The sequence below is a fragment of the Bacteroides caecicola genome, assembly GCF_023337095.1.
In the GTDB taxonomy this organism is placed as follows: domain Bacteria; phylum Bacteroidota; class Bacteroidia; order Bacteroidales; family Bacteroidaceae; genus Phocaeicola; species Phocaeicola gallinarum.
Genome location: NZ_JAMBLM010000004.1, coordinates 1 through 115,343, shown reverse-complemented (window position 1 = coordinate 115,343; position 115,343 = coordinate 1). Strand labels below are relative to the sequence as shown.

The window sequence follows — 115,343 nt, the reverse complement described above, 5'->3', positions numbered from 1 at the left end:
CCGATTACCGCAAGCCCGACGGACTCTGCACCATCCACCCCGACCAAGCACAGGCCTTCATCGACCACCTGCCCATCGAATCGTTTTGGGGCGTAGGTCCGGTCACGGCAAAGAAACTGCATCTGTTAGGGGTTTATAACGGGAAGACGTTGCGTGAATGTTCGCGCGAGATGCTGGTACGCCAGTTCGGAAAAGCCGGAAATATCTATTATGAGTTTGCCCGCGGCATAGACAACCGCCCGGTAGAATCTGTGCGCGTACGTAAGTCTATCGGCTGCGAACATACGCTGGAGAAAGACATCAGCCTGAAAAGTTCGGTTATCATTGAGCTGTACCACGTGGCGTGCGAACTGACAGAACGTCTGAAGGCGAAAGACTTCAACGGCACGACACTTACCCTGAAAATAAAGTTCAACGATTTCGTGCAGATAACGCGCAGCCTCAGCACACGGAAAAGCCTCCGCACGTTAGATGAGATTTTACCGCTTGCCAAAACGCTGCTAAAAGAAGTGGATTACGAACATCACCCCGTGCGTCTGATAGGGCTTTCGGTATCGAATCCCAAAGAAGACACTGACGGACAGCATGTTAACACACCCCAATGGGTACAACTGGAACTTCCGTTCAGCGATTAAAAACGCTATGGGATGAACCGGGGCACGCAAGCGGTAGAACTTGTCAACGCTATGGGATGGACCGAGGTACGCAAGCGGTAGCGTTTTCCGGCGCCGTCTAACGCTGTCAAAAGACTATTCCGACGCTATATATTTCGCCAATACCCGCTCCGCACAAGCATAGCCTTCTTCGTACAGCGCCGTCAGTTTTTTGGTGTCCCGCTCAATGCGGTTTACCGTTACCTTCTGCTCCGGACGAATAGCCAGAATACGCCCTTCGTCTTCCATGCGTTCCACCATCTCCAACTGTTTGTTATACGCTTCACACCGACGGCTTAACGCCAACCGCAAACGCGGGTAACGGCGGTAAACAAACCGTGGGACACGAATGTCTTTCTCTGTCTTGCGGTAACCCCGGTTGCGGGTGAGCACCACTACGTTAAACGCATACCCCTGCTCTATGGCACGTTCTACGGGAATCGAGTCGACGATGCCTCCGTCCAGCATCGGCCTGCCGTCGACATACGTAATAGGACAAACGTAGGGCAGACTGCTCGATGCTTTGGCGATGGCAAGCAGACGCACTTTATCGTGTTTTTCTTCCAGATAACACGCCCGCCCTGTAACACAGTTGGTGGTAACCATCTCAAACCGTGTGGGGTTGTTGAAATAAGTTTCGTAATCGTAAGGAAGAATTTCTTCGGGAAAAATCTCGTAAAGCAAACGCTGGTCAAGAATACTATGCTGATACCACAAATGCTTCAGCCCGATGTAATGGTACTTGTCGAGCAGGTCGATGTTGCTGTATTTCGCCCTTCCGCGCTGGCGCGACAGGTAAGACAAGCCGTTACACGCCCCCGCCGACACACCCACAGCATAAGGAAACTCAATGTTATAATCCAACATATAATCAAGTACCCCGCAGGTGAACACCCCGCGCATACCTCCGCCTTCAAGTACCAAGCCCATTTTCTGAAAATCGACTTCCATATCCCATGTCCTCCGTTTTAATCTGTTGAAAACACATACGTGTTTTCGCAAATATATATTTTTCCTTGCAAACTCGCCACATCTTTGATTTATTTGTTACATTTGCATTTCAAAAAAAGAAAGAAATATCATACGATTGTAACATAAAAGAAAAGGAACCATGTTTGACGCATTAACTTATCAAAAACGCCGCAAGGCTTTACGCGAAAAAGTGGGCAGCGGCATTATCCTTATATTGGGAAACAACGAAGCTCCGGCAAATTATCCGGACAATACTTATAAATTCCGTCAAGACAGTTCGTTTGTTTATTTCTTCGGCCATTCTCATCCCGGTTATGCAGGCATTATCGATGCAGACAGCGGCGAAGAATATTTCTTCGGTAACGATGTAGACATGGACGACATCATCTGGATGGGTCCGCAACCCAGTGTGAAAGAACTTGCCGCACAGGTGGGAGTTGCGAAAAGTTTTCCGTTCGACAAACTGAAAGAAACGGTAAGCAAGGCTCTCTCGCTGCGACGGAAGATTCACTTCTTGCCTCCATACAGATATGATAACATGTTGCTGTTGGAAGAACTGACCGGTATCCGTGCTTCGCTGACCAAAAAACACGCTTCGCTGCCGTTGATAAAAGCGGTGGTGGAACTGCGGTCGGTAAAAGAGCCGTGTGAGATAGCAGAAATCGACAAGGCTTGTAACGTGGGCTACGAAATGCACACCGCTGCCATGCGCCTGTGTAAGCCGGGCGTGTCAGAACAATACATAGCCGGCGTGTTAGACGGTATCGCTTCGTCGTACGGACGGATGGTTTCTTTTGCTACCATTCTTACACAAAACGGGCAAACACTTCATAACCATGACCACAGCCATACGCTGGAGGCAGGCAGACTGATGCTGACCGACGCCGGAGCGGAACTGATGAACTATTATTGTTCTGACCACACACGTACCGTGCCCGTGGGCGGAAAATTCACTCCCCGGCAGAAAGACATTTACAGCATCGTGCTGGCTTGTCATGACAAGGCGTTGGAGCTGGCTCGTCCGGGCGTGACTTACAAATCGGTTCACTTGGAAGTCTGCAAAGTTTTGGCACAAGGACTGAAAGATTTGGGACTGATGAAAGGCGATGTAGACGAGGCGGTGGCAGCCGGAGCACATGCCTTGTTCCTCCCCCACGGACTGGGACACATGATGGGGCTTGACGTTCACGACATGGAAGACCTCGGACAATGCTACGTGGGCTACGACGATGAAGTACAACCCTCTACGCAATTCGGACTCGCCTCACTGCGGATGGGACGCCGCCTGCAAGAAGGTTTCGTAATCACCGACGAACCGGGCTGTTATTTCATCCCCGCACTCATTGATAAGTGGAAGGCAGAAAAGCTGCACACTGAATTCCTGAACTTCGACCGCATTGAAACCTTTAAAGATTTCGGTGGAATCCGGTTGGAAGACGATATACTTATCACCGCCGATGGTTCACGCTTTACGGGCGAAAAGCATATCCCCATTACCATCGACGAAGTAGAAACCATTATGAATGAATAACTAATAAATAATACCTTAATAAACATTTATATCCAATGAATAAACTGATTGCACTCGCTGCGTTAGGTCTTTGTTTCAGCAATGTATATGCCGAAGCTCCTAAGAAAGACAAAACAACAGAAGAAGGTTTCGTATTTACCACAGTAAAAGAAAACCCTATCACTTCTATTAAGAACCAAAACCAGTCAAGCACCTGCTGGTCGTTTTCTACATTAGGCTTCCTTGAATCAGAACTCTTGCGTTTAGGAAAAGGAGAGTTTGATTTGTCGGAAATGTTTGTAGTACATAAAACAATGGAAGAACGCGGAGCAAACTACGTGCGTTATCACGGTGATGCTTCTTTCTCGCCGGGAGGAAGTTTTGAAGACATCTTGGTTTGCTACGAAAAGTATGGTATGGTTCCGCAAGAAGCAATGCCGGGCATTATGTACGGCGACTCACTGCCTAACCACAATGAACTGGATGCCGTAGCCGGCGCTTATGTAGAAGCCATCGGAAAAGGCCGTCACAGCAAGTTGTCTCCGGTATGGAAGAACGGACTTTGCGCCATCTATGACACGTATTTGGGCGAATGTCCGAAAGAGTTTACCTATAAAGGCAAAACTTATACGCCGAGAACGTTTGCCGATAACGTTTTGGGATTGAACCCCGATGATTACGTATCTCTGACCTCATACTCACATCATCCGTTCTATACGCAGTTCTTCATCGAAGTGCAAGACAACTGGCGCAACGCCTTGTCATATAATCTTCCTATCGACGAACTGATGGAGGTTATGGATAACGCCGTAAACAATGGCTATACATTTGCTTGGGGAGCTGACGTAAGCGAAGACGGATTTACCCGCGACGGTATCGCCGTATGCCCGAACGTGGCAAAAGGTGCAGAGCTTACGGGTTCTGACATGGCGCATTGGTTGGGACTGAGCAAAGCTGACAAACGCAAAGAGCTGACCAGCAAACCGCTTCCCGAAATCGAAGTAACACAGGAAATGCGTCAGGAAGCATTCGACAACTGGGAAACAACCGACGACCACGGTATGCTTATCTACGGCTTGGCTAAAGACCAGAACGGCAAAGAATACTACATGGTAAAGAACTCATGGGGTAAGGCAGGCAAATACAAAGGCATCTGGTATGCTTCGAAAACATTTGCCAAATACAAAACCATGAATATCTTGATTCACAAAGATGCTATTCCGGCTCACATCGCTAAGAAATTGGGCTTATAATTACCTTAAATAGACCCATTACAAATAATAAAACGGTTGATTCTGCAAAATAAATAGCAGAATCAACCGTTTTTTCTTTCTTTTTTTCTAACTTTACGGATTGAATGCACAAACGAATTACAAGGCTCTTTCTACGAGAGTTTGCTGATAACAACGAAAGATTTCTCGTAATCTAAACAGAAAGCCTCTGCAAGACAGCATTCACCTGATAAGAAAAAGAAAGAAAAAAACATATAAAATGAACTACAAATGGAACTATCAACCTCCTACACAAGAGCAAAGGGAAGCAGCTAAGGCTTTGGCTAAAGAGATAGGAATCAGTCCTATCCTGTGCAAGCTATTATTGGAAAGAGGAATAACTTCCGCTGCCGAAGCTAAACGTTTTTTCCGTCCCCAGCTCAACGAACTTCACGACCCGTTTCTCATGAAAGACATGAGCAAGGCCGTAGAACGTCTTAACAAAGCTATGGGGAAGAAGGAACGTATCCTTGTATACGGAGATTACGACGTAGACGGAACAACTGCGGTCGCATTGGTTTACAAATTCCTTCAACAATTCTATTCGAATATCGACTACTACATTCCCGACCGCTACAATGAAGGGTATGGCGTATCAAAGAAAGGAGTAGACTATGCCTACGAAACAGGAGTAAAATTAGTTATCGTATTAGACTGTGGAATCAAGGCGGTAGAGGAAATCATGTATGCCAAAGAAAAAGGCATCGACTTTATCATTTGCGACCATCATGTGCCCGATGAAGTGCTTCCTCCTGCCGTGGCTATCTTAAATGCCAAAAGAAAAGACTCAACGTATCCTTACGACCATTTGTCGGGGTGCGGCGTGGGGTTTAAGTTCATGCAGGCTTTTGCACTGAACAACGGTATCGAGTTTCACCAACTAACTCCGCTTCTAGACTTGGTAGCTGTCAGCATTGCTTCAGATATCGTTCCCATCATGGGAGAAAACCGCGTGTTGGCCTACCACGGCTTGCGCCAACTGAACTCCAATCCAAGTGTAGGGTTGAAGGCTATCATCGATGTCTGTGGGCTTTCGGAAAAAGAAATCACAATGAGTGACATCGTTTTCAAAATAGGTCCTCGCATCAATGCTTCGGGACGAATCCAAAACGGCAAAGAGGCAGTCGACCTTTTGATTGAAAGAGATTTTCAGGTGGCTCTTGAAAAAAGTAACCAAATCAACCGGTATAACGAAACGCGGAAAGACTTGGACAAGAGTATGACCGAAGAAGCTAACAAAATCGTAGACAATCTTTCTGACCTGTCAGAACGCCGTTCTATTGTTATTTATAACGAAGATTGGCATAAAGGTGTTATCGGTATCGTTGCTTCCCGCCTAACGGAAATCTATTACCGCCCGGCAGTGGTACTGACACGAACCGATAACCTTGCTACCGGATCGGCACGTTCTGTTTCGGGATTCGATGTGTATAAGGCTATCGAGCACTGCCGTGACTTGTTGGAAAACTTCGGAGGACATACGTATGCGGCAGGACTTTCGATGAAAATCGAAAATGTTCCGGAATTTACCCAACGCTTCGAAGAGTATGTCACGAATCACATCCTTCCGGAGCAAACCAGCGCAACCATCGATATTGATGCGCAGTTGGATTTCCGAGACATAACGCCTAAGTTCTTTTTCGATTTGAAGAAGTTCAATCCTTTTGGACCGGATAATCATAAACCGATATTTGCTACGCTGAATGTGTATGATTACGGAACAAGTAAGGTAGTAGGACGAGACCAAGAACATATCAAACTGGAATTAGTGGATAACAAATCGAACAACGTAATGAACGGTATCGCTTTCGGACAAAGTTCGCAAGCGCGGTACATCAAAACAAAACAATCGTTCAATATCTGTTATACCATCGAAGAAAATACACATAAGCGTGGAGAAATACAGTTGCAAATAGAAGATATCAAACCTACTTTTAAATAAGAATCTTTTATCAACATGAAACAGTTAAAAGACCACGAATAAAGAGTTACGTCATGCGTTTTTCTTTCTTCGTGGTCTTTTGTTTTTCTATTCAGAATCATGGACTACAAAAGCATCTTAAAGCAATATTGGGGGTACGATAATTTCCGGGGGATACAGGAAGACATCATCCGGAGCATCGGAAGCGGAAAAGATACACTGGGACTTATGCCTACGGGAGGGGGCAAATCCATAACTTTCCAAGTACCGGCACTTGCACGTCCGGGCTTGTGTCTGGTCATTACTCCGCTCATTGCTTTGATGAAAGACCAAGTGCGCAACCTGCGGGCAAGGGGCATTAAGGCTACGGCGGTGTATTCGGGCATGACGCGCGAGGAAATTATCATTGCGCTCGAAAACTGTATCTTCGGAGATTACAAATTCTTATACATCTCACCCGAACGGCTGGGGACGGAAATCTTTCAAATCAAGTTACGCAGCATGAAGGTAAACATGATTACCGTCGACGAATCTCACTGTATTTCGCAATGGGGATATGATTTCCGTCCGGCATATCTGAAGATTTCCGATGTCCGTAAGCTCCTGCCCGACGTTCCCATCCTTGCTCTCACCGCCACGGCTACTCCGGAAGTTGTCAAGGATATCCAACTGAAACTGGCTTTCCGCGAAGAAAACGTATTCCGCATGAGTTTCGAGCGGAAGAATCTGGCGTATATCGTGCGCCGTACAGAAAATAAAGCCGAAGAGTTACTTCATATCCTGAATAGCGTACAAGGTTCAGCTATCGTTTATACGAGGAACAGGAAGAAAACCAAAGAAGTTTCTCTGTTCTTGAATGACCACGACATTACATCAACTTTCTATCATGCCGGATTAAGCAACGAGACTAAAGACCAGCGGCAGAAAAGTTGGCTTACAGGAGAGCACCGTGTCATGGTGGCTACCAATGCGTTTGGTATGGGTATTGACAAGCCGGACGTGCGCATTGTGATTCATGTGGATTTTCCCGATTCGCCGGAGGCTTATTTTCAGGAGGCAGGACGTGCAGGGCGCGACGGACAGAAAGCCTACGCCGTACTTCTTTATGCGCGAAACGACAAGACTGTTCTTCGGAAACGGATTTCGGATACCTTTCCCGAAAAAGACTATATCCGCAAAGTTTACGAGGACATTAATTTTTACTACCAGATGGCGATGGGCGACGGATTGGGGTGTACGTATGCGTTTAACATCGACGAGTTTTGTCATAACTTCAAGCATTTTCCCATTCAGGTAGACAGTGCGCTGAAGATTCTCACACGCGCCGGATATCTGGAGTATACTGACGAACAAGATAATGCATCGCGCATCATGTTTACCTTACGGCGCGACGAGTTATACCGCATCCATGAAAACAGTCCGGAGACAGAAAATCTTATCCGCAACATTTTGCGGCTTTATACCGGAGTGTTCAGTGATTATGCCTATATCAACGAAGAAACGCTGGCTCTGCGCACAGGGATTACCCGCCAGCAGGTATACGAAACGTTGGTGCTGCTTACCAAGCGCAGGATTTTGCATTATATTCCGGGGAAAAAGACACCGTATATCATTTATACGCGCGAGCGGCAGGAAACCGAACGCATCCATCTGAGCCGAGAGGTATACGAAGACCGGAAAGAGAGTTACATCCGCCGCATCGAGGCGATGTTGGAGTATGCCGATACAGACAACAAATGCCGTAGCCGGATGTTGCTACATTATTTCGGAGAGAAAAATGAGCACAACTGCGGACAGTGTGACGTGTGCCTCAGCAAGCATCGGTCGGGGTTGCGGCAAAACACATTTTCTGAACTTGCAGACCGCATTTGCCAACTGTTATCCAATGCTCCCCTTTCTGCCGGGGAATTAGTTGCCGCATTGGGAGATGCCGAAGAAACAGACCTCAGGCAGACACTCTCCTATCTTCTTGCCGAAGAGCAAATACGGCAAGAAGACGGAAAGCTGTATCTTGTTACTTCGCCGGCTCGGAAGGAGCAGGACAAAAGTCATGACAATGCATAAACTGTCCGGGACATGCATCCGGTCTTCCCGGACGGAATTTGTTATTCCGTGCAAACGGCATCGGGCGGCGATGTCCGGCTTTAAAAACTTCCGCCAGTTGGCGTGCCGTCAATATTTCAGAAAATTTATCCAGATACTTCTCTTTCGTTTCTACCACTGCACGCTGCGTTTCCAGTCGCTTTTTCAGATTCTCTTTTATCTGCGCGTCAGTCAGTTCACCTTTTTGTCCGTCCTTCTGAGGAGTTTGACGGCACGACTGCAAGGCTTGCAGGTATTCTTTATAAAGCGGAATGAACTTGGCAGACGTGTTTTCGTCTAACATCAGGCGCTGTTCTATATGTTTTGCCTGCAACTCAATCCGCTGTTCGGGTGTCAGCTTTTTCTTTTCCGGTTGGTTATTTTGCGCAAAAACATTGCTTCCACTCATCACAATCGCTACGGCTATTGCCAAAAATAAATGTTTTTTCATCTTCGTAATACTTTTAATTGTTTTACTTTTCTTTTTCAATACAGCTTGTACAAGTATTGTCTTTGTTGGGTTAGAGCTGAGAAAAAGGAAATAGTTTATCCGCTTTTCTTTGATTTAACATTTTCACAACGGCTTGCGAAGAAATCTTAAACACCGGCATACGTTCCGTAAACGAATGTAAAACCGTGAGCTTTTGAGAAAGATTCCACTTTCTTTCACTATCTTTGTCTGCCGTAAAACCATTAGTAATCAAGCCGACATGAAACAAACGCAAACCAATGAGCCAACCGACCCGATGAAGGTTATATTTAACTATAACAACGTGTTTTTCAGTTTCTTTTACGATGACAACAGCCTGTGTGTACACCGTTCGCGCGAGTTTGCCATGAATTATGTGTATTCCGGCGAAATGATTCTCGACAATGGGGGCGAGCCTATCCACGTGGGCAAGGGGGAATGTGTGTTTATCCCGCGCGACCATCATATCACGATGCGCAAACAGTCGTGTAACGGGGAGCGTTACTGCGGTATTTTCCTGAGTTTTACCCGCAACTTCCTGCGCGAGATGTACGGACGGTTTGAGCAATACCGTGTTCCGGCAGACACCCCCAAGCTCGATGCAGGAGTTATCAAACTGCCGAAAACCGCCGAAATAGCCAGCCTCTTTGCTTCGATGACTCCTTATTTCGACCCCGAAGTGAAGCCGCAAGATGATTTCATGCAGCTCAAGTTACAGGAAGGGTTGCTTGCCTTGCTTCATATCGACCGGCGTTTCGCTCCCACGCTCTTCGATTTCAACGAACCGTGGAAAATAGACATCATGGAGTTTATGAATCAGAACTATATGTATGAGTTCACGCTCGAAGACCTCGCCCACTACACAGGGCGCAGCCTTGCCACATTTAAGCGCGACTTTAAGAAGCTGAGCGACCTCACGCCCGAAAAGTGGCTGATACGCAAGCGGCTCGAAGTGGCATACGCGCTGATGAAGGAAGGCGGCAAGAAGATAGTCGACGTGTACGCCGAAGTGGGCTTCAAGAATCCGTCCCACTTTTCCACGGCATTCAAGCGGCAGTATGGCATCCCTCCCACCGCTGTCTCTGCCTAATATTCATCTGATTATACATTTTCCTCACGGAAAAAAACAGAAAAGAGCCCACGTTTTTAAGAAGAAATTTTCCGCCAACATACCCCCGAGTAACGCTACCGTTAGCGTTACTCAGTCCATGCGGATGCGTTGACCATTTCTTCCCATAGTGTTGACGGGTTCTACCGTTAGCGTTTTCTAAGTCCCAAGCCAAACCGGAAAAGGCTTTAAATAAGCTCTTTACAATTTTAGAGGCTGTTTTAAATTTCCCAATAAAATAAGAGTTAAATTTAACAGGCTCTAAGGTATCTCCTTAATAAATGCGCCGTGAACTTTTCAGAAACATGCTTTTGAGCTTTTCAGTAACGTCTTTATCCGCATTTCGCCCTATCTTTGCTATCGTAATCGAAATAACATATTATCTTATGAAACCATATATTATTTGCCACATGATGGCATCTGTAGACGGTCGTATCGACTGCGACATGACCGAACGCATCGGCGGTAACGAGTATTACGATGCATTGGAACAGCTTCATTGCGATTCTGATATATCCGGACGGGTTACGATGCAGAAACATTTTGCCCTGCCCGAACTTTTCGAGGCTAAAGACTTTACTCCGATAGGCAAACCGTCGTTTTACAAGGCGTGCGACGCTGAGGGATATACCATCGCTGTCGACTCGAAGGGACGGTTGCGCTGGCCTGCCAACAGTTCGGAAGGACGACCGCTGTTGGTCATCACGGGCGAAAATGCTCCGAAAGAGTATGCGGAGGCGTTGCGCCAACAGGGTATTTCGTGGATAGCCGCCGGAAAAGATGAAACCGACCTTACGCAAGCCGTAGAGATATTAAGCAAGGAGTTCGGCGTAGAAAGGCTTGCCGTGGTAGGAGGCGGAATAATCAACGGGGCGTTCCTCAAAGCCGGACTGCTGGACGAGGTGAGTGTTGTAGTGGGTGCGGGAATTGATGGACGCAAAGGGATGACGGCTGTGTTCGACGGTATCGACGACCCTTCTTTCCCTACTACCATCTTAAAGCTGAACAGCGTAGAACGCATCGGCGATAACTCTGTCTGGCTGCGTTACTCTTTTTAGAAACAAAATATTTTTGGCTGCGTTATATATACTTTAACCAACTAAAAGACATAACATCATGAAAGTATTATTAATCAATGGAAGTCCGCGCAAAGAGGGAAATACGTACCTCGCCTTGTCGGAAGTGGCATCGGCTTTGCAGGCTAACGGAGTCGATACGGAAATCGTTTCCATCGGAGCAAAAACGGTTCAGGGATGTATCGCTTGCGGACGGTGTGCAGAATTGGGACGGTGCGTATTCAAGGATGCACTTTACGAGAAAGTGAGGGCAGCGATAGAAACAGCGGACGCACTGGTGGTAGGCTCGCCGGTGTATTACGCCGGACCCAACGGCTCGCTGTGTGCCTTGCTCGACCGTTTGTTTTATTCTTCTTCGTCTTACCTGCAATACAAGCCTGCGGCAGCCGTGGCTGTCTGTCGGCGGGGCGGCGCAAGTGCCACGTTCGACCGCTTAAACAAGTATTTCACGATAACCAACATGCCCGTAGTGTCTTCTATCTACTGGAACAGCGTACACGGACGCACGCCCGGCGAAGCCTTGCAAGATGCCGAAGGGCTTCAGGTGATGCGGACGCTGGGGAACAACATGGCGTGGCTGCTGAAGAACCTGAAAAACGGAGGACAGCCCGTACCGGAAGCAGAACAGCGAATCATGACAAATTTTATCCGATAACATCAGTTTCAAGCCATGAAAAACATTATCTGTCAGTTACATATCATTCTACTGGCTGCCTGTATGTTTGGTTCAAGCAGCCTCAACGCTGAAAATAATCTTTCTAAAAATCATAGCACCATGAACGAGAATTTGAACTTAACACAAGAATGGGACAAAGTTTTCCCGCAGAGCGACAAAGTGAACCACTGCAAAGTTACCTTTCATAACCGCTATGGTATTACGCTGGCGGCAGACTTATACGTGCCCAAGAACGCAACGGGCAAACTGGCGGCTATCGCAGTCAGCGGCCCGTTCGGAGCTGTAAAAGAACAGGCTTCGGGACTGTATGCGCAAACACTGGCAGAACGCGGATTTCTGACTCTTGCATTCGACCCCTCGTACACCGGAGAAAGCAGCGGAGAGCCCCGTTATGTGGCTTCGCCCGACATCAATACCGAAGATTTTTGTGCAGCCGTCGATTACCTCTCTACCCGTGCTGACGTAGACCCCGAACGCATCGGAATCCTCGGTATTTGCGGATGGGGAGGCATGGCTATCAATGCGGCGGCAATTGACACGCGCATCAAAGCCACGGTAACAGCCACAATGTACGACATGAGCCGTGTAACGGCAAACGGCTATTTCGATGCTCTGGATGCCGACGGACGTTATGAACTGCGCAAACAACTGAACGCACAGCGCACGGAGGATTATAAAAACGGCACGTATGCTCTTGCCGGAGGTGTAGCAGACCCGCTGCCTGCCGATGCTCCACAGTTTGTAAAAGACTACCATGCGTATTACAAAACGTCTCGCGGTTATCACAAACGTTCGTTGAACTCGAATGGCGGGTGGAACAAAACGTCGTCACTGTCGTTCCTCAACATGCCTATTCTGACGTACAGCGACGAAATCCGCAGCGCGGTACTGGTTATCCACGGCGAAAAGGCTCATTCGCGCTACTTCAGCGAAGATGCTTTCAAGAAACTGAAAGGCGACAACAAGGAGTTGCTTATCGTTCCGGAAGCCAACCATACCGACCTTTACGACAACCTTGACAAGATTCCGTTCGACAAAATCGAACAGTTCTATCACACTTACCTGAAATAACGTAGTATGGAACGGACTATCACGTTTGCCGATGGAGTGAAGGTATGTACACTCGGACAAGGTACGTGGAAAATGGGACAATCAGCCTCACGGCGCAACGAAGAATTAAAAGCCTTGCATCGGGGGCTTGACTTAGGGTTAAGCGTTATCGACACTGCAGAAATGTACGGCAATGAAGAGTTTGTAGGCGAAGCGATACGGGGACAGCGCGATAAAGCATTCATCGTGAGCAAGGTGCTGCCAAGTAATGCAAGTTATAAAGGTACGAAGCTGGCTTGCGAAAGAAGCCTCCGGAAATTGGGGATAGAATGTATCGACCTCTATCTGCTGCATTGGATAGGGCATCACCCTTTCGCAGAAACCGTACGCGCGATGGAAGAACTCCGGCAAGCAGGTAAAATAGCACGCTGGGGCATGAGCAATCTGGATGTGACGGACATGGAACGGATTCTTTCGCTGCCGGGAGGAACGCATTGCGCTGCCAATCAAGTGCTTTATAACCTGAAAGAGCGGGGTGTAGAGTTCGACCTGCTTCCGTGGAGTATGCGTCATGCCATGCCCGTCATGGCATATACGCCCATCGGCGAAGGCAGTCTCCGGAATCACCCTCTTTTAAAACGGATAGCCCAAAAACACAACGCTACGCCTACGCAAATTGCCCTTGCATGGGTTATGCGCAATCCGGGGGTCATGGCTATCCCCAAAGCCTCCGGCATCGGACATGTGGAGGAAAATTTCCGCAGCCTTTCCATCTCGCTGTCGGAAGACGACTTGGATGAACTGGATTCAGCATTTCCTGCACCTCAACACAAAATTCCGCTGGCAGGATGGTGAAATAACAGATTAATGCCATTATACCTCAAATAAGGTATTCCAAAACCGGAAGAAAGGCTGTAACTTTGTGCGCAAAACTAAACGATTACAGACTTATGGAGATAGCTGCTTTAATTTCGGGAGGTGTAGACAGTGCCGTAAGTGTACACCTGCTTTGCGAACAAGGTTACAAGCCTCATCTTTTTTACATCAAAATAGGGATGGATACCGACGACGGACTAACCTGTACGGCGGAAGAAGACATCGAACTGGCAGAAGCTACTGCACGGAAATACGGGTTGGATTTTGACATCATCGACTTACAGAAAGAGTATTGGGAACGGGTGGTGGCTTATACCATCGACAAGGTGAAACAAGGACTTACTCCCAATCCCGATGTAATGTGTAACAAACTGATAAAATTCGGATGTTTTGAGGAAAAAGCGGGATATGCTTACGACAAGATTGTAACAGGGCATTACGCTTCGACCCGCATCATCGACGGACAGACGTGGCTGGCTACGGCAAAAGACCCGGTAAAAGACCAAACCGACTTCCTTGCCCAAATCGACTATTTACAGGTATCCAAACTTATGTTCCCGCTGGGAGAGTATATGAAAGAAGACGTGCGCCGGATAGCCAAAGAAGCCAAACTGCCCAGCGCACTGCGGAAAGACAGTCAGGGTATCTGCTTTTTAGGCAAGATAAACTACAACGACTTTATACGCCGGTTCTTGGGTGAGCAGACGGGAAAAATTATAGAAATAGAAAGCGGACGGATTATCGGCACGCACCGGGGCTTCTGGTTTCATACCATCGGACAGCGCAAAGGACTCGGACTGAGCGGAGGCCCGTGGTTTGTAATAGATAAAGATGTAGAGCAAAACATCGTTTATGTTTCACGGGGATATGACACCGAAAAGCAATATGGGAATACATTCCGGCTGGCAGGTTTTCATTTTATCACTGCCAATCCGTGGACAGAGGGAAAAGAAACCGAAATCCGTTTCAAGATACGCCATACCGACACGTTCGGCACGGGGTATATTGTGAAAGAGAACAATCATTACCTCGTAACAAGCAATGAAAAAATACAAGGCATAGCTCCGGGACAATTCGGGGTTATCTACGATAAAGACGCACAATTATGCATCGGCAGCGGAGAGATACGGCGATAAGCCTATCTCCCCGCTTTCCGTTTTGTTTATTTTACAGCTTGAAACTGCTCTATCAGTGAAGTAATGTTGGCTGTAAACAAGCGGGCAGCAATCGCCAACAAAATGATTCCGAAAAATTTGCGGATAATATAAATTCCTCCCTTACCTAAAAGCCGTTCCACACGGTCGGTCATCTTCAGAACAATAAATACCCACACCATATTCAGCGTTAAGCCTATCAGAATATTAAGAGTAGAATACTCGGCACGCAGCGAAAGCAATGTGGTAAACGAACCAGCACCCGCCAGCAAAGGAAACACCAACGGAACCAATGTCGCCTCTTTGATAGGACCCAAGTTCTTAAATATCTCTACATCGAGAATCATCTCAAGCGCCATCATAAATAAGATAAATGCACCCGCCACTGCGAAAGAAGCAATATCTACCTGAAACAAACGCAATATCATATCGCCCGCAAAAAAGAACGCCAACAATAAAGCGAAGGCTATCAACGTAGCTTTCATGGGATTTACCGAACGACCTTTCTGCTTTAAATCTAACACAATAGGAATTGCTCCTATAATATCAATGACAGCGAACAATACGATAAATGCACTCAGCATCTCTTGAAAGTCAAATCTTCCCATAAGCCTATAATTTTAGTTTCTAATGCAAAGTTATCGTTTTTTTATTCACCACACAATATTCCGGCAAACATTATCAGACTGTAAGAAACAATAAAAAAGTTAAAACAAAAAGAAGCATGATACAGGCTATCGAATTTAATCATTACTTTTGTTTGTTAATAAGGTAACTTAATAAAGTTAATAGAACATGGAAACGACAATGTACGATAAGCTTTTACAGCTCCCTCTCTTTCAAGGATTATGCAAGAGCGACTTTACCAACATTTTAGAGAAAGTTAAGTTGCATTTTCATAAATACAATAAAGGAAGCCGCGTAGTAAAACAAGGAGATACGTGTAATCAACTGATTTTTATCCTCGGCGGACAAATCATGTCTGAAGCAATCGATGAAGGACATTTGTATGTGCTAAACGAAATACTCGACAGTCCGAGTATCATAGAACCTTATTCGCTTTTCGGTATGCACACACATTATACGGCTTCTTATTGGGCTGCTACCGACATACACGTATTGAGCATCGATAAATCGTATATTCTTTCCCAACTGACAAAATATGAAATATTCAATCTGAATTATCTCAATATGCTCAGTAACCGTGCTCAAACGGTATATTACAAATTATGGAATACCCATATAGGCAATACACAAGAAAAAATAGCCAACTTCTTACAACTGAGATGCAGTGTTCCCATGGGCACCAAAACTCTGTCTATCAAAATGGAGGATTTGGCACAACTCATTGACGACACACGTATCAATGTATCGAAAATTTTAAATGACTGGCAAAATAAAAAACTGATAAAATTAAGCCGAAAAAAGATTATTATCAATGATCTCAAAGCATTGATAGAAAACATTGATTCAAATTCGCCAACCGAATTGTGATTGTTATCGAAAACGTTTTTTAGTTACAACTGTTATATTTCGAGATAAAGAGAAACAAATATGACACAGAATCCATTTTTACATACTTACCATACCCCACATCAAACCACTCCGTTCAACCTCATCCAACTATCCGACTATGAGTCTGCCATCCGAGAAGGCATGAGAATAGAAGATGAAGAAATCAAAGCCATCACCGATAACCCGGAACCTCCCACGTTCAGTAATACAGTGTTGGCACTCGAACGGGCCGGACAATTACTTGATCGCGTTACAACCGTTTTATTTAATCTGATGAGTGCCGAAACTTGCGATGAAATGGAGGCTATTGCCGAAAAAATGATGCCCGAACTTTCGGAACACAGCAACAATATCAGCCTCAACGAAAAGTTGTTCGAACGAATCAAATGTGTATATACACAGCGAGAATCACTCAACCTCACTCCGGAAGAACGCCGATTGTTGGAGAAAACATACGATGGCTTCATACGTAACGGTGCGAACCTCTCGGATGCCGACAAAGAAACATTCCGTAAGTTAAGCATGGAGCTGAGTACGCTGACGCTTCGCTTTTCACAAAATCATCTGAAGGAAACCAATAAGTATGAACTGGTTTTAACCTCTGAGGCAGAACTGGAAGGATTACCGGAAAGCATTATAGAAGCTGCAGCTCATACGGCTAAAGAAAAAGGTAAAGAAGGGTGGATTATCACATTACAGGCTCCAAGCTACGTGCCTTTCATGAAATACAGCAGCAACCGAAACCTGCGTAAAGAACTGTATATGGCATATAATACCCAATGTACGCATCGTGACGAACTGGATAACACGGACATCGTGAAGCAATTGGTTAACCTGCGCATGGAACTTGCACAACTGTTGGGATTTACCGATTATGCCGATTATGTTTTACGGAAACGCATGGCTGAAAACAGCGAGCATGTATACCAATTACTGAATCAGTTATTAGACGCTTACACACCCACAGCCCACAAGGAGGTAGCCGAAATCGAAGCATTGGCGCAAGAGATGGAAGGTAAAGATTTCCGACTCATGCCGTGGGACTTTTCTTACTATGCCGAAAAACTGAAGAACAAGAAATTCAATTTAGATGAAGAAGCCTTGCGCCCGTACTTCGAACTGAGTAAGGTGAAAGAGGGAGTATTCGGACTTGCCACGAGGCTGTATGGCATCACGTTCCGAGAGAACAAAGACATTCCGGTTTACCATCCCGACGTCCAAGCATACGAGGTATTCGATAAAGACGGAAGTTACCTTGCCGTACTTTACACCGATTTCCACCCGCGTGCAGGAAAACGTTCGGGAGCATGGATGACCGAATATAAAGAACAGTGGATAGACGAAAACGGAAATAACAGCCGGCCGCACGTATCGGTTACCATGAACTTCACCAAACCTACTGCCGAAAAACCGGCATTGCTGACGTTCTCTGAAGTTACCACTTTCCTGCATGAATTCGGACATGCTCTACACGGTATGTTTGCCAATACGCATTTCCAAAGCATGAGCGGAACAAACGTTTACTGGGATTTTGTTGAACTTCCCTCACAAATCATGGAAAACTTTGCGGTAGAAAAAGATTTTTTAAATACCTTTGCCCGTCATTATCAAACAAATGAGCCTATTCCGGAAGAGCTGGTTAAGCGAATTGTAGATGCTTCTAACTTTAATGTAGCTTATGCTTGCTTGCGCCAAGTCAGTTTCGGACTGTTGGATATGGCATGGTATACACGACGCACTGCTTTCGACGGGGATGTGAAAGAGTATGAAAAAGCATCATGGACACGTGCCCAAATTCTTCCGCAAATAGACGAAACGTGTATGAGTGTTCAGTTTGGTCACATTATGTCTGGAGGTTATTCTGCCGGATATTATAGCTATAAATGGGCTGAAGTGTTAGATGCTGACGCTTTCTCGGTATTTAAAGAAAAAGGGATATTCAATACGGAAGTGGCACAGTCGTTCCGCGACAATATTCTGTCGAAAGGGGGTACTGAACATCCCATGACGCTTTATAAGCGTTTCCGAGGACAAGAACCGACCATCGATGCACTGTTAATCAGAAACGGAATTAAATAACATACATTATATGAAACGACTTATATACTTGATACTTGTCGCCTTTCCTCTGATGTTCTGCGGCTGCCAAGACGACGATGTTTTTGAAATTTTTGCAAGCGGGCAATGGAGGGTGGTAAACTATTACGTAGAAGCGGATTGGAATGCAACTTACGACAATCATGCCAAAGCGCTTTATACTCCGACAAGTGATGAGTTGAGAAACCTCCAAGACTTTACGATTACTTTCAACGAAGACGGAAGTCTGACCGGCTATTTGGATAATCAGTCATTTACCGGGCGATGGTCTGCCAACCCCAAAGACCGCTCGGTTTCTATCACCCAACTAAGTGTTTCTTCGGCAAACCTTAGCGGTATGAGACGAGACTTTATACAAAAGTTAGAGAATGTGCGCTACTACCGGGGCGACAGCCGGACGCTGCAACTGGCTCCCGAATCAAGAAACAATTTCGTGCAATTTACACATTATTAATATATGGACACTTCTGAACATAAACAAGAAATACTTGACCGACGCTACATGCGCATGGCTTCCATCTGGGCGGAAAACTCTTACTGCACGCGCCGCAAGGTGGGAGCACTGATTGTGAAAGATAAAATGATTATCTCTGACGGTTATAACGGTACACCGTCGGGGTTTGAAAACGTATGCGAAGACGAGAACGGGCTTACAAAACCTTACGTGCTTCATGCCGAGGCAAACGCCATTACCAAAATAGCACGCTCAAGCAACAGCAGCGAAGGGGCTACCATGTATGTCACGGCATCGCCCTGTATCGAGTGTGCGAAACTGATTATCCAAGCGGGTATCAAGCGGGTGGTTTACGCAGAGAAATATCGGCTGGAAGACGGTTTGAATTTATTGAAACGTGCCAATATTGAAGTGGTTTACATTAATCCTAACGACGAAGAATAGCATTATGAAAAATAATACTCGATTTATCCCTTTCCTTTTAGCTATTTGCTTAGTGGCAGGTATCGGTATCGGTACATTTTACGCCAATCATTTTTCGGGAAACAAATTAGGCATCATCAACACATCGTCTAACAAACTGAATGCTTTGCTGCATATCATCGACGACCAGTATGTAGATACGGTAAAAGTCAATGATTTGGTGGAAGAAACCATGCCTTTGATACTTTCCGAGCTCGACCCGCACTCGTCTTACATCCCTGCCAAAGACCTTGAAGCTGTTAATTCGGAACTGAAGGGCAGCTTCAGCGGCATCGGAATCCAGTTTACCATTCAGGATGATACCATTCACATCAACAGTGTGATAAAGGGAGGTCCCTCGGAAAAAGTGGGACTGATGGCAGGCGACCGCATCGTGGAAGTGGACGACTCGGCTTTCGTGGGTAAAATAGTGACCAACTTCGAAGCAATGAAACGTCTGAAAGGCGAAAAAGGAAGCAAAGTGAAGTTAGGCATTTTCCGTCCCGGCGAAAAAGAAATACTTGATTTTACCGTCATACGAGGGGATATCCCTGTCAAGAGCATTGATGCCGCTTACATGATTAACGATAAATTCGGATATGTAAAGGTCAACAAGTTTGGAGAGACCACTTACCCCGAATTGCTGATAGCACTTGCCAAGCTGAACCAAGAAGACTGCAAAGGAATGATTATCGACCTGCGCGGAAATACCGGAGGTTATATGGCTGCTGCCATCCAGATGATTAACGAGTTCCTGCCCGGAAACCGACTGATAGTTTACACACAGGGACGCAAATCGCCACGCGAAAACTATACGTCGAACGGTTCGGGAAGCAGCCAGCAAATGCCGCTTATCGTGCTGATTGATGAGATTTCGGCATCGGCAAGCGAAATCTTTGCCGGAGCCATTCAAGACAATGACCGGGGTACGATTATCGGACGACGTTCGTTCGGGAAGGGACTGGTTCAACAGCCCATCGAGTTCAGCGACGGTTCTGCTATCCGACTGACCATCGCGCGTTACTACACCCCCTCCGGACGCTGCATCCAAAAGCCGTACGAAAAAGGCAAAGACGAAGAATATGAATTAGATTTGCTTACGCGCTACGAACACGGAGAGTTTTTCTCGGCAGACAGCATCAAGCAAAACGAAAACGAGGTTTACCATACCAGTTTAGGACGTCCGGTATACGGCGGAGGAGGCATCATGCCCGACATTTTTGTACCTCAAGACACTACGGACATGACTTCGTATTTCCGCATGGCGGCAAATCGCGGTTTGATTATCCGTTATAGTTTCGATTATACAGACCAAAACCGCAGCGATTTACTGCAATATGAAACGCCCGACCAATTAGTAGATTACCTGAAGACTCAAAAACTACTCAACAAATTTGCTGCATGGGCAGAGAAAAAAGGACTGAAACGCCGTAATAACCTGATGCAGAAATCTAAAAAATTATTTGAACTGAGTCTGTACGGAAACATTATCTATAACATGCTGGGAATGGAAGCCTATATACAATACCTGAACCAAACAGACAAAACGGTTTTAAAGGCATTGGAAGTGCTTGAAAAAGGAGAGTCGTTCCCGAAAGCTCCCGAAGAGACGGAAAGCCCCCAATAAGCCTTTCCGACATGCTTCTAAACTCTATGGGATGAAACGTCTGACACAAGCCGATGCGTTCAGTAACATATCGGCTTGTGTCAGTCAACACATGCGGATAAATTTTTCATTTACCAAATCCCTGTTTATCATGCTATTAACAAAACAACAAATTCGCACTCACATAGCCCGAAAGAAAAAACAGCAAAACGGGTTTCAACTCAGCCAATGGTCGGTCAATCTCCTGAAAAAACTGGAAGAACATCCGCGTTTTCGGCAGGCAAAAACCCTTTTACTGTATTATTCTTTACCTGATGAAGTACAAACACACGACTTTGTAGAACGTTGGAGTAAGAGCAAACAGATTATTCTGCCGGTTGTGAAAGGAGATGAATTGGAGTTACGCCAATATACCGGAAAACAGGATTTACAAAAAAGCAGTTACAACATTTACGAACCTACCGGAAAAGAGCTGACACAGGTAAACGAAATAGACCTTGCGCTTATCCCCGGTGTGTCATTCGACCTGCAAGGGAACCGGCTCGGCAGAGGGAAAGGTTACTATGACCGCCTGCTTCCACGCCTGCGTTCTTATAATATAGGTATTTGTTTCGGCTTCCAGATCAGCGAAGCAATCCCCACAGAAACATTCGACCGTCCGATGGACGAAATATGGACGGAGAACGGGTGTGTTTACGTCAACGAAAAATAATATTCACTATCACCTGCGAACCAACACGGGCATTCAGGTTACGTACAAGCATCTCGCGTCCCATCATCAGTTCCTGACGGATGACAGACGAAGCCAGATGAACGTATAATATTTGATTTTTAATATACAGATTCGTGGTATACCGGGCTATCACCTCTCCCACCACGTCTTTCCAAGCATCGACCAGCCGATACTCGTTCAGCGGCGTTTCTAATCCCTCCTGACGGAGAAACTGGCGGATAACGTCGCCTATCAGTTCCGTGTTATTCCGCTTCATCGTCCGCCTCCTTCCGTTCCGAAACCTCGCCGTTGTCTACCTCAAACAACTTATAATCGCCCTCTATCTTGCGCAGAATTTTATCTAAATGGTCGCGATTGGTATCGGTGATGAAAATCTGTCCGAAATTATCGCCCGCCACCAACTTTACAATCTGTTCTACCCGCGAAGCGTCCAACTTGTCGAATATATCGTCGAGTAAAACCAGTGGAGTAGTACGACTGCCCGTACGTTTCAAGAACTCGAACTGAGCCAGTTTCAAGGCAATCAGATAAGTCTTATTCTGCCCCTGCGAGCCTTCACGCTTGATGGGGAAATCGCCCAACAACATCACCAAGTCATCTTTATGCACTCCCTTCAGCGAATATCCCATAATGCGGTCTCGCTGACGGCTTTCGCGTAACAAAGCCAGCAAGTCCCCCTCTGCCACATGCGACTGGTAGGTCAGGCTAACCTGCTCTCTATCTTGCGAGATATAAGAATAATAGGACTGGAAAATAGGAATAAACTCTTCGATAAACGCAAGGCGTTTACGATAAACCGTTTCACCGGCAGAAGCCATCATTTCTTCCCACACCTCCATCAGTGCGTCTTCGGGTTCTGCCTCCGATTTAAGCAACGTGTTACGCTGCGCCAAAGCCTTGTTGTAACGAATCAGCGCATCCAAATATTCGCGGTCGAACTGCGAAATCACCACATCCATAAAACGCCTGCGCTCTTCGCTTCCGCCGGCAATCAGCAGCGAGTCTGCCGGCGAAACCATCACCAGCGGAATCAGCCCGATATGGTCGGAAAGACGGGTATATTCTTTCTTGTTCCGCTTAAACTGCTTCTTCTGCCTGCGCTTCAGTCCGCAATACACTTCTTCCGGCTCGCCGTCATCGGTTTCATAAAAACCCTGAATAACAAAAAAATCTTGCTCGTGACGGATATTCTGCGAATCGATGGGATTGGTAGAACTTTTACAAAACGAAAGATAATACACCGCATCCATCAGGTTGGTTTTCCCCATCCCGTTCTTGCCGATGATACAATTCATTTTGTGCGAAAAGGCAAGCTCTACTTGCTCTAAATTCTTATAATTTAATATGGAAATGCGTTTCAGCCACATAAATCAGTCTGTATTTCAAGCACAAAATTAGTAATAAAAGCACGATTGCTAAAAAAACCTGCCCGCAAATTTCATTTATAAACATAAATAAATTACTTTTGCTGTCCAAAATGCACATCCAACCGGAAATAATAAAAAAACGATATAAAAATGACTGAACAGAAACACACTCATGAGCCAATGAATGTAGACGAAGCACTGATTACTTCGGAAGCATTTTTAATTAAGTACAAAAACGTAATGTTAGGGGCGGTAGTCGCATTGATAGTAATCGTTGGCGGCTATTTGGGATACAAACATTTCATTTCTGATCCGAAAGAAGCAAAAGCGTCGGAAGCCATCTTCAAAGGCGAACAGTATTTTGGAGCTTCCAATTACGAAACAGCCTTAAACGGAGACAGCCTCGGTTATGCAGGATTTATCAAACTGGCAGATGAATTCAGCGGAACAGATGCCGGAAATCTGGCAAATGCATACGCCGGAATTTGCTATGCACAGTTAGGCAAATACGAAGACGCTACAAAATATTTGGATAAATTCAGCGCAGACGACCAGTTGGTGGCTCCTGCCATCTTGGGAACAATGGGAAACTGCTATGCACAGATGAATCAGCTTGACAAAGCTGCCGCTACACTGCTGAAAGCAGCCGACCGTGCCAACAGCAATGCGCTCAGCCCGGTTTACCTGATTCAAGCCGGTCAGATTTTAGAGAAACAAGGCAAAAATGCAGAAGCATTAGAAGCATACAAACAGGTAAAGGTTAAATATCCGAACTCTTTCCAAGCTATGGATATTGACAAGTACATCGACCGCGCTTCTATTAAATAATAATTTTTTATTCACCTTTAGGCACGCATTCCGCCACAGTCACGGACAACGCTTTATCTCCGTGAAAAGACAACGGAGTACGTGCCTAAACTATTTTTTAACGACTATGGCAACAGCTTTCCACAATTTATCCGATTATGATTTCAACTCCGTCCCCGACGCATCCGGTATGCGTTTCGGCATCGTAGTATCCGAATGGAACGAAAACATTACAGGCGCACTGCTGAAAGGAGCTGTCAATACGCTGAAAAAACACGGGGCGAAAGACGAAAACATTCTGGTGCAAACCGTACCGGGCAGTTTTGAACTGACTTTCGGCTCGGCTCAAATGATTAAGAGCGGAAAAGTAGATGCAGTCATCGCACTGGGATGCGTAGTACGCGGCGACACTCCTCACTTCGATTACGTATGCGCCGGAGCCACGCAAGGCATCGCCTATCTGAACGCAACGACCGATACGCCTGTTATTTACGGGCTGATAACAACCAATGACATGCAGCAGGCGGAAGACCGTGCAGGCGGAAAATTGGGGAACAAAGGCGATGAATGTGCAATAACAGCAATAAAAATGATAGACTTTGCTTGCAAATTAAAAAAATAATCGTACCTTTGCAGCGCATTTGAGAAAACAAGTCGCCAAAAGCGATATATTTAGATGCGAAAGGGCAAGTACCAGAGTGGCCAAATGGGGCAGACTGTAAATCTGCTGGCTTACGCCTTCGGTGGTTCGAATCCATCCTTGCCCACAAAAAACTTTAAACTAATGCGGAAGTAGCTCAGTTGATAGAGCATTAGCCTTCCAAGCTGAGGGTCGCGGGTTTGAGTCCCGTCTTCCGCTCTAAGTTGAGGATTGAAAGTAACGTTTCATCCTCAATACAGAAAGGGCAAGTACCAGAGTGGCCAAATGGGGCAGACTGTAAATCTGCTGGCTTACGCCTTCGGTGGTTCGAATCCATCCTTGCCCACAAAAAACTTTAAACTAATGCGGAAGTAGCTCAGTTGATAGAGCATTAGCCTTCCAAGCTGAGGGTCGCGGGTTTGAGTCCCGTCTTCCGCTCTAAGAAAATCCTGAAAGTCGAATCGGCTTTTAGGATTTTTCTTTTATGCCACTATTGGAATTGGATATTTGCAGCGGATTGGCTATTTTTTTGCTTTAAACTTATATCACGCGATTTATGGAATACATCAATGAATTTCACAAACAATGGATGGAGAAAACATGCCAATCAATAACCTCTTGGAGCAAACAGCCTGTTTCGTCAGAAGATGTAAAAAAACAGCAGGAGAAATTGAACAAACAGAGGGCTATAAGAGAAGGCAAATCAAAAAACTTATAAAAAAAGACTCAGCAGGTTTTCTACTTCCTGCTGAGTCCTAAAATTATTAATATCTCTTACTGTAATTCTCCGGATTCAATATCTATACTAATATCAAAACTAAACTGGCTACCATCTCGGTTAACGACTTTAAAATTGATCTTCCAAATAGATGCGTTTTTTTCTAAGATTGTTATTGTAATCCTTGCACCGTTATCCGCTTCTGCTAATTGTGGTATGTCTGTTGACCACGTAACCGTACCTTCTTCATAGTTTACAAGTTCAAAATTGTCATAATAACCGATTCGCAGACCTTCGGTTAACGAAATTATTATATCCTCATCACTTGGTTCTTTTTTTAATTCTGCGAGCGACTCTCCCTCCTGTGATATAACATATTTATTATCAGCAAGAATTGTACCATTCCACCAATTACGAAGCAGAGCATTCATACCCATTTGACAAGAATAAAAAATAAGTTTATCTTTATTGATTATAAAAACACCATCAGAATTATGAGAATAACTACTGATATCATATCGTGGTACAAAAGCAAGCCCAAAATCTGTAACAATAGAACTTCCTACATAAATAGTTCCTACATAAATATCTTCATACTTGTCATAGCCCAAATGTACGGTACGATTCCTCTCAAACGATTCTGCACCAACAACCTCTCGCCAACCTTTTTCTTTATCTTCGAAGCCAACCCATACTTTATCGTTTTGAAAACCAACACATATTCCATCACTATACCTTACATCGTTTACTAATATATTCCCCGCAAAATCATAAACTTCCTCATTTATTAAAAAACGATCCTTATCTAAAATAGCTCTAATACTCATATCATCATCTAATACAAAACCGTATTCAACGTTTTGATTATTACACAAATACACTGCTTGACGAATATCTTCCGGTCTAAAATCATAGACAAAAGCATACATTCCATTTTCCAATTTCTTAAAAAACTCAAATTCAGTAGGAAATACCACCGAAATTTGAGGACCTTGATAATATCTATCTTTCCCATACCACTCATCTTGTAATGTTCCAGTATTATCAAAAAGAGCAAACCAATCTTTTCCCTTCCGATTACCATAGTAAAGAGTTTCTCCTTCTTGTTCAATTCGTTGAAATACCATCACAACATCCGTAATGTTGTTCCGATTCAATAAATCATCATTGGTTTCATACACTATTGCTGTTTCATTGTCTTTACATCCTACCAATGTAAATAAGCATAGTAACATTACTAAAATCGTACTTCTATTCATCATTCTTTGGATTTGTTTTGCCGTTTTGCCTCCATAAACGACTTATTAAAAGAAAAAAGATGTGGAGACTTCATCTATTTATAGCTTATTTCATTTAAGAGTTGCAAATGTCATTATTTTTCTTGTAAAAAGCAAATAAAACCAAGCAGATAGAACAGAAGGGAAATATTATCAAAAAATATCCATTTATACAGACATACTTATTCAATGTTTTTGTCTAAGTTTGCAAGAAAATAAAGACCTATGTTTACTATCAGAAAAGCAACGACAGCCGATATTCCGGTTATCAACAAACTGGCATGGGAAATTTTTCCCGAAACTTACAAGAACATTCTCACAAAAGAGCAGACTGAATACATGATGGAATGGATGTACTCGCCGGAGAATCTGCACAAACAGATGGAGGAAGAGGGACACATTTATTATATAGCCTACGAGGAATGTGAACCTGCCGGATATGTTTCCATCCAGCAAGAGGGAGAGCATCTTTTTCATCTTCAGAAAATCTATGTCTTGCCGTATTTCCAAAAGTATGGGTTAGGAAAACTTTTGTTCCGCAAAGCCATGTCTGCCATCAAGGAATTGCATCCCGCTCCTTGTCGCATGGAGCTGAATGTAAACCGCAACAATCCGGCTTTGGGATTTTATAAGCACATGGGGATGGAAAAGGTGCGCGAGGGAGACTTCCCGATAGGCAACGGATTTTATATGAATGACTATATCATGGGGATAGAACTTTAAACAAAAGGAAATATTTATTACTTTTGGGTCATTATTACACTTTAATACTTTAATCATGAAAATACATAGCACTTTGTTTGTCATTGGGATGGCTTTTTCTCAAATCATAACTGCACAAACAAACTTATTTCACGACCCGGACTGCTGTACCAGTATCATGGTAGGACGGGAGGCTTCTGCCGATGGTTCGGTCATGACAAGCCACACTTGCGACAGTTGGTATCGGACTTGGGTTAATGTAGTTCCGGCACGGACTTACGAGCGAGACACGACCATGAACATCTATAACGGACGGATGCACACGGAGTTTCCGGAAGACCAGACAAACCTGACCGTAAAGGGTACAATCCCTCAGACTAAACATACCTACGCATTCCTTGATACGTCTTATCCGTGTCTGAATGAAAAACAGTTGGCTATGGGAGAAACAACCATCAGCGGACGCGACACGCTGCGCAACGAAAAGGGGATGTTTATGATTGAAGAGTTGGCACGGGTAGCATTGGAGCGTTGTTCTACTGCCCGACAGGCTATCCGGCTGATGGGCGAACTGGTCAAAGAATACGGCTATGGCGATTACGGAGAATGCCTGACCATCGCCGATCCGAAAGAGGTATGGCATTTCGAAGTATTCGGAGAAGGTCCGGACAAAGTGGGCGGCGTATGGGCTGCGGTACGTATCCCGGACGGAGAGGTAGGCATATCTGCTAATATTTCACGCATCAGTACGTTGAATTTGAAGGACAAAGACAATTACATGGCTTCGGACAACGTATTTGATGTGGCTCGGAAGCTGAAACTATGGGATGGCAAAGAACCGTTCAAGTTCTGGAGAGCTTACGGAGGTCCGAATTATGCCGGCAAGTGGCAATCGTTCAGCATCCGCGAATATTTCGTACTCAGCCGGCTGGCACCGTCATTAAAACTGAGCATGGATTCGGAGGAGCTTCCGCTCAGTGTTAAGCCGGAAAAGAAACTCAGCGCGGCGGATGTCATGGCTCTTTTACGTCAGACGTATGAAGGAACGGAATGGGACGTTACACGCAACTTGAAAGTGGTGAAAAAAGACTACAAGACAGGACAAACCGATACGATTATCAGTCCGAGGGCCAACCCGTGGATGCGTTCCGACGAAGTGCAAATGCTGAATGGCATTAAGAATGGGGCTGTTACGTCATATCGCAATATCTCTGTACCGCAATGTGCATATTCTACCGTCATTCAGCTCCGCAGTTGGTTACCCGATGCCGTGGGAGGTGTATGCTGGTTCTCTATGGACAATCCGGGACAAAGTCCGCGTGTACCTATCTTCTGCGGAACAACCGACCTGCCTGCCATTTATAAAATCTGCGGAAACCATCGTTACCGCGAAGATTCGGCTTTGTGGCATTACCGCCGCGCGAACAAACTGGCTACGGTACGCTGGGGAAACGCACGCAGTATCATGGAGGCAAACATCCGTCACTTCGAAGAAAAAGGATTCAACGAACTGCCGATGGTAGAAGCACGTTATCAAGATTTGCTGAAAGCCAAAGGAGAAGAAGCTGCAAAGGCTTATCTCACCGATTATACCAAAGACTTTATCGGAGCCACTATTTTGCGCTGGGATGAAATGGCGGCTAAATACTGGAACGATTACCGTTTCGGATTTTGACAGTGTTTGTCGGAGTCCGGATGAGACTTCGCTTGCTGCCCGTGTGTATGTAAGCGGAGGGTTTCGTTTATTCGTCTTAATATAAAATCACTATCATAAAACCATGAAAACAAGAGCTATAACTTTTGCCGTTTTATTGGCAGCATCAGCCTCACTTGGGGCACAACAGACCGACGGATATCAATTCACTACCGTTGTTAATCAGAAAGTAACTCCCGTAAAAAACCAAGCTGCATCCGGAACATGCTGGTGTTTCGCCACTACTTCGTTCATCGAAGCCGAATTGTTACGCATGGGCAAAGGTGAATACGACCTTTCGGAAATGTTTATTGTCCGTCAAAAATACATGAACCAGTTGGACGACAACTACCTGCGTCACGGACGGGGAAACATCGGTCAGGGAAGCATTTCCCCCAGTTGGTTTACAGCGTTTAATCAGGTAGGTATTGTCCCCGAAGAGGTTTACTCAGGAATCAATTACGACTCAAAGACGCATAATCACACAGAACTGGAAAGCTATATGGCTGCCATAGCCGGACAAGCTGTGAAGTTACGCAAACGCAGTCCTGAATATAAAGAACTCATCAACAGCTTATTCGATATTTACATGGGCAAATTACCTGAAACTTTCGTCTACAAAGGGAAGGAATATACGCCGAAATCGTTTGCCGAAAGTCTGGGTATCGATGAAAACAATTATGTGATGATTACCAGCTTTACGCACAAACCTTATTACCAGACATTCGAATTGGAAATTCCCGACAACTGGGAACATGCGCAGATGTATAATTTACCGCTCGACGAGATGATGGCTGCTGCCGACCATGCGCTGCAAAACGGTTATACCGTGGTATGGGACGGCGATGTAAGCGAAAAGGGATTTGCATACACTCACGGCGTTGCCATTAATCCGGAGGTGGAAAAAGCCGACGATTACAAAGATACCGACTTTGCCCGCTGGCAGAAAATGGATGAAAAAGATCGTCTTGCCGAGGTTTTTAAATTCGAACGCCCCTACCCCGAAGTCAACGTTACGCCGGAAGTCCGTCAGGAGGGTTATGAGTCGTTCACTACTACCGACGACCATTTGATGCACCTCACCGGAATTGCCAAAGATCAGAACGGTACGAAGTATTACATCACCAAAAATTCATGGGGAACGGAACGCAATGATTTCGGAGGCTATCTGAACATGTCGGAAAGTTTCGTGCGTGCCAAAACCATTTTTATCATGATGCATAAAGATGCATTGACCAAAGAGATGAAAAAGAAATTAGGTATCCAATAATAATTCTTATCGACCCATGAGAAAAAGCATATTCATAACGGCCGCAGCCCTGCTCTGTCTGTTAGGAACGGGCTACGTACAGGCGCAACACGTCCCTACGCTGGACGAAGTGGTTTACGGCGGACTGATTCACACCAAAGGCAGCACTTACGTCAACTGGTTAGAGGACGGCGAACATTACTCGAAGACTGAAAAAAATCCGGCAGGAGGTTACGACATCGTGTCTTACCGGGCAAAAGACAACAAGAAAGAGACACTTATCCCGGCTTCGATGCTTGTGAAACCGGGTACAAACGATACGCTCTCGGTACGCAGCTTTGCGTTTAATGCCGACCATACGCTGGCGTTGATTTATACAAACACGCGCCGGGTTTGGCGTTACGATACGCGCGGCGATTACTGGGTGTTAGACATGAAAGGCGGAACGCTGAAACAGTTGGGTAAGGGAATGCCTGAAAGCAGCCTGATGTTTGCCAAATTCTCACCCGACAGCCGTCGTGCCGCTTACGTAAGCCGGAACAACATTTACGTAGAAGACCTGAAGACAGGAGTCATTACGCCCGTCACTACTGACGGAACGGCGGAAATCGTGAACGGAACGTTCGACTGGGTGTATGAAGAAGAATTCTTCTGTCGCGACGGATTCCGTTGGAGTCCCGACAGCAAGTACATCGCTTACTGGCAGAGCGATACGAAAGGTACGGGGTGGTTCGACATCATCAACAACGTTGATTCGCTGTATCCTAAAATTTCCCGCTTCCCCTACCCGAAGGCAGGAACTACCAACTCAGCAGTAAAGGTTGGCTATGTGTCGGCCGACGGCGGAGCCACCACGTGGATAAACATTCCCGGAGACCCGCGTAACCATTACATCATGCGCATGGACTTTATCCCCGACAGCAACGAGTTGTTTATCCAGCAGATGAATCGCCCCCAGAATACCAACAAGGTCTGGATTGCCTCAATAGGAAACCCCGAACCGCGCAACATTTTTACCGATACCGATGCAGCGTGGTTAGAAACAAACGATAACGTAACGTGGCTGAAAGGCAATACGTGGTTTACGTGGGAAAGCGAACGAGACGGCTGGCGGCACTTGTACCGCGTGAGCCGCGACGGTAAACAGATAGTGCCCATCACGAAAGGAGATTTCGATTACATTGAGCAGGCGGGCATCGACCTGAAGCGAGGAGTGGTTTACTTTATCGCTTCGCCCGATAATTTTACGCAGCGTTACTTGTATTCTGCCAAGCTCTTTGGCGACGGAACGGTGAAACGCCTCAGCCCCACTGACAAGGCAGGGCAACACCAATACAACATTTCGCCCGACGGAAGCTGGGCGGTACACGCTTTCAGCAACGCGGTCACGCCGCCGGTTATCGACATGGTTTCGCTCCCTTCCCACAAAAGTGTGCGCACGATTGAAGACAATGCCCAAGCGAAAGCCGAATATGATGCGTTGAAATTACAGCCGAAAGAGTTCGTAAAGACCCGTTCGGGCGAGCTGGAGCTGGACGCATGGATGATAAAACCGATTGATTTCGACCCTGCGAAGAAGTATCCGGTGATTATCGACGTTTACGGCGAACCGGGCAGCGCAACGGTGCAAGACGTTTGGGGCGGAGGCGACTTGTGGCATCAGTATCTTGCCAATCAGGGATACATCGTGGTGAGTATAGAAAACCGGGGCGCACGCACGCCGAGAGGTCGCGAATGGCGCAAGTGTATCTACGGCGAGGTAGGCACATTCGCCAGCCAAGACCAAGCGCAAGGCATATTGGACTTGGCGCGTCAATACAGTTTCATCGACACTTCGCGCATCGGCATCACCGGATGGAGCGGCGGAGGCAGTCAGACGCTGAACTGCATGTTCCGCTATCCCGATGTTTTCCACACAGGCATTGCCATCGCTTTCGTGGCCGACCAACGTCTGTACGACACCATTTATCAAGAACGTTACATGAATACGCCGCAGAACAATCCCGACGGCTATCGTAAAGGTTCGCCCATCTCGTATGCGGAAGGACTGAAAGGAAACCTGTTGCTGATTCACGGTACGGGCGATGACAACGTGCATTACCAGAACTGCGAACGGTTGGTAAACGAGTTAGTCCGTCACGGAAAGATTTTCTCGCAAATCTCTTACCCGATGCGCACGCACAGCATCAGCGAGGGAGAGGGAACCACCATGCACCTGCGTAAAACGATGACCGATTACTTCTTGAAGCATCTTCCGGCAGGAGGCAGATAAGATTCTTATTTCAGACAAATCATTAGGGCGGGACAATGAAAAACATCGCATTGTCCCGCCCTATTTTTTACTTCTCCAAACGCTAACGGATAGACCAAGTATTTCTACCCATAGTGTAGACCAATTCTACCGCATGGGTTGGGGAGTCTATGCGGTAGAAAAAAGAGCCAAGCGTGCAAACAATTCACGCTTGGCTCTTTGTATTAAAAATCAGGATATATCAATTATAAAACCACCTTATTGATGCTGTTCGCGCAACAGGTCGTTTACTGTCTTAACCGGATTAAACGTGGTGAGCGGAACTTCTACGAATACGGTGTTCCAATCGCTCATCGAACCGTTCCACAAGCCCGGAAGTTCGAGCGCTTTCAGGTCTTTTCCGTTCTTCGATTTGTAGGAAATGAAGCCCGTTGCCTTATCCACATAGTTTAACAGGTTGAACTTGTTGCCTTTGTAATCGCGAACGGCGCAAACCAAATCTACCGGATTGAAGTGCGTGCCCTGTTCGAACATGGCTTTCTTTTCCGGATCTTTCATGTCTATCTGCGAGCTTTCCAGAATCTGCAATGATACTGTTCCGTCGGGGTTATATGCCAAGAACGGGCCTCCACCGGGTTCGCCTACGTTTTTCACCATACCGCAAACACGCATCGGGCGGTTCAGCTTCTTGCGCAGGTAGATTACGAGGTCGGCATCCTCCAGATTCTTGATGTCGCTCTTACGGCAACGCAAATCGTGTTGAACGAAACGGATGATTTCTTCCAGTTCATCGTGGCGATAGTGTCCGCTGTCAAGCAGTTCGAGGTATTTAAATGCCTGTTGCTGCAAAGTAACCAGCACGCCAGCCAAGAGTTTCTTATAAGTTACAGTATCGGCTTTCAAGCGGTCGGGAACTACGTTGTCGATGTTCTTGATGAACACGATGTCGGCATCCAAATCATTCAGATTTTCAATCAGTGCACCGTGACCTCCCGGACGGAACAACAACTTGCCGTCTTTGTCGCGGAAAGGTTTGTTATCCATGTCGGCAGCTATTGTATCGGTGCTGGGCTTTTGTTCTGAGAAACTGATATGATATTGGATTCCGTATTTAGCCGCATATTCGCCCACTTTCGCATCGACCAACTTTTGGAACAAATCGCGGTGTTCGGTAGATACCGTAAAATGAACATTCACTTCCCCGCTCTTTCCGGCTGCATAGAGTGCGCCCTCTACCAGATGTTCTTCCAGCGGCGTACGTACTCCGTCGGCATAGCGGTGGAATTTCAACAATCCTTTCGGCAGCGAACCGTAGTTCAAGCCTGCTGCTTCAAGCAGATTGGATACCACGGCTTTGTAGTTGTGTTCAGCCAACAAAGCATCGATATTCTTGCCCGTATTATCCATACAAGCTGCATTCAGGTCGTTGTAAAAAGCAAAATTGTGAATGTGATCGAAAAATTTCTTTTCAAAATCCGTAGTAGGAACATCGTAATCCGCTCCCAAGAACTCGAACATGTTTTTGAACATACGGCTTGCTGCTCCCGAAGCAGGTACAAATTTCACAATCTTCTTGTCGCCCTGCTTATAAGCGTCCCATACATCCAAATACTTCTGTTGCTCATCACCCGTCGCAGTCATGATACCGCCGTTTTCCACCGATGCGGCAGCAGCCAACTGTAAAAACGGAAAGCCTTTTTCAAAACAACTAAGCTGTTCAGCAATCTGGGCCTCAGAAATTCCTTTCTTTGCCAATAGTTCTTTGTCTTCGTGTGTTAACATAAATGTATATTTTAGGTAATGAAATTCACTTGTCGCGGTCAATGCTGCTCAAAAATATAAAAAATACCGAAAGATTGTGCCAAACAAGCAGAAAAAAAGTATCTTTACCATCGAAGAAAAACAAAAAGACCATGGAAGAGAATGTTTTTTTCACACCTGAAGAACGTGTTCAGCTTATACCATTGTATAAAAAGCTTCTGCGTTTATCTAAAGATACTTTACAGAAAGACGACTGCCATAAGCTGAAAAACCATTTTATCAAAGCCATGTCGGAAGGCAGTATTCCCCGAAATGTGTTCGGCATGAACCCCATCATCAAAGACATGCAAACGGCGATTATCGTTGCCGAGGAAATCGGAATGCGCCGGGCTTCTATCTTGGGTATCATGCTTCACGAGTCGGTAAAATATCATTTATGCAGCTTAGAGTCTATCAACGAAGAATATGGAGAAGACGTAGCCGGAATCATCCGGGGACTGGTAAAAATAAACGAACTTTATTCTAAAAGTCCTACTATTGAATCGGAGAATTTCCGCAACCTGCTGCTTTCGTTTGCCGAAGACATGCGGGTGATTCTGATTATGATAGCCGACCGCGTAAACCTGATGCGCCAGATAAAAGACAGCCCCAACGAGGAGGCGCGTCTGGAGGTATCCAATGAGGCTGCCTATCTGTATGCTCCGCTTGCCCACAAGTTGGGACTGTACAAGCTGAAATCGGAATTGGAAGACCTTTCGCTGAAATATACGCAACACGATGTATATTATCATATAAAAGACAAACTGAATGCTACGAAAGCAGCACGCGACCGCTATATTGAGGCGTTTATCGAACCGGTTCGCAAGAAGCTGGAGGAAGCGGGATTGAAATTCCACATCAAAGGGCGTACCAAGTCTATTCACTCCATCTACCAGAAGATGAAGAAACAGGGATGTCCGTTTGAAGGGGTGTACGACTTGTTTGCCATCCGTATCATTCTCGATGCTCCGCTCGAAAAAGAGAAGCAGGAATGTTGGCAGGCTTATTCCATCGTAACGGATATGTATCTGCCTAACCCGAAACGTCTGCGCGACTGGCTGTCGGTTCCTAAAAGCAACGGATACGAATCATTGCATATCACGGTTATGGGACCGGAAGGAAAATGGGTGGAGGTTCAGATACGTACCGAACGCATGGACGAGATAGCCGAAAAAGGTCTCGCCGCACATTGGCGATACAAAGGTATCAAGGGTGAAAGCGGCTTGGACGAATGGCTGAACACCATCCGCGAAACGCTGGAGAATGCAGACAATGACCTCGATGTAATGGATCAGTTCAAACTCGACCTTTACAAAGACGAGGTGTTTGTGTTTACGCCCAAAGGAGATTTGTACAAGCTGCCTCAAGGCGCAACGGTACTCGATTTTGCTTTTTCCATTCACTCAAACTTGGGATGCCGGTGCATCGGAGCGAGGGTAAACGGAAAGAACGTGCAGTTACGGCAGACGCTGAACAGCGGCGACCAAGTGGAAATCATGACCTCGAACACACAGACTCCGAAACGCGACTGGCTGAATTTTGTCACCACCTCGAAAGCACGTAACAAAATCCGCCAAGCGTTAAAGGAAATCGCTGCCAAGCAGACGCAGTTTGCCAAAGAAACACTGGAACGCAAGTTCAAGAACCGGAAGCTGGATTACGATGAAGCCATACTGATGCGCCTCATCCGCAAGATGGGATTTAAAACCGTAACCGACTTCTATCAGAACATAGCCGACGAGTCGACCGACATCAACGAGGTTATCGACAAGTATCTGGACATGCAGAAGCGGGAGACGGAGCAACGCGATGAGGTTACTTACCGCAGTGCAGAGGGATATAACCTGCAACAACCGTCGGACACGAAAGATTTCTATAAAGACGATGTACTGGTTATCGACCGAAACCTGAAGGGGTTGGACTTTACGCTGGCAAAATGTTGTAACCCGATTTACGGCGACGACGTGTTCGGATTCGTCAGCGTTTCGGGCGGAATCAAAATACACCGTTGCGACTGTCCGAATGCCAAAGAGCTCCGTTCGCGTTTCCCCTACCGCATCGTAAAGGCACGCTGGGCAGGCAAGAGTCAGGGTAAGCAATATCCTATCCGCCTGCGCATCGTAGGGCATGACGACATCGGCATCGTGACCAACATTACTTCTATCATCAACAAAGAGAATGACATATCGCTGCGCTCTATCAGCATCGACTCCAACGACGGGCTATTCTCAGGAATGCTGACCGTAATGGTAGACGATACATCGAAACTGGAGGCACTGATAAAGAAGATAAAGACGGTAAAAGGAGTAAAACAAATAAACCGGGGTTAAAAAACCGCGTAACAGTAACACGCCTAACGATTAATTACTTAACTTTGTAAATATAAACAGAAAACAACATAGCGCAATGAAAAAGATTTTTATCACCACTGCTTTAGTCGTAATGAATATCCTGTGGGTGTTGGCTCAAGGAACGGCAGACATTACATTCGAGAAAACCAGCCATAACTTCGGGGCATTCTCTGAATCCAACCCGAAAGTAACGTGTACCTTCAAGTTTAAGAACACGGGAGACGGACCGCTGGTTATTCACCAAGCCATCGCTTCGTGCGGATGTACTGTTCCGCAATATCCCAAAGAGCCCATCAAACCGGGTGAAAGCGGAGAAGTGACCGTAACTTACAACGGTGCCGGAAAATTTCCCGGACACTTCCGCAAAACCATTACATTACGCACAAACGGTAAAAATGAAATAACCCGTTTGGTCATTGAAGGTGACATGACACCTGCTTCGGCGGATGCAAAATAACTCTACTGCTTCAAAGAGTCTGTCGTGTATTTATACATTTGTAAATGTACGACAGACTCTTATCTTTTAGCATATTTTACTATTACTCTTTTTATTTAAAACAGCCTAACGCCAAACAATGTGCTATTAATTTCTTTTTAATGGATGTAAATAGGGATATTCAGTAAATAATAGAGTTTATACAGAATAAAGAACAGAGGTATTGGTTATCAGTGCCCTAATACCTTATTCGATATAATGTCTTATATAAAATCAGTTCTGAAGTTTATCTTCTATTTTATCATTATATTGAACCTGAAGCCGTTTTAATTCTTTTTTAAGTTCATTCGTTATATCTTCATATCCTTCCTTACCGAATAAATTATTCATTTCCTTTGGATCTTCCTGAAGGTCATAAAGTTCCCAAACATCAATATCATTATAAAAATGAATTAACTTATATCGTTCCGTACGCACCCCATAATGACGTTTTACCATGTGTTCAGCGGGATATTCATAAAAATGATAATACAAAGATTTACGCCAATCTAACGGCTTTTCACCTTTTAATAATGGAAGTAAAGACACACCCTGAATATCCGACGGTATTTCTGCACCAGCTAGATCAAGAAACGTTGGAGCATAGTCTATGTTCTGTACCATCTTAGAAATTTCACCTTTGGCTTTTTGCTTCATGTTATCGGGAAGACGCATTACAAGAGGAGTACGCATTGATTCTTCGTACATGAAGCGTTTGTCAAACCATCCATGCTCTCCCATATAAAAACCTTGATCGGAGGTATAAACAACCAAAGTATTCTTCAACAATCCCTGCTGTTCAAGATAATCAAGCAAAACTCCCACATTGTCATCAAGAGATTTGAGTACTTTAGCATAATCGCGCATATACCTCTGATATTTCCATTCTGCAAGTTCTTTTCCCTGAGGATTTTTCTTATAAAATTCATCAATGATAGGCTGATAGAAATCATTATAAACCTTTCTATCAGTTTCATCAAGACGACCTACAAACGCCTCATAAGTGCTCTTCAAAGGGGTAGCTCCTTGAGGATTATACATCTTAGTGTCGTACATTATATCCATGTCCTTAAAGATGCTCATCTCTTGAGCCGCTGCTGCCGGGCGTCCCTCATAATCATCGTAAAAATTGTCAGGTAGAGGAAAAGTCTTGTCTTCGTACAGAGACAGATATTTCAGTTCAGGTAACCAGTCACGGTGGCAAGCCTTATGATGCACAAAGAGACAGAAAGGCTTATCATTATCTTTTTGGTTTTCAAGCCAGTTAATACTCTTCTCCGTTATTAAGTTTGTAAGATAACCTTTCTCTTTAATAGTATCATTGTTCATTTTGATAAAACGGGGATTATAATAATCTCCTTGTCCCGGAACTATTTCCCAATAGTCAAAACCAGTAGGGAGACTTTCTAAATGCCATTTTCCTATTATAGCAGTCTGATACCCCGCTTTCTGAAGAAGTTTGGGCATAGTCTGCTGAGAACCATCAAACACACAGTTGGTATTATCATAGAATCCATTGGCATGGCTGTGTTTTCCTGTCAACATACAAGCACGACTTGGTCCCGATAAAGAGTTTGCAACAAAGCTATTCACAAACTTCACTCCATCATTGGCTATACGATCTAAGTTAGGAGTCTCTACATAACGATTATCATAGCAGCTCATCATCTGTGCTGTATGGTCATCGGTCATGATATAAACAATATTAAATCTTTCTTCTTTTTGTGCTTCACCACATGAGGTCAAAATTAATTGGGAAATACCCAAAGATGTCAAACAAATTAAATTTACAGTTGATTTTGATGTCATAATTTTTATTTTTTCGAATCTATAGATTTTGGATACTATACCAGAAAAATGCTTCATGTGTATCTGCTTATAATTATATCCATATACTTTGGTATATGTCCAAATGAAGCTGCAAGCGTTTCAGAAAACCTTGAATATCCTTTATCTCAGGTTCACTCTATTGGATTTCAGCCCAAGCTACAACACACGGCATTTCGTTTTCACACTGTTTTAAACACTATTAGTTAAAAAATATACAAAACAAGGTTTTCCATACCCAAAACAGATATGGAAAACCTTAATTAATTATTATCAAGAACTAATTACCATCCCGGATTCTGTTTCCATAATCCATCCATCAAGTTCAACATTCTTTCCTGTATAGGTTGCAGATAATCCCTATTGGGCTTAAACTGCCATCCTTGTGGCATTGAAGATGGAGGAACTGGCAAAATATAACGAAAAGCATCTCCATTACTTCCTGTCAGGAACAGATTGTTACCGCTTGGCAAATCATACTTCAATTCTTCACCATAATGTTGCGGCAAATTACTGCCAATAAATAATACTCCCATTGGAGATTTACCAATGATGAGCTCTTCCGCAGCAGCCCAACGAAGAATATCTTTAAACCGTTTTCCTTCCAATGCAGTCTCAACTCTTCTCTCTCGACGAACAACCTGAACATATTTGTTCAGATTACTAAATGGATAACTTGCATCAGTATTATATTCTCGGTCAAAATCCACAGCTGGCATACCAGCACGGTCGCGCAAAGGCTGTAAAACTCTGATAATTTCAGAAGCATTTGCTTCACCGTTTTGTTCAGCCAAGGCTTCAGCATGATTTAGCAATACATCCGCATACCTGAACTGAATGGCAGGAGTTGTGCCCTTATATTCGCTAGTATAATCTCCTTCACAATCTATCTGTACATGTTTCAACATTACATATCCGGTCAGATTAGTACCAAAAGCCGTTCCATCTCCAGCTAAAGCAGGCCATTCAAAAATATACGGATTAGCATCTCTTTCCGGCTTCATACGCTGACCCGGAAAAGCCACAGTTTGTGTTAATCTTGGATCACGCTTTTCAGGGTCTAATTCATCCGGATAATTTTTCTTCAAACTCAGCAATTCTTCACCAAACAAAGGTCTCCCATCTTTTGACAAATAATCATCTACAAGAGATGCGCATATACCAATATTTCCTCCTCCTGTATTCAAATAACGGGTCACACTATTTCCTATATTATCACCGTCATACATCTTAAACCAAAGAATCTCTGGATTTGTGGTAAGATCCTGAGTATCGAACAGCTTTCTATAATCATTATGAATATCTCCTGTTTGATATATTTTCCATACACTTCGATTCTCAACTTCCTGACAAGCCTTTATTGCTATATCAAGATAGCTTTCTATCTTCGCATTCAGTTCTGATTCGCTCAATGTATAATCATAAAACTTTTCAGCTTTATCCTTTTCTTTCGCATAATGATAACGTTCCCAAGTGGCTTCGAACAATGCAACTTCACTTATCAATGCACGCGCCACGTCTTTATGCAATCTCATTGATGCAGAATTATTCTGCTCATTCATTAAATCTCTTGCATTTCCTAAATCTTCAAGAATCTTGTCTGTAATGAACGTACGACTTTCACGTGGCAACATCATCACCTCCATGTCCGGATCCAAAGGTTTATCCACCCATGCCAATTCTCCATAATTAATCAACATTCTATAATAATACCATGCACGAAAGTATAACGCTTCTCCTTTGAGTTGATTAAATTCTCCACTCCCCTTTTCCGGACAATTTTCTATATTGCTAAGCAAATAATTAATATCCCTCACATAAGTGTAATTTCCAATAGAAACAGCATTGCTTAATGACGTTTGTCCCATCAATCGTGTGTTAGCAGCCGGACCGGTCATATTATCACTGTCATAATCCTGCCCTGCTATGCCTCCACCTCCACCGGCCATAAATCCTTGTCCTATCAAGCCACTTTCATAATAACGGTCTACATAGTTTCTTATTTCACCAACGCTCTGAAATGGGTTTGCTGTAGAAAGTACCCCTTCCGGCATCTTATCTAAATCATAACATCCTGCCAATCCAAAAGAAAAAGCCAATGCTAAAAGTATATTTATTTTTTTCATATATCAATGTATTATAAATTAACAATCAAACCTACAGACAAAACCTTATTCATCGGATAGTTCTTACCACCTTCTCCGGTATAAGTATTGGAAGTAAATATGGCTTCTGGGTCAAACATGCCTTTCAGTTTGGTAAAGGTCAACAAATTTTCACCAGAGAAGAACACCTGCACCTTCTGTAAAGCAAGTTTTTTTACCCATGCATCAGGCAATGTATAACTCAGCGTAAAATTCTTCAATCTACAATATGCCGCATTCTGCAAGTACCGGTCAGTGGGCTGTATGTTTTTATTTTGGAAAGGCGCAACTCCACCGGCTGAATTGATATATGGTTTCGGATAATACGCACCCGGATTATCCGGACGCCAATAATCCATGTGCTCCTTGAATACCGTAACCTGTGCAAATGAACTGAATCCCCAAAAATAAACCCCACTTGGCATCCAGTCACGTTTTCCTACTCCTTGGAACATCATACTTAAACTCAGTCCTCTCCAACTGATTGCTCCGTTTACAGTATATTGGTAACGAGGAGTGCTGTTTCCAATTATTGTCATATCACCCATATCTCCAAGCTTATTGTTCCCGCGGTCTATAACTTTTCTACCATCATCTCCTTCTTTACCATCTAAATCCACATACTTCACATCTCCAGGCTCCCATACTTTACCACTAAAATAAGTCAAGTCATATTCCTTATTATATGCATCAGCCTCTTCCTGTGTCTGAATTAATCCATCCGTAAGATATCCCCAATATTCACCGTACTTTCTACCTTTATACCAAGAACCAGCTGGGTCATTCAATGTTGGGTTTGAATATTCAGTAATTTCAGTCACTGCATCCGAAATAGAGGCACCGATACTGTAATCTATATCTTTTCCTATCTTTCCTCTATAATTCAATGATAACTCCCATCCTCTATCACGCAAATTTGCGTTGTTTTCCTGAGGAGCTGCCGCACCAAACAGATCCGGGAAGTCATGTCCAGGACCAAGCATATCCTTTGTATCACGTTGAAAAATATCCAAAGTACCAGTCAGCGCATTTCCAAAGAAGCCAAAATCAAGACCGATATTTTTGCTTTCCACCTTTTCCCATGTAGTACTCGGATTTACTACCGCTGGAGGATTTGTATACATATGACGACCATCGCTAAATATATATTGTCCCAAACTACCATTGATACTCATAGTTGAAGCAAATGTATATAACCCTGCATTAGCCTGATTACCCAGCAAACCATAAGAAACTCTCAACTTAAGGTTTGACAAAAATCCTTCAGTTTTCTGCATAAACTTTTCACGATGTATATTCCATCCAACTGACACCGAAGGGAAAAATCCCCATCTGTTACCTTTGGCAAAACGCGACGATCCGTCATATCTTCCATTCAATTCTATAAGATACTTGCCGTCATAATCATAATTGATACGTCCAAAAAATCCTCGCGTAGCCCATCCATTTCGAGTGTCTACCACAACTTTATCTCCTGTACCCATACTTACATTAGGGTTTGAGTTAGAATACAATCCAGTAACAGAGTTCTTCATCCAGCTAAAATCATTATTTTCTTCCTGATAACCAAGCATCACTGTAAAATTATGCTTATCTGCCAATGAGAACATATAATTGGTATAAAGATTTATACTTTGATATCTTTTATTGCCATAAGCACGGGTAAACTGACCATCTGCTGAAACACCCAATTCATCACGAGCAACTTTAGTCAATGTCTTTCCATCCTGTTCATAAATATATGGAGCCACATTTAAAGCTTCATACTCCATATTTTCTTGCTTATAAGTATAATCAAAGAAAATAAACCAATTTTTTACAGGCTGAAGTTCAAGTCCGGTCGTAAAATTAAAATGGTCGTTTTGGGTGTCTGTATATGTTCCGCTCTGCAAATAAGGCACCAATGACAATTCCGTAAAATGACCATTTGGGTCTATAGGAGATACTGTAGGACGGAAACGAGCTAAACTATGATAGAATCCTTCTGACAAACCTCCATCAAGATACACACCATTAACAGTCCCCTGATTAAATGGAGTTTCATTATCTGAATGCATAAACTTAGCATTAAATTTCACTTTCATCCATTTGGTCAGCTCAGATGATATATTGGCATTCACCGTATAACGGGTATAATCCATATCTGCATACCTCAATATTCCATCTTCATTATAATAACCGGCTGAAATGTAATATTGAGCTTTCTTATTACCTCCGCTAAAACTTAAATTGTGGCTTTGCTTGAAACTAAAATTCTTGTAATGTAAGTCAAAATAATCGGTATTACCCAATCCCAATTCAGAATTCTCAAAAGCTGCATTAAGAGATTGACCCGGTTTCAAATCTCCCCATGGATCAATGCTTGAAGGATCTCTCATATACTGCTCCAACTGAGCTATTTTTTCAGAAGAATAAGCTCTACCTCCTGCACCTGCATTATTTACACCATCATTCCAAAATTTCACAAAGTCAAGTGAATTTACCATATCAGGCAATACTGTAGGAGTACTCCAACCGACGGTTCCTTGATAATTTGCACGCATTTTCCCTTCTTGCCCTTTTTTCGTTGTGACAAGAATCACACCATAAGCAGCACGTGCTCCATATATGGAACAAGCTGCAGCGTCTTTCAATACAGAAATATTCTCTATATCGTTAGGGTTTACATCTGCAAGAGACATTTCCACACCATCTACCAAAACATAAGGAGAAGCATTTCCCGATAAGTTTCCTTGACCACGCAACGTTAATGTACCCGTAGCACCAGGGCGTCCTGAATTATTGTTGCTTACGCTCAATCCCGGCACCATACCTTGCAAACTTTGTGTAGCATCAACTACAGGACGGGTTTCTAAAGCCTCACCTTTCACAGAAGAAACGGCACCTGTAAGATTTACCTTCTTCTGTACGCCATAACCCACTACAACAATTTCATCAAGTTCTTCTGTATTACTTTTTAAAATTATTCTGAGATCTGTACCATTCCATACTGTTTCCACATTCTTGTAACCCACGAATGACACTACGATCATATCGCCTTTTTTTACATTTGGAATAGAAAAGCCACCATCCAAATCGGTAATAGTACCATTAGAAGTTCCTTTTACCAAAACTGAAGCTCCGATTATCGTTTCACCAGTTTCGTCCAAAACCACTCCTTTACACTGATTTTCTTGTTGAAACGAATACATTCCGACTGCGTCCGCATAGGTTTCAGCATGAATGTAGCCAACTGAAAACCCCGACAATAACATAGTAATTGTCAAGAGTTTAAACTCTGTTCTTTTCATAGTTCAAATTTAAGTTAATAATAAATTTCTTTGGTTTTTTCAAAAATAATGCAATTTTAAATATTAACAAACAAGCAAATATTAAATATTCATAAAATTAATATTCATCTAAAACATCTTTGCAAGCAAAAAAAACAGACAAACAGCCTCTTGCCATTCTTCTCTTAATTGACAAAACTCTGTATAAAACATACTAAGGTATAAATCAAGAAAATACCTTATTTACGGTCATAACTATAATAGAGTTTATACAGAATAAAGAACAGGGGTATTGGTTATCAGTGCCCTAATACCTTATTCGATATAATGTCTAATAGATGCAACCCAAAAACTGAAACGACATAGAAAACTTTAGCAATCAAAGAAAGGGTACTGTAATTAGGCATATATAGTAGAGACTAAAAATGTGGTATAAAACCTTTCATTCTTGAACCAAATCGCGCAAAATCTGTTCAAGAACGAAAAGTCTACCAACCTGCCTAAAGGAATGTAAAAAAGAAAGAAACTTAAAACGGATAAGACAGATTACCTCTTAAAGATTATCAAAAATTAGATAAGCCAATCATATACAGTTTGCTTTTTCGTTTCTGATAATCCCAATATCAGTTTCTCTATCACCTCCGGATAATACCGATATTCCAACTCATGCACGCGGGCTGCAAGCGTATCGGGAGTATCATCGGGAAGCACCGGACATTTGGCTTGGAGGATGAAGGCTCCTTCATCGTATTTCTCGCTGACGTATTGAATGGTTATGCCGCTTTCCGTCTCTCCGGCTGCCAATACTGCCTCGTGTACGTGCATTCCATACATTCCTTTTCCTCCGAATTTGGGGAGCAATGACGGATGGATATTCACAATCTTTTGGGGATAAGCGTGTACAATCTCGTCGGGAACGCGCGACAAGAATCCGGCGAGCACTATAAAATCTATTTCATTTTCTTTCAGAAAGCGGAATGCTTCGCCCGAAGCAAAGCTGTCGGGAGTTATCACCTTACACGGGACATGCAGCCGGGCTGCACGCTCTATCACTCCTGCCGAAGCACGAGAGGCTATAATCCACGCTACTTCTGCTGTTCCTTTTTCCTGAAAATAACGGACAATCCGTTCGGCATTCGTCCCTGTACCCGATGCTAATATGGCTATTCTTTTCATTGCTCTTGATTATTTTTATGCCTAAGATAAACATATTTTGCGGGATATCGGGTACGGAAATAAAAAAAATCATTCAGGGCTTTGGTTATCATGCCCCGAATGATTTCAAAGGATAATTCCTTAGCGAAACAACTATCCCATTTTCCCTGTCAAATAAGAGCGTGTACGCTCATCTTTCGGATTTTCAAACATCTTTGCCGTATCGTCGTACTCTATCAGTTCACCCAAAAACATAAACATGGAGCGGTCGGATATACGCATTGCCTGCGACATGTTATGTGTTACAATCAAAATCGTTACTTCTTTCTTCAGGTTTTCCATCAATCCTTCGATGTGCTTGGTAGCGATGGGGTCGAGCGCAGAGGTGGGTTCGTCCATCAGCAGGATATCAGGCTGGAGTGCCAGTGAGCGGGCGATGCACAAACGCTGCTGCTGACCTCCGGAAAGGAATGTTCCACGTTTGGTCAGTGAGTCTTTCACCTCGTCCCACAGTGCCACATTGCGCAAGTTGCGTTCTACGATTTCATCTTTCTGGCTTCTTGACAGGCGAATACCGTTTAAGATATATCCGGCAAGTACATTATCGTAGATGTTCATCGTGGGGAACGGGTTCGGACGCTGGAACACCATACCAATGCGGCGGCGTTCTTCCATCGGCGGCATCTGAAGCACGTTTTCTCCGTTCAGCAGGATTTCGCCCGTAACGCGGATGTTTTTATACAGTTCGTGCATACGGTTTACAGCACGCAGCAAGGTACTTTTACCGCATCCAGACGGTCCCATGATGGCTGTGATTGAATTTTTCTCAATATCGGCGGAAACATGCTTTACCGCCATCACATCGCTGGTATACGATATACAAACGTCTTTTATCTGAAGAATCGGGTCTTTTATATTTTCCATTTCTTTGCAATTCGTTTAGCTAATAAATTCAATAATAACACAAAAGTAAGCAGGAACAAAGATGCTCCCCAAATCAGACTTTGCAGGTTGGGGTCGTTAAAGAATTCCCATATAAGCAAAGGTACTGCCGACATGGGTTTGGTTACGTTCCAACTGATGGCTGCACCGCCCAAAGCAGTAAACATCAACGGGGCCGTTTCGCCTACCACACGTGAAATTGCCAGCAAAATACCGGTAAAAATACTTCCCAATGCCGAGGGGAGCATTACTTGCAGCATTACCCGCCAGTAGCTTCCTCCCAATGCCAATCCGGCTTCTTTCAGTGTTTCGGGCAGAACTTTCATGGTTTCTTCGGTAGAACGGATAATCAGCGGAAGCATCATGATAAACAAAGCAACGCTGCCGGCAAGTGCCGAATATCCTTTCATCGGAACCACAACCCATATATAAGTAATAATACCTATGATGATAGAAGGAGTACCCTGTAATAAGTCCGTCAGATAACTGACCACTGTAGCAAACCAGCTTTTACGATATTCAGATAAACAGATTCCGCAGAATATACCGATAGGGATGGCTACCAGTGCAGCGATAATCAACATCAAGAATGTTCCTACAATACCGTTGGCAATACCTCCGGGTATCGGCTCGCCGGCGGAAACCGCCATCATGGCTTTATAGGCATTCGGAGTAGCTTCTGTAAAGAATGCCCAACCCAACTGTCGCCAGCCTTTTATCAACACTTCACCTAAGATAGCCAATAACGGAATAGCAGTCAATCCGGAAAACACACATACCGTGATATAAAGCAAACGGCTCTTGGCTATTCGGATACGTACATTATTTAATTGTATCATACTAAAAACCTGTTTATAGAATCAGACGCGACGAGCACGACGAATCAAAATCTTACCAATTATATTAATAACAGCCGTTATCAGGAACAACAACAGTCCGATGGCAATCAATGAAGAAAGTTTCAAACCGTCTGCTTCACCAAACTGATTGGCAATGATACTCGCCATCGTATTTCCTGTGGTACGCAACGTGTCGGGCATCTGATTGGTATTACCGATAAGCATTGTTACCGCCATCGTTTCTCCCAAAGCACGTCCGATAGCCAGAATATAAGCCGAGAAGATACCGGAGCCTGCCATCGGGAAAACTACTCGCCGGATTACTTCGGCGCGTGTGGCTCCCATAGCGTAAGCTCCTTCTTTTAAATCAGAGGGAACCATCTTGATGAACTCGGAACTTAACGAAGCAGCATAGGGAACGATCATGATTGCCAATACGAATGCTGCCGTAAGAATTCCTGAACCCTGCGGCGAGAAGTTTAACTCCATAAACAAACCGCGCAACACGTAAAATCCCCACAAACCGTAGATGATAGAAGGAATACCTGCCAAAAGGTCGGTTACCGTACCTAAAAAGGTTGCAATCTTCTTTCCACGGAAATATTCTCCTGTAAACAATGCCACGGGCAAAGAAAAAGGAATACACATCAGCAATGCCAAAAAAGTGGTAAGAAGAGTTCCCGTTATAAAAGGAAGTGCGCCGTACTTTTCTTTTCCTGCCGTCGTTACCCAATCATCCGAGAATACGAAGTTCCAAAATCCGAACTCCTCAAAAGCTCCCGTTGAGTCAACAGTGAGGGAATAAATAATTCCCCCACCAATGAGCGGTATAACGATAGCTGAAAGAATAAGCAAAACTCGAAAGATTTTGTCTTGCATAAACTTTGCTATTTTAATATTACTTCAAAATCGGTTGTCCGTCGTAAGTCACAGTCTTCAGGTTCTGAAGGCTCTGTTCTACGGCTTTCTTAGGCAGCGGAGCATAGTGAACCGTGGCAGTGGTCTGCTGGATGCTGTCGCTCAGCATGTATTTCATCAGGTCAAGAGTAGCTTCAGCCTGTGCTTTGCTACGGCTTGCATAGTTTTGTTCTTTGTAAATCAGCAACCAAGTAAAACAGCTGATAGGATAAGCACCTTCGGCATCTGCATCGGTGATAGAGCAACGGGTGTCTTGCGGAATGTCGCCCGCAGCAGCCGAAATGGTTTCGGTAGACGGAGTGATTGATTCGCCGCGCTTGTTAACCACACTTGCATAAGGTATGTTTTGGGCGAAAGCGTATTCAGAACCGATGTAACCCAATGAGTAAGGTGTCTGGGCGATGATACCCGCTACACCCGGATTACCTTTAGCTGCCTGACCCACTTTGAAGTCGACCGTTTTACCGGCTCCGTAAGTTTTCTTCCAGTCTTCGCTAACTTTTGACAGGTAATCGGTAAACACGAATGTGGTACCACTACCGTCTGAACGATAGGCTACAATGATATCCTTTGCGGGGAGTTTTACGTCCGGGTTCAGCTTCTGCAAACGTTCATCGTTCCATTTAGTGATTTTTCCGGCATAAATATCTGCGATAACATCTCCCGCCAAGTTCAGTTTAACCACATCAGGCAAGTTATATGCCAATACCACCGCACCCATACAGGTCGGGATATGTACTACGGGTTGCATTTCCTTCATTTCTTCATCAGTCAAGAAAGCATCGCTTCCTGCAAAATCCACAATACCGTCTTTCAGGTTACGTACACCACCGCCGCTTCCGATGCCTCCGTAAGAAACCTTGTCATTATGAGTAGCGCTATAATTCTCGAAAGACATATTATAGAAAGGCAAGGGGAATGTAGCTCCCGCACCTGTCAATTCGACCGATTCATCTCCCTGTTTCGATTGTCCACCGCAAGCAGCAAATGCTATCGCCATCGCGCCTGCAACTAAAGGTAAATAAAACTTTTTCATTGCTTTTTAATTTATGATAATATTTTGATTACAAAGAAAATGATGCATTCAGATAACCGTAGAAGCGGTTAGGAAGGTCGGCTTGTTTTGGCGACCATACACGGAAGTTGGGAGCCAGCTTGATGTATTTTCCCAATTTAAATTCTGCACCTACTACCCCCGCCATTCCATCGTCAGACAGATTCCAATCGTTCTTCGAAGTCAGATAGTCCCAACGTCCGAAAACGCCTATATTTTTATTACATTTTATCGTAGCGTAGGCCGACACACCGCTTTGGTCTTGTCCGTCGGTGTACGACGCATTTGTCTGGTAGTTATATTCTGCCGCTACCGAAAAACGCTCATGCTTATATCCGGCAAAAGCAGCCAGATTGGTAATTCCTTTTTGTCCGTCTTCCGAGGCTTCGTTAAAAGAGCCGTAAGCCCGCAAGATAAGTCCCTTAACCGGCGTAACCGAAACACCGGCTCCGTACTGCAATCCGTCTTTTACTTGCACCTTCTTATACCCTTCGCCGTTGGCAAGTATAACGTCTGCCGACACATATTTATTAAACCGGTAAGCAGCCGATACAGCAAGGTCGGCACTGCTACCGAATTTATATTCGTCTTGGAAAGACTTCATGATGTAACGTTTACCCCAAAAATCTTCTTGAGTTTTAAACTGAGTGGTGGATATCAAACCTCCGTTCAATGTCCAATTACCATGCTTCCATGTGACCAGTGCATTTTTAACATATCCGATACGCTGATAGTCTCCCACTTCTTTCGACTGGCCGAAGTCCATCACAGCCTTTAGTTGTAATCCGTGAGGCAATGAATACTGATAACCAATATAAGCCCGGTCTAAATCGAAACCGCGATCGTCGTTCGCCGTTCCGAACCCTGTGTGAAAGTCTGAGAATATCGTTATTATGGCTTGGCCTTTTTTAGAATCCTCTTTTTCTTTTTCCCCTTTCTTGCTTGCAGATACCGGCAAAGCCATACAGCCTATCACTCCGGCAATAATCCATCGATTAATCATTAGAACTGTCTCATTTTTTAACGCTACAAAGGTCGGGCTTTGATATTACAAACCTGTTTCAAAAAATTAAAATTCATGTAACATTTATGCAGAAACCAAGAACAACCTCTTCAGATACAGAAAACGGGCATCTCCACGCTTGGAAACGCCCGCCGTAATTTATTTTTCCCACTTACAGGCAATGATAAATAACATGACGGCTTTTCAGGTAACATTTGTAAAGATACGGAGAAAAAGCATATATTATGCTCTAAATCTTCTATTTAACCATTTGGAAGAGCAAAAGGAATACATACGAAAAACACAAGCGGATAAGTCAGTCAACTCATGCGGTAGTGTTGATGAACGCATCCGCATGAGTTGGCTGACTTATCCGCATAAAAAATCAGGCATGGTTTATCGGGATTTACACAGCTGTTTTGGTTACTCAAACCGGCTGCGGATAATCACGTAAACCACGCCTGAACAAGAAAAATACCACAATTTATCTATGAAAACGATTGGAGTTTTTATTTCACTTCCAAAACCACGATTGACTTGGCGGGCAGGTTGATTTGCAAACCGTTTTTCGTAATCTTCGCACCCGTAAACGTTTTCGGAGTTACCACGTCGGGATTGTCGAACGAGTTGTAATCATCGATGCGGTCGGCGGTCAGGATGCGTCCCGTTACCGATTTGGCTTTCACGTCGTCAAGCGTCAGGGTGATGTCTTGCGATTCTTCCAAGTCGATGTTCGACAGAGAGATGTGGATAACACCTGCTTTGTCGCGCGAAGCAGTTGCACTTACCAACGGAACGATGCGGTCATCGCGCACAATTTTGCGTTCGCACTGCAAGTCGAGCGGCAGGTAAGTAGCGTCTTGGTGTACGTTATACATTTCGAACACGTGGTAAGTCGGCGTAAGCACCATCTTGTCGTCTTTAGTCAGAATCATAGCCTGAAGTACGTTTGCCACCTGAGCAATGTTTGTCATCTTGATACGGTCGGTATATTTATGGAAGATGTCCAACGTAAGCGATGCCACGAATGCGTCGCGCAAGGTATTCTGCTGGTACAAGTGTCCCGGAATCGTACCCGGTTCTTCGTCCCACCAAGTACCCCATTCGTCTACCATCAAACCTACACGCTTTTCGGGGTCGTACTTATCCATGATAGCAATATGGCGTTTCACCACGTCTTCTATCTCGCGGCATTTGCCCATCGTCCAGTAATAATCTTCGGTAGTAAACTTCGTAGCCGAACCTTTGCTTCCGGTCCATCCGGGCACGGTGTAGTAATGAAGCGAAAGTCCGTTCATCAGGTTACCTGCCTTCTGCATCAACACTTCCGTCCAGCGATAATCATAATCGCTCGCACCGCTGGCTATTTTAAACAACTGGTTACCGTCGTAGTTACGGCAGTAAGTCTGATAACGGCGATACAAATCGGCATAATATTCAGGCAGCATATTTCCGCCGCATCCCCAACTTTCGTTACCTACACCGAGGTATTTCACTTTCCACGGTTTCTCGCGTCCGTTCTCCTTACGCAGTTTCGCCATCGGGCTTCCTTGTTCCGAAGTCATGTATTCCACCCATTTGGCAAGTTCTTCTACCGTTCCGCTACCTACGTTTCCGCTGATGTAAGGCTCGCAGCCCAACATTTCACACAGATTCAAGAACTCATGCGTACCGAAACTGTTGTCTTCTACCGTACCACCCCAGTTGTTGTTTACCATTTTAGGGCGTTTCTCACGCGGACCGATACCGTCCATCCAATGATATTCGTCGGCAAAACATCCTCCCGGCCAGCGCAATACGGGAACTTTCAGCTTTTTCAACGCCTCGAACACATCCGTACGATACCCCTTTACATTAGGTATGGGTGAATCTTCTCCTACCCAAAGTCCACCATAAATACACGTACCGAGATGCTCGGCAAACTGTCCGTAAATTTCCTTATTGATAACTTGTTTTCCCTCGGCGGGATGAATAGCCACGGTAGCTTTCTGTTGAGCAAACAATGGCATTGCGGCACAAAACGCCAAACCTAAAAGTGCATTTTTCATACTTATTAGTTTTCTTTTGATAAATAAATAATCCATATCACATTAGCAGCAGACAAACCCACAGCGGCTTGTCTGTTGCAAATGTAGGGAAAAATGAACATACGCGAAGTGGACAAAAAAATCAAAATAGAGGACAAAAAGGTATATACAGACGAAAAAACCAAAGATTTACCTATTTTCTGTCTGCAGAACTTTGTTATGGAGAAAAGATACTTGGCGGAAGAAGAATAAAAACTATCTTTGCACCGCAAAATTTCACGAAACACAATGAAGAATAAAAAACTGATTTTATTTATCTGCATATTTCTGGTGATTATAGCCGGAGGCGGAATCGGCGTAACCGCCCTGTTATTTAATCATCCGTTCAACGTATCAAAGCCTACATTTATTTATATAGACGAAAACGATAATACCGATTCGGTTTTAGTCAAACTGGAAACTCAGCTGAACGCTTCTACTCTTACCGGTTTTAAGATGCTTATCCGCTTGAACGGCTATACCGTACGAACGGGAGCTTACCGGCTGGCGGCAGAACAAAATACGCTTACCGCTTACCGGTTACTGAGCCACGGACGCCAAACTCCCGTAAAACTGATAGTCCCAAGTGTCCGCACGATAGGACAACTTTCCCGTACCGTAGCCCGACAAATCATGGCAGACTCGGCAAGCATCTCTACGCTGCTGACCGACAGTCTGTACTGCGACTCGTTGGGTTATACGCGCGAAACAATAGCTTCGCTTTTCCTTCCTAACACATACGAAGTTTATTGGAACATGACGGCACAAGGATTCATTGCCCGAATGCAAAAAGAATATGCGCGATTCTGGGATAAAAACAGACGGGCAAAAGCCTCCGAAATCGGGCTCACTCCCACCGAAGTCAGTACGCTTGCCTCTATCGTGGAAGAAGAGACGGCAAACCGTGCCGAAAAACCAACGATAGCCGGACTGTATTTGAACAGGCTACGCATCGGGATGCCTCTGCAAGCCGACCCTACCGTTAAATTTGCCTTGCAGGATTTCGGGTTAAAACGAATCTTGTATAAGCATCTGGAAACGGAAAGTGCGTATAACACGTATAAGCATCCGGGGCTTCCGCCGGGACCTATCCGTATTCCTTCCATCGAGGGAATAGAAAGCGTGCTGAACTATGCGCCTCACAATTACCTTTACATGTGTGCGAAAGAAGATTTCTCAGGCACCCACAATTTTGCTGCGACCCTTGCGGAACATCAGGTTAACGCCCGAAGGTATCAAGCCGCACTGAACCGAATGAGATAAGCATCCGTGTCCGGCTAACCGGCTTTAACAGAGCTTATCCGATGAAGGGGCTTTCAACTGTTTCACATAATCGGAAGGAGAAATGCCAAATTCGTCTTTGAAGCATTGGCGGAAATAGCCTGTACTGTTCATGCCGACCATAAACGCTATATCAGATATCGCATATTTACCTTCCAACAACAGTTTTTCGGCATTTCTCATCTTGACTTTTCTTACGTACTCATTGGTAGAAAGTCCGGTCAGCGCTTTCATTTTCCGGTACAGCGTAGAGCTACTCATACAAAGTTTATCAGACAAGTATTTCACGTCTACCTTTTCTTGCGAAAGGTTTTCTTCTATCAGCTGTGTCAGCTTCGCCAAAAATTCATTGTCGAGCTTCGAACAGTTTTCGGCTATCACGGTCTTTTTAATCTCCATCGAAGAAGCTCCAGACACACGTTCCACTAACCTGCGCCTCATCTCCAGCAGGTTATGAATGCGTGTACGAAGCAAAGATGCACTGAAAGGCTTCGTCATGTAAGAGTCTGCCCCGTATTGATAACCGGCTTCCTTATCAGACAATGAATCTTTTGCCGTCAAGAGAATAACCGGGATGTGGCATGTACAGATATTATCTTTTATTTTCCGGCACATTTCTATGCCATCCATTACGGGCATCATCACATCGCTCACGATAATATCCGGGACCCATTTTACAGCCGATTGCAATCCGACTTTCCCGTTTTCGGCAATCCGCACATCAAACTCCTCAGACAAAGATTCTGCAATATACTCGCTTATGTCTGCATTATCCTCAACCACCAAAACGATAGACTTGTTATTCTGCGACTCTTCTTTCACATCTTCCGCCTCTGCCGCCGCTCCGTGCGTTTCGTTTTCCATATTCTCGCCATGCAACGCTTGCGGATAAACGTAATCTGCCTGTAATAATATCGTAAAGATGCTTCCTTCGTTTAATTTGCTTTCTACTTCGATCTGTGCTTCATGCAGGTTTACCAAGTTTTTTACCAATGCCAACCCGATTCCCGTCCCCGATGCCTGATGTTCGCTCCGCTCCTGATAATAACGGTCGAAGATATGGGGAAGTGCCTCAGCGTCTATTCCATATCCGGTATCGCTCACGCTGATTTCGGCATACTTGCTGGCGTTTCGTTCTTTCCACCGAAGCATCAGGGTAATCTTTCCTTGTTCGGTGTATTTCAAAGCATTTGAAATCAGATTGTCCAACACGATGGTAATCACTTCCTTGTCGAAGAAAAGCTGCATGTTGTCTGATTCGGTTTCTATTAAAATATCGACAGATGGTTTGCGGTTCAACTCTTTATACTTTAAACCTATCTCATGAACCACGGCAGCCAGATTCCCCATACTTACACAAAGCTGCCTGTTCTGAGTTTCCGCTTTACGGAATTCCAATAACTGGTTAATCAAGTTCAACAAACGGACGGCACTCTGATGGATAACCGAAATCTTCTGTTTGTCTTTCGATACTAACGAATGACTTTTCAACAAGTCTTCCAACGGACCTAATATCAGGGTGAGAGGCGTGCGCAGCTCGTGGGTGATGTTGGTGTAAAACCGCAGGCGCTCTTGCGTCAGTTCCCGCTCCTGAATGCGATTACGCTTCTCCGACTCGTATAAATAAATCAGGTTCAAACGACGACGATAGAACATCAATGCACCTACAACCAAGCCCAAAGCTACCAATACATAAATTGTTTTAGCCCACCACGTAAGCCATAACGGGAAAGCGATTGAGATAGGTAAAGAAACGATTTGCTCCGACCACTCCTGATTGCGAATCCTTGTTTTGACAAACAGTTCATAATTTCCCGGTGGCAGACTCCGGAAAACCACATTGTCCGGTTCGTCTACCGTATACCACGAACTTTCCAAACCTTTCAGCATATAGGCATATTCCACTTGGTCTGCCAGCGCATAATTCAACACATTGAATGAAACAGCCAACGTATTCTGATCGTATTTCAGACGGACCGTTTCGTCTTGTTTCGGGAATATATTCCGCTCGCCAAGCTGCTGGTCTTCCAATGGCTCAAATATCTTTATCTGTGAAATAACGGGCATGGGAGACTCACGGCGAGCCAAAACATATTCGGGATTAAAATAACACAATCCGTCGGTCGAGCCGAAATAAATCGTTCCGCTTTTATCTACCGTCACACATCCGTTATTGAAACTACCTAACGGAACGTGATACGATTCATCGTAAGACAAAAACGTATCCGCTGTTTCGGGCAGGCAATAAATGCCGTGGTTCGTACTGACCCAAATGTTGTTTTTTCCGTCGTCCACTATCGCGTGGATGTGTACATTGGCTAAACCATGCTTACGGTGATACACCCGATAATCTTCCAATGCGCCCGGCTCAAAGCATACCAGCCCCTCCCCCGTTGCTATCCACATACGGTGTTTACGGTCTTCATACACCTGATTCACTGTATTCGAGGGGAATCCCGATTCCACATCGAATAATCTGATACGCTTCATCGACTTATCGTAAACCTCCAATCCGCCGCCAAACGTACCGACCCACAAATTGCCATTCCGGTCTTTCCGTATGCTGCGTACCAGCGAATGTCCCAGTTCATAATGTTTTACAATAGAGAGCGTTTCGCCGTCTACCTTATAAATGCCTTTGCTTGTAGAAAGCCAGATAACGTGGTCATTGTCTTCATAAATCTCGCGGACGTCTGTTCCTGCCTTGCTTTTCGGAAATAGCTGGCGAAAAACGTGAGTACGTTCATCATACAGATTTACTCCGCCGCGAAACAGCCCGAACCACAATCGCCCTTTCGAATCGCATAATGACGACTGCACGATATTCACACGATAATCGCCCGTAGTGTTTGTCAACGTGGCGATGCGTTTTCCATTTTGAAATATATTCAAACCTTCATTGGTGCCTACCCATATCTTACCTTCCTTGTCGCAACAAACAGACATTACCACGGGGTCGCTCAACACGACATCGGATGCCTGAAAAGGAGAATAGTTGTAAATACCGAAAAGAGAGGGAACACTGCTGAAGAAACGAATGTTTCCGCCCCATACTCCTGCCCAGACATTGTTAAACGAGTCTTGATACAAACAGCGGATACTGGAATTGGATAGTCCGTAAAACTCATTCCCGTCATCAACAAATTCAAACTTAAAATTATCCGGAGCAACAAACATGCGCTGCGACAAGTCGAGTATCGCTATTCCGCCCAACTCCATCGCTATCCATAACTTATTGTCAGCAAACTGGCAAAGATCAAACACGTACCGGTTTAATCTGCCTTCACGGTCCCTGAATGGGATAAACTTCCCGCTCTGAGGGTTGAAAAGCGCCACGCCTCTGTTTGTGCCAATCCAAATATTCCCGTTCAAGTCTTTGCATACGCACTTGACTTCGTTTCCCGGCAGGGCATTCGGATTTTCCGAATCCGCTTTATAATTGCGTGCCGTTCTGTCTTTTATAGAAAGCACTGTAAATCCATCGGATACATGACCTATATATAAATAACCGTCTTTCCCGTCAAGAATCGACCATACCTGATTGCTAACCAGTCCTGAAACGTTGTCTTGATTATAATGTATAAACTGTTTCTTCTGCTTATCGAAATATTCTATTCCACTCCAATATGTAGAAATCCAAATATTCCCATCCGCAGCCGGAACAATATCGGTAATATCGTTGGTTATCAAACTGTTCGAATCGCCGTCAATGTGGCGATAATAAGTAAACCGGTCGTTTGCGTAATCATACACATTCAATCCGGCACGCTGGGTTCCTATCCAGAGCAAAGAATCCGCAGGGTCATCCAACAGACAGTTTAACTCGTTTCCCGTCAGCCCCCCTTTTTCTTTATAATAAGAGATGAAGCTGCTCCCGTCAAAACAATTCAGCCCCTCTTCGGTAGCAAACCACAACCGTCCCCGTTTATCTTGCACGATGTCTACCACGTCATTGTTCGACAGTCCTTGCTCCATTCCCAACTGCCGAACTTCATAAAACGGATTAGCCTTTATGACTAAGATAATCCCCAACAAAATATAAATCAATAATCCCAACCGCTTCATGTTGTTTTTCAAAGATTTTAACGGAACAAAAATACGGATAAAGTTTTACCTATGCACAGAGAAAACATTCAAAAAAATGATTGATAACAGGATTTTATATTTGCATATATCATAACATGGACTCTTTTGGTTTATGATTTCTTTTTCAACAGTTGATATCCGATGATTCCACCAATGATGGAGGCTGCAAAGATTCCTACTTTTGCCTGCATGTGGTTATCGGCTGACTGAAAAGCAAGTACGGTTACGAACATTGACATCGTGAATCCGATAGAGGCTAAAAAGCCTAATCCTGCCACTGTACGCCACGTCATCGAACGCGACCGCTTTCCTATTCCCATCGTTTCTGTCAGCCATACCGCGAAAATGATTCCTAAGGGTTTACCCAACAGCAGTCCCACCAGCACACCGATAGCTACATTATTGGCACTCAGTACACTCAAATCCATGTCGACAAACGATACTCCGGCGTTGGCAAGGGCGAAAACCGGCATAATGACGAAGGATACCAACGGATGAAGACTGTGTTCGAGACGTTGGAGCGGAGGGGTTGCCTGTAATGAGCCGGACTTGACTTTCGACAAGATTTCTACTTGGTCGGGCTTCAACATCTTTATGTCACCGGAATCAACTTGCTCAAATTGTCGGATAAGTTTCTTCGCACGCGCTATAAATGCAGCTTCGGGGATGTGTGAGTCTGCCGGAATAACCATAGCTGCTAAAACGGCAGAGATTGTGGCGTGGATACCCGATGTCAGAAACGCTACCCATACACCTCCGATTCCCAGAATACCGTAGAACCAAATGTTTTTCACTCCAAGTCTGTTGCCGAGGAACATCACGCCCAAGAAACACAGACCGATTGCCAAATTCCACAAAGAGATATGAGACGTGTAGAAAAGGGCAATCACAACCACCGCTCCCAAATCGTCCACGATGGCAAGTGTGGTCAGAAATACTTTTGCCGACATCGGTACGCGGTCGCCAAGCATATAGAGGACGGCCAAAGCAAAAGCGATATCTGTGGCCATAGGCACTCCCCAACCATCCACTGCGGGAGTGCCGAAGTTGAATAACAGATAAAAGGCAGCGGGGAAAAGCATTCCGAAGATGGCTGCCGCCACGGGCAGGGTCACCTTGCGTATATGACGCAGTTCGCCGTCGATAAACTCGCGCTTCAGCTCCAAGCCTATCACGAAGAAAAACATCGACATCAGCCCGTCATTAATCCAATGCTCTACACTGAAGTTGAAGAACGGCTGGTCGTTGAATACAAAACCGAAATGATACTTCAATACCGAAAAATAGCTCTCACGAAAGGGTGAATTAGCAAGTATCAATGCCAAAATAACAGAAACTGCTAAAATAATGCCACTCGACTTCTCACGTTGTAAGAATAGTTTTGTAGGAATAATCAAACGATTCTCAATGTTTCTTTGGTAATACTCTCTCATCCTGTATAAATGTTATGGTATATACTCAATAAAAAACAATCCGACCTACCTGCAGGACGGTTAACAAGTTATTGCAAAACTAATTAAATATTCTGAGATATACAAACATATATAAATGCCCTATTAAAAAGTCACAAAAAGAGCTGTCTCAAATTTCACTTTGACACAGCTTCTTATTTGTTTCAGTACCCACAAGCACTGTTTTATTCAAAATTTATGTCTAACTTGCTCATTTAATTCTGCTTTTCAGATAAACCGGTAATTCGGGCATTGCACCGTTTTGGGTACAAACGTATGCCGAAACTTCTACAGCCAGTTTGTGTGCCTCACTCACCGATTTCCCTAACAGAATAGCGGCCACAAACGTAGCAGTAAATGAATCTCCCGCCCCTACCGTATCGGCAACTTCTACTTTCGGGGTTTCTACAAACGAAACTTCTCCGGGAGTAAACACATAACTTCCGTTCACGCCACAAGTAAGAATTAACATTTTAAGGTTATATTTTGCCAACAGAATCCAACATTTGTCTTGCAAATCAATACCCGGATAACCAAACATACGGCTGATGGTTACTAACTCTTCATCGTTGATTTTTAATATATTGCATTGCCTCATGGAGTTACAAAGAATTTCTTTCGTATAAAAACCTTGACGCAGATTTACATCGAAAATCTTGTATTGGCCTTCACCATCGGGCATTGCGCTCAAAAAGCGGTTGATAGTTTCGCGAGACACCACACTTCGTTGTGCCAATGAACCGAAACATACCGAACGAGTCTGGCGTGCCAACCCCTCCAGTGCCGGAGTGTATGGTATATTGTCCCACGCCACCCCTTCTTTGATGTCGTAACACGGTACTCCCTCGGCATCAAGTTCTACCTGAACCGTTCCGGTTGGGTAAGGCACGGTTTCAATCATGCAATTTAGTTTCTTTTCACGGAAATTGTCTAATATTTCCATGCCCAGTTTATCATCGCCTACCGCACTCACTACACAACTGTTTAATCCGAACTGTGATACATGGTATGCAAAATTTGCCGGTGCACCACCTATTTTCTTTCCTTCCGGAAGCACGTCCCAAAGTGCTTCTCCCATTCCAACTACAAAAGTGTTATCCATAAATATTACTTTTTAATGTTTAATTTTCAATGTATAAAACAAAAGGTAAATCACTCCTACCGTCATAACAGCCACAGCACCGTCTTGACCGATAGCATCGCTAGCAAATCCCATAAATAATGGGAATACTGTTCCGCCAAACAAACCCATAATCATCAGTCCTGACACCTCGTTTTTCTTATCAGGTCTGTTGAGCAAAGCTTGTGAAAAAACAATAGAGAATACATTCGAGTTACCAAAACCTATCAATGCGATACACACGTAGATAATAACCAACGAATGGAATGCAAACAGCCCAACCATAGCCAGTAACATGCAGCAGACACTTATCAGGAAAAATCGTTTGGCCGACATCACGCGTAAGATGAACGCTCCGGAAAAACATCCTAAAGTACGGAATATGAAATACAAACTGGTAGCAAATCCGGCTTCTGTCAGTGTCATACCCACACGTTCCATCAGGATTTTAGGTGCCGTAGTATTCGTTCCTACATCAATGCCCACATGACACATAATACCGAGGAATGACAAAAGTATAAAAGGTTTACCCAACAGCTTCAAACAATCCATGAATCCGGAAGCACTATCAGCTTTTTCTTCCTCAATCGGAGTAACCGACAGAAACAAAATTGCAAAGATGGCAATCACCATATAAATCGGGAATAACATCCGCCAACCCAATCCGAAAGTGGGGATAGCTTGCAAAGACCCCCACATAGCCAAATAAGGAGCAAGAAACGAAGCGATAGCTTTTACAAACTGTCCAAAAGTCAAAGTACTAGCCAAGCGATCGCCCGAAATAATGTTGCTCAACAACGGATTAAGCGAAGTTTGCATCAGAGCATTACCGATGCCCAACAAAGAGAACGAGCAAAGCATTACCCCATAGCTGTCTCCGAAAATAGGAATCAGTAACGATGCAAATGTCACTACAAGACTAAGTAATACTGTTTTCTTACGTCCTATTTTATTCATCAATACTCCCGTAGGTACAGAGAATATCAAAAACCAAAAGAATACGAGCGAAGGAAATATATTCGCTTCCGAATCTGTCAGTCCTAAATCGGCTTTCACATAGTTGGACGCGATTCCCACCAAGTCAACAAACCCCATCGCAAAGAAACAGAGCATCACGGGAATCAGTTTTCCATACTTTATTTTATTATCTATTGTCATAATTCGTCACTTATTCGTTCGTTATTTGTTGTTTCCTAATTTATACACATCCATCGACTTGACGGTAAAGTTACCGCGCACAGAAACAAACGACATCTTGTTATAGGGTTCCGTGGGGAATACTTGGTTAGTCATTACAAACTTGCCGCCTTCCCCGAAAGCCTCTATGCTGGTACGGTCGACAAACAGGCGGAGACGGATATTGTCGGTGTCATACACGGGAGCCACCGTCACGGCAGGGAAATCTACGCTGAAATCCACCTTCCCGCTCTCGCTTCTGTCCATTACAAACTGTTTGCGCATGATGTCGTAATACATGTTCACCTTTTCCCCTTTGTCGTTTGACAGGGTAAACATGATTTTCGATGCACCCGAGTTTTTGATGGTCATGTCTATTTCATAAGCTCCGTCGTTACCTTCTAACAGCGATGCCAAATCATACGAGTCACTCACCTTGAACGAAGGTACGCTTACTTTCTGCATCCGTGCCTTTTCTATTTCGGGTGAGGGAGCACATCTCAGCAGCAGTTCCCCGTCTTGACGGTAAAGGGTGAGGTCGCGGGCTATCGTGTTCGAGCCTCTGTACTGCAAGGTAGGAAGCACGGTCTGGTATTGCCAGTTGCTCATCCATCCCAAAGCGATGCAACGTCCGCCGGGGACATTGCTGAAAGTTACCGTGGCGTAATGGTCTTTTCCCCAGTCCATCCATTTGGTTTGGGTAGGCGATTCGTTCACAAACTTCTTTCCATCAAATGTTCCCACGAAATACTGAGCTGCATTTCCGCCGAAAGGACCGCCGGGATTGATGTTACAAATCAACACCCATTTCTTTTCTTTCGTACCTTCTACGGGCAACTCGACCAAATCCGGACATTCCCACACACCGCCGTGAGCACCTTGTTTTGCCCCGAAACTACTTTCGTATTTCCAATCTTTCAGATTCTTTGAAGAGTAAATATCCATTTCCTGACCGCCGGCAAGAATCATCACCCAATGTTTGTCGGGGGCATACCAAAATACTTTCGGATCGCGAAAATCACGCTTAGAGGAAGTTACAACAGGATTATACGCATATTTCACAAATGTTTTCCCGTTATCAAGGCTATAAGCCATACTTTGCGACTGGGTATCTCCCCACGGACTGGACTTTGCCGAAGTATAAAAAGCTACCACCGCGTTTTTCCCAAAACCGGCTGTATTGTCATAATCTACCACAGCCGAACCACTGAAAACAGCTCCCCACGCATCTGGCTTTATGGCAAGTCCTTCATAATTCCAGCTCACCAGATCCGTGGTCGTGGAGTGTCCCCACGTCATGTTTCCCCACGTAGATCCGTAAGGATTATGCTGGAAATACAAATGATACACCCCGTCTTTATAGAACATTCCGTTCGGGTCGTTCATCCAGCCGTAAGCAGGGGTATGGTGATAAACAGGACGGAATTTCTCACGGTTCGTCATATCAAACGTATCTGAAAGGCTCATCTTTTCCCAGCAGAGAGAAGATTCGGGCATCCCTTGAATATCGACGGAAATGTCTTTTCCCTCGTATGCCGACAAGTCGAACGGTATATAATAATCTACCTGATCGCGTGCCAAACGTACATTGGCCACAACTCCCTGCTGCCGGTTATCCACTACTATGCAAACCTTGCTCTCGGGTGCATTATCTTGCACGGGCAACAACAGGTATTTCTTGGCTCCTTTAACAAAAACAATATTCTGCTCGTTTGCCAAATGACGGACAGACACGGACGACTCCGCAGCATTCGCCATCGCGCCCCAACCAATCAACGAACACAAACATGCCGCTTTCATGGTATTTACAATGCTCTTTTTCTTTAACTCAATCATGTTTTAAGGTCTTAAAGATTAATAAATTACAAAGCCTGCCTAAACCCGGTTCAAACCTCATTCTGGCGTTTGAAAAATTCTACCCGAAGTGTAAATAAATCCTTCGGGTAGAACCGAGAAATTCATCCGCATAAAATTAAAAAACTAACCGTAGCGTTTTACAAGGCAAACCCGTTGCTTTGTTTCTTGTTTATAGTTCGATTGTCAAATTTAAACAAGCTCTGTTTAATATGCAATTTTTAGTTTGATATAAAACCATACTTCGATTATTCATATCCCTTGTTTTGGGTGTACAACCCGGGGATGTAGAACATCTGATTGTAAGGTATCGGGAAAAATTCATTCTTCCCTGCCGTATAATGGGCATCCTTATAATACAACCCGTAGGTTTGGTTTACGGTTTCACCAGATTGGTTTACATACGTATATACCGACTTTTGTTCGCTTTCAAAATAAGCATTCAGCGTTTGAGAAGCTATGCCCCAACGGCGCAGGTCGAAATAACGTCCGTTTTCCATAGCCATTTCCAAACGCCGTTCCCAGCGCAAACACTTACGTGCTGTTTCTTTGTCTGAAAAATATCCGGCAGGATAAAGGGCTATTTCACACTGGTCGGCGGCATACGCTATATGCTTGCTGACAGAATTGGCTGCACGGCTACGGATATCGTTTACAATATCTTCAGCCTCATCCAAACGGTTCAACTCAATCAATGCTTCGGCGCGCATCAACATCACATCCGTATAGCGGAACACATAATCGTTCATTGCAAAAGCCTGCCAAGAGCCATTGAAAGTTTCGCCTTGCGAACGTTGCGGGACTTCTTTCAAAGATGTGTAGAAACCATACTCGCTCGGTGTACGCGAGTTGCCGGTAGTCATCATGTATTGTTCTTCATATTTGTAAGGGAATGTAGGCATCCCGACAGTATGGAACAAACGCGGATCCCATTTCTGGTCGGTAGGCTGACCATTAATCGGATAATCGATTTCATCGTTATAGTCATCGAACATCGGCAGACCGTTTTTCGTCTTGAATGCGTTCACCAAGTTCTGAGAAGGTTTATGGAAATCCCATCCACAAGACCACATTCCCCAGCAGCCGTTCAATGTATTCGACCAGTTGGCGCGTCCGTAAGTAGTATTATCATCTTCGTAATCGGAAGTTTGAACGGCAAATACCGATTCTTTGCTGTTCTTATATTCAGGAAGGAATATGTCGCCGAAATCTTCCATGTAACCGTATTGCGGGTTTATTACATCATCAGTATAGTCTACTACCTTCTGCATATATTCATTATTGATATGGTTTACGCCGGTAGTAGCTTCATACCCATCACCCCAAGCCAAATTCAAATAACACTTAGCCAAATAGGCTGCTGCCGCAATCTTATTGGCACGTCCGTCTTCACCGGGTCCTTTTTCCGGCAACACGTCATAAGCAGCTTGAAAATCATCAATCACATTCTGGAACAGTTCTTCATAAGTAAGGGCATCATTGCGAACCTGTTCGAATGTTTGGTTCTTATACACCTCTTCGTCAATCCACGGAATTTTACGGAAAACAGTGAGCAGTTTATAATAGAAATGTCCGCGCAAGAATCTGACTTCTGCCACACGCTGGTTAGTGGTTTCTTCTCCCAATGCGGAAACGCCGTTCTGCTCCAAAGAAACCAATGCACGGTTACAACGTGATATAGCACAGTACAAGCGATACCATAATTCATCCATCTCGCCCGGAGTGGTAGGGGTCAAAGTTGTCCAAATATCAAAGGCATGATAACCGGTATCGGTACTACCCGATCCACCTTTCAAGCAATCGTCGGACGTAATGTCGCCATACGGGAACAGGTTGAACGGGTAAGTGTACCAGCAGTCTCCCAGCATAGCGTATGCAGCATTAACCATAGATTCCGGTTCTGCAAACGCTTTGTCTTCGTCTACCACTGCGGTAGGGTTGTAATCCAAGAAATCATTACAGCCTGTAAAACCTAATCCTAAAGCACAGGCAAAAACGTATGTATATATTTTTTTCATGACAAAATCCTCATTAATTTAAATTAGAAACCTATTTGTAAACCAAATGAAACCGATGTAGCCAACGGATAATTCCAATCCGGATTTTCAGGGTCAGGGCAAGTCAAGCTCTTGCTCTTGATGGTCAGCAAGTTCTGTCCTGATACATAGATACGGGCACTACTCATCTTAAACTTAGACAGGAACGTAGCCGGAACATTGTATCCCAACTGCAAAGTACGCAGTTTCAGGTAAGAACCGTTTTCAACGAAGTAACTTGAAGCGCGTCCTTCGTCTGCCGTGTTCGAGGTGGTCAGCATCGGAATCGTTGAACCGGTATTGTTGGTATTCCAAGCATTCAACAAACGATTACCTTTGTTAGAACCGGCATCCGTCACACTCCAAAAATCGGTCTGGAATTTCTGGTTGTTATAAACATCCTTATCGCAAACACCTTGCCAGAACATGCTGAGATCGAAGTTCTTATAATTCAAAGCAATATTAAGTCCGTATGAAAATTTGGGTACCGGATTGTAAACCCAATCTTGATCATCTGCATTAATCACACCATTCTTATCCAAATCAGCATACTTTAATCCGCCTACACGTGCGTTAGGCTGTCCCGACGCATCTACTTCCGCTTGAGTTTGGAACAAGCCCTCTACCACATATCCTACAATTGAACCGTATGGCATACCCGACTGTACTAAGTTTTCCTTAGAGGTATGGGCGTATGAACCGGTAGTAGACGATGGCAAATAAGTCACCTTGTTACGGAAGAAGTCAGCGTTTGCGCTAATATCCATTCCTAACCCGCAAGCAAGATTCGTACGGTAGCCCAAAGCAAACTCCATACCCCAGTTACGCAACGAAGGACCATTCAACCAAGAAGCACCGCCTTCTCCGATCGCACCTAAATAAGAAGGAGTTATCAACATATCATCTACATCCTTGATATATCCGTCGATAGACCCATACAGGCTTCCGTGAAGGAGTGTGAAGTCAGTACCTATATTGTATTGCGTAGCCGATTCCCATTTCAAGTTCGGATTGGCAAGCTGAGTGGCGCGATAACCAGAGGGGAACGTGCCCGAGCCTTGCAAGAACAAATCGTAAGCAGTAGAAGTTACACGATCCAAACCATAATCTACAGTGTACAAACCAAATTGCGCATTATTATCGATGGCTTGGTTACCGGTCTCACCCCAAGAAAGGCGAATCTTCCAGTCATCCATCCAATCTTTTTCCAACAATTTAGAAATACGGAAACCCAACGTTGCTGCCGGGAAAGTACCCCAGCGGTTATCTCTACCAAAACGGGAAGAACCATCACGACGGATTGTAAATGAAGCCAAAATCAAATCGTCATAATTATAATCCACCTTTCCGAAGAAAGAAGCCAAACGGTAACCAAACTTAGCACCACTGTTTCTCATCGAACCGGTAGCGGCATTCGGCCACATATAATCAGGATCTTCCAATGCATAGCCTTCTGAATAAGCCGTAAAATCAACCGTGCTTTCTTTCGACATTTCAGCACCGAGCAAGACTGTGATATCGTGTTTGTCTGCTACCTTGAAATTATAGTTTGCTGTATTCGACCACGTCCAATTCACCTGATTCCGATGCGACAAATTGGTCTTAGCAATATCATTGTTCACAATATCCGAATGGAACGTAGGAGTCATCGAGTTGATGAATGACAAATACGTGTCCAAGCCAAAATTAGAACGCAAAGTCAATCCTTTTATCGGTTTGATTTCAACGTAAGCATTACCAAACAGACGCCAGTAATCCAAATGGTTGTTGCGGTTATCGTATTGTTCGCGCACCGGATTCTGACGGTCGCTCATACCTCCCACAGGTCCGGCAAACGTAACTCCATCTTCTTCATAAACCGGTACAGTAGGAGCCATCTTCAATGCGTTTTCCATTGGGGCGCAATCAACTTGTTTAGAATAAGTAACCGTAAAGTTTTCGCCTACAGACACATATTTATTAATATTGTACGAGGAGTTCATACGAGCTGAGAAGTTCTCAAAACTTGTATAATTCAATATACCATTATTCTTTTTATAACCTAATGAAAACATTGTTGAATGTTTGTCTGTGGCGTGCGATAAAGACAAATCGTATGTTTGGGCAAAACCTGTGCGTGAAATTTCGTCAAGCCAATCGGTATCCGAGTAGCGCATCGTTTTCTTGCTGTTGATATATCCGTCATATAACCCATTGACCGTGTAATTAACATAACTGCTGGTAGCCGGATTCCATACAGTAATCGGAGTTCCTGTAGCAGCGTTCAGGTTTAAACCGTAATTGCCTGCGTAAGTCACCGGGTCAAGTCCGTCGTTCAATGCTGCCTGTGCCATCGCCGTAGCATATTCGGCAGAGTTCAACAATTTCATAAACGATTGCGATGTATAAAACTGTGCCGTCAGATTAGCCGAGAAGTCTACCTTAATCTTATCTCCTTTCTTACCTTTCTTTGTAGTAATAATGATGACACCATTCGAAGCACGCGAACCGTAAATAGAAGCCGAAGCAGCATCTTTCAATACCTGCATACTTTCAATATCATTCGCGTTCAAAGAGTTTAAAGCCTGATTTGTAGGCACACCATCGATTACATACAATGGGTCTTGTGAAGAATTGAATGAACCAATACCACGGATACGCACCGTACCGGTACCGATAGGAGAACCATTTGTGGTGATAGTCATACCCGGAACTTTACCTTGCAAAGCCCTCATCGGATCCATGTCCGGACTGGTCTTTAACTCCTCCGTAGAGACTACCGCTACCGAACCGGTCAAATCGGCTTTACGTTGGGTTTGATAACCCGTTACCACCACTTCATCCAACATTTCGGAATCTTCTTCCAAAACAATCTTCATTACTTTTTGCGCTTTCAGGGTTTGAGTCTTACACCCTACATAAGAAATGGAGATTTCCGCTCCTTCTTTAACCGTTAGCGTAAAGTTTCCATCGAAGTCGGTTATGATACCATTGGTATTGTTGCCCACTTCAACGACAGAAGCACCGATAACCGGCAGTCCGTCTGATTTAGCAATCACTGTTCCACTTACCTGTAAGTTTTGGGCTTGCACCGATACACATAATCCTATAAGGAAAAGTGTAAAAAGGAATGTTCTTTTCATGCCTTTCATTACATATTAAATTTAAATTGTTAAACATTTGTTTTATCAATCTTTGTTCTGATTGAGCATTGCAAATGTATTACTTACAGACATAAACAAATAAAAAGAATGTTGCATCAACGTGTAATTTTGTGTACTTGCAACATTTGTAACAACATAAGAAACATTTTTATTAGTCCTCTCTTTCATGGAACGGGATAATTTCGGGGAACATAAAAAAAATATAACCTTATTTTCGTACCTTTGTATCAGAAAGGAGCATTCATAAAAGCAAAATAAATAGTATGGGTAAAGAGAAAACCGTGTACGTATGTACCAACTGCGGACAGGAATCACCGAAGTGGGTGGGAAAATGTCCTTCGTGCGGACAGTGGAATACATTTGTAGAAGAAGTGGTACGCAAAGAAACTCCCGTAGCCAAGCATGTGGCTCATGGGATTGAGTCGGTACGCTCGAAACCTCAATATCTGAAAGAAATCATATCGAGTGATGAGCAACGTATCGACATGCAGGACGATGAATTGAACCGCGTGTTGGGAGGCGGACTGGTGCAAGGGTCTCTTACCTTAATCGGCGGCGAACCGGGCATCGGTAAATCAACGCTCGTACTGCAAACCGTGTTACGGTTGTCGAATCAAAAAATCCTGTATGTGTCGGGCGAGGAAAGCGCACGCCAGCTGAAACTGCGTGCCGACCGTATTCCGCATCCCGAATCGGGTAGTCTGCTTATCGCCTGCGAGACTTCGCTGGAACAAATCTTTACCCATATCAAAAACACTGCGCCCGACTTGGTGGTCATCGACTCCATCCAGACCATTTCCACTGAAAACATCGACTCGTCGCCGGGCAGCATCGTACAAGTGCGTGAGTGTTCGGCGGCCATCCTGAAATTTGCCAAAGAAACGGGCACTCCCGTCATCCTCATCGGGCATATCAACAAAGAAGGGAGCATTGCAGGACCGAAAGTATTGGAGCATATCGTAGACACGGTGCTTCAGTTTGAAGGCGACCAGCATTACATGTACCGCATCTTGCGCAGCATCAAGAACCGTTTCGGGAGCACTGCCGAACTGGGCATTTACGAAATGCGGCAAGACGGTTTGCGTCAGGTAAGCAATCCTTCGGAACTGCTGCTGACACAAGACCATGAGGGCATGAGCGGGGTAGCCATCGCCTGCGCGGTAGAGGGCATCCGTCCGTTCCTAATCGAGGTGCAGGCACTGGTCAGCACCGCTGCTTACGGAATGCCTCAACGCTCTGCTACGGGTTTCGACCTGCGCCGCATGAACATGCTGCTGGCGGTACTCGAAAAGCGTGTAGGATTCAAGCTGGCGCAAAAAGACGTATTTCTGAACATTGCGGGAGGTCTGAAGGTGAACGACCCGGCTATCGACCTCGCCGTTATCAGTGCCATTCTTTCCAGCAACATGGATGCTGAGATAGAGCCGGGAGTCTGTATGGCGGGCGAAGTGGGGCTTAGTGGTGAAATCCGTCCGGTAAACCGCATCGAACAGCGCATCGGTGAGGCGGAGAAGCTGGGTTTCAAGCGTATGCTCATTCCGAAACATAACTTGCAGGGACTGGACCGTACGAAGATTCATATTCAGCTAATACCGGTGAGAAAAGTGGAAGAAGCTTTCCGTGAGCTGTTCGGATAGATTCTCTTCACCACAGATTACACAGATTTCACCTATTATCATTTCAACTTATATTTCATGACAACCCCAGAATTAAACAAAATATCATACGACATCATAGGCTGTGCATACAAAGTACACAAAGCATTAGGTCCGGGCTTATTGGAAAGTACATACGAAACTTGCCTATGCTATGAGTTAGAAAAAAGCGGATTACGTTACGAAAGACAAAAAGAACTTGGTATCAATTATAACGGAATCCTCCTGCCTAATGCATACAGAATAGACATTTTAGTAGAAAATAAAGTGATGGTTGAGCTGAAATCCGTAGAAAATCTGTTACCGATACATACTGCACAGTTATTGACTTACTTGAAATTATCAAACATTCATTTAGGATTACTAATTAACTTCAACACAGAAAACTTACAGAACGGCATCAGAAGGTATGTAAAATAACTTGAGATAATCTGTGTAATCTGTGGTGAAATAAAACAGAATATATGATTCACGAATATCAATTACGCGCTTTGCCTGAGCAGGCAGTAAGCGAACAGACATTAAAAGAATACATCAGTCGCGAAAAAGGGCTCGACATTCGTACCATCCACGCTGTACGCACGCTGAAACGAAGCATCGACGCACGCCAGCGAACGATTTACATCAATCTGAAAGTGCAGGTGTTTGTCAACGAAGACCCTGCAGACGAGCAGTTTGTACGTACCGAATATCCGAACGTGGAGGGAAAGCAACCGGTCGTCGTGGTGGGGGCAGGTCCCGGCGGACTCTTTGCGGCGTTGCGACTCATTGAATTAGGGTTGCGTCCCATCGTAGTGGAACGCGGAAAGAACGTACGCGAACGGAAAGAAGACATGGCACGCATCAGCCGCGAACATAAGGTGGATCCGGAATCGAATTACAGCTTCGGAGAAGGCGGTGCGGGTGCTTATTCCGACGGCAAACTGTACACACGCAGCAAAAAGCGTGGCAACGTGGACAAGATTCTGAACGTGTTCTGCCAGCATGGTGCAAGCACTTCCATCCTGATTGATGCACATCCGCACATCGGTACGGACAAGTTGCCTCGGGTAATCGAAAACATGCGGAATACAATTTTGGAATGTGGAGGCGAAGTTCATTTCCAAACGCGCATGGATGCACTGATTATTGAAGGAGACAAGGTAACGGGCATCGAAACGAATACGGGAAGAACATTCCGCGGACCGGTTATCTTGGCTACGGGACACTCGGCACGCGACGTTTACCGCTGGCTTTACCGAAACGGTGTACAGATGGAAACAAAAGGCATCGCCGTGGGTGTCCGGTTGGAGCACCCTTCGATGTTAATCGACCAGATACAGTACCACAGCCGGAAAGGACGCGGTAAGTATCTGCCAGCAGCGGAATACAGTTTCGTTCAGCAGGTAGACGGACGCGGGGTATACAGTTTTTGCATGTGTCCGGGAGGATTTGTAGTCCCTGCCGCCAGCGGGCCTCATCAGTTGGTGGTAAACGGAATGAGTCCAAGTAACCGGGGCACCAAATGGAGTAATTCGGGCATGGTGGTAGAGATACGTCCGGAAGACTTACTCGACCCTTCGCTGCAACTTCCGGCGTGTGAATCTTTCCCTAATTCGGCTGAAGCAGAAACCGAAGAACTTATCCGGCAGGGCGATAAACTACAAGAAAATACCGTACATACGCTTGCCATGATGCGTTTCCAAGAACAAATGGAGCAAATATGTTGGCAACAAGGATGTATGCGCCAAACGGCACCTGCCCAACGCATGGTTGATTTCACCCGAAAGAAGCTGAGCTACGACCTTCCTCCCAGTTCGTACAGCCCGGGACTGATTTCTTCGCCGCTTCATTTCTGGCTTCCTCCTTTCATCGGTCAGCGCCTGAACAAAGGCTTCCAGCAATTCGGCAAACGTTCCAACGGATTTCTGACCAACGAGGCGGTGATGATAGCCATCGAGACACGTACCTCTGCCCCGCTCCGCATCTTACGCGATGCAGACAGCTTACAGCACGTCACGGTTAAGGGACTATTTCCCTGCGGAGAAGGTGCGGGTTACGCCGGAGGCATTGTATCTGCCGGAATCGACGGAGAGCGGTGTGCCGAAGCGGTAGCTGCTTATCTGGGTTGAGACGAGCTATTCGCAGCAAACAGATAATACAAACAAAAAAACTCCGGTTGCAAATCAAAACTGTTGCAACCGGAGTTTTTTGTTTTACCGCTCTATGCGAAGCAAAGAATCAATACTTGTGTCCGTCGTTTTCCAACTCTTCCATCGTTATCGGCTTGCGGTCGATGGCGCGCCATGCGTAGACGATGTAAGCCAATACAAAAGGAACGAGGATGGAAACGTATGCCATTGTTTTCAGCGTAAACTCACTGGAACAACTGTTGGCTATCGTCAACGAGCTTTGTGCATCGACCAACGAAGGATAGTATGCCGTATTGTTATATCCTACGGTAAGCAGCAATGCCAGAACGGTAAGAACAGTTCCTATTCCGGCAAACCAGATACCGCAGGTATAGGTATTACAGAAAATGCTTTTCCCTATGCCGTATAATACTCCCACCACTCCTATCAGGAACAGCACGAGCAGGTAAGGCATTTCTATCAGATTATTAAAATACTTATACGGTTCCATGAATACGGCTCCGCTTGTTGGGTCGACCGCAAAACCGTCTTTCAGCAACGTGCGGATGACAAACCACAAGAAGAAGAACAGAAACAGAACGGCGTCTACCCGCAACTGCCGGCGGCAACGACCGATCAGTTCATCGTTACGGATGTTATTGATGAAATAAAGATTTCCCAATATACGGGCGAGGAAGAACACTGCTATGCCGAGAATCAGATTATAAAGGTCGAGCAATGCGTCAAGTCCGTGCCAATTATTTGCCCACTGGCTGATAACGGGCATCATCTGGTCGGTCAGATTACCCTTGCTCACAATGAAGTTAGAACCATTGAAAAACGTGGCTACCGCCGTGCCCAGCAACAGTGGACCAACCAGTCCGTTCAAAACAAGGAAATATTGATATGTACGTTTGCCCAACAAATTTCCTAACTTCGACTGAAACTCATAAGACACAGCCTGAAGCACGAAGCTGAACAAGATTATCATCCAAAGCCAATAAGCTCCGCCGAAGCTGGTGCTGTAAAACAATGGGAAAGAAGCAAAGAACGCTCCGCCGAAGGTTACAAGGGTAGTAAAGGTAAACTCCCATTTGCGTCCGGTAGAGTTAACCAGCAAGGAACGTTCTTGTTCTGTACGTCCTAACAGGAAAAGCAAAGAATTTCCTCCCTGAACAAACAGCAAAAATACCAGCAAAGCTCCCAATAGGGATACTAAAAACCACCAATAGTGTTGCAAGAATATATAGGTTGAATCCATAAATTTTAGATTTTAGATTGATTGTTTCTTTTGTTTTTTATTCTGCTCCTTTCTTTATCGCCTTCACCATGATACCTATTTCGGCTATCAGCAGCAGGGTAAACATCACAAGGAAGATAAAGAAGGTAGTCTGTACAGAACCTGCCTCCAGTTTTGACACGGCGGCATTGACCGGCAACATGTCTTGGATAGTCCACGGCTGACGTCCTACTTCTGCTACAATCCATCCTGCATGGCTGGCGATGTATGCCAACGGAATGGTCCACAAGGCTACGTAATGCAACCAGTTTATTTCGCCCAGACGTTTCTTATAACTCAGGAACAGTATCAGGGCAAAGAAGGCTATGAAATACATTCCCAGTCCTACCATAACGCGGAAAGCCCAGAACATCGTTCCTACATGAGGAACAAGTGTGGCTGTATCTTTAATGTATCCGTAACCGAAATAAGGCATGTTTTCGTCGATGGTTTGAAGTGCTTCGGCAGCGGCGGCCTCATCGCCCGACTGCTTGGCACTGCGGAAATCGGCAAGAGCCGAAATTGCTTTTTTACCGCGTACTATCTTTTCTTCGGCTGACAGGGCTACAGAACCGTCGGGCTGCTCATAGCCTCCATTCAGAATATTATTGATGCCCGGCACGTAACCCGATGCTTCGCGCGTGGCAAGGAAAGAAAGCATCTGAGGTATCTTGATAGGTCCTACTACGGTAAGCGGCTGATTGGTGCCTCCGTCGTACAGTCCTTCCATCACTGCCAGCTTCATCGGCTGCACTTGTGCCACCTGATAAGCAGATTTATCGCCCGTTGCAGCTGTAACCAATGCGGCAAACAACCCTACATAGGCAGCCACACGGATACTGGCAAGCGCCAATTCTTTTTCGCGTTTCCGAAGCAAATACCACGCACTGACGCCGACAACAAACGCCGCACCTACAATCCAGCTGCTCAGTACCGTATGAAGAAATTTCATAACAGCCACAGGCGAGAATGCCACAGCCATAAAGTCGACCATCTCGTTACGCATTGTTTCGGGGTTGAACTCCATTCCCACGGGATATTGCATCCATGAGTTTGCAACCAAAATCCACCAAGCCGATATGGTTGCACCCAATCCGGTGAGCCATGTAGATGCCAAGTGGAACTTCTTGCTGACTTTGTTCCATCCGAAAAACATCACAGCCACGAAAGTAGCTTCCATAAAGAAAGCCAGAATACCTTCTATCGCCAGCGGTGCACCGAATATATCGCCTACAAACCATGAGTAATTGCTCCAGTTCGTACCAAACTGAAATTCCAGTATTAACCCCGTAGCCACACCGATGGCGAAATTGATACCAAACAACTTCATCCAAAATTTGGCTGTCCGTTTCCAAAACTCATTTCCGGTGGTAACGTAAAGTGTTTCCATAATACCCATCACGACTGCCAGTCCTAACGTCAGAGGAACAAACAGCCAATGATAAATGGCAGTCAAGGCAAACTGTGCCCGTGCCCAGTCAATCATCGAAGTGTCAATAGTTTCTAACATAAAAATTCTCTTTTGTTTATTTCATTCTGTTGATTAATTCTGTTCCTACATAATCTTGTTTTTCTTCCGTACTCTTTCCTTTCAAGAACGAAGGAAAGAAAAAGAGTTTCAGGATAAAAAACATCACGAACAGCTTTATCAATATTATGGCCCACAAAGTACGCCCCCATGTCATCTCTTTGAAGCCATCCCGATAAAACCGATAAACGCTAATAAACTTTTCTTTAATCATAATCTATTTTTATAATGATTACAAAGGAAAGAATTTATCGGGAAAAAACAAGGGTTTGTCCCGATAAATTGTGCGAAAATCTATCTCTTTTGTATTTCCGATGACAGACGTTTAGTTTTGCATCAGATAATTTAAAAAAGAGAATGATGAAACAACAAAGTCTGTTATTTACCGCTTTGCTTACTTCTGCCTTGTCACTGTCGGCTCAAGAAGATAAGCAATGGACATTGGAAGACTGCATAAACTACGCATTGGAGAAAAACATCCAACTCCAACAAAACAAAATTTCGTTGCAAGAAAGCGAAGAAGACGTTAAGGAGGCTAAAGCTGCGCTCTTTCCGAGTCTGTCTTTCAGTACAGGACATAACGTAGTAAACCGCCCTTACCAAGAGAACAGTTCAACGGTGAGCGGTACGGAGATTATCAGCAGCGACAGCAAAACTACATACAGCGGAAACTATGGGCTGAATGCACAATGGACGTTATGGAACGGAAACCAACGTTTAAACAACATCAAACAGCAGAAAACCAACCGCGAGATTGCCCAACTGACTGTTGCCGAAACCGAAAACATGCTGAAAGAACAAATAGCACAACTGTTTATCCAGATTCTTTATGCGGATGAATCGATTGCCATCAACAAAGGCACAGTGGAAGTAAGCCGCGCTACTTACGAACGTGCACAAGAGTTGTTTAAAGAAGGAAGCATCTCAAAAGCTGACTTGGCACAACTCGAAGCGCAGCTCAGTAACGATGAATATCAACTGGTTACTTCGGAATCGACTTTACGCAACTATAAATTGCAGCTGAAGCAGCTTTTAGAGCTGGATAATACAAAAGAAATGAGTCTTGTGCTTCCGCATATCAGCGATGAGCATGTGATGGAGTTACTTCCTTCGCAGACGGATGTATACCAGACGGCACTGGCTACGCGGCCGGAGATAAAAAGCAGCAAGCTGGACATTGACAATGCCAAACTTGCCATTTCTTCTGCCAAAGCGGGATACATGCCTACCATCAGCCTGTCGGCATCTACTTCGAGCACGACAAACAGTTCGAGCAGTAACAACTGGACGCAGCAAATGAAATACGGATGGAACAACATGATAGGATTGAGCCTGAGTCTCCCTATCTTCGACCAACGGCAGACGAAAACCTCCATACGCAAGGCACGCCTCCAGTACGACACCACGCAGCTCAACCTCATCAATGCACAAAAGGAGCTTTACTCCACCATTGAAAGTCTTTATTTAGATGCACTGAATGCGCAACAACAATACGTGGCGGCTGAAACAAAACTGAAAAGCAGCCAGACTAGTTTCGACATGGTAAGCGAACAGTTTAATTTAGGCATGAAAAACACCGTAGAACTGCTTACCGAAAAAAACAACTTGCTCAGTGCGCAGCAACAGCGCATACAGGCTAAGTATATGGCAATACTGAACCGAACCTTACTTAATTTTTATGCCGGTCAAGAAATTGAATTATAAAAAATAACGAACTAAAGATATGAATAAAAAGAAAGTCATTATCACAGTTGCCGCAGCCGTAGTCTTGATTGCCGGCGGAGTGTGGATATTCGGCGGACAAAAGGCGCAAAATAAGGTAGACTTTGTTACCGAAGCCGTCCAAAAAGGAAATGTCAGCAATTCAATTACAGCAACAGGAACCATCGAGCCTGTAACGGAAGTTGAAGTAGGTACGCAGGTATCGGGTATCATCGATAAAATTTACGTCGACTATAACTCGGTGGTAAAAGAAGGCGAGGTTATCGCTGAAATGGATAAGGTAACGCTGCTAAGCGACCTTCAGTCGGCTAAGGCTTCGTACGACGGGGCTAAGGCGGAATATGAGTACCAAGAAAAGTTGTACAAGCGTAACCGCACACTACACGAAAAGCAGCTTATCAGCGATACCGACTACGAAGAAAGCGTTTATAACTACCAGCGTGCGCTTGCCACTTACGAGCAGAACAAAGCGGAGCTGGCTAAGGCAGAACGAAACCTGTCGTACGCCACAATCACTTCGCCCATCAACGGGGTGGTAACCAGCAAAGATGTGGAAGAAGGACAAACCGTTGCGTCAGGGTTTGAAACTCCGACACTGTTCAACATCGCTGCCGACCTGACCAAAATGCAAGTAGTAGCAGATGTAGACGAGGCTGACATAGCCGGGGTGAAAGACAGCGCGCGCGTAACATTTACCGTCGATGCTTACCCCGACGATGTATTCGAAGGCATCGTCCGCCAGATACGTTTAGGAAGCACAAACAGTTCGTCGAGCAGTAGCAGCAGTAGCAGCACAAGCGAAACGGTGGTTACCTACGAAGTGGTGATAACAGCCGATAATCCCGAACTGAAACTGAAACCCCGACTGACAGCGAACGTAACCATCTATACCAACTCGCGCGAAAACGTACTCGTGGTGCCTAACAAAGCCTTACGCTTTACACCGGAAAAATCGCTTGCCGGAAAACGGGCCATCAACGACTGCGAAGCGCAATATAAAGTGTGGACCATGGATGAAACGGGCTTTACGGCGCACCCCGTTCAAACGGGTATAAGCGACGGGATTCATACCGAAATAACCGGCGGTATCAGCGAAGGTACGGAAGTGGTAACCGAAACGGTACTGAAGAACGAAATGCCCGCCATAGAATCTGCTGAAGGCGAAAGCGAACGCAGCCCATTCATGCCGGGACCTCCGGACAGAAACAAGAAAGACAACGATAAAAAATAAGCGGCAGGAGGAACATGCCATGAGCAAAACTGTTATTGAACTGCAAAACATCAAGCGCAACTTCCAAGTGGGCGATGAAACGGTACACGCACTGCGGGGCATCTCGTTTTCCATCCAAGAGGGCGAGTTTGTTACCATCATGGGTACGTCCGGCTCCGGCAAGTCTACGCTGCTGAACACGTTAGGATGTCTTGACACGCCTACAAGCGGCGAATACCTGCTCGACGGGGTAAGCGTGCGCACCATGTCGAAGCCTCAACGGGCTATCCTGCGTAACCGGAAAATCGGGTTCGTATTCCAGAACTATAATTTGCTGCCGAAAACCACGGCTGTGGAAAACGTGGAATTGCCGCTAATGTATAACTCATCGGTTTCGGCAGCCGAACGGCGCAAACGTGCCATCGATGCACTGATTGCCGTGGGACTGGGCGATAGGCTGGAGCATAAGTCGAATCAGATGTCGGGCGGACAGATGCAGCGCGTGGCAATAGCACGCGCACTGGTCAACAACCCCGCCGTTATCCTTGCCGATGAAGCAACGGGAAACCTCGACACACGTACTTCATTCGAAATTCTGGTACTTTTCCAGAAGCTACACGCCGAAGGACGTACCATAATCTTCGTAACCCATAACCCGGAAATTGCACAATACAGCAGCCGAAACATCCGCTTGCGCGACGGACATGTGATTGAAGATAAAACCAATCCGAAAATCCTTTCGGCAGCCGAAGCATTGGCCGCTTTGCCCGTCAGCACAGACGACTGAAAAAACATGCGGAAGAACCGAGGCAAACAAGCCGATGCGTACATGAACACTACGGGTAGAACCAACCAACGCTACCCGAAATGTTTTCATGAACATCAGCTACACGGTATATACTTATATTTCAATTAGTTACATATATGAACGGAACAAATCTTTTCAAAATAGCACTTCGAGCGTTGGCAAACAATAAAACGCGAGCCTTCCTCACCATGCTGGGCATCATCATCGGTGTAGCAGCCGTAATAGCCATGCTCGCCATCGGTCAAGGCTCGAAACGAAGCATACAAAAGCAAATCTCTGAAATGGGCTCGAACATGATTATGATTCATCCGGGAGCTGAAATGCGTGGAGGTGTACGCCAAGACCCGTCGTCAATGCAAACGTTGAAACTTGAAAACTACGAAACGCTGCGCGACGAATGTATGTACATTTCTGCCATCAGTCCCGATGTCTCTGCTTCCGGACAGCTTATTTCAGGTTCAAACAACTATCCTTCTTCGGTCAGCGGCGTGAGTCGCGGATACCTTGACATCCGACAGCTCAGCGTGGAACAGGGAGAGATGTTTACCGACGAAGACATCCGTACGGCTGCCAAAGTATGCGTTATTGGTAAAACGATTGTAGATAACCTCTTTCCCGATGGCACTGACCCTATCGGGAAAGTAATCCGTTGCAGCCAAGTTCCATTGCGTGTGGTAGGCGTACTGAAATCGAAGGGTTACAACTCAATGGGTATGGACCAAGACGATGTGGTACTGGCACCTTACACCACGGTGATGAAACGACTGTTGGCACAGACGTATCTGAGCGGCGTATTTGCTTCGGCTCTGACCGAAGACATGACGGAAGAAGCCGTAGACGAAATAACAACCATCTTGCGCCGCGAGCATAAACTGAAGGAAACAGACGATGATGACTTTACCATACGCACACAGCAGGAACTGAGCTCGATGCTGAATACTACTACCGACCTGATGACTACGCTGCTGGCTTGCATAGCAGGCATCTCGCTGGTGGTAGGCGGCATCGGTATCATGAATATCATGTATGTTTCGGTAACGGAACGTACGCGCGAAATCGGGTTGCGCATGTCGGTGGGAGCACGCGGGATTGACATCCTGTCGCAATTCCTCATCGAGTCCATCCTAATCAGCATAACGGGCGGAATCATCGGGGTGATACTGGGCTGCGGAGCAAGTTTCGTAATCAAGTCGGTAGCACACTGGCCGGTATTCATACAGCCGTGGAGTGTATTGCTCTCGTTTGCGGTATGTACGCTTACCGGAGTATTCTTCGGATGGTATCCGGCGAAAAAGGCGGCCGACCTCGACCCCATCGAAGCGCTCCGCTACGAATAACATCGGAACTACTTTGTTCTTCATAACTTTGGTTTCCTGAACCGGCTGCATGTGATGACACGGAATATGTTCTCCATCGTACTTCTCTGTCGATAGCAGCCGGTTCTTTTTTTTAATGAAAAACATTTATCTTTGTATATCCAATCCTACTCAGAAACTTATGAAAACAATCAACTCTATCCACCGCAGTCCGTTCATACCTCTTATCCATGTCATTTGCTGGGGAATGGTTTTCTTTTTCCCGTTGTTTTTCACCCAGCGAGACAACGGTACTATCGACTGGTATGCTTTCTGGCATCACAGCCTGATGCCCATTACGCTATGTACCATCTTCTACCTGAACTACTTTTTATTCATTCCCCGGCTATTATTCAGCAACCACCAGAAACGTTTCTTGCTGGTTAATTTGGTCGTAATATGCCTGCTCACGTTAGGGATGCGTTATTGGAACAATATCCACTTCCCTCCCCCTCCTCCTTTCGACCGGCACATACCTCCGCAGTATATATTCTACCTGCGCGATATGGCGAGCCTCATATTCTGTGCCGGACTAAGCGTTGCCATCCGCATGAGTATGCGCTGGAGCGAAGCCGAAGAAGAACGCCGCGAAGCTGTGAAAAGCCGTACGGAAGCGGAACTGAAAAACCTGCGCAACCAGATGAATCCGCATTTCCTGCTCAACACGCTGAATAACATCTATGCCCTGATAGCCTTCGACACCGAAAAGGCACAACAGGCGGTGCAGGAGCTTAGCAAACTGCTGCGCTACGTGCTGTACGACAATCAGCAGATGTTCGTCTCTCTGAGCAAAGAAATAGAGTTCATCCGAAACTACATCGAACTGATGCGCATCCGCATGTCGCCTTTGGTACGCATCGAAACCCGATTCGACGTTAAGCCAGACAGCCAGACGCTTATCGCTCCGCTAATCTTCATCTCGCTGATTGAAAACGCATTCAAACATGGCATATCGCCTACCGAACCCAGTTTTGTGAGCATCTCCATCAGCGAAACCACAGGACAAATCTCCTGCCTGATAAGAAACAGCAACTATCCTAAATCGGTAACCGACAAAAGCGGTTCGGGTATCGGATTGGAACAGGTAAGAAAACGTTTGGAACTGATATACTCCGGACATTATTCATGGAACCGGAGCATAAGCGATGATAATAAAGTATACGAATCTTCAATAACCATAACCCTTAATCCTGCATAAAACCATGACTTTACGTTGCGCCATCGTAGACGATGAACCCCTCGCCCTCGGACTATTGCAAAGCTATGTTCAGAAAACTCCCATGCTGCAATTATGTGGAGCCTATTCCAGTGCAATCCAAGCAATGAAAGCACTCCCCGAAAACCCCGTAGATTTATTATTTCTCGACATACAAATGCCCGATTTAAACGGTTTGGAATTTTCCCGGATGGTTCCTGCCACTACCCGTATCGTATTTACCACAGCCTTTGAGCAATATGCCATTAACGGCTATCGTGTAAACGCCCTCGACTATCTTTTAAAGCCTATCAGCTACACAGATTTCATGGAAGCGGTCAATAAAGCAATCCAATGGTTCGAATTAAGTCCCAAAGGAAACACTTCGCCCGTAACAGACTCTACTTACATTTATGTGAAAAGCGATTACAAACTGATACAAATAGAACTTGATAAAATACTTTACATCGAAGGACTGAAGGACTATATAAAAATTCACACCGAAGACAACCCCCGCCCCGTACTTTCTTTGGTCAGCATGAAAGTAATGGAAGAAAAGCTACCTTCCGAACGTTTTATTCGTGTACACCGTTCTTTTATTGTACAAAAACAAAAGATAAAAATCATAGACAAAGGACGGATTGTTTTCGGAAAAGAATACATCCCAATTTCGGACAGTTACAAGCAAGAGCTTCAAAATTATGTTAACGAACATATAATTTGAAGTGAAGTTAAATATTTAACGTTTTTTTACCGCACAAAATGAACTTTTTTGTGCATGACCTTTGCTTGGTATAAATTTAAGGTCTATATTTGTGGTGTACATAATACGGAAGTTGTGAAACTTCCCATTTTAGAATAGTTTAGTTAAGTCTAGTTTAGTTTTTGTGTTGTGATACTCCAACCATTAGAGAATGGCTGGAGTATCTTTTTTTCAGTACTTCAGAAACTAGGGAAAAGGATTTTCAGAACCCCAAAAGCTACCGCATAGTAGTCTGCTAAGTAGATAACAATCATATAGAACAATCTTTCATCGGGAAAGTCTCCCTACGTAAAATAAAAGAATGCTTTTGGAGAAATATTCAAGAAAAAAATAAGATAGGTATAGGAATAATATAATTTTGCCGGAAATACATGAAGTATCTTATCGTTCGTATCATTACTTCGTATAGTTCCGGCAAAGAGTTATCTGCTTCTTAAGCTGGCTTCTATTTCTTCTATTTCAGCTTTAAATGCTTTGTCTACTTCTACTTGGTCTTTTACTATCTTACAAGCATGAAGCACCGTAGCGTGGTCTTTATTGCCAATCATCTGACCAATCTTCGATGAAGAGGTATCCGTATGTTTCTTTGCAAGATACATGGCTACTTGGCGAACCTGTACTACTTCACGCTTACGGGTCTTGGTATGAATGGCAGCCGTATCGATTTTAAAATGCTCACAAACCTTTTCAATGATATCGTTTATACCAATCGGCTTAAATTCGGCGCAGCGTACAGCCTTGTGTACGATACGTTGCGCTAAATCTAAATCTACCTCGCGCTTGAACAAGATAGATTGTGCCAAAAGTGAATTGACGATACCTTCAAGCTCGCGGACACTTTCGTTTACGTTTTCGGCTATGTAACTGATTACTGATTCAGGTATAGAAAGTCCGTCACGACGAATCTTATTGCGCAAAATGTTTTTACGCAGTTCAATGTCGGGTTTCTCCAATTCAGCCACCAATCCCCACTTGAAACGTGTCAGCAAGCGGTCTTCCATACCCTGCAACATAACAGGAGCACGGTCGGACGTCAGAATAAGCTGTTTTCCGTTCTGATGTAAATGATTGAATATATGAAAGAACGTATTTTGAGTTTTTGTCACACCGGCAAACTCCTGTATATCGTCGATTATCAACACGTCGATAGTTTGGTAGAAGCTGATGAAATCATTGAAATGATTGGTACGCACAGAATCGGTATATTGTACCTGAAACAAGTGTGCAGACACGTAAAGCACACGTTTCTCCGGATAAAGTTCCTTGATACGTGTACCGATAGCATTTATCAGATGAGTTTTACCCACACCCGAAGGACCGTAAATAAAAAGCGGATTAAAGGTGCGTGCCGGATTCTGCGCAACGGTTTCGGCTACAGTTCTCGAAAACTCGTTGCTGTTTCCTTTGATAAAGTTCTCAAAGTTATAATTGGGATTCAGATGAGGATCTAAATCCTGTACCGGAGGAGCAATAGGACCCGGTGCTTTATTACCTCCCTGTATATTTTTAGGCTCAGGCAAAGCCGTTGAGCGGTCTGTTCCTTTTCTGTCTACGGTAATATGGTTCGTCTTGTCGACAAGGATAGAATACATCAACTCCGTACCTTCTCCAATCTCTTTATAGATGGCAGCACGCAGCAAACCCACATACTTTTCTTCCAGATATTCATAGAAGAAAGGACTGGGAACGCCAATAGTCAATGCCTTCTCCTCGTATTTCAAGGGGACGATAGGCTCGAACCACGTTTTAAAAGCCGTTGCATTTACGTTGTCTCGTATAAAGAGAAGGCAACGTTGCCATAATGCAACAACTTGGCTGTTTTCAATCATTACATACGTTGTTTTAATAAAGCGATACTTCTACCGCTGCAAATTTCGGAATGAATTTTTATAAAAACAAATGCTGTTTTCCTTTGATTTTTAATCTTTTATTTAAGGTTTTGATAGTTAGCAGCTTATTACAACTGTGTTTCACGAACACAGTTACGCCTGTTTGCTTAATTACAATTCCTTGTTTTTCAAATTATTACACCTCAACTACTTATCATGACCACTTCTACAACCATACTTATATTACACTAATAATCAACCACATAGACTACTTTTACAAATTCATCCGCTCACCACTCTTTATTTAGACAATTTCTATATTACACCTAAATGCGACTATTTTTCGCTGCAGAGAAATACCGTTCACCGATGTGTAAAACAGAGTTTTCAAAACCTACTGATGCAGCTGCAAACATATAGACTTCCGCAAAGGAAACGAGCCGATGAACAGACAAGATTAACCCGTGTTTTTATCGTTTTTTTAAATCGGACTGACAACGGCGTAACCGGATCTGTTTCAAACGCTGAATGGCACGCTGGCGACTTAACAAAATCTGACGACGGTAAACAAGGCAAGCTATAATGAAATATATACCTGTTTGCAACCATAAAGCGCGGTATTCGGGCAATATATCATAAAGGGTAGCTCCCATCGTATTGATTCGCACATAACCGTTTATGCCAAATGTTGAAGGGAACAGCCATGAAACAACTTTCCAGAAATCGGGAATAGCTGCTCCCGGCCAAGATATACCAGAAATAAACAGCAAAGGAATGGAGGTAAATACGTATACCATCATGCAGGTTTCGCGGTGACGAATAAACACAGAACAAACCATTGCGAAGAAAATACATGCCAACACGTAGGGTATGGCAAAAGCCAACAGTGTAGACGGATTAGCTATCTGAACCAGACGGAACAGCTTCGGAACACAGCAAAGAACGTATGCCGAGATTATGGAATAAATCAAAAAGTAAGCGGCCGATTTACCCAAAACGACACGCAATGTTCCCTGATAATAGCGACCGGGAGGTATCAAATTACGAAAACGGCTGTTCTCGCGAGCTGTTCCTGCCGAAAGTCCGATTCCCAACAAAAGCGTTTGCTGGATAATCAGAATCAGTACTGCCGGTATAAGGAAGCTGGCAAAACCATCCTGAGGATTAAACAATGAAATGTCTTCATACTCAATGGGAGACGTACTTATTTCGTCTTGACGGTCGGTAGTATTTCCCAATCGTTTGATCTGAATCTGCTTGTTCATGTCTAACGAAGCGTTGGTAGAAGCAAGTAAAATGGCTTTATAATAAAGCATACCGCTCATATCACAGTAAATACTTACGGTAGTCTGGCGGCCGGCAGCAATGTCGCTGCTGAAACTTTCGGGCAAATAAATAACGCCATATACTTTGTTTTCTTTCAACAAGGTTTTAGCTTCCTCCATGTCGGCACAATAAGACTGTATATGAACATCGGCGCTGGCATCGACAAAGCGCACAAACTTGCGGCTTAACGATGATTTGTCGGCATCGACAACAGCCGCCGGTACGTCGCGCACCACTTCGTTTGTATATATGAAAGCATATATCAAAGGGTAAGCCAGAGGCACCAGAATAAGAAAAATCAAGACACCTTGGTCTCTAAACGCAACTTTCAACTCTTCAACGCAGATATGGAAGAGTCCGGAAAAGCCCTGTCGGATAATATGATAGAACGAATCGGTTTTCATGATTTCTTTTCGTTAAGGGATATAGACATAATGTAACATGGCTGTCCGCAACTTCTTGAGTATGAAAAACGGAAGCAACATGAATATCAACAATGCCACCACTGAATGCCAAGCATAAATCAGCGGATAACCGTTTAACGCAAGGTCAACATAAATTAAAAAGTAGTGGCGCAGTGGGAATAAGTTTGCAAGTGCCTGAAGCGTTGGGTGCATTGCCATCACCGGAAAAGTAAATCCCGATATAGAAAAAGAGATTACCCCCCACAACGAAGCTGCACTCAAGGCAAGACGAAGCGAGCCAAACAACCCGAACAAAAATACGCCGAATGCCTGTGAAGCCAGTACAAGTAACAACCCTGCCAACAGCATTGGGAAAATACCACTATTACAGGGGTAGTGTAAAAAGCCGTACAAATAGACGTTATAAAATACAGCGATTATGAAAAAAACAATCGTATGAGGAAAGAGTTTTCCTGTCAGCGCTGTAACAATCGAATTGCCGGATTCTTTCATTAATTGTCCGGCGGTATTTTCTTTTAACTCCGTTCCCAGTGCATAAACCGTAGTCAGAAAAATAAGCAGCATCAGCAAACCGGGGAACAACGTATTACACAAGTAAACCGAATAGTTCAGCCACGGATTGTTTAATGCGTGGGTTTCAATAACAATCGGCTGCAAAAAAGCCATTGCCTGACTCTCGGTAGCTCCCTTAGCATACAGTGTTGCCCGCCCGATGGCTCCCGACGCCAATTCAGACATCGTACGCTGGTCTTTATAAAGCAACGAACCAGCTATCAGGTAAGAGTAATTGACATAAAACGATACTTTGGGCTGACGGTTGGCAAGTGCCTTTTCTGTTGTTCCACGAGGGATATAATAAAAAGAATAAATCTCTCCACGCTGAATGGCTTTACGCGCTTGGCTTACACTTTCATAATGAGCTACAATTTTTATTTCCTGAAAGGCATCCAAATTACGTATGATATTACGAGTGGTAGCCGTATTATCCAAATCGACCACTCCAGCCGGAAGATTGGAAGGTAACCCTTTCTCCATCAACGTAGAAAAAAATACAAAACAAAATATCGGAGCTATCACCATGCAAAACAGGTAAATAGGCTGAGAAGTCAAACGAAAAACTTCTCGCTTGGCTATTCGCAGGAAACGTTTATGGACGGTTACAGACATGATATTTTATTTTTCAACAATAGCCGACATACCCGGACGCAGATTTTCCACCGGCTGAACAGGGCGTGCTTTTACTTCAAATGTTTTCAAATCAAACTGACCGGTTGTCTTGGTCGCCTTCCATGCGGCATACGTTCCGAGGTCTTTCATATAAGTCACTTTAAATGTGACATCTTTCTCTAAAGCCGGGATATATGCCGTAATCTCACCACCAACGGTAAAATCCTTCAAAAAATCTTCACGCACATTGAGCGTTATCCACATATCATCGAGTTGGGCTACATTCATAATCGGCGCTCCCGTTCCCACCAATTCTCCTACCTTCGGGAATATTTCGGTTACCTCTCCGTCGGCAGAGGCTACAAGATATGTCTCGGCAATGTAAGAGGAAACCTCTGCCACCGCACCTTTTGCCCGCTCTACCTGAGCAGCGGCAGCAGCCTTGTCTTCACGTTGTGCGCCGTTTTTCGCCATCGTATATTGGGCATGGGCAGCACGCTCCGTAGCCTGCATTGCATCATACTGTGCCTTAGCCTCATCGCGCTTTTGAGCTGTCATCACTCCGGCTTCGTACAAACGATTAACCCGGTTATATGACTTTTCAGCGATTTCAAGTCCGGCTTTTGCCTTCTGCCACATTTCAAATGCAGCCTGAAGTTGCTCGCTTCGCGTACCTCTTTGGGCTTTCTCGCTCAAAGCCTGCGCAGCCTGTTCAGCGGCTTGTGCCTGCATCAGCTTCGCCATAACATCGGGAGCCTCAAGAATAGCCACCGTATCTCCGGCTTTCACCTTGTCTCCTTCCGAAACGAAAAACTTCAAAACACGTCCCGGCACCTTGCTTGAAACTCTATATTCGGTTGCTTCCGCCTGACCTTGAATAATTTCCGGTCCTTTTCCTAACGTAAAGAATCCGATAACGCTGACTATAATTACGGCAGCCGCCAAAGTAAAAAATGCCAGCATAATATTGTTGCGTTGTGTCTTTTCTACCATAATTGATTATTATTTTAAAGTTCCCATTGATTTATTCAAATATAATTCACTCATTTTCAAGTCAATCTGAGCATCTATCTTGCCCGATTGCGCCGACAGCCAAGCTGTTTGGGCTTCCAGCACGTTACTGGTGGGTATGACCCCTTCTTTAAATCCCAAGTTAGCATATCTCAAATTTTCTTCTGCCTTTTCCATGTTTTTTTCTGCCATTGCCAGTTTCTTGGTGGCTTCGTTTACCTTATACGAACTTTGCGTAACCTGTAATTCTACTTTTTCTTTCACATCTTCCAGCCGATAGCGGGCTATATTTGCTTCGGCTTTGGCTGCCTTTACTTTATAGATACCTTCTCCCCAATGAAGTATAGGTACAGAAACAACCACGCCCGCTGCCCACATGCCGCGGAATTTGTTTTCAAAACCGTTAACCAGCGAAGGGTTAGTTACCAGATAATTGGCAGTAATAGCCACAGAGGGAAGAAACTCCGAACGCGCCACATTGACTTTCTGGCGATAGATTTGAGAGGCAAGTTCCAAACTCTTTAACTCTTCGCGGTTGGCGAGTGCCGTACTGACGTTGCTTTCGACGTATGTATTGGGAAGAGTCAGATTTTCCATGTCTTCATCAGCCAGCCGGATATCTGCATCCAGTGGCAGGCCGCATAACTGACAAAGCAACATTTTCGAAAGACTTAATCCGTTATCCACCTGCGTAAGAGTCATTTCCGCCTCGTTTACTTTCACCTTGACACTCAGCCCGTCTGCTTTGGTAGCAACTCCTTCCGCCACCATTTGCTGAACATCCGAATCCAACTTCTGAACCAATTGCAAAAAGCCCTCAGCCAGTTTCTTCTTGTTGACCAGCGAAATGACCTGCCAGTATGCTTGGTCTGTGTTCAAAATCAGATCTTCCATACCGGTAGCGTGCTGCGATTCAGCCAAACGTTCTGCATATTTGGTTATCTTATTGTAAGCTATGATTTTTCCGCCCATAAACAAGGGTTGGGTAAGCGTTACAGCCCCTACCGTCAGATTTCGGGTATCTGTATGCAGCGCATCCACAAAACTTTGACCCACTCCGTTTAATCCGGTAGTCAGTCCCGAAACCATTCCCGGCAACAATCCTTGCAGTCCGGCAGCCAAGCCCGGATTAGAGGCAGCAATCTGCTTCATTGCAGCCTGAAAGTCAGCCGACTGCATAATTTGCTGAAGCTGGTTTCCGGTTGTAGTCCCGATGTTTCCGATTGTTTGTTTTTGCTCATCGCTGAGCAAAGAAACTTCTTTTTGCGTACGTATATATGCGCCCGTCAAATCTACCTTTGGTAAAAAATTAGTAAATGCCGCTTTTTTCTGATAATGCGCAGCATTTATTTTTTCTTGGGCAATACGCAATTCTTTATTATTGGCAAGTGCCAACGAGCGACAGCTATCCAATGTAAGTATTTGCTGAGCATACCCATTGAAGATAACCCCCACGTATAATACAAAAAAACTAAGAATTTTTTTCATGCCTTATTCAGTCTTTGTTATTTGGTTGCTTATGCAACAGGACAAATTTATGCTTTTAAAACAAACTAGCAAAAGAAATTGTTGAAAAGAATGTAAAAGAAAAGTAACTCTTTACTCTAAGAGGCTGTTTAAATTTTCCGATTAAGAGTCGTTTAAATTTTGCTCTGCCTCAGTTTGAGGCAAAAATTCTATTCGAAAAGAGGAGGAGTCTTCCGAATAGAAAAGGGCAACTTATCCGCATGAAACCAGCAACACTACCCATAGTATTTCGAGAAGTAGAACGGCCACAGATTTTCCTATCCGGAAATCAGGGAGACGAATAAAAACAGGATTAAAAAACCAATTATCTGAACTTATTCAGTTTGGGTTTTCGGTCGATAGAATTGGAAAGAACTTTCCACCCGCTATTATAAGCACGACTGCTTCTTGCGCTGACCGCAGAACCGGTGGATGTTGCCGACGGGAAAGCTCCATTCGAGACATGATAAAGAACTGTTTGCAACAGAGCCTCATCTTCTGAGCCAAGTTCATACAAATCACCCCCGAAATCTTCTTCTATTTCAAAATCGGGAGCCAATCCATTATCGTAATAATCAGAAAAATTCTCGCTATTACTTAATAAAGAGGTAGTAAGCCAAAGTTCTAAATAGGGAGATGCTTCGTTTGTAAAACATTGCTGGGCCACATTTTTACCAAACGTGGCAGTACCTACCTGAAACAGGCGACCTTCCATATAAGGTTTCAAGCAATTAATTACTATTTCGGAAGCCGAAGCAGTGTTTGACGATGTAATAATATACAAGTTACGATAAGACAGCGGCGCTCCTGCGCTTAACAAGCTGGTATCAAAAGTCAAAGTCTCCGTCTTATTAATCTTGTCATTATAGGTCATATTCAGAAAAGTTTGCCCGACAGCGCTTTGAGGTGCCAACAATGTACTCAATATCTGTGAAGTAGAAACATATCCTCCGGGATTATAACGCAAATCGAGGATGATGTCATCAGAAGAAGAAATTCCCGAAAAAGCAGATTGCAGTTCGTCACCGTCTTCACCAAACTCATTATAAAGCATATAAAAAGCCCGATGACCGTCTGATGTAACCAGCGTATTCGTCGTCAAAATATTATGTTGTTCTATATAACGCGGCGCTGCAAGTTCTACCGTCCCTATCGTATCAAATTCCACATACAATTCCTCGTCTTCATTTTCATCGTAAGGATTATACGAACCTAATGTAAAGGAATGTGCTTGGGTAGGGCGACCTACATACTCCTCATAATCGTTGGACGAAATTTCATTGCCATCCACGGCTATAATCCAGTCTCCACGTTTCAGTCCCGCTTCGGTAGCCGGAGAATCCGGTTCCACATAGATAACACGCAGCGCATTCCCACTGTTGGTACGCACGGTAGCGGCTTCAAAACCAAATGTAGGATATTCACTCATCGCACGTGACACGCTTACCGAATCGACGTGAGAAAAATAAGTTCCGTTTTTTTGGTCACTTTGCGAAGAAGCACTCCTTAAAAATTCATCCGGCTTATCGAAGAAATTCAATTCGCTCTCAGCAGGAATATCTTCATAAAAAAGATAATTCTGCTGCATGGTTTCATAAATCCACGTTTTATCTGCAATCAACGCATAATACTCCCCCGAACGGTCTACCCCGCACGAAGCCAACAGGTATATAAGCGTCAGACCTGCCCAAGCCGTATGAATAAATTTCATTTTCATATTCCGATTACTTCATGCTGAACGAGCCTTCGCCAATCATATTTCCATCTGCAAATATATAAACATGATATGTACCGGCGGGAAGGAACTCTTCTATATCCCAATACACAGTGACATTTTGTTCTTCACCAGTATACTCGATATACTTCTTTATAGAATAGCTGATATTTTGGTTTTCGTAAGCGAATGTATAACCAGAACCTTTAGTTAAAACTTCGTTATCGGGTTTAGCAATCCGAACATACAGCGTCTTATTGCCCGTCTCTGCTGTTATGTTCTTCACGATAGTAAATGAAACAGATAGTTTTTTCGCCCTGCTCACCCGATTGGTTTCTCTTCCGCGTTTGTTCAATGCCACCACATTGATGTTTGTTGCATCCAGTTGAGCCGCAAGCGATACTTTTTCATTCAAGTTCTTCTTTTCTTCAGAAAGCGTATTAATCCGCACGGTAGCAGCAGAATATTTGCTTTTCACCGCTTCGTTTTCTTCTTTCAATGCAGCATTCAATCGGTTTAAAGAATCTATCTGAATAACATAGCTTCTCAATACGGCACGCACCGTCTTTAATTCTTTCTTCAAACGCATGATTTCAGCGGCATTGCTGCTTTTTACCTGACGCAATTCTTCCAACAGGCGTTGGGTCTTGAGCTTCTCGGTTTCCAGTTTTTCACGCAAAGAGTCATTATTTATCTGTACTTGCAGCTCGTCATATTGGGTGGCAAATGTACTATACTCATTTTCCATCTCCTGCTTTTCGATGGCAAAAAGTTCGGTCATTTCCTTGTTCTTGTGCATTTCATTAAAAGCAAAGAACGATACCCCGGCTATAATGACAATCAATGCCGCTATTACTATTATCAGTTTTTTATTCTTTTCCATTGTATTTTTTCGTTTGCTGCAAAAATACAATATTTTATTGAACGCATATACAGTGTTTTCATTTTTTTAGCGGACAAGAGTTACAACTTTCATTTTTCCCCTATAACTAATGTAATCGGAGGATTGTCTTTCTTTTCCCAGTTTAAAAACAGAGGGCTTGGAGAAAGAGCATTGATGCTGTCTGCCCACTCATTCAACAGTCGCAACAGGCGGGGAATGGCATCTGTTCCATAATAATTTACAAAATCCTTTTTATTGCCTTCTCCCTGAGATGAAATCGAATTTATATATGAATCTTCCGGATAGAAACAATGGCTAAACGTGCTATTGGTTGCATTATTTGCCAAGCTGTAAAATTTGTCATTCTCTCCATAAACATAGCAATTCGATATTTCACCTCCATAACACCGATAGGTCATTTCTCCGCCTTTCGTAGTTTTCATATAAGTGCTGTTGGCAATATAACAATTCTGTATCTTGCCTTGATTGATGTAAACGAATCCGGCCGCAAGCTCCAATGCCGAAGCCAGTGTATAGTCTTCTACGCTACTGTTACGTATAATCCCTCTGCTGACTCCAACCAGTCCGGCAACAGTAATATCCGACTTCTTTGCTCGAATGATGCTGTTCTTCAAATGACAATTATCTACGATGCCTTCGTTTACACCGCTCAACAGTCCATTGTTATTCCCGTCATTGGTAATATTACAGGTAATGTTCTCCAATCTGAGATTTTTCACCACACCGGTATTCCCAATATAAGCAAAGAGTCCGTTAGAACCTTTATTTTCCTTACTGGCAGGAAGAGCTATATTATATAATGTATATCCACATCCATCAAATACATCTGAAAACGGATTTTTCTGCGTATTAGAAACAAATCTACCGATAGGCATAAGCCGTTCTGATTCTGCATCAGTAAATACGATATCGTTTTTCAGTCTATATGTAACAATGCCATTAGAGGTTATTCCAAATTCTTCCAAACTTCTATTCCCGTAGGTTTCGCCATTTATAAGATGAGAAAATGCAATAAAGTCTTCTGCCGTACAGATTCCGGCAGTTCCGTCATCATATAAAATATTACACTGATAACATACTCCCGCACTAAAATCTGATGCAGCGAGCTGTGTCCGGAAAGTCTTCTCTGAAGATATTACAATTTCAATATCAACATTTACAGCCTTAACAGAAGGCACAAGAAAGGTATAAACGCCATCAGCGTGTTGTGTAAAACAAATAGTAGGAGCCGACTCAGCGTCATCGTATTCAAACAAAGCTGTCTCTGTATCGAGATACAAGACACGAACAGAAGGAGTAAAACGAACTTGAGTGACTTGTTCGTTCAAGTTTTTATCAAGACGGAATGAAAGGCATGAAAAAAGATGTTTAAAACCCAGTGTTATATCTTTCCCCCACGGACACTCTTGCTTCACGAAAAGAATGTCTTTCAGATTCCCATCCTCTAAATAAAATTGTTGTTCATCCTCAAAGACCGGCGGAGCAAATGCCGTAACAGTTGCAGGCTGTTCATCTGATTGCCATTGGTCGTCCGGTAATCCATTCCATTGACTGCCGTCGTAAGTCAAGAGTGCTCCTTGACAATCTATTCCTCCTTTACTATAAAAAGAAATCGTACTCCCTTCTTTTATTTCTGCTTCAACAAACGAAGTTGATGGAGAATTATTGTTCGACCGAAGATAATCTACCGCACTATTTCCGGTTATACTTACACGAAACGGTGTTACAGAAGTTGCATCATCGGAAGTGCAGGCAAAAAGGCCCAACATAACCAACAATAAATAAAAGCAAGCCAATCTTCTTTTCATACGAATAGCGTTTTTAACTAAAAGAACGAAGACCAGCCGAAACGTTTACTTTCACAACAATAAAAAAAGCCGCCCACCTTCACAGGCAGGCAGCTACATGTACAAATACAAAATACAAATACAACTAAACGAGAATATCTTTTGTCTTCTGAAACTTTATCAAACGATTCCTTGAGCCAACATAGCATGAGCCACTTTCATAAAGCCGGCGATGTTTGCCCCTTTCACATAATTAATATAACCGTCCGGTTCTGTGCCATACTTCACGCATTGTTCGTGAATATTGTGCATAATCTGGTGTAACTTGTCATCTACTTCCTGAGCCGTCCAGCTTATGTGCATGGCGTTCTGGCTCATTTCCAATCCCGAAGTAGCCACACCGCCTGCGTTCACCGCTTTTCCCGGAGCATACATAACCTTATGTTCCACAAAAGCATCGATAGCTTCCGGTGTACAGCCCATATTCGAAATTTCGCCCACACAGAGTACATTATTATTAATAAGCATGGCAGCGTCTTCGCCGTTCAGCTCATTCTGGGTAGCACACGGCAGAGCGATATCTACCTTCACTTCCCACGGACGCTTACCGGGTACGAACGTTGCGCTCGGATAGCGTTCTGCGTACGGAGCCACAATATCGTTGCCCGAAGCACGAAGTTCAAGCATGTAATCTATCTTTTCGCCACTCACGCCATCGGGGTCATAGATGTATCCGTCAGGACCGGAAAGCGTAACTACCTTTGCTCCTAATTGAGTTGCTTTGGTTGCTGCTCCCCATGCCACGTTTCCGAAACCGGAAATAGCAACTGTCTTGCCTTTGATGTCGATACCTTTCTTATCCAGCATGTGTTTTACAAAATACAAGCCGCCGAACCCTGTTGCCTCCGGGCGTATCAGCGAACCGCCGTATTCCAAACCTTTGCCCGTAAACGTACCTGTAAATTCACGGGTCAGCTTTTTATACATACCAAACATATAACCTACTTCCCGACCGCCTACACCAATGTCGCCTGCCGGTACATCCATATTAGGTCCTAAATGGCGCCACAACTCCAGCATAAATGCCTGACAGAACCGCATGATTTCGGCATCGCTCTTTCCACGCGGTGAGAAATCGGAGCCGCCTTTACCTCCGCCCATCGGCAAACTGGTAAGTGCATTTTTGAAAGTCTGTTCAAATCCCAAGAATTTCAAAATGGAAAGATTAACCGAAGCGTGGAAACGAATACCGCCTTTATACGGGCCAATGGCATTGTTAAACTGTACACGGTAACCCAAGTTGGTTTGCACTTCACCTTTATCGTCAACCCAAGTTACGCGAAACGTAAAAATGCGGTCAGGTTCAACCAAACGTTCAATGATTTTAGCTTTTTCAAATTCGGGATGCTGGTTATACACATCTTCTATAGAAAGTAATACTTCTCTAACAGCTTGCAAATACTCTGATTCACCCGGATGCTTAGCCTCCAAAGATGACATAATCCGATTAATATCCATACTTCTTATTATTTAAGGTCTGACAAAATGAAATGTTTTATAAGTGCAAAGATAAGTAATTATTGAAAACAGCAAAATTTTCCCTCCGCTTTTTGCTTTAAATAATGATAAAAAGAAAGAAGGCACCCAATACAGCCATTCATCATATTGATTACTAATATTTTCATTTTAGTTGCATTCGTTTGCATAAATCATCAGAAATACCGACATTTGTTTGCAAATCAAATCGGAAAAACATGCTTAGCAAATTAAAACTGAATCAACTCTATTTTAAGGATACACAATTCGTCAACCTGATGACGAAACGGATTTTCAATGTGCTGCTCATAGCCAATCCTTACGATGCTTTCATGCTGGAAGATGACGGCCGCATCGATGAAAAGATTTTCAATGAATACATGAGCCTCAGCCTCCGTTATCCGCCCCGGTTTACACAAGTGTCTACCGCAGAAGAAACGTGGGAGAAGTTGAGCGAAACCATGTTCGACCTTGTTATCTGTATGCCTGCATCGGACAACAGCGATACGTTCGACATCGCCCGCGAAGTGAAAGAAAAGTATCCGCACCTGCCGTTAGTGGTGCTGACTCCTTTTTCGCATGGCATCCGCAAACGCATGGAGCATGAAGACCTGAGTATCTTTGAGTATGTTTTCTGTTGGCTGGGAAATACCGACTTGCTGGTGTCTATCATCAAGTTGATAGAAGACAAGATGAATTTGCAGCATGACATTGAGGAAGTAGGTGTGCAGATGATTATGCTGGTAGAAGACTCCATCCGTTTTTACTCGTCCGTGCTGCCTAACCTTTATAAGTTTGTATTGCAACAGAGTCAGGAGTTTGCTACCGAAGCGCTGAACGAACACCAGCGCACGCTGCGTATGCGCGGACGTCCGAAAATTGTACTGACACGCTCGTATGAGGAGGCGATGGGGCTATATCAGAAATACAGTCATAACATGCTGGGAATTATTTCGGATGCGCGTTTCCCGCACGATGGGGTGACCGACCCGCTGGCGGGTATCAAACTGCTGACGGAGGTGCGTAAGCAAGACCCGTTTATTCCGCTTATCCTTCAGTCGGCGGAAGAAAGCAACCGGGCGTATGCCGACCAATTAGAGGCGCAGTTCATCGACAAGAATTCAAAGAAAATGAATATCGACTTGCGCGAAGCGGTTTCCAATAACTTCGGATTCGGCGATTTCATTTTCCGGGACCCGAATACGATGGAAGAGGTAGCACGCATCCATAACCTGAAAGAGCTTCAGAACACACTGTTCTCTATTCCCGCCGAATCGTTTCTGTACCACATCCGCCATAATCATATCTCGCGGTGGCTGTATTCGCGCGCCATGTTCCCGCTTGCCGAGTTCGTAAAACAAATGAGTTGGGATTCGCTGCAAGACTTGAATGCGCACCGCCAGATTATTTTCGATGCCATCGTAAAGTACCGCAAAATGAAGAATCAGGGAGTGGTTGCCATTTTCCAGCGCGACCGTTTTGACCGTTATTCTAACTTTGCCCGTATCGGCGACGGTTCGCTGGGCGGAAAGGGACGCGGACTGGCGTTTATCGACAACATGGTGAAGCGACACCCCGATTTCGAGGAGTTTGAAAATGCCACAGTGGTTATCCCTAAAACGGTGGTACTGTGTACCGACATTTTCGATGAGTTCATGGATACCAACCGGCTCTATCAGATAGCTTTGAGCGATGCCGATGACGATACGATTCTGCGAGCCTTTCTTCACGCCAAGCTGCCCGACCGGTTAGTGGAGGACTTCTTTGCTTTCTTCGAAGTAGTGAAATCTCCCATCGCCATCCGCTCGTCCAGCCTGCTCGAAGATTCCCATTACCAGCCCTTTGCGGGAATTTACTCTACGTACATGATTCCGTATCTTGATGATAAATACGAGATGTTGCGTATGCTGAGCGATGCCATCAAGGGGGTATATGCTTCGGTGTATTATAAAGACAGTAAGGCGTATATGCAGGCTACGAGCAACGTCATCGACCAAGAGAAGATGGCGGTTATCTTGCAGGAAGTGGTGGGTACGCAGTACGGCGACCGGTATTATCCTGCCATTTCGGGCGTGGCGCGTTCCGTCAACTACTATCCTATCAACGACGAGTTGGCAGAAGAGGGCACGGTAAGCCTTGCGTTGGGATTAGGAAAATACATTGTCGATGGCGGGTTGACCTTGCGGGTCTGTCCGTATCATCCCAATCAGGTATTGCAGACCAGCGAAATGGAGATCGCCTTGCGCGAAACGCAGACCCGCTTTTATGCGCTCGACCTCAAAAACATGGGCGAAAACTTTTCATTAGACGATGGGTTTAACCTGCTGAAACTCCACGTGAAGGATGCCGAAGCCGACGGTGCACTGAATTACATCGCCTCAACCTACGACCCCTACGACATGGTAATCCGCGACGGTATTTATCCGGGAGGGCGCAAGCTCATCACCTTTGCCAATATCCTCCAGCACGATGTATTCCCGCTGGCGCGCATCTTGCAGTTAGTGCAGAAATACGGACAGGGCGAAATGCGCCGACCCGTAGAAATCGAGTTTGCCGTCAATTTCAATGCCCGTACCAAGAGCGGCGTATTCTACCTGTTACAGATACGCCCGATGGTAGACATGAAAGCCGACTTGCAGGAAGATTTAAATGCCATCCCCGACGACCGCCTGCTTTTGAAGAGCGAAAACTCGTTAGGTCACGGCATCATGGAAGATATTCAAGACGTAATCTACGTAAAGACCGATGGTTACTCGGCATCGAACAACCAGTTGATTGCTTACGACATTGAGAAACTGAACCGCCGTTTCTTGGATGAAGATAAGCATTACGTTCTTGTCGGTCCCGGACGCTGGGGAAGCAGCGACACGTGGCTCGGCATTCCCGTTAAATGGCCGAACATCTCCGCTGCCCGCGTCATCGTAGAAGCCGGATTGACGAATTACCGTGTAGACCCCAGTCAGGGTACGCATTTCTTTCAGAACCTCACTTCGTTCGGGGTAGGTTACTTTACCATCAATGCGTATATGAACGACGGCATCTATAATCAAGCCCTGCTCGACAGTATGCCTGCCGTAGAAGAAACCAAGTTCCTGCGCTGGGTACGCTTCGAGCGTCCGCTCACGGTTAAGATGGATGGTAAAAAGAAAATTGGAGTAGTGATGTTCAACGAATAATCCATACCGTGAAGTTACTATTCCGCATAAACAATAAAGCCTAACTGATTATGACAGCCTGTGTAGGGGCGTATCGCATACGCTCCAAAGCACTCGCACGGATAAGTTGATGTATTCAAGGGCGTATGCCATACGCCCCTACATCAGCTGCCGGCAGGCATACCGCTCCGCCGTTGGCGCTACATCACACCGGAAATTTATGAATCAGCAGCACCCTATTTCCGTTATCCAACGCATTTTTTACCGTATCGGGCAATGATTCGTAATCTACTCGCCTATTACGCGCAGAAAAACATTCGCTTTCGCCTCAAGAGTTTTTTCCCGTGCGATAGCCGACAGAATAGAGAAATAAATTCCGTAATCCTTGCCGAACTCTTCGATGAGAATATTCTTAATCTTTATAGCCAGTTCCGAAACAGCCGTTTCGGAAACAGCTGTTTCGGAACTACAAAAATAACACATTTTCTCGATAAGACATGCCTATTGATACCGATATACAAATAAAATGATTTAAAACCTTTATTTAATAATGTAGGAGTCGGTTACAGGCATTCATTTCACCCCCAAAACAGCCCTCTAAAATTCTATGGGAAGCGTTACCTTACGCTACCGCATGGGAGGAGGAGTCTTACCCATAGAACGCACCTGCGCTATGGGAAGCGTTTGAAGACGGATTTTCAACCCTTATTCCGGTACTCTAACGGGCTCATTCCCACGTAGCGTTTGAAGTATTTCCCGAAGAAAGACATGTTTGCAAAGTTCAGCGAATCGGAGATATCCTGTATCGAGAGGTGGGTGGACTTTAACTGCGACTTGGCGTCCATGATGACCATTGACGATATGATGTCGACGCACGTCGTACCCATTACTTGCTTTACCGTGGTACAGAGGTGGGCATGAGTGATGCCTAACTTCTCGGCATACCATGACACGTTCCGGGTCTGACTGTAATGCAACATGACCAGTTGCGTAAAATTACGGCAGATTTGCTCGCTTTTCGTAAGCGACACTTTCCCGTAATTCTTACTTTTATAAAGTATAGAAATTCCCTTATGTATGTCTGCATAGAGATTTGAAGTTATCTCATTACGTATCTTCTCCGACATTCCTTCGTACATGCGGATTAAGAACTGCAAATACTCTTCCAGCATCTTTGCTCCCTCCGGCTTCAGCGTAATGATAGGACGTCCAAGCGTAGAGTAAATCGCTTCCAGCATAGAATGTGCTTGGCTTGCCTGCTCAAGATACTGCGAAGAAAATCCCAAGAAATAAATTTTCAAATCGCCGTTGATACTATGAATCTGAAAAATACTTCCGGGCATAAGTGTAATCACATCGTTCCCCCTCACCGAAATATGGTTCAGGTTTACCGACGCTTCTACTTCTCCTTCCATACAGAGTACAAATATCTCACATTTCAGCCGCACGGGATAGTTCGTATATAAACTGAGCAGCTCTTTATTGATGTCTGTCCCGATGACCCAGTCTTCGGGCAAATCGATTTTAGGCAAGTCTTTTTCCATGACAATCGTATTTATATTTCCTCATACACAAAAGTAATGAATTTGAAATTTAGACTATAAAAGAAAGAATGAAAAATGTATAAAATCGCGAAAATAGGGTATTTATGACAAACAAAAATATGTGCACGTAAAAAACAGAACAAAAATAATAAAAATTGACCTTGTGAGTTTTTTAGCTTTGCCATTACTTTGCACCGAAATTTTAATAACGGTAATTATATGGATATGAAGTTTTTTTCTTTTTGTTGCCTGATGGGAGCGGGAGCTTTAATGGCATCTTGCTCTTCTGAAAACGACGCACAGCCGTCGGGAGAGGGCACTATTTCGTTGAATGTTACGGCTGAGACGGGGTTTCAGTCGCGTGCGCTTGACGAGTCCGACTATCAGAACCTGAACAACTATACGGTTCAGCTGATAAAGGAGTCGGCAGTTCTGAACACTTGGAATTATGCGGATTTGCCTTCTGCCATCAAGGTGGATGCCGGAAATTATCAGGTGAAAGCCTTTTACGGAGAAGATCAAGCCGTATCGAGAGAAAGTATGTATGTAGAGGGCGTAACCGACGTTACCGTTACTCCTTCGACCGGTGAAGAGGCTGCTACTCAAACCGTTTCGGTTACTTGCAAGCCGGTTTGCGCAAAGGTTAGCGTGAAGTTTGCCGACAGCATGAGCGAGTATTTCAGCGATTACTATGTTACGTTTAAAACAACTGCGTTAGGCGACGAGACTTTTGTATGGAGTAAAACCGATATCGACCCGGCATACCTGAAGGTGGAAGAAAACGAATCGGTGAGCGTAACCATTTCTACAACCAAAATCTCTGACAGCTCACAGTCTACCACCAACAAGACTTACACAATGAGTCCGCAAACGGGATTGACCATCAACGTGTCTCCGAAAGCTCCGGATGCTGAAGGCAATATTTCTATTTCGGTAGAAATCGATACTTCAACTGTCGACCACGAGCAAGACATCGAAGTTCCTAACGATTGGATTTGATTGATTAAAAACTAAACTTACGATATTATGATGAAAAAATTAAATATATTTACGCTGGGCATGGCGCTGGTAGCCGGATTGTCCTCGTGTGAAATGGCAGACGAAATGAGAGGCAACGGATCTTCCACCGAAACAGGAAGTCTGGAATTGTCGGTGGCTGTGGCTCAAACAGAAAGCCGTGCTGATACGGGAAGCAGCATTTCTACAGATAACTTCGACGTGGTAATCACGAATACGGAAAATGCAGAAAATACATACACTTATACTTACTCGGAACTGCCTAAGCCTTTAACTCTGCCGACAGGTACGTATACGGTTTCGGCAAGTACGGAAGGCGATATCCAAACACAAATGAGTGCCCCGTATTATGAAGGCACCGAAACGCTGACCATAACCAACGGAGTAACGTCGCAGGTAGAGGTGGTTTGTAAAATGGCAAACACCAAAATCGACATGGGTTACAGCGATGATTTTAAAAGCATGTTCCAATCATGGACTATTAACATTGACGATGGAGACAGCCATGTCATTACTTTCTCTAATGAGAACGTAAACGACACCATTGTTTACTGGCATTTGGGCGACAATGTTACGACCATGACGATGAACATCGAAGCCACTACGACCGATGGTACGAAAATCACCGACCAGAAACAATTCACCAAAGCGGATGCTGACCAGTCGTATGGCGACGACAGCGACAACTTTACGGGAGGCGATGTACTGAATATCAACATCGACATCGATGAAAACGAACCTTCGGAAGATAACCGTCCGCAGATTGGTTTCATTATCAATGTTGACATTACTTTCAGTGATACCAACGAAACAGTGGAAATCCCGGTAGAGGATGTACCGACTGAACCGGAAGAACCGGGGGACAACAATATCGAAATCTCGGATAACGGAACCGGCTATTTAACAAACGGCGTAACCGTAGTAGGAACAGATTATCCAACGGATGTAGCCGTAGTTATGACCGTTCCTAATGGCATTAAAAACGTCTATGTAAAGATTGCATCAACCAATAGTACATTTGAAGGTATGGTGGCAGACATGGGACTTGTTAACGGAGACGGAATGGACTTGGCTAGTGATGATGCACAAAGTTTATCGGAATTATTCCCTTTACCTGAAGCAAATGCAACCAGTTATACGTTTACCATGACGTCTACCTTATTTACACTTTTGGGTAATTTCTCAGGCAAACATGACTTTACATTAACAGTTATAGATGCTAATAACAACAGCAAGTCAGCTACCCTGACTATAAACAACTAATTAGAGCTATGAAAAAGAATTGGTATACATTAATAATATGCTGTTTCATGGTAATGCTCTCCGCTTGCCAAAACGAAGATGAGCTATCAAACAGCAACGTGGGTTACTTGCGCCTGAACTTAGGCGTCAACACCTCTGTCACCACCCGTGCCGATGAAGCACCTTACAACCCCGAACAGATCGGTATTCAGATTGTTTCGGCAGATGGAGAAGTGGTAAAAGAAACATCGAATTGGACCGAATGGGAAGGTCAGCAAATCGCATTGGCTACGGGTACTTACACACTGAAAGCCTCATCTGCCGGATTCGATGGTGCAACTTCCGGATTCGACAAACCGTATTATGCCGGAAGTGCGGAAATTACGATTGAAAAAGATAAGGAAGTAAACCAAACCATCACTTGTACGCTTGCCAACGTCAAGGTTACGGTAAACTTCGACCAATCGTTTATCGATGCGTTCACGGCAGCCAACGTGGAAATCGACGACAATGCCGACAATACCGGTATCGACCCGCTGACTTTCATCATGGGACAAGAAAACCCATCGGGTTATTTCCCCGTAACCGACCTGAAAGCAACGGTATCTGTAACCAATAAAGACAACGAGAACTTTACGCAAAACGATATAATTAAAGGTGTACAAGCACGCGACCACTACATCTTGAATTACAAGGTGAGCGAAGGCAGCGGTGAGGGAAACATTTCAATCAGCGTAGACCCAAGCACCAAAGAATATACGTATACGTTCTATATCAAAACCACGCCTGACTCAGCTCCGCTTTCAGCTCCTACGGCAAATGCATGGGCGAAATTGGTTTACCTGACCGGACAAGTATCAAGCAGTGAACTGACTCCGGAAAACATCACATTCCAATACCGTGAAAAAGACGCTGCGGAATGGACTACGGTAGCTGCAACGCAAGACGGTGAAGACTACAAGGCAACCATTACTTCGCTGCAACCGAACACAACGTATGAAAGCCGCATGGCATATAATGACGAGCAATACAGTGAAGTAACCGAGTTTACCACAGAAGATGCTACAGCTTTATATAACGGTAATTTCGATGATTGGTATCAAGCTGGAAAAGTTTGGTATGCTGTAGCCGAAGCCAATTACAACAACGGAAATACTTTTTGGGATTCAGGAAATGAAGGAACTTCGATGATGTCAAAAAATCCCACTTCACCTGAAGAAGGAGTTGTTCATACAAGCGGAGGAAAATCGGCTAAATTAGAGTCTCAGTTTGTTGGGCTGTTTGGAGTTGGTAAATTTGCTGCTGGTAATATTTATACTGGCAATTATTGCGAAACATTTATGAGCCCAATGGGTGCCCGCATTCGTTTTGGTAAAGAATTTGCATCTCGTCCTACTAAATTACAAGGCTGGTATAAATATACTCGTGGAACAACGATAGACGAAGATAACGATGCAAATTATACTGAAATATTGAATCAAGCAGGCGGAGACTTATGTTCCATATATATTGCATTAACAGACAATGAAGGATTAGCTGCTGATGATGTAGCTCCGGCTGCTGCATTTGAAATTGATAATCGATTATCAGCAGATGAACCGCAGAATTTTAAATATAAGAATGCTATAGATTTCAGTACAAATAATCCGCATATCATTGCTTACGGTACTATTACAGAAGAAGAAGCTAAAGGTGCAACAGATTGGACTCAGTTCACCATAGATTTAGAATATCGTGATTTAACTCGCAAGCCTAAATATATAATTATAGTAGCTTCGGCAAGCAAATATGGCGACTATTTTACGGGAAGTACAAGCAGTTTGATGTATGTTGATGACTTCTCTTTGGTATACGATGGCGAACCGGCACATTAAACCAAAAAGAGACACCATTTGTTTACAAGAATTATAAATCTTATAACCCTAACCGGAAGAGGGAATCTGAAACAGGATTTCCCCTTTCGGTTATCCTTATGAAGAATGAAAACTAAACTTTTAACATTTATTCTGCTATCGGCAAGCGTAATAACCGCTTCAGCCATCAATCCTCACCGCGTAAAACGTATCGATCGCGGCATTCATGAATCCGTATTTGTCCCGAAAGGGCAATGGATGGCGGGAGGTACGATTTCTTACTCGGAACATAACGAAGATAACCTGAACTTTACAGTCTTGAAAAACATTGAAGGTAAAGGGTATGATTTCAAGGTAAGTCCTTTTGTAGGATATTTCTTCCGAGATAACATGGCTGCCGGTCTCCGCTTCGGGTATAATCGGACGTACTTAGACTTAGGCAACCTCGACTTAAATCTGGGTGAAGATTTCAACATCAGCTTAGACGATGTGTATTACTTGGAACATAAGTATGAGGTAGCAGGCTTTTTACGTACTTATCTTCCGGTAGGGCGCAGCAAGATATTCGGTCTGTTTAACGAGTGCCGTATCACTTACGGATATGCACGCGGAAAAAACTCCACCGGTTCGGGAGCGCAATACGACGGTACGTTTGAAACGACCCATAACTTGGAAATCGGTTTCGCACCGGGTGTTACTGCTTTCATCACCGACTGGTCGGCAGTGGAAGTTTCGATGGGTATCATGGGATTTGATTTCAAATGGAGAGATCAAAAAACAAATCAGGTGGAAACAGGAAAGCAACGGACTACTTCCGGAAACTTTAAAATCAATTTGTTTTCCATCAACATTGGTATGACTTTCTATTTATAACCCCTCATGGATTAAAGTATGACGAAAAAGATTGTTTATATAGTAGCCGGACTATTGGCGTTGAACGCTTGTAAAATAGAGAATGACATTCCTTATCCGATAGTGGAAGGCAATATCGAATCGTTTGCCGTAGAAGGACAGTGTGCCGCCCCCGACGGTTCGGGCAACCAAGCTGTTATCAGTACCTCTAATCGGACAGTAACGCTATACGTAGACGATACGGTAGACTTAACCAAGTTACGCATCACCCAGTTTACAGTTTCTTCGGAAGCTACCATACAGGTAGACTCAAGTGTTTGTGTAGACTATTCCAAATTTCCCACTGCCGGGTTTGAAACGCTCGACAATACAGCAGATACACGGGTAAACTTTACGAATCCGGTGAAATTTACCTTGCAAACTTATCAAGATTACCAGTGGACGGTAAACGTTACTCAAATCATCGAACGAAACATCGACGTAACCGGACAAATCAGTTCGGTAATAGACACGGAAAACCGTATTGCCATTATTTATGTATCGACAGATACTGACTTGTCGAACATCCAAGTAAATACCATGAACTTGGGCGGAGCTTCGGGCACAGTTACTCCCGACCCTACCACGGTGCATGACTTCAGTTCGGCTCAGCAATTCTTAGTATCGCAAGGATGGGAAGATACAGCAAAAGAATGGACTGTTTATGTGTATCACAGCAAAGGAAGCACTTCGACGGCAAGCATTTTTCCCCGAACTACCAGTGCTACGATAAGCGGAAACATACAGAGCGGTCAAACTCCGGTAATTTCTTACAAAGAAACCAGTGCGTCCAACTGGACTGAGCTTTCATCTTCGGCTGTTACGGTAAGCGGAACCAGCTATTCGGCGGATATCACAGGACTGACCGGCGGAACCAGCTACCAATACCAAGTAGCAATAAACGGATCAACCGTAACTTCCGAATCGTTTACCACAGCTCCCGCCACCCCGCTGACGAATGGGGGATTCGAAGACTGGTGGAGCGAAACAACAAGCAGTGGAAGAACGTTATGGCATCCGGGAGTACAAGGTGAAAATACGTATTGGACTACCGGAAACGAAGGGGCAACAATCATAGCAAACAGCAACTCCGTCCCCGAAACAGAAATTGTATACAGCGGTACAAGGGCTGCCTGCTTACAAACAAAATGGCTGACAATGAAACTGGCAGCAGGAAACCTTTTTACCGGAGATTTCCAAACAGACGGAACGCATGGTATCTTAACCTTAGGACGTGAGTTTTCTGCTTTCCCTTCTACTTTACGGATGCACTTGAAATACACTACTTCTACCATTAGCCGGACTCCTACAGAACGGGATGATTGGGATTACATGAAAGGACAGAACGATACATGCCACGTTTACATTGCGCTAACCACAGAAAAAATAGAACTTCGCACCCGAAGATATGACATATTCAACAAACGAGCTTCTTCTGTCATTGCTTATGGAGAATACCAATCGGGAGTAGATGTATCAGGCAGTGAACGTAACGGATATGCACAAATTGACGTTCCTTTGGAGTATTACCGCACAAACGTAACACCGCAGTATTTAATTATAGTATGCAGTTCCAGCAAATATGGAAACTTGTTTACAGGAGGTGAAAGCAGCACATTGTATTTAGACGAAATGGAATTAATATATGAATAAAATTCAAGTTTATCTCTCTTTATTGGTATCTGCACTGACATTTGCAGCTTGCAGTCAGACAGACGACCTCAACTCTTTATCGGGCAAAACGGGATTTTTAGTATCGCTCACCGACCCGGTTACCGTAACCGTATCGCGTGCCACTCCGCAAGAATTGGGAGCGGCAGCAGAAAACTTTCAGATAAAAATTACACGCAGCGCCACGGGAGAAGTGGTGCATGACGGTGGATATACTTCTGACGTGATTCATGCCGAAGCCGGATTTTACGAACTTGCGGCAGTGTGTGGCGAAAACCCCGCATTGGCGTTGGATGCACCTTACTACGAAGGGAAGGTGAATGCCAAAGAAATAAAGACCAACCAAGTAACTGCCGTCAGCATCCCCTGTAAGGTGGCAAACTCGTTGCTCTCAGTAAAATATAACGAAGAGAAAAAGAAATTCAGCGACGTTTACAGCAACTGGTATGTGGAGGTGAAAGTAGAAAGCGACACGGTACACATTCAAGATACAACGAAGAGTGCTTATTTCCGCGCCGGGTCATCGTTTGAGGTGTATTTCCACGCTGTCAAATCGGGAGAGACAGAAGAAAAATCCATTCAGATTGAAGGTATCTCTACCTCGCTTCAGGCTGCCGAGCACCTGATTCTGACTTTGTCGCCCGAACCGGACCGTTATGAGATTCCGCTAACGGTAACGAAGGCAGAAATCAAACAGGTAACCGTATCGGAAACCCTGCCTGAAACGTGGCTGCCGAAACCGAAACTGGAAGCGGAAGGATTTACCGACAACCAGCTCTCGTTCGCCGAAACAGAGACTCCCACTGCCGTTATCAAACTGAATACCGCTTCTGCCTTGCAGGACATGAAGCTGAAATTCCATTTCGAAGATGAACAATTCACATCGCTGAACGGCGATAAAACCTATGTATTGTCCGACGAAGCGGATAAGAAAGCGGTAGAAGACGCGCTGGGCATCACGCTCCCCGCCGTAGGAAGCGAATCGGCAAGTCTTGACCTGTCTCCGTTAGTTGCTCGTATGCAGACCAATGCGGGCACCACCACTGCCAACACCATCGAAGTAGATGTACAGGCTAACGGACGCTGGAGCAGCGAGGATGAATCGGCCAATCGGGTTTATACGTTGAATTGTAGCAGACCGGAATTTCACATTAATGTATATCCGGGTAACATTTGGACGAAAGAATTTACCGTCAATGCCCTGATGGAAGACCAAGTTGAAGCAGGTAACTTTGAGACCCTTAGTCAAAATATGAAATACCAGTTCAGCAGCGATGGAAGCACTGATTGGACTGATTTAGGAGAGGATTTACGCAAAGCTGACTTACAACCGGGAACAACTTATTATGTGCGTGGAGCATATCGTAATGAGATTTATACAGATGTGGTGGAAGTCAAAACATACGAAACTTTAAGTATTCCTAATTCAACATTGGATGAAGGATATACAACGAGTTATCCCAAAGACGATAATCCTTTATATACTTTTAATGGAGAATGGATTGATACACGTAACTCGTTAACTTGCCATTCTAATGGCGTTAATGCGTTTTACGTATCTAAATCAAGTACATTGCCCATCACCGAAAATGGCAGCACGGTTGCTCACATGATGACAATAGGCTGGGGAGCAGGTAATACATGTAATTTTGGACATAAAGGAGGAAGCGTCATTAATAATATATCGGCAGGTATTGTTTGTGTAGGCAATTACGAAGCTGACACAGATGTTATAAAAGCAAAAGAAGCAGCCATTCGCCCTACTTCTTTAACTTTCACTTATAAAGCCTCTCCTTATAACGGTGATGAATATTTAATATCAGCAGAGCTGTTAAACATTACCGATGATGTAGAAACCGTTATAGGAAAAGGAGAGTTACAGTCAGGAGAAGCAGTAAGTAACTACGAAACTAAATCAATAGAAATTACATACGATGAATCAATGAAGGAACTATCTATTTCTCATATAAGAATTGTCTTTAAAGCCGGAACTAAAGAGGACAGAGACCATTTGGAAGATGATTTTAGAGATGCAAGTCTTTGGGAAGGTTATACTAATGCCTATCTTATAGGTAGCCAATTCTGGCTTGATTCATTTCACTTAAATTACGATAAATAAAAACAGAACCTATGAAACATCCCCTACTATACTGCATATTCGGAACCTTCTTGTTGGCAAGCTGCCAGCAAGAAGAAACTCCTGAAACAAACGGATACGGCTATCTGTCTATCAGCGACATTGCCGTACAGACTGTGAATGAAAGCATCGTTGCTACCCGTAGCGGAGAAGAACCGCTGACGGTGGAAATCTGGCAGGACGGCAGTTTACTGCAATCGCTTGACGACACAGCCAATAAGGTGAGACTGGAAAGCGGAAGCTACACGCTGAAGGCGTACAGCAGCAGTTACGAAACAAACTCGTCGTGGACGAACAGCGAAAAGGGCGAACCGGTGTACTACACCGAACAGGCATTTACCGTAGAAGCCGAACAGACCACTTCGGTGGAAGTCAGCGTACCGATGATAAATTTCGGGGTAACATTCAGCCTGCCGGAAGAGTATAGCGGCTACTTCTCTTCATGCACCTTTACAGCCACCGTAGGCGAACGTTCCGTCAGCCTACAAGAGGGTGAAACGGCCTATTTCTCTTACACCGAAGGTGCTGCCTTCAGCTATACGCTGAATGCCACCAACTCCGACAACGAGCCGTTTAACCAATCGGGCAGTTACGGTGGAACAGAAGCAGGCGAAACCATTTCGTCCGGCACGGTATACACAGTAACCTATAACGTAGAGACACGTCAGTTTGATATATAAAACGTAGGGGCGTATCCGCAAATACGCCCCTATAATCTCTTTACCTCTTCCGACGAAGGAACAAGCTTTATCCTATTTTACTGATTTTTTTCAGCTTTTCTTCCTCTAAAAGTTTTATCTTCCGACCGTCGATAATTATAAGTTTCTCAGCAGCAAAGTTCGACAATGTACGGATGGCATTCGAGGTTGTCATGTTCGATAAATGCGCCAAATCTTCACGCGAAAGATAAATACTCAGCGTACATTGGTCTTCTTCCACCCCGTATGTATCTTTTAAAAACAGCAACGATTCGGCAAGACGCCCGCGAATATGTTTTTGGGTAAGGCTTACGGTACGCTCATCAGCTATGCCCAAGTCTTTAGACAGCTGACGAATGAAGAACATGGAAAGTTCGGGATTTTCTCTCAGCAGCGTAATGATAACAGGCATAGGTATGAGGCAAATGGTGCATGGCTCAAACGCAGCAGCAGCGGTAACGTAGTTTTCTTCGGCAAAGTAAGCCCGATAAGCAAAATACTCCTGACTCTTGATTACACGGATAATCTGGCTACGCCCTCCTACCCCGTCTTTATAGATTTTCACCTTTCCGTTCAGCAAGCACATCAAATACATGGGGGTTTCTCCCTCGCAGTAAATTGTTTCATTCTTCTTATACTTCTGAACCACAAAATTTTGGGCAAGATAATCACGTTGCTCCTGTGTCAAAGGTTGCCATAAATCGGGAATACATTTGGCAACTTCAGCTTCAGTCAGTTCCTTTTTTACCATAAGCGTTCGAGAAAACATGTTATTCAGCACAAAGGTAAAAATAATATATTTAATTTGTCCTTTTTTATTAATAAAAATATCCACTCCAAAGTCATTTGTTATATATTTGCCCCGAATTATGTACACTTATCGTTTATATGTGGCCTGCTGGATGATAATGCTCGTGTTAGGCTTACATCCGATTACTGGAGAAGCACGCAACCAAGTTGCGTCTCTTCCTGAAAAATCGTTTGTTCCAGACTCTGTATTGGAGCATATTTTCAATTCGGCTACATTCTATTCGCAAGAAGTAAAAAGCTATAAGGGTGACTTGTACCTGAAGGGACAGTTACAGATACACAAACAGAATCGCATTATCCGCTATATCCCGTCGATGTTCCGGCTCGAAAAAGGGGTAAACAATTATTTACACGAATCTATCAGTGAGTTCCATTATACGGCTCCTTCTATCTACGACCGGAAAATCAGGGCTGTTTCGAGTACGTTTCCCAGTAACCGGGGACAAATATTCGACATATTCGACTACATGAAATTCAATCTTTATGCGCCTTCGGTGATGGAAAACAAAATATTATCTCCCCTTAACCGCAGCGCTAAAGTGCATTATTACTATTTGCTCGACTCGATCAGCCCTCAATTAGGAAGCAACCTGTATAAAATCCGGTTTATACCCCGCTATCACAGCACGCAACTCTTAGAAGGGTTTATTTGGATTTCATCGGAAGACTGGGCCATACGTTACGTAAACGTCAGCGGGAAGTATGACCTGATACATTTTCATCTTTCCATGAAAATGGGGGATACGGAAGAGAGCAAATACCTCCCTATCTTACTAAACTTGACACTGAACTTTAAGTTTCTGCGTAACCATCTGACTATGAAATATACAGGATGGATGAAGTATAACGAAATCGTACTGAGGAAACCGGGTGAAGATTTGGCAGTATTCAGAAAGCAGAAAAAAGAACATTACAATTTGTCGCAATCGTATACGCTAACCTGCGATACAAGCAGCCTGATTTCAGACCGGGATTCGTTTAACCGCATCCGTCCCATCCCGCTAAGTGCAAGTGAAGACTCTTTGTACTGGATGGCTGACGAACGGCAACGGCAAAAAGCGGCAGATACGCTTGACGCAAAACCTTCAAAACGGAAAAAGAACCTTGTTTATTTAGGACAATTAGGTGATGCCTTGATAAGCAGTTACGACATCGACATCTCCAAATTCGGAACAGTGAATTGTTCGCCTCTGATAAACCCGCTGCTAGTCAGTTACAGCCACCGCAACGGTATTTCATACAGGCAGGTATTTAAATATAACAAACTGTTTCATGACGGCAGGCTGTTACGCATCGCTCCCCAAATAGGTTATAACTTTACGAAAAAAGAGTTTTATGCAAAAGCAGACGTAGAGTATGTTTATAATCCTCGACGCCACGGCTCTATCGAAGTACATGCCGGAAACGGTAACCGCATTTACAGCAGTGTGGTGCTCGATCAGTTGGCTGCGCTCCCCGACAGTGCTTTTTCATTCGAAGGGCTGGAGTTAGACTACTTTAAAGATATTTATTTAGACGTCTCACACAATATCGAAATAATAAACGGACTGAACGTATGGGCGGGTATAGCCATGCACTGGCGTTATACCAAAAGCACTCCGGAGGTAGAAGCCCGCGTACGCTCGCGCTACAACAGTTTTGCTCCGCGTATCCGTATACAATGGACGCCGGGCATGTATTATTACATGAACGGAAACCGTAAAATAAACGTAGGTTCTTACTATCCCACCCTGACGTTGGATTACGAACGGGGAATACGTATTTTAAACAATTCGGGGGAATATGAGCGCATAGAGTTCTCGATAGAACAGATGATCCGGTTACGGAATGTGCGCACCCTTTCTTACCGCCTCGGTGCGGGATTTTTCACAAATCAAAACCGTTCGGATATGTATTTCGTTGATTACGTTAACTTTGCCAACCGGAACTTGCCGCAGGGATGGAATGATGACATAGGCGGAACTTTTCAGACGCTGGATTCGCGGTGGTATAACGCTTCGAACCACTACGTAAACGGAAATTTAACTTACGAAGCTCCTTTCATATTACTTTATCCGGTCTCGAAGTTGCTTTCTTTCATCCAAAAAGAGCGTCTCTATGCGGGTATCCTGTTCGTACCTCACTTGAATCCTTATATCGAATTGGGATATGGATTTGGCACACATATCTTTGATGCGGGTGTCTTTATAGGAAATGAAAAAGGTAAATTCACATCAGTAGGATGTAAATTTACCTTCGAACTATTCAATAAATAAGACTACTTAAACTTTCTTACCTGCGAAAGCAAAAGGAGAAATTCTCCGCCTGTATATCCCTCAAAACACTACGGGTAGCATTACTCATCCCATGCGGTAGCGTTTGCTGTTTCTACCCATAGAACTGACCAACTCTACCGTTAGAATTTTGAAGACCCCGGCTTAAAATAAACTCTTTATCTATTTTATCAATTTATCCGATAAAATGACTCAGACTAATTCATCTGATGTATAACCAAGCGGAAGTTCGCGGCAGTTATACCCCGATGCCATAATTTCTCCGTAAGCTCCGGCAGAGCGAAGTGCAATCAAATCTCCTCGCTTAACCCGGTTAAGGTCAATGGCTTTACCAAATACGTCTGACGATTCACAAATCGGCCCTACTACATCGTAAGTTTCCACCGCTTCATCCGAGCTTATGTTTTCTATCTTATGATATGCCTGATACAAAGCCGGACGAATCAAATCTGTCATACCTCCGTCTACGATGGCAAACTGTTTGTTAGTCCCCTGCTTTACGTAAATAACCCGTGTTATAAGGCTTCCACACTGCCCCACAACGGAACGTCCCAACTCGAAATGCAACGTTTGCTGAGGACGCAAGCGCAAATGCTTGTGGTATGTAAGGAAATATTCGGCAAAGTTCGGAATCGGCTGGCGGTTAGGATGTGAGTAATCAATACCTAAACCTCCACCTACGTTAATATGCTCTACTATAATCTGGCGCGCGAAAAGTTTTTCCTGCAACTCATTCACACGGTTACACAGTGCAATGAAGTCTCCCATGTCTAATATCTGCGACCCGATATGGAAATGTAACCCGACGAACTTTACATTATTCATCTCTAAAGCTCTATCTATTACTCTATCCATGTCTGCCATGCTGATACCAAACTTGTTCTCTGCCAACCCCGTTGTGATATTAGCATGTGTATGTGCTCCTACATCGGGATTGATACGGAAAGCTACTCGTGCTATTTTCCCTTTAGCGGCAGCCAGTTCGTTAATCACTTCCAGTTCAGGAAGCGACTCTACATTAAAGCAGAAAATATCATAATCCAAACCTAAATTGATTTCCCAATCGGTTTTTCCCACACCGGCGTATACGATTTTGCTGGCAGGAAATCCGGCCTTGATTGCCGCTTTAATCTCTCCTCCGCTTACACAGTCGGCTCCTAACCCGCTTTCACGGATAATTCCAAGCACTTTGGGATTGGCATTCGCCTTAACTGCATAATGCACGCAAAACTTATTATACTTAGCAGTTTCTGCCTTGATAGCCGCTAAGGTATCGCGCAGCAAACCTGCATCGTAATAATAAAAAGGAGTTTTTAATCCTTGAAATTTATCAATCGGAAATATCCCTTTCATAATTTAATTCTTCCCGTTAAACAAAGCATCACTCAAAGATTGCAAAGCACGCTTCTTATCTGACTCACGAATTAAGAAGGAAATATTATAGTTGCTTCCGCCGAACGAAATCATCCGTACCGGGATATCGCGCATCGCATCCAATGCTTTAGCTTCGAAACCAACGTTCTCCCATTCCAAATCGCCTACCACGCAAATGATGCACATGTCATGGTCGACAGTCACCGTACCGTATTTCTTCAAATCGTCTACGATTTCATTCAGATGCTTGGTATTGTCTATCGACATCGATACCCCAACTTCTGAAGTACATACCATATCAATAGGAGTCTGGTAACTTTCGAAGATTTCAAATACTTTGCGCAAGAATCCATGAGCCAACAGCATCCGACTCGACTTAATCTTAATAGCTGTTATGTTGTCTTTGGCTGCTACTGCCTTGATTTTACCTTTCTCCGTATCGTTGGAAATCAATGTTCCCGGAGCCGAGGGCTCCATTGTATTCAGCAAGCGCACGGGGATATTGGCATACTTGGCCGGCTGGATGCAGGTTGGATGAAGAATTTTCGCACCGAAATAAGCCAGTTCTGCAGCTTCTTCGAAATGCAACTGACGTACGGGCGAAGTCTTATCCACAACGCGCGGGTCGTTATCGTGCATACCGTCAATATCTGTCCAAATTTGAATTTCTGAAGCATTGATAGCAGCACCAATCAATGACGCGGTATAATCACTTCCGCCACGCAAAAGGTTGTCTATCTCGCCATAAGCATTGCGGCAGATAAATCCTTGCGTAATGTAAATTTCATAATCCGGATTAGCTTCCAACTGAAGGTTTAACTTCTCGCGAATATAAGTCAAGTCCGGCTCACTGTTCTTATCCGTACGCATAAAATCCAACGCAGGAATAAGCGCAGTTTTTACACCCTGTTCGCAAAGATAATTTGTCATCATATTCGTAGAAATGATTTCTCCCTGAGCCAAAATTACCTTTTCTTCAAACAGCGTAAAAATATCTTTGGTATACGAACGAATATAATCAAACACAGATTTTACAAATTCCAACGTCTTCTGCTTATATTCTTCCGTAGAATAAAGTTCATCAATATGCTGTTTATACTTAGCTTCCAACCTATTGATAATCTCATTTGCACCATCAGAATTCTTCTTGTACAAGTAATCCGAAATTTCAACCAGCGTATTGGTTGTACCCGACATAGCAGAAAGAACTACGATTTTCTGTTCACCGTCAGTAATCAATTTGGCTACATCTTTCATTCTCTGTGCAGATCCGACAGACGTTCCTCCAAACTTTAAAACCTTCATTTTTCGTTCCGAATTTTAATTTGTTCGTTAATTAGTTATTTTTCGAGTACAAATGTAATAATAAAATGCTGATTTTTGGCTCTTTCACAAAAAAAACGATTAAATCCTATGATTTTATTTGCAACAGCCATAAAGAAGTAAACAAAAAGGAGTTTATTCGGAG

86 protein-coding genes and 4 tRNA genes (1 of these 90 running past the window's edge) are annotated in these 115,343 nt (G+C 44.3%); 49 read left to right on the top strand and 41 right to left on the bottom strand.

From position 1 onward, the window contains the following. Window positions 1-635, top strand: partial view of a DNA polymerase IV gene (gene dinB / locus M3085_RS05225; protein ID WP_249052461.1) — the 3' portion only. The gene continues 463 nt to the left of window position 1, outside the view; 635 of the gene's 1,098 nt are visible here — the last part of the coding sequence; its start codon lies beyond the left edge, outside the window; its stop codon occupies window positions 633-635. Window positions 636-749: 114 nt separating this feature from the next. Here dinB and M3085_RS05220 read toward each other — a convergent pair whose 3' ends face one another. Continuing rightward, window positions 750-1,604, bottom strand: coding sequence for a patatin family protein (locus tag M3085_RS05220; RefSeq protein WP_249052460.1), 855 nt, complete (start codon window positions 1,602-1,604; stop codon window positions 750-752). A gap of 160 nt (window positions 1,605-1,764) precedes the next feature. Between M3085_RS05220 and M3085_RS05215 the strand changes: the two genes are divergently transcribed. The 4 genes from M3085_RS05215 (at window position 1,765) to M3085_RS05200 (ending at window position 8,391) form a co-directional block, all read left to right on the top strand. Then, complete coding sequence (locus M3085_RS05215; RefSeq protein WP_249052459.1) at window positions 1,765-3,156, top strand: aminopeptidase P family protein; 1,392 nt, start codon at window positions 1,765-1,767, stop codon at window positions 3,154-3,156. A gap of 35 nt (window positions 3,157-3,191) precedes the next feature. Further along, window positions 3,192-4,388 carry an aminopeptidase C gene (locus M3085_RS05210; RefSeq protein WP_178256002.1) on the top strand — a complete coding sequence of 399 codons (1,197 nt, stop codon included), beginning with the start codon at window positions 3,192-3,194 and terminating at the stop codon, window positions 4,386-4,388. 238 nt (window positions 4,389-4,626) lie between these two features. Beyond that, window positions 4,627-6,348, top strand: a complete 1,722-nt coding sequence (recJ, locus tag M3085_RS05205) for a single-stranded-DNA-specific exonuclease RecJ (protein ID WP_178256001.1) — start codon at window positions 4,627-4,629, stop codon at window positions 6,346-6,348. Between the two features lie 99 nt (window positions 6,349-6,447). Then, window positions 6,448-8,391, top strand: a complete 1,944-nt coding sequence (locus M3085_RS05200) for an ATP-dependent DNA helicase RecQ (protein WP_249052458.1) — start codon at window positions 6,448-6,450, stop codon at window positions 8,389-8,391. On the opposite strand, the gene M3085_RS05195 is transcribed toward M3085_RS05200, so the two are convergent. Then, the gene (locus tag M3085_RS05195) at window positions 8,342-8,860 is read right to left on the bottom strand and encodes a hypothetical protein (protein WP_249052457.1); all 519 of its coding nucleotides are present in this window, start codon (window positions 8,858-8,860) and stop codon (window positions 8,342-8,344) included. The two genes, M3085_RS05200 and M3085_RS05195, sit on opposite strands and share 50 nt — an antisense overlap. A 295-nt stretch (window positions 8,861-9,155) precedes the next feature. Between M3085_RS05195 and M3085_RS05190 the strand changes: the two genes are divergently transcribed. The 6 genes from M3085_RS05190 (at window position 9,156) to mnmA (ending at window position 14,800) form a co-directional block, all read left to right on the top strand. After that, entirely contained in the window at window positions 9,156-9,968 is an 813-nt protein-coding gene (locus M3085_RS05190; protein WP_178256034.1) for a helix-turn-helix domain-containing protein, read from the top strand. A 404-nt stretch (window positions 9,969-10,372) separates the two neighbouring features. Next, entirely contained in the window at window positions 10,373-11,044 is a 672-nt protein-coding gene (locus M3085_RS05185; protein ID WP_249052456.1) for a RibD family protein, read from the top strand. A gap of 58 nt (window positions 11,045-11,102) precedes the next feature. After that, the gene (locus M3085_RS05180) at window positions 11,103-11,717 is read left to right on the top strand and encodes a flavodoxin family protein (protein ID WP_249052455.1); all 615 of its coding nucleotides are present in this window, start codon (window positions 11,103-11,105) and stop codon (window positions 11,715-11,717) included. A 63-nt stretch (window positions 11,718-11,780) separates the two neighbouring features. After that, window positions 11,781-12,809 carry an alpha/beta hydrolase gene (locus M3085_RS05175; protein ID WP_249052525.1) on the top strand — a complete coding sequence of 343 codons (1,029 nt, stop codon included), beginning with the start codon at window positions 11,781-11,783 and terminating at the stop codon, window positions 12,807-12,809. A gap of 6 nt (window positions 12,810-12,815) precedes the next feature. Next, complete coding sequence (locus tag M3085_RS05170) at window positions 12,816-13,643, top strand: aldo/keto reductase (protein ID WP_249052454.1); 828 nt, start codon at window positions 12,816-12,818, stop codon at window positions 13,641-13,643. Window positions 13,644-13,738: 95 nt separating this feature from the next. Then, on the top strand, window positions 13,739-14,800 hold the full coding sequence (gene mnmA / locus M3085_RS05165; RefSeq protein WP_191709789.1) for a tRNA 2-thiouridine(34) synthase MnmA: 1,062 nt from the start codon (window positions 13,739-13,741) through the stop codon (window positions 14,798-14,800). A gap of 26 nt (window positions 14,801-14,826) precedes the next feature. Here mnmA and M3085_RS05160 read toward each other — a convergent pair whose 3' ends face one another. Then, a complete protein-coding gene (locus M3085_RS05160; protein ID WP_178255993.1) occupies window positions 14,827-15,426 on the bottom strand; it encodes a MarC family protein in 600 nt (199 codons plus the stop codon). 187 nt (window positions 15,427-15,613) lie between these two features. Between M3085_RS05160 and M3085_RS05155 the strand changes: the two genes are divergently transcribed. The 6 genes from M3085_RS05155 to M3085_RS05130 all read left to right on the top strand — a co-directional run bounded on the left by M3085_RS05155 (window position 15,614) and on the right by M3085_RS05130 (window position 21,664). Next, window positions 15,614-16,312, top strand: a complete 699-nt coding sequence (locus M3085_RS05155) for a Crp/Fnr family transcriptional regulator (protein ID WP_178255992.1) — start codon at window positions 15,614-15,616, stop codon at window positions 16,310-16,312. A gap of 60 nt (window positions 16,313-16,372) precedes the next feature. Next, on the top strand, window positions 16,373-18,412 hold the full coding sequence (locus tag M3085_RS05150) for a M3 family metallopeptidase (protein WP_249052453.1): 2,040 nt from the start codon (window positions 16,373-16,375) through the stop codon (window positions 18,410-18,412). Window positions 18,413-18,422: 10 nt separating this feature from the next. Further along, the gene (locus tag M3085_RS05145) at window positions 18,423-18,884 is read left to right on the top strand and encodes a DUF4847 family protein (RefSeq protein ID WP_178255990.1); all 462 of its coding nucleotides are present in this window, start codon (window positions 18,423-18,425) and stop codon (window positions 18,882-18,884) included. A 3-nt stretch (window positions 18,885-18,887) separates the two neighbouring features. Next, entirely contained in the window at window positions 18,888-19,328 is a 441-nt protein-coding gene (locus M3085_RS05140) for a dCMP deaminase family protein (protein ID WP_178255989.1), read from the top strand. 1 nt (window position 19,329) lies between these two features. Then, window positions 19,330-20,973 (top strand): S41 family peptidase, encoded by a 1,644-nt coding sequence (locus tag M3085_RS05135; protein ID WP_178256033.1) that lies wholly within the window; start codon window positions 19,330-19,332, stop codon window positions 20,971-20,973. A gap of 130 nt (window positions 20,974-21,103) precedes the next feature. Next, window positions 21,104-21,664, top strand: coding sequence for a 5-formyltetrahydrofolate cyclo-ligase (locus M3085_RS05130; protein WP_178255988.1), 561 nt, complete (start codon window positions 21,104-21,106; stop codon window positions 21,662-21,664). On the opposite strand, the gene M3085_RS05125 is transcribed toward M3085_RS05130, so the two are convergent. Continuing rightward, window positions 21,651-21,941, bottom strand: coding sequence for a DciA family protein (locus tag M3085_RS05125; RefSeq protein ID WP_178255987.1), 291 nt, complete (start codon window positions 21,939-21,941; stop codon window positions 21,651-21,653). The two genes, M3085_RS05130 and M3085_RS05125, sit on opposite strands and share 14 nt — an antisense overlap. Next, the gene (recF, locus tag M3085_RS05120) at window positions 21,928-23,052 is read right to left on the bottom strand and encodes a DNA replication/repair protein RecF (protein ID WP_249052452.1); all 1,125 of its coding nucleotides are present in this window, start codon (window positions 23,050-23,052) and stop codon (window positions 21,928-21,930) included. Before recF ends, M3085_RS05125 begins: the two co-directional genes overlap by 14 nt. Window positions 23,053-23,202: 150 nt before the next feature. Between recF and M3085_RS05115 the strand changes: the two genes are divergently transcribed. The 7 genes from M3085_RS05115 to M3085_RS05085 all read left to right on the top strand — a co-directional run bounded on the left by M3085_RS05115 (window position 23,203) and on the right by M3085_RS05085 (window position 25,258). Beyond that, window positions 23,203-23,880, top strand: coding sequence for a tetratricopeptide repeat protein (locus tag M3085_RS05115; protein ID WP_249052451.1), 678 nt, complete (start codon window positions 23,203-23,205; stop codon window positions 23,878-23,880). Window positions 23,881-23,986: 106 nt separating this feature from the next. Then, a complete protein-coding gene (gene ribH / locus M3085_RS05110; protein WP_249052450.1) occupies window positions 23,987-24,481 on the top strand; it encodes a 6,7-dimethyl-8-ribityllumazine synthase in 495 nt (164 codons plus the stop codon). A 62-nt stretch (window positions 24,482-24,543) separates the two neighbouring features. After that, window positions 24,544-24,626, top strand: a tRNA-Tyr gene (locus tag M3085_RS05105). Between the two features lie 19 nt (window positions 24,627-24,645). Further along, window positions 24,646-24,718: transfer RNA gene (locus M3085_RS05100), tRNA-Gly, on the top strand. A 44-nt stretch (window positions 24,719-24,762) separates the two neighbouring features. Beyond that, window positions 24,763-24,845, top strand: a tRNA-Tyr gene (locus M3085_RS05095). A 19-nt stretch (window positions 24,846-24,864) separates the two neighbouring features. Further along, window positions 24,865-24,937, top strand: a tRNA-Gly gene (locus M3085_RS05090). 147 nt (window positions 24,938-25,084) lie between these two features. Beyond that, window positions 25,085-25,258: a hypothetical protein gene (locus M3085_RS05085; RefSeq protein WP_249052449.1), complete on the top strand. Its 174-nt coding sequence runs from the start codon at window positions 25,085-25,087 to the stop codon at window positions 25,256-25,258. Between the two features lie 15 nt (window positions 25,259-25,273). On the opposite strand, the gene M3085_RS05080 is transcribed toward M3085_RS05085, so the two are convergent. Next, complete coding sequence (locus M3085_RS05080; protein WP_249052448.1) at window positions 25,274-26,479, bottom strand: hypothetical protein; 1,206 nt, start codon at window positions 26,477-26,479, stop codon at window positions 25,274-25,276. Window positions 26,480-26,719: 240 nt separating this feature from the next. On the opposite strand from M3085_RS05080, the gene M3085_RS05075 reads away from it, so the two are divergent. The 4 genes from M3085_RS05075 to M3085_RS05060 all read left to right on the top strand — a co-directional run bounded on the left by M3085_RS05075 (window position 26,720) and on the right by M3085_RS05060 (window position 32,410). Next, the gene (locus M3085_RS05075; RefSeq protein WP_191709793.1) at window positions 26,720-27,217 is read left to right on the top strand and encodes a GNAT family N-acetyltransferase; all 498 of its coding nucleotides are present in this window, start codon (window positions 26,720-26,722) and stop codon (window positions 27,215-27,217) included. Window positions 27,218-27,305: 88 nt separating this feature from the next. Further along, window positions 27,306-28,871 carry a dipeptidase gene (locus M3085_RS05070; protein ID WP_410554298.1) on the top strand — a complete coding sequence of 522 codons (1,566 nt, stop codon included), beginning with the start codon at window positions 27,306-27,308 and terminating at the stop codon, window positions 28,869-28,871. A gap of 103 nt (window positions 28,872-28,974) precedes the next feature. Then, window positions 28,975-30,159 (top strand): C1 family peptidase, encoded by a 1,185-nt coding sequence (locus M3085_RS05065; RefSeq protein WP_191709795.1) that lies wholly within the window; start codon window positions 28,975-28,977, stop codon window positions 30,157-30,159. A gap of 16 nt (window positions 30,160-30,175) precedes the next feature. Continuing rightward, a complete protein-coding gene (locus tag M3085_RS05060; RefSeq protein WP_249052446.1) occupies window positions 30,176-32,410 on the top strand; it encodes a S9 family peptidase in 2,235 nt (744 codons plus the stop codon). Between the two features lie 237 nt (window positions 32,411-32,647). Here M3085_RS05060 and M3085_RS05055 read toward each other — a convergent pair whose 3' ends face one another. Beyond that, on the bottom strand, window positions 32,648-34,171 hold the full coding sequence (locus M3085_RS05055) for a DUF4301 family protein (protein WP_191709797.1): 1,524 nt from the start codon (window positions 34,169-34,171) through the stop codon (window positions 32,648-32,650). A gap of 131 nt (window positions 34,172-34,302) precedes the next feature. Here M3085_RS05055 and M3085_RS05050 point away from each other — a divergent pair, with 131 nt between their 5' ends. Both M3085_RS05050 and M3085_RS05045 read left to right on the top strand, forming a co-directional pair. After that, window positions 34,303-36,519 (top strand): RelA/SpoT family protein, encoded by a 2,217-nt coding sequence (locus tag M3085_RS05050; protein WP_178255884.1) that lies wholly within the window; start codon window positions 34,303-34,305, stop codon window positions 36,517-36,519. A gap of 76 nt (window positions 36,520-36,595) precedes the next feature. Further along, window positions 36,596-36,997, top strand: a complete 402-nt coding sequence (locus M3085_RS05045) for a DUF1573 domain-containing protein (protein WP_178255885.1) — start codon at window positions 36,596-36,598, stop codon at window positions 36,995-36,997. Window positions 36,998-37,249: 252 nt separating this feature from the next. Here M3085_RS05045 and M3085_RS05040 read toward each other — a convergent pair whose 3' ends face one another. The 10 genes from M3085_RS05040 to M3085_RS04995 all read right to left on the bottom strand — a co-directional run bounded on the left by M3085_RS05040 (window position 37,250) and on the right by M3085_RS04995 (window position 52,214). Then, window positions 37,250-38,824, bottom strand: coding sequence for a sulfatase (locus tag M3085_RS05040; RefSeq protein WP_249052445.1), 1,575 nt, complete (start codon window positions 38,822-38,824; stop codon window positions 37,250-37,252). Window positions 38,825-39,126: 302 nt separating this feature from the next. Next, entirely contained in the window at window positions 39,127-40,968 is a 1,842-nt protein-coding gene (locus M3085_RS05035; protein WP_204499108.1) for a RagB/SusD family nutrient uptake outer membrane protein, read from the bottom strand. An 11-nt stretch (window positions 40,969-40,979) separates the two neighbouring features. Next, window positions 40,980-44,177 (bottom strand): SusC/RagA family TonB-linked outer membrane protein, encoded by a 3,198-nt coding sequence (locus M3085_RS05030; RefSeq protein WP_249052524.1) that lies wholly within the window; start codon window positions 44,175-44,177, stop codon window positions 40,980-40,982. Between the two features lie 648 nt (window positions 44,178-44,825). Continuing rightward, window positions 44,826-45,431 (bottom strand): phosphoribosylglycinamide formyltransferase, encoded by a 606-nt coding sequence (purN, locus tag M3085_RS05025; RefSeq protein ID WP_249052444.1) that lies wholly within the window; start codon window positions 45,429-45,431, stop codon window positions 44,826-44,828. 132 nt (window positions 45,432-45,563) lie between these two features. Further along, on the bottom strand, window positions 45,564-46,334 hold the full coding sequence (pstB, locus tag M3085_RS05020; protein ID WP_178255887.1) for a phosphate ABC transporter ATP-binding protein PstB: 771 nt from the start codon (window positions 46,332-46,334) through the stop codon (window positions 45,564-45,566). Then, window positions 46,322-47,191 (bottom strand): phosphate ABC transporter permease PstA, encoded by an 870-nt coding sequence (gene pstA / locus M3085_RS05015; protein WP_249052443.1) that lies wholly within the window; start codon window positions 47,189-47,191, stop codon window positions 46,322-46,324. Before pstA ends, pstB begins: the two co-directional genes overlap by 13 nt. A gap of 21 nt (window positions 47,192-47,212) precedes the next feature. Next, the gene (gene pstC / locus M3085_RS05010) at window positions 47,213-48,070 is read right to left on the bottom strand and encodes a phosphate ABC transporter permease subunit PstC (protein ID WP_178255889.1); all 858 of its coding nucleotides are present in this window, start codon (window positions 48,068-48,070) and stop codon (window positions 47,213-47,215) included. A 19-nt stretch (window positions 48,071-48,089) separates the two neighbouring features. Continuing rightward, a complete protein-coding gene (gene pstS / locus M3085_RS05005; protein ID WP_178255890.1) occupies window positions 48,090-49,145 on the bottom strand; it encodes a phosphate ABC transporter substrate-binding protein PstS in 1,056 nt (351 codons plus the stop codon). A gap of 28 nt (window positions 49,146-49,173) precedes the next feature. Next, window positions 49,174-50,166: a hypothetical protein gene (locus M3085_RS05000; RefSeq protein WP_178255891.1), complete on the bottom strand. Its 993-nt coding sequence runs from the start codon at window positions 50,164-50,166 to the stop codon at window positions 49,174-49,176. 509 nt (window positions 50,167-50,675) lie between these two features. Beyond that, entirely contained in the window at window positions 50,676-52,214 is a 1,539-nt protein-coding gene (locus tag M3085_RS04995) for an alpha-N-arabinofuranosidase (RefSeq protein WP_178255892.1), read from the bottom strand. A 267-nt stretch (window positions 52,215-52,481) separates the two neighbouring features. On the opposite strand from M3085_RS04995, the gene mltG reads away from it, so the two are divergent. Beyond that, on the top strand, window positions 52,482-53,495 hold the full coding sequence (gene mltG, locus M3085_RS04990) for an endolytic transglycosylase MltG (protein WP_249052442.1): 1,014 nt from the start codon (window positions 52,482-52,484) through the stop codon (window positions 53,493-53,495). A gap of 24 nt (window positions 53,496-53,519) precedes the next feature. On the opposite strand, the gene M3085_RS04985 is transcribed toward mltG, so the two are convergent. The 7 genes from M3085_RS04985 to M3085_RS04955 form a co-directional block, all read right to left on the bottom strand. Beyond that, a complete protein-coding gene (locus M3085_RS04985) occupies window positions 53,520-57,578 on the bottom strand; it encodes a two-component regulator propeller domain-containing protein (RefSeq protein ID WP_249052523.1) in 4,059 nt (1,352 codons plus the stop codon). A 131-nt stretch (window positions 57,579-57,709) separates the two neighbouring features. Continuing rightward, the gene (nhaA, locus tag M3085_RS04980; RefSeq protein WP_178255894.1) at window positions 57,710-59,032 is read right to left on the bottom strand and encodes a Na+/H+ antiporter NhaA; all 1,323 of its coding nucleotides are present in this window, start codon (window positions 59,030-59,032) and stop codon (window positions 57,710-57,712) included. Window positions 59,033-59,261: 229 nt separating this feature from the next. Continuing rightward, complete coding sequence (locus M3085_RS04975; RefSeq protein ID WP_204499098.1) at window positions 59,262-60,152, bottom strand: carbohydrate kinase family protein; 891 nt, start codon at window positions 60,150-60,152, stop codon at window positions 59,262-59,264. A 12-nt stretch (window positions 60,153-60,164) separates the two neighbouring features. Continuing rightward, complete coding sequence (locus M3085_RS04970) at window positions 60,165-61,328, bottom strand: MFS transporter (RefSeq protein ID WP_191709802.1); 1,164 nt, start codon at window positions 61,326-61,328, stop codon at window positions 60,165-60,167. A 21-nt stretch (window positions 61,329-61,349) separates the two neighbouring features. Beyond that, window positions 61,350-63,104 (bottom strand): DUF4980 domain-containing protein, encoded by a 1,755-nt coding sequence (locus M3085_RS04965; protein WP_249052522.1) that lies wholly within the window; start codon window positions 63,102-63,104, stop codon window positions 61,350-61,352. 344 nt (window positions 63,105-63,448) lie between these two features. Further along, entirely contained in the window at window positions 63,449-65,218 is a 1,770-nt protein-coding gene (locus M3085_RS04960) for a RagB/SusD family nutrient uptake outer membrane protein (RefSeq protein WP_249052441.1), read from the bottom strand. 23 nt (window positions 65,219-65,241) lie between these two features. Then, window positions 65,242-68,367, bottom strand: coding sequence for a SusC/RagA family TonB-linked outer membrane protein (locus tag M3085_RS04955; protein ID WP_249052440.1), 3,126 nt, complete (start codon window positions 68,365-68,367; stop codon window positions 65,242-65,244). 275 nt (window positions 68,368-68,642) lie between these two features. Here M3085_RS04955 and radA point away from each other — a divergent pair, with 275 nt between their 5' ends. The 3 genes from radA to M3085_RS04940 are packed head-to-tail and all read left to right on the top strand — an operon-like array spanning window position 68,643 to window position 72,145. Then, complete coding sequence (gene radA, locus M3085_RS04950) at window positions 68,643-70,016, top strand: DNA repair protein RadA (RefSeq protein ID WP_249052439.1); 1,374 nt, start codon at window positions 68,643-68,645, stop codon at window positions 70,014-70,016. A gap of 57 nt (window positions 70,017-70,073) precedes the next feature. Further along, window positions 70,074-70,454, top strand: a complete 381-nt coding sequence (locus M3085_RS04945; protein WP_178255901.1) for a GxxExxY protein — start codon at window positions 70,074-70,076, stop codon at window positions 70,452-70,454. A 44-nt stretch (window positions 70,455-70,498) separates the two neighbouring features. Continuing rightward, window positions 70,499-72,145 (top strand): NAD(P)/FAD-dependent oxidoreductase, encoded by a 1,647-nt coding sequence (locus M3085_RS04940; protein WP_249052438.1) that lies wholly within the window; start codon window positions 70,499-70,501, stop codon window positions 72,143-72,145. Window positions 72,146-72,254: 109 nt separating this feature from the next. Here the strand turns inward: M3085_RS04940 and cydB are convergent, their stop codons facing one another. Genes cydB through M3085_RS04925 form a run of 3 tightly spaced genes read right to left on the bottom strand, consistent with a single transcriptional unit; the run spans window position 72,255 to window position 75,166 of the window. Further along, the gene (gene cydB / locus M3085_RS04935) at window positions 72,255-73,406 is read right to left on the bottom strand and encodes a cytochrome d ubiquinol oxidase subunit II (protein ID WP_178255903.1); all 1,152 of its coding nucleotides are present in this window, start codon (window positions 73,404-73,406) and stop codon (window positions 72,255-72,257) included. A 37-nt stretch (window positions 73,407-73,443) separates the two neighbouring features. Continuing rightward, complete coding sequence (locus M3085_RS04930; protein ID WP_249052437.1) at window positions 73,444-74,934, bottom strand: cytochrome ubiquinol oxidase subunit I; 1,491 nt, start codon at window positions 74,932-74,934, stop codon at window positions 73,444-73,446. Window positions 74,935-74,950: 16 nt separating this feature from the next. Next, window positions 74,951-75,166, bottom strand: a complete 216-nt coding sequence (locus tag M3085_RS04925) for a DUF4492 domain-containing protein (RefSeq protein WP_178255905.1) — start codon at window positions 75,164-75,166, stop codon at window positions 74,951-74,953. A gap of 146 nt (window positions 75,167-75,312) precedes the next feature. On the opposite strand from M3085_RS04925, the gene M3085_RS04920 reads away from it, so the two are divergent. The 6 genes from M3085_RS04920 to M3085_RS04895 all read left to right on the top strand — a co-directional run bounded on the left by M3085_RS04920 (window position 75,313) and on the right by M3085_RS04895 (window position 81,966). Beyond that, window positions 75,313-76,656: a TolC family protein gene (locus M3085_RS04920; protein ID WP_178255934.1), complete on the top strand. Its 1,344-nt coding sequence runs from the start codon at window positions 75,313-75,315 to the stop codon at window positions 76,654-76,656. 19 nt (window positions 76,657-76,675) lie between these two features. Beyond that, window positions 76,676-77,905, top strand: coding sequence for an efflux RND transporter periplasmic adaptor subunit (locus tag M3085_RS04915; RefSeq protein ID WP_178255906.1), 1,230 nt, complete (start codon window positions 76,676-76,678; stop codon window positions 77,903-77,905). 19 nt (window positions 77,906-77,924) lie between these two features. Beyond that, window positions 77,925-78,671, top strand: a complete 747-nt coding sequence (locus M3085_RS04910; RefSeq protein ID WP_178255907.1) for an ABC transporter ATP-binding protein — start codon at window positions 77,925-77,927, stop codon at window positions 78,669-78,671. 137 nt (window positions 78,672-78,808) lie between these two features. Next, window positions 78,809-80,029: an ABC transporter permease gene (locus M3085_RS04905; protein WP_178255908.1), complete on the top strand. Its 1,221-nt coding sequence runs from the start codon at window positions 78,809-78,811 to the stop codon at window positions 80,027-80,029. A 160-nt stretch (window positions 80,030-80,189) separates the two neighbouring features. Next, window positions 80,190-81,245 carry a sensor histidine kinase gene (locus tag M3085_RS04900; protein ID WP_249052436.1) on the top strand — a complete coding sequence of 352 codons (1,056 nt, stop codon included), beginning with the start codon at window positions 80,190-80,192 and terminating at the stop codon, window positions 81,243-81,245. Between the two features lie 4 nt (window positions 81,246-81,249). Beyond that, entirely contained in the window at window positions 81,250-81,966 is a 717-nt protein-coding gene (locus tag M3085_RS04895) for a LytR/AlgR family response regulator transcription factor (protein ID WP_178255910.1), read from the top strand. Window positions 81,967-82,427: 461 nt separating this feature from the next. Here M3085_RS04895 and dnaA read toward each other — a convergent pair whose 3' ends face one another. The 9 genes from dnaA to gdhA form a co-directional block, all read right to left on the bottom strand. Next, window positions 82,428-83,834, bottom strand: a complete 1,407-nt coding sequence (gene dnaA / locus M3085_RS04890; protein ID WP_178255911.1) for a chromosomal replication initiator protein DnaA — start codon at window positions 83,832-83,834, stop codon at window positions 82,428-82,430. Between the two features lie 470 nt (window positions 83,835-84,304). After that, complete coding sequence (locus M3085_RS04885; RefSeq protein ID WP_178255912.1) at window positions 84,305-85,564, bottom strand: ABC transporter permease; 1,260 nt, start codon at window positions 85,562-85,564, stop codon at window positions 84,305-84,307. Between the two features lie 12 nt (window positions 85,565-85,576). Next, complete coding sequence (locus M3085_RS04880; RefSeq protein ID WP_178255913.1) at window positions 85,577-86,752, bottom strand: ABC transporter permease; 1,176 nt, start codon at window positions 86,750-86,752, stop codon at window positions 85,577-85,579. Window positions 86,753-86,758: 6 nt separating this feature from the next. Continuing rightward, window positions 86,759-87,745 (bottom strand): HlyD family secretion protein, encoded by a 987-nt coding sequence (locus M3085_RS04875; RefSeq protein WP_178255914.1) that lies wholly within the window; start codon window positions 87,743-87,745, stop codon window positions 86,759-86,761. A gap of 9 nt (window positions 87,746-87,754) precedes the next feature. Continuing rightward, the gene (locus M3085_RS04870; RefSeq protein WP_178255915.1) at window positions 87,755-89,251 is read right to left on the bottom strand and encodes a TolC family protein; all 1,497 of its coding nucleotides are present in this window, start codon (window positions 89,249-89,251) and stop codon (window positions 87,755-87,757) included. A gap of 343 nt (window positions 89,252-89,594) precedes the next feature. Beyond that, window positions 89,595-90,980 carry a S41 family peptidase gene (locus tag M3085_RS04865; protein ID WP_249052435.1) on the bottom strand — a complete coding sequence of 462 codons (1,386 nt, stop codon included), beginning with the start codon at window positions 90,978-90,980 and terminating at the stop codon, window positions 89,595-89,597. A 13-nt stretch (window positions 90,981-90,993) separates the two neighbouring features. Continuing rightward, window positions 90,994-91,866, bottom strand: coding sequence for a hypothetical protein (locus M3085_RS04860; RefSeq protein WP_178255917.1), 873 nt, complete (start codon window positions 91,864-91,866; stop codon window positions 90,994-90,996). An 89-nt stretch (window positions 91,867-91,955) separates the two neighbouring features. Then, entirely contained in the window at window positions 91,956-93,695 is a 1,740-nt protein-coding gene (locus tag M3085_RS04855) for a hypothetical protein (protein WP_249052434.1), read from the bottom strand. A 159-nt stretch (window positions 93,696-93,854) separates the two neighbouring features. After that, a complete protein-coding gene (gene gdhA / locus M3085_RS04850) occupies window positions 93,855-95,192 on the bottom strand; it encodes an NADP-specific glutamate dehydrogenase (RefSeq protein WP_178255919.1) in 1,338 nt (445 codons plus the stop codon). Between the two features lie 236 nt (window positions 95,193-95,428). Here gdhA and M3085_RS04845 point away from each other — a divergent pair, with 236 nt between their 5' ends. Then, entirely contained in the window at window positions 95,429-98,386 is a 2,958-nt protein-coding gene (locus M3085_RS04845; RefSeq protein ID WP_249052433.1) for a PEP/pyruvate-binding domain-containing protein, read from the top strand. A 267-nt stretch (window positions 98,387-98,653) separates the two neighbouring features. Here M3085_RS04845 and M3085_RS04840 read toward each other — a convergent pair whose 3' ends face one another. After that, window positions 98,654-98,848: a hypothetical protein gene (locus tag M3085_RS04840; protein WP_249052528.1), complete on the bottom strand. Its 195-nt coding sequence runs from the start codon at window positions 98,846-98,848 to the stop codon at window positions 98,654-98,656. 215 nt (window positions 98,849-99,063) lie between these two features. Beyond that, a complete protein-coding gene (locus tag M3085_RS04835) occupies window positions 99,064-99,909 on the bottom strand; it encodes a helix-turn-helix domain-containing protein (RefSeq protein ID WP_178255921.1) in 846 nt (281 codons plus the stop codon). Window positions 99,910-100,128: 219 nt separating this feature from the next. Between M3085_RS04835 and M3085_RS04830 the strand changes: the two genes are divergently transcribed. The 7 genes from M3085_RS04830 to M3085_RS04800 all read left to right on the top strand — a co-directional run bounded on the left by M3085_RS04830 (window position 100,129) and on the right by M3085_RS04800 (window position 109,400). Beyond that, window positions 100,129-100,908 carry a DUF4493 domain-containing protein gene (locus M3085_RS04830; RefSeq protein ID WP_204499081.1) on the top strand — a complete coding sequence of 260 codons (780 nt, stop codon included), beginning with the start codon at window positions 100,129-100,131 and terminating at the stop codon, window positions 100,906-100,908. 27 nt (window positions 100,909-100,935) lie between these two features. Beyond that, window positions 100,936-102,189, top strand: a complete 1,254-nt coding sequence (locus M3085_RS04825; protein ID WP_249052432.1) for a DUF4493 domain-containing protein — start codon at window positions 100,936-100,938, stop codon at window positions 102,187-102,189. Window positions 102,190-102,197: 8 nt separating this feature from the next. Continuing rightward, on the top strand, window positions 102,198-104,042 hold the full coding sequence (locus tag M3085_RS04820; RefSeq protein ID WP_249052431.1) for a DUF4493 domain-containing protein: 1,845 nt from the start codon (window positions 102,198-102,200) through the stop codon (window positions 104,040-104,042). 105 nt (window positions 104,043-104,147) lie between these two features. Next, window positions 104,148-104,894 (top strand): hypothetical protein, encoded by a 747-nt coding sequence (locus tag M3085_RS04815; protein WP_178255925.1) that lies wholly within the window; start codon window positions 104,148-104,150, stop codon window positions 104,892-104,894. A gap of 18 nt (window positions 104,895-104,912) precedes the next feature. Next, the gene (locus M3085_RS04810; RefSeq protein WP_249052430.1) at window positions 104,913-106,565 is read left to right on the top strand and encodes a PCMD domain-containing protein; all 1,653 of its coding nucleotides are present in this window, start codon (window positions 104,913-104,915) and stop codon (window positions 106,563-106,565) included. Beyond that, window positions 106,558-108,702, top strand: a complete 2,145-nt coding sequence (locus tag M3085_RS04805) for a DUF4493 domain-containing protein (protein WP_249052429.1) — start codon at window positions 106,558-106,560, stop codon at window positions 108,700-108,702. Before M3085_RS04810 ends, M3085_RS04805 begins: the two co-directional genes overlap by 8 nt. Before the next feature lie 11 nt (window positions 108,703-108,713). After that, complete coding sequence (locus M3085_RS04800; RefSeq protein ID WP_249052428.1) at window positions 108,714-109,400, top strand: DUF4493 domain-containing protein; 687 nt, start codon at window positions 108,714-108,716, stop codon at window positions 109,398-109,400. Window positions 109,401-109,467: 67 nt separating this feature from the next. On the opposite strand, the gene M3085_RS04795 is transcribed toward M3085_RS04800, so the two are convergent. Then, entirely contained in the window at window positions 109,468-110,169 is a 702-nt protein-coding gene (locus tag M3085_RS04795) for a Crp/Fnr family transcriptional regulator (protein WP_178255929.1), read from the bottom strand. 118 nt (window positions 110,170-110,287) lie between these two features. Between M3085_RS04795 and M3085_RS04790 the strand changes: the two genes are divergently transcribed. Next, window positions 110,288-112,483 (top strand): DUF5686 family protein, encoded by a 2,196-nt coding sequence (locus M3085_RS04790; RefSeq protein WP_191709823.1) that lies wholly within the window; start codon window positions 110,288-110,290, stop codon window positions 112,481-112,483. A 210-nt stretch (window positions 112,484-112,693) separates the two neighbouring features. Here the strand turns inward: M3085_RS04790 and lysA are convergent, their stop codons facing one another. Both lysA and M3085_RS04780 read right to left on the bottom strand, forming a co-directional pair. Then, window positions 112,694-113,854: a diaminopimelate decarboxylase gene (lysA, locus tag M3085_RS04785; RefSeq protein WP_178255931.1), complete on the bottom strand. Its 1,161-nt coding sequence runs from the start codon at window positions 113,852-113,854 to the stop codon at window positions 112,694-112,696. 3 nt (window positions 113,855-113,857) lie between these two features. Continuing rightward, window positions 113,858-115,180: an aspartate kinase gene (locus M3085_RS04780; protein ID WP_178255932.1), complete on the bottom strand. Its 1,323-nt coding sequence runs from the start codon at window positions 115,178-115,180 to the stop codon at window positions 113,858-113,860. Window positions 115,181-115,343 lie beyond the last annotated feature (163 nt).

Bases quoted from the DNA above. Each gene is read 5' to 3' on its own strand.
- ribH (WP_249052450.1), top strand. From the start codon at position 23,987: ATGGCAACAGCTTTCCACAATTTATCCGATTATGATTTCAACTCCGTC.
- M3085_RS04805 (WP_249052429.1), top strand. From the start codon at position 106,558: ATGAATAAAATTCAAGTTTATCTCTCTTTATTGGTATCTGCACTGACA.
- M3085_RS04965 (WP_249052522.1), bottom strand. From the start codon at position 63,104: ATGGCGAATGCTGCGGAGTCGTCCGTGTCTGTCCGTCATTTGGCAAAC.
- M3085_RS05000 (WP_178255891.1), bottom strand. From the start codon at position 50,166: ATGATTAATCGATGGATTATTGCCGGAGTGATAGGCTGTATGGCTTTG.
- M3085_RS04915 (WP_178255906.1), top strand. From the start codon at position 76,676: ATGAATAAAAAGAAAGTCATTATCACAGTTGCCGCAGCCGTAGTCTTG.
- M3085_RS04830 (WP_204499081.1), top strand. From the start codon at position 100,129: ATGGATATGAAGTTTTTTTCTTTTTGTTGCCTGATGGGAGCGGGAGCT.
- M3085_RS04815 (WP_178255925.1), top strand. From the start codon at position 104,148: ATGAAAACTAAACTTTTAACATTTATTCTGCTATCGGCAAGCGTAATA.
- M3085_RS04995 (WP_178255892.1), bottom strand. From the start codon at position 52,214: ATGAAAAATGCACTTTTAGGTTTGGCGTTTTGTGCCGCAATGCCATTG.
- M3085_RS04860 (WP_178255917.1), bottom strand. From the start codon at position 91,866: ATGGAAAAGAATAAAAAACTGATAATAGTAATAGCGGCATTGATTGTC.
- pstB (WP_178255887.1), bottom strand. From the start codon at position 46,334: ATGGAAAATATAAAAGACCCGATTCTTCAGATAAAAGACGTTTGTATA.
- M3085_RS04825 (WP_249052432.1), top strand. From the start codon at position 100,936: ATGATGAAAAAATTAAATATATTTACGCTGGGCATGGCGCTGGTAGCC.
- M3085_RS05130 (WP_178255988.1), top strand. From the start codon at position 21,104: ATGCTATTAACAAAACAACAAATTCGCACTCACATAGCCCGAAAGAAA.
- radA (WP_249052439.1), top strand. From the start codon at position 68,643: ATGGGTAAAGAGAAAACCGTGTACGTATGTACCAACTGCGGACAGGAA.
- M3085_RS04960 (WP_249052441.1), bottom strand. From the start codon at position 65,218: ATGAAAAAAATATATACATACGTTTTTGCCTGTGCTTTAGGATTAGGT.
- mltG (WP_249052442.1), top strand. From the start codon at position 52,482: ATGAAGAATAAAAAACTGATTTTATTTATCTGCATATTTCTGGTGATT.
- gdhA (WP_178255919.1), bottom strand. From the start codon at position 95,192: ATGGATATTAATCGGATTATGTCATCTTTGGAGGCTAAGCATCCGGGT.
- M3085_RS05215 (WP_249052459.1), top strand. From the start codon at position 1,765: ATGTTTGACGCATTAACTTATCAAAAACGCCGCAAGGCTTTACGCGAA.
- M3085_RS04905 (WP_178255908.1), top strand. From the start codon at position 78,809: ATGAACGGAACAAATCTTTTCAAAATAGCACTTCGAGCGTTGGCAAAC.
- recF (WP_249052452.1), bottom strand. From the start codon at position 23,052: ATGTGGCTGAAACGCATTTCCATATTAAATTATAAGAATTTAGAGCAA.
- recJ (WP_178256001.1), top strand. From the start codon at position 4,627: ATGAACTACAAATGGAACTATCAACCTCCTACACAAGAGCAAAGGGAA.
- M3085_RS05045 (WP_178255885.1), top strand. From the start codon at position 36,596: ATGAAAAAGATTTTTATCACCACTGCTTTAGTCGTAATGAATATCCTG.
- nhaA (WP_178255894.1), bottom strand. From the start codon at position 59,032: ATGAGAGAGTATTACCAAAGAAACATTGAGAATCGTTTGATTATTCCT.
- M3085_RS04845 (WP_249052433.1), top strand. From the start codon at position 95,429: ATGCTTAGCAAATTAAAACTGAATCAACTCTATTTTAAGGATACACAA.
- M3085_RS04875 (WP_178255914.1), bottom strand. From the start codon at position 87,745: ATGGTAGAAAAGACACAACGCAACAATATTATGCTGGCATTTTTTACT.
- M3085_RS04855 (WP_249052434.1), bottom strand. From the start codon at position 93,695: ATGAAAAGAAGATTGGCTTGCTTTTATTTATTGTTGGTTATGTTGGGC.
- M3085_RS05145 (WP_178255990.1), top strand. From the start codon at position 18,423: ATGAAACGACTTATATACTTGATACTTGTCGCCTTTCCTCTGATGTTC.
- M3085_RS04870 (WP_178255915.1), bottom strand. From the start codon at position 89,251: ATGAAAAAAATTCTTAGTTTTTTTGTATTATACGTGGGGGTTATCTTC.
- M3085_RS04970 (WP_191709802.1), bottom strand. From the start codon at position 61,328: ATGACAATAGATAATAAAATAAAGTATGGAAAACTGATTCCCGTGATG.
- M3085_RS04895 (WP_178255910.1), top strand. From the start codon at position 81,250: ATGACTTTACGTTGCGCCATCGTAGACGATGAACCCCTCGCCCTCGGA.
- M3085_RS04920 (WP_178255934.1), top strand. From the start codon at position 75,313: ATGAAACAACAAAGTCTGTTATTTACCGCTTTGCTTACTTCTGCCTTG.
- cydB (WP_178255903.1), bottom strand. From the start codon at position 73,406: ATGGATTCAACCTATATATTCTTGCAACACTATTGGTGGTTTTTAGTA.
- M3085_RS04930 (WP_249052437.1), bottom strand. From the start codon at position 74,934: ATGTTAGAAACTATTGACACTTCGATGATTGACTGGGCACGGGCACAG.
- M3085_RS04835 (WP_178255921.1), bottom strand. From the start codon at position 99,909: ATGGAAAAAGACTTGCCTAAAATCGATTTGCCCGAAGACTGGGTCATC.
- M3085_RS04975 (WP_204499098.1), bottom strand. From the start codon at position 60,152: ATGGATAACACTTTTGTAGTTGGAATGGGAGAAGCACTTTGGGACGTG.
- purN (WP_249052444.1), bottom strand. From the start codon at position 45,431: ATGAAAAGAATAGCCATATTAGCATCGGGTACAGGGACGAATGCCGAA.
- pstS (WP_178255890.1), bottom strand. From the start codon at position 49,145: ATGAAAAAGTTTTATTTACCTTTAGTTGCAGGCGCGATGGCGATAGCA.
- M3085_RS04780 (WP_178255932.1), bottom strand. From the start codon at position 115,180: ATGAAGGTTTTAAAGTTTGGAGGAACGTCTGTCGGATCTGCACAGAGA.
- M3085_RS04810 (WP_249052430.1), top strand. From the start codon at position 104,913: ATGACGAAAAAGATTGTTTATATAGTAGCCGGACTATTGGCGTTGAAC.
- lysA (WP_178255931.1), bottom strand. From the start codon at position 113,854: ATGAAAGGGATATTTCCGATTGATAAATTTCAAGGATTAAAAACTCCT.
- M3085_RS05195 (WP_249052457.1), bottom strand. From the start codon at position 8,860: ATGAAAAAACATTTATTTTTGGCAATAGCCGTAGCGATTGTGATGAGT.
- M3085_RS04900 (WP_249052436.1), top strand. From the start codon at position 80,190: ATGAAAACAATCAACTCTATCCACCGCAGTCCGTTCATACCTCTTATC.
- M3085_RS05140 (WP_178255989.1), top strand. From the start codon at position 18,888: ATGGACACTTCTGAACATAAACAAGAAATACTTGACCGACGCTACATG.
- M3085_RS04945 (WP_178255901.1), top strand. From the start codon at position 70,074: ATGACAACCCCAGAATTAAACAAAATATCATACGACATCATAGGCTGT.
- M3085_RS05190 (WP_178256034.1), top strand. From the start codon at position 9,156: ATGAAGGTTATATTTAACTATAACAACGTGTTTTTCAGTTTCTTTTAC.
- M3085_RS04985 (WP_249052523.1), bottom strand. From the start codon at position 57,578: ATGAAGCGGTTGGGATTATTGATTTATATTTTGTTGGGGATTATCTTA.
- M3085_RS04925 (WP_178255905.1), bottom strand. From the start codon at position 75,166: ATGATTAAAGAAAAGTTTATTAGCGTTTATCGGTTTTATCGGGATGGC.
- M3085_RS04800 (WP_249052428.1), top strand. From the start codon at position 108,714: ATGAAACATCCCCTACTATACTGCATATTCGGAACCTTCTTGTTGGCA.
- M3085_RS04955 (WP_249052440.1), bottom strand. From the start codon at position 68,367: ATGAAAGGCATGAAAAGAACATTCCTTTTTACACTTTTCCTTATAGGA.
- M3085_RS05170 (WP_249052454.1), top strand. From the start codon at position 12,816: ATGGAACGGACTATCACGTTTGCCGATGGAGTGAAGGTATGTACACTC.
- M3085_RS05125 (WP_178255987.1), bottom strand. From the start codon at position 21,941: ATGAAGCGGAATAACACGGAACTGATAGGCGACGTTATCCGCCAGTTT.
- M3085_RS05180 (WP_249052455.1), top strand. From the start codon at position 11,103: ATGAAAGTATTATTAATCAATGGAAGTCCGCGCAAAGAGGGAAATACG.
- M3085_RS04910 (WP_178255907.1), top strand. From the start codon at position 77,925: ATGAGCAAAACTGTTATTGAACTGCAAAACATCAAGCGCAACTTCCAA.
- pstA (WP_249052443.1), bottom strand. From the start codon at position 47,191: ATGATACAATTAAATAATGTACGTATCCGAATAGCCAAGAGCCGTTTG.
- M3085_RS05220 (WP_249052460.1), bottom strand. From the start codon at position 1,604: ATGGAAGTCGATTTTCAGAAAATGGGCTTGGTACTTGAAGGCGGAGGT.
- M3085_RS05050 (WP_178255884.1), top strand. From the start codon at position 34,303: ATGGAAGAGAATGTTTTTTTCACACCTGAAGAACGTGTTCAGCTTATA.
- M3085_RS05155 (WP_178255992.1), top strand. From the start codon at position 15,614: ATGGAAACGACAATGTACGATAAGCTTTTACAGCTCCCTCTCTTTCAA.
- M3085_RS05210 (WP_178256002.1), top strand. From the start codon at position 3,192: ATGAATAAACTGATTGCACTCGCTGCGTTAGGTCTTTGTTTCAGCAAT.
- M3085_RS05085 (WP_249052449.1), top strand. From the start codon at position 25,085: ATGGATGGAGAAAACATGCCAATCAATAACCTCTTGGAGCAAACAGCC.
- M3085_RS04795 (WP_178255929.1), bottom strand. From the start codon at position 110,169: ATGGTAAAAAAGGAACTGACTGAAGCTGAAGTTGCCAAATGTATTCCC.
- M3085_RS05150 (WP_249052453.1), top strand. From the start codon at position 16,373: ATGACACAGAATCCATTTTTACATACTTACCATACCCCACATCAAACC.
- M3085_RS05185 (WP_249052456.1), top strand. From the start codon at position 10,373: ATGAAACCATATATTATTTGCCACATGATGGCATCTGTAGACGGTCGT.
- M3085_RS05055 (WP_191709797.1), bottom strand. From the start codon at position 34,171: ATGTTAACACACGAAGACAAAGAACTATTGGCAAAGAAAGGAATTTCT.
- M3085_RS05160 (WP_178255993.1), bottom strand. From the start codon at position 15,426: ATGGGAAGATTTGACTTTCAAGAGATGCTGAGTGCATTTATCGTATTG.
- M3085_RS04840 (WP_249052528.1), bottom strand. From the start codon at position 98,848: ATGTGTTATTTTTGTAGTTCCGAAACAGCTGTTTCCGAAACGGCTGTT.
- M3085_RS05075 (WP_191709793.1), top strand. From the start codon at position 26,720: ATGTTTACTATCAGAAAAGCAACGACAGCCGATATTCCGGTTATCAAC.
- M3085_RS05035 (WP_204499108.1), bottom strand. From the start codon at position 40,968: ATGAAAAAAATAAATATACTTTTAGCATTGGCTTTTTCTTTTGGATTG.
- M3085_RS05040 (WP_249052445.1), bottom strand. From the start codon at position 38,824: ATGACATCAAAATCAACTGTAAATTTAATTTGTTTGACATCTTTGGGT.
- M3085_RS05175 (WP_249052525.1), top strand. From the start codon at position 11,781: ATGTTTGGTTCAAGCAGCCTCAACGCTGAAAATAATCTTTCTAAAAAT.
- M3085_RS05115 (WP_249052451.1), top strand. From the start codon at position 23,203: ATGACTGAACAGAAACACACTCATGAGCCAATGAATGTAGACGAAGCA.
- M3085_RS04880 (WP_178255913.1), bottom strand. From the start codon at position 86,752: ATGTCTGTAACCGTCCATAAACGTTTCCTGCGAATAGCCAAGCGAGAA.
- mnmA (WP_191709789.1), top strand. From the start codon at position 13,739: ATGGAGATAGCTGCTTTAATTTCGGGAGGTGTAGACAGTGCCGTAAGT.
- dnaA (WP_178255911.1), bottom strand. From the start codon at position 83,834: ATGATTGAAAACAGCCAAGTTGTTGCATTATGGCAACGTTGCCTTCTC.
- M3085_RS04820 (WP_249052431.1), top strand. From the start codon at position 102,198: ATGAAAAAGAATTGGTATACATTAATAATATGCTGTTTCATGGTAATG.
- M3085_RS05080 (WP_249052448.1), bottom strand. From the start codon at position 26,479: ATGATGAATAGAAGTACGATTTTAGTAATGTTACTATGCTTATTTACA.
- M3085_RS04940 (WP_249052438.1), top strand. From the start codon at position 70,499: ATGATTCACGAATATCAATTACGCGCTTTGCCTGAGCAGGCAGTAAGC.
- M3085_RS05065 (WP_191709795.1), top strand. From the start codon at position 28,975: ATGAAAACAAGAGCTATAACTTTTGCCGTTTTATTGGCAGCATCAGCC.
- M3085_RS04790 (WP_191709823.1), top strand. From the start codon at position 110,288: ATGTACACTTATCGTTTATATGTGGCCTGCTGGATGATAATGCTCGTG.
- M3085_RS04885 (WP_178255912.1), bottom strand. From the start codon at position 85,564: ATGAAAACCGATTCGTTCTATCATATTATCCGACAGGGCTTTTCCGGA.
- M3085_RS05060 (WP_249052446.1), top strand. From the start codon at position 30,176: ATGAGAAAAAGCATATTCATAACGGCCGCAGCCCTGCTCTGTCTGTTA.
- M3085_RS05200 (WP_249052458.1), top strand. From the start codon at position 6,448: ATGGACTACAAAAGCATCTTAAAGCAATATTGGGGGTACGATAATTTC.
- M3085_RS05030 (WP_249052524.1), bottom strand. From the start codon at position 44,177: ATGTATTCGTTTCAACAAGAAAATCAGTGTAAAGGAGTGGTTTTGGAC.
- M3085_RS04865 (WP_249052435.1), bottom strand. From the start codon at position 90,980: ATGAAATTTATTCATACGGCTTGGGCAGGTCTGACGCTTATATACCTG.
- M3085_RS05070 (WP_410554298.1), top strand. From the start codon at position 27,306: ATGGCTTTTTCTCAAATCATAACTGCACAAACAAACTTATTTCACGAC.
- pstC (WP_178255889.1), bottom strand. From the start codon at position 48,070: ATGCAAGACAAAATCTTTCGAGTTTTGCTTATTCTTTCAGCTATCGTT.